We start from the raw sequence: 103,906 nt of genomic DNA, 5'->3' as shown, positions 1-103,906 counted from the left end.
GGCGCGGGCGCCCCGGTCAGCCCCAGGTCTGGCGCTCGATGCCGCCCAGCAGCAGCTCCAGGCCGGCGATGTACTCGGTGCGGTCATCATGGCGGTGGAACTCCCCGAGCACGGAGTGCACGAAGGGGAACTGCTCGGTGCTGGTGTGCCCCCAGCGCTCCAGCTGCTCGCGGAACATCTGCTCGACGTCGGCGTCCTCCTCCTCGCTCTGGCGCTGGGAGATCTCCGCGCCCATGCCGGAGGCGTAGTTGGTCACCGCCAGGGAGGCGTGGAACTGCTGGGCGGTGCTCAGCTCCATGCGCTGCAGGATCCGGCCCGTGCGCTCCCAGGTGCGCAGCGCGTGCTCCTCGTCGGGGCCGGCGTGGATCAGCTGCTCGGCCAGCCAGCGGTGCTCCAGCATCTGGGTGAACAGGCACAGGGAGAGTCGGCGCAGGTCCCCCAGGGCCTCGGCCGTGCCCGGGCTGGTGCGGGGGTCCGGGGCGGGAGCGGGGAAGCCCTCGAAGGAGGCCGGGGCGCTGCGGCCTGCTGCGGCCAGCCGCTCGTCCTCGGCCAGGGCCCGACCCAGCACCTCGTCGGCCACCATCGCCATCAGCTCGTCCTTGCCGGAGGCGTACCAGTAGAGGCTGGCCACCCCGCTGTCCAGGCTCGCGGCCAGGGCCCGCAGGGTCAGCTTCTCCGCGCCCTCGCGGTCCAGGAAGCCGATCGCGGCGTCCACGATGGCCTCCACGGAGAGGGTGGCGCGGCGTCGGGCGGGGCGGCGGGAGGCGCGGGGGTCGGGGCTCATGCCACCGAGGCTACGCACGGGCTTGCAGGGAATCAAACATCGTTCTATTCTCGAACACGGTTCGATAAATCGAACGTCGTTCCAGAATCGAGCCGCGTTCGATCCTCCCGAAAGGCTCTTCCCATGACCACCGATACCCTCGAGACCCCCGCGGTCTCCGACGGCGCCCCGCGCGCCGCCGTCGCACCCCACCCCGGCGCACGCCACCGCGCCCGCCGCACCACCTCCCCCCAGTCCCTGCGCGCGGCCTGGCCCGCCCTGCTGGGGCTGTGCCTGGCCATGCTCGTGGAGATGGTGGACAACTCCATCCTCAACATCGCCCTGCCCACCGTCGGGCGCGAGCTGCACGCCAGCCCCACGGACCTGCAGTGGATCGTCGGGGCCTACTCCCTGACCTTCGGCGGCCTGCTCATGGTCGGCGGCACCATCGGGGATAAGATCGGGCGCCGCCGCACCCTGCTCACCGGCCTGGCCCTGTTCGGCCTGGCCGGGCTGGGCGTGCTGCTGGTGCGGACCCCCGAGCAGCTGATCGCCGTGCGCGCCCTGTCCGGGGCCTTCGCGGCCCTGATGGCGCCCATCACCATGTCCCTGATCTTCCGGCTGTTCGACGACGACGTGCTGCGCGGCCGGGCCATCGGCCTGATCATGGTGGTCTCCATGGTCGGCTTCGCCCTCGGGCCCACCCTGGCCGGGCTGGCCGTGGCGCACATGCCCTGGCAGGCCCTGCTGGTCCTCAACGCCCCCGCCGCCCTGCTGGCCTGGCTCGGCGTGCGCTTCGGGGTCAGCCCGGACCGCTCCGAGGACCTGCGCCGCGGCGTCATGTTCGTCTCCACCCAGCTCTACCAGTTCGCCTGGGGCTGGTCCGCGTTCCGCGCGGGGCTGGCCAACCTGCCCTTCGTGGTGGGCATGCTGGCCGTGGGTCCGCTGGTGGACGGCCTGGTGGCCCGGATCGGGCAGCGGCGCACCTCCATCATCGGCCTGGTGTGCGTGCTGCTGGCCCTGGCCATCTGGATCTGGGCGCTGTCCCACGGCTATCTGTGGTGCGCCGTCGGCATGCTGATCATGACCGCCGGGATGCGCATCATCATGACCACCGGGGCGGTGGCCCTGGTGGGGGCCCTGCCGGAATCCCACACCTCCATCGGCTCGGCCCTGAACGACACGGCCCAGGAGCTGGGCAACGCCGTGGGCGTGGCCATCGTCGGCACCGTGATGGCCGCCGTCGTGGGTCGGAGCCTGCCGCAGGGAGCCTGGGACGCCGGGCTGGTTGACGGGTTCGTGCACTCCCAGCAGATCTCCTTCACCCTCCTCGCCGGGATCGTGCTGGTCATGGGCGTCATCGGGGTGCGGACCCTCACCGACTCCACTGAGACCGAAGAGCGCTGACGCTGACCATCCCGGTATGTACTCTGAGAACATGATGAACATCACTCGCTCGATGGGAGCTTCCGCCTCCATCCTCCTGATCACCTTGGGAATCACGGCCTGCGGCTCATCGGATCAGGACTCTAGCCCTTCGTCCGCGGCTCCTGCAGCGTCGTCCTCCTCGCCGGCGGCTTCCGCTGAGGCGTCTGATACCGCTTCCGAGTCCGTCGCCAGTGAGGAGCCCTCAGCGTCCGGCGGTGGCTCTTCCATGTCGTCCGGGAGCAGTTCCTCGGCACCCAGCCTGGATGCGGAAGCGGATGGCGACGCCCCCATCCTGAACATCACGAGTGAGACGAAGGCACCCGCGACGATCGGTGAGTGGAAGATCCAGAGTGCGGGGCAGCTCGGAAACAGCATCACGTACACCAAGGGCAGCAAATATGCCTATATCAGCTACAGCCCCATCATGACCCTCGAAGACACGAAGACGCCGGGTAACGCCGCGGCATTCAAGCACAGCGGAACCCCTATCCCCGGCGGCTACTGCGGATCCAACAACCCGCGCCCCGAGGAGGGGCAGCCTCTGGAAGGCTGCCGTCTGGCCGCTACTGAAGGCACGGTGAGCGTGACGGTGCCCGATTCCTCTCCGGAGGAAGTCAAGGAGTTCGCGCGTCAGACACAAGAGGCTCTGAAGTAGCCCCCCACGCCGGAGGCGTAGGCCTGGCGGCGTCGTAGGGTGGGGTGCCATGGGCAGGAAGCGCGGCGCACGGCAGGAGCACACCCCGGAGACGACGTCGGCCGGGCCCGTGCCCGGGGAGCACCCCATCGACACCGGCACCGCCGAGCTCGTGCCGGATCGCTTCCACCCGGACGCCTGGCTGCTGCTGGTCAACGGCGTGCAGTCCAGCCACGTGATCCTCGGGCAGCCCCGGGAGCTGGCCTTCGAGTACATGCGGTGGATCGCGGCCTTCCTCGAGCTGTTCGTCCCCGCCCACCTGGACCCCGAGCGGCTGCGGGCGACCCACCTGGGCGGCGCGGGCTGCTCCCTGGCCCGCTGGACGGCCGCGACCTGGCCGCGCAGCCGCAGCACCGTCGTCGAGCTGGATGCCCGGCTCGCCGCGCTGGTGCGCGAGTGGTTCGACGTGCCCCGCGCCCCCACCGTGCGGATCCGGGTGGGGGAGGCCCGGCAGGTCACCGAGGGCTTCGCACAGGCCAGCCGGGACGTGATCATCCGAGACGTGTTCGCCGGGGCCGTGACCCCGCGGCCGCTGACCACCGCGGAGTTCTTCGCCCACGCTCACCGTTCCCTCGCCCCGGGCGGGCTGTACGTCGCCAACTGCGGGGATGACCGGCGGATGCTCGGGGTGCGGGAGGAGATCGCCGGCCTGGCCGAGGTGTTCGGGCACGTCGCGGTGATCGCGGATCCGCCGATGCTCAAGGGGCGCCGCTACGGCAACGTCATCCTGCTCGCCTCGGACGCTCCGCTGCCGGTCGAGGGCTCCGATGACGCCGCCCGCCTGGCCAGGGAGCTGCTCGGCGGGGCGGTGCCCGCCCAGTACCGGGACGAGGCGTGGACCCGCCGCTTCGCCGCCGGCGCGTCACCGCGCCGGGACTGAGTCCCCCGTCGGGCGCCCGGTAGTCTCAGGAAGACGCTTGATGAGAAGATCGACGCACCGGCGTCTCAATAAGCTCAGCCGCGCGTCGGACCGTTCCCCTCGTGGCGCAGGCCCTGGATGACTTCGCCCGTCGGGCGGGTCGCCGACCGTGAGCCCCCCTCCCCACGGGGTGGGAAAAGTGGCAGGCTGGGATCATGCTGGTTGCCTTCTCCCTGGTCCCCTCCGGCGGCGAGTCCCCGGACGCCTCCGTGCACGACGCTGTCGCGGCCGCCGTCACCGTGGTCCGCGACTCCGGTCTGCCGCACCGCACCGACGCCATGTTCACCACCATCGAAGGCGAATGGGATGAGTGCATGGACGTCGTCAAGCGCGCCGCCGAGGCCGTCGGCGAGTACGGCACGCGGGTCTCCCTCGTGCTCAAGGCGGACATCCGCCCCGGGTACACCGGGGAGCTCACCGGCAAGATCGAGCGGCTCGAGCGGGCCGTGCAGCGCCGCGCCCTGGAGAGCGGGCAGGGCGGGAAGGACGCCGGGACGGGCGCCGCGTGAGCGGGTGGTTCGTCGGCGACGGCGAATTCCGCATCGCCCCGGTGGATGCCGGCCCCGGCTCCGCGGATCCGCAGACCTTCACCCGCCTGCATCTACAGTGCCTGGAGACCGCCTACGCGCGGATCATCGACGAGGACTTCGGGCGGCGCATCCGCGCCGAGGCGGAGAGCGTCGCCGCCGAGGATCGGGAGAATCTCGCCGCGCCCGCAACCCGCGCGGTGATCGCCTGGGCCAATCCCGGCTTCGGGCAGAGCAACGAGTTCGGCTGCTGCTCGATCGGGGCGGACCCGGACCTGTGGTTCCGCCCCGTCGGGTTGGCGCTGAGCACGGACGGGCCTCAGTCGTGGGAGGCGAAGGCGGGCGCTGCGCCCCTGCCCGGCGTCGCTGGGAAGCCGCCGCGCACCCTGGTGACCCTGTACGTGCTGCCCGAGGCGCAGGGCCGCGGGCTCGGCGGGCACCTGCTGGACGCCGTCCTGGGCGCCGAGGAGCCGGCATACCTGTGGATCATCAACGGCAACGACGGCGCCGAGCGCTTCTACGCCCGCCGCGGCTTCCGCTCCCTCGGGGAGGCCTACCCCGGGGGCGGGGCGTGGGAGCCGGCCACCACCGGGCGGATGGCGCGCGGGCTGACCCGCCCCGATGATCGGGCGCGATCCGGCCGGGACTGATCCGGCCCAGCTCTGTCCGGCCCGGCCCAGACCGGTCAGCGTCGGGCGGGCGCCTCGTCCAGGTAGTACCAGCGTCCATCCTCACGCAGAAACCGGCTGTCCTCCTCCTGCACCCCGCGACGCCGATGCTCGCCCGGGATGCCGGGGACGGAGCGCCAGTGCGCGGCGAAGCGCACGCGGGCGGCGTCGTCGAAGGGACCTCCGGAGGTCTGCAGGATCTCCAGGCGCTGCCACCGGATCTGCGGGTCCAGCTCCAATGAGGCCGGCCGGGTGCTCGGGTACCAGGTGGCCAGCAGGTAGTCGGCCAGCCCCAGGGCGAAGGCCGTGAAGCGGGAGCGCATCAGCGCCTCCGCCGTGGGGGCGGGTGCGCCCCGGTGGTGCCGGGCGCAGCAGGCGCCGTAGGTCTCGCCGGTGCCGCAGGGGCAGCGGGCGTCGTCATCCAGCGTGGGCATGGGAACCAGGATAGGCGGCGTCGGGGGAAGTCCGAGGTGCGGCACAGGAGAACCCCAGGGTCGGTGCGTATGGTGGGAATCACCTCAAAGGTGCGAGTGATTGATGAGCCGAAGCCCCGGCCTGGTGTTCCAGGACCGGGGCTTCGGTGCGTTCGGCTCGTGCGGCCACCAGCGGCTCGGCGATGGCGGCGCGTCCGCCATCGGCGCGGATGCGGTGAGGGTCAGTGCGTCCAGCCCTGGATCAGGCCCATCCCGAAGTAGGCCAGGAAGGCCAGGGACACCAGGTACATCAGCGGGTGGACCTCCCGGCCGCGGCCCTGCACCAGGCGGATGAAGGTGAAGGAGACGAAGCCCGCGCCGATGCCGTCGGCGATCGAGTAGGTGAACGGCATCATCGCGATGGTCAGGAAGGCCGGGATGCCCAGGCCCCAGTCGTCCCACTGCACGTGCACGGCCTGGCTGACCATGAGGAAGCCGACCACGACCAGCGCCGGGGCCACCGCCTCGAAGGGCACGATGTTCACCAGCGGGGAGAAGAACATGGCCGCCAGGAACAGCAGGCCGGTGACCACCGTGGCCAGGCCGGTGCGCGCGCCCTCGCCGATGCCGGTCGCGGACTCCACGAAGATCTGCGACGACGATGCGGAGGCGCCGCCGCCGGCCACCGAACCCAGGGCGTCCACGGCCAGCACGCGGTTCATCCCGTAGATGTTGCCCTGCCGGTCCACGGTCCCGGCCTCCGTGGCCAGGCCCACCGAGGTGCCCATCGCGTCGAAGAACACCGAGAGCAGGATCGCGAAGACCAGCAGGCTCGCGGCCATCGCCCCGAGGGAGGTGAAGCCGCCGAACAGATCCACCGCCCCGACCAGGGACAGATCCGGCAGGCTCAGCCACTGGCTGGGCAGGGCCGGGGCGACCAGGGACCAGCCGGTGGCGGAGTCCGCGGAGGTCCCGGACGGGGCCACGGCCTCGAGGATCACCGCGAGGATCGTGGAGGCGATGACGCCGATGAGGATCGCCCCGCGCACCTTGCGGATCATCAGGGCGATGGTCAGGAACAGCCCGACCAGGAACACCAGGATCGGCCAGCCGATCAGCTGCCCGTCCACCCCGAAGGTCACCGGCACGGTGGTGCCCGCGGCGTCCGGGGTGCGGCGGATGAAGCCGGCGTTGACGAAGCCGATGAAGGAGATGAACAGGCCGATGCCGACGACGATCGCGACCTTCAGCGACTCCGGCACCGCGTTGAACACCGCGGTGCGGAAGCCGGTGAGCACCAGGACGAACATGATGACGCCGGCCCACACGACCATGCCCATCAGCTCCGGCCAGGTGAGGTTCGGCGTCGTCGTCATGGTCGCGGCGAGGAAGGCGTTGATGCCCAGGCCCGCGGACATCGCGAAGGGCTGCTTGGCGATCACGGCCATCAGGATGGTCATGATCCCGGAGACCAGCGACGTGGCGGCGGCGACCCGGGCCAGGCCGAGCTGGGAGCCGTTCGCGTCCGCGATCAGCCCGATGACCAGGGGATTCAGGACCACGATGTAGCTCATCGTGAAGAACGTGGCCAGGCCGCCGCGGATCTCGGTGCCCACCGTGGAGCCGCGGGCGGTGATGTGGAAGAACCGATCCAGGCCGCCGCGAGGCTGCGGCGTCGGGGTGTCGGCGGCGGGGGTGCGGCGCGGAGCCGCGGTGTTTTCAGTCATGGCGTGAAAATCCGTAGATACTCTCGTGGGTGCGGGGTCACCATGAGCGCCGGGATCGGTCGCGCCGCCGGGTCCGGGCAGGTGCGCCGGGGAGGGCGGCCCCGCCGTCGGGGGTGCATGGGCGCGGGATCCGGTGGTGCGGATCACCGCGCGAGCTCGAGTCTACCCCGCTTTTCCAGCCGACCCGGGAAACATCACGTCATCCCACATAAAGCCACACGAACCCACACTAGGGTGGGGTGACGGCGGGGATCCCCGCCGGCCGCGTGGAAAGGACGCCCGATGAGCGCTGCAACCCTGCTGAGGACCGTGACCGACCCCGTGCGACGCCGCCCCGCCGTCGCCGTGCTGGTCGGGGTGATCGCCGGGATCTTCTCCGGCATCGTGAAGTTCGGGTGGGAGGTGCCGTTCCCGCCGCGCTCACCCGAGCGGGACGCGACCAACCCCCCGCAGGCCCTGCTGGAGCTGCTGGGGATGTCCCCCGAGGCCACGCACCAGACCTACACCTACCTGGGCAACGACCTGCCATGGGTCAGCTTCATCGTGCACTTCGCCTTCGCGATCTCCTTCGCCGTCCTGTACTGCGTGGTCGCCGAGTACCGGCCCGGGATCACCCTGTGGCAGGGTGCGGTCTTCGGTCTGGCGGTGTGGGTGGCCTTCCACCTCGTGGTCATGCCGCTGATGGGCATCGTGCCCGCCCCGTGGGAGCAGCCCTTCGGCGAGCACTTCTCCGAGGCCCTGGGCCACGTGGTGTGGGCGTGGTCCATCGAGATCGTGCGCCGAGACCTGCGCAGCCGGATCACCGGCCAGCCGGACCCGTGGGTGCGGCAGCTGGAGGAGGCCGCGGGCTGATTCGCGCGAACCGTCACTGGCGTGGGTTATGTATGGCTCATAGCCCACGTGGGTGACGGCTCGGAGTCTTGTGTCTGTCGTATGGCCGCGAACCGTCACTGGTGTGGCTTCTCAACGGCTTATAGTCCACGTGAGTGACGGCTCGGTGCTGGGGAGGGAGGGTCGGTGAGGTCAGCGGGCTCGGTGCACCGCAGCTGCCACCAGCGCGACCACCCGCGGCACCAGCTGACCGCGGTAGGGCGCGAGTGCGTCCAGGTCTGCGGCGACCACGCGCACCTCCACGGCGTCCACGCTGCGGGTCGCCCGCTCCCGGGCGACGTCGCGGTGGACCTGCCGCGGATCCGAATGGTGCATCCCCTCGTACTGGACGCTCGTGCGACTGTACTCATCCCACAGATCTGGCAGCACCTCGCGCCCGTCTGCCCCGATGAGACGGTGATCCGTGATCCACTCGCCCACCCGGTGATCCTCCAGGAGCAGGCGCATCCGCGTCTCCTGGGGTGAATCCACGCCCACGCGCACCCGGCCCAGCGCCAGCCGGGCCCGCCGCACCCCGCGGACCCCCGGGTGCTCGTCGAGCATCCTCCGCAGCTGCTCCACGGTGCACAGCGGCGGCACACCGGCGCGGATGCCGTGACGGTGTGTGCACACCAGACCGTCACCCACCGCGACCAGCGCCACCGGGTTGAGCATCCGCGCGAGGTCCAGGAAGGTGCGCGCCGGCGTCGTCACCATGACCTCCCCGACCATCATCACGTCCCCCGGACGGTACGCCGCCTCGGTGCCGACGACGCCTGGGCGACGCAACCGCGGCCTGCCATCCGTGCGCGCCAGATGCAGGAGGGTGCTGCGCGACAACGTTCCAGGCAGGCGCATCCCGTGGAGCTGGGCGGCGGTCACCCCGCAGATCACGGCGTGCCCGGCCTGCGCGGCGACGACGGCGGCGACCTGCGCCGGCGTCGGCTCCGCCCCGGGGACGCACCGGATGCCGCGGCGCAGCTGCCGCAGGTCCCCCGCGTACGCCCGGAACCGGGAGAGCCCGTGCCGTTCCAGTGCGCTCGCGGTGATCGGTGTGTTCAGCAGCGGCGTCGGGAGGGGCTGGGGAACTCTCATGCCCCGGTTCTACCGGGCGGGGCATCCGGTGAACGCCTCCGGATCCGCACGACGACGGCGCCCCTGTGGATTCCCCGCGGCATCTCAGGTGTGGATCCCCCGCTGCCGGAGCCTCCCGCCGCGCTCAGCGCCCCAGCCCTCCCGCGAACCGTCACTGGTGTGGCGTATGGGAGCATCAGAGCCCACGTGAGTGACGGTTCGGTACCGCACGCCGTCGTCCTTCGGGCGGCTATGCTGACCTGGGCGGACCCGCCGCCGAGCACCCCAGGAGGCCGAGCACCCGATGAGCACCGACAGCACTCCCTCCGGCCCAGGCGCCTCCGCCGCCCCGGACCTCCCGCCGCTGGGCAACGGAGCCCATCAGCACCGGCTGACCATGATCGCCCTGGTCGCCACACTGGGCGGCCTGCTGTTCGGCTACGACACCGGCGTCATCAACGGCGCCCTGCTGCCCATGTCCGCCGAGCTCGGGCTCACCGAGGTCACCGAGGGCGTGGTCACCTCCTCCCTGCTGTTCGCCGCGGCCATCGGCGCCCTGACCATCGGATACGTCTCCGATGCGTGGGGTCGACGCCGGACCATCCTCCTGCTCGCCGTGATGTTCTTCCTCGGCGCCATGCTGTGCGTGTTCACCCCCGGACTGGGGCTGCTGATCGCCGGGCGGGTAATCCTGGGCCTGGCCGTCGGCGGAGCCTCCACCGTGGTGCCGGTGTTCCTCGCCGAGCTCGCCCCCTACGAGATCCGCGGCTCCCTGTCCGGGCGCAACGAGATGATGGTGGTCCTCGGGCAGCTGGCCGCGATCGTCATCAACGCGATCCTCGGGAACACGCTGGGGCACCTCGAGGGGGTCTGGCGGATCATGCTGGCCGTGGCCGCCCTGCCCGCCCTCGCCCTGTTCTTCGGGATGCTGCGGATGCCGGAATCCCCCCGCTGGCTGATGGCCCGCGGCCGCACCGATGAAGCCCTCGAGGTGCTCAAGACCGTCCGCTCCGAGGAGCGCGCCCAGGCCGAGGTCGACGACATCCAGCGCCTCGTGCACGAGGACCGGCAGGAGCGCGGGGAGGGCCTGCGCGGGGTCCTGACCAACCGGTGGCTGCTGCGCCTGCTGCTGACCGGCATCGCCGTGGCCGTGTTCCAGCAGCTGACCGGCATCAACGTGATCATGTACTACGGCCAGGTGGTGCTCACCGAATCCGGCTTCGGGCAGAACGCCGCGCTGGTCGCCAACATCGCCCCCAGCGTGATCGGGGTGATCGGCGCGATCATCGCCCTGTGGATGATGGAGCGGGTCGACCGGCGCACCACCTTCATCACCGGCTACACCCTGGTCACGGTGTTCCACGTGCTCATCGGCGCCGCGACCCTCGCCGTGCCCCAGGACAGCCCGGCCCGCCCCTACATCATGCTGGTGCTGATCGTCGGGTTCGTCGGGTCCATGCAGACCTTCCTCAACGTGGCCACATGGGTGATCCTCTCCGAGATGTTCCCGCTGCACATGCGCGCCGTCGGCATGGGCGTGTCCGTGCTGTGCATGTGGGTGGCCAACGGCCTGCTCAGCCTGTTCTTCCCGGTGCTCATCGCCCACCTGGGCATGACGGCGTGCTTCTTCGGCTTCGCCGTGCTCAACGCCCTCGCGGTCCTGGTGATGTGGCGCTTCCTCCCGGAGACCCGCGGGCGCACCCTCGAGCAGGTGGAGGAGGACGTCGCCACGGGAGCGATCTTCGTCGTCCCGGGGCGCGAGGAGGACTGAGAGCGGCGGCACGGCCGTCCGTCGGTCCCGGTGGCCTCACCCGGCCCTGGAGCGGGTGAGGCTGCCGGGGGACCCCTCAGGGCGCTTACCCCGCGAGGATCGCGATCGCCTCGTACGGGGCCAGCTCCAGCTCGGAGGCCCCCTCAGCGAGGGCGGCCAGCCGCGCGTCGTCGTCGTGGACGTTGCCGATCAGCACCCGACCGGTGCGGAACTCCTCCGGCACGGCGACGGCGGTGCTCTCGCCGTAGAAGTTCGTGAGCACGAGCAGGGCTTCCCCGGATTCCGACGCGGGCCCTTCCGGCGAACCGCTCTCCAACCGCCGGATGTAGGCGAACACGCTCGGGTGCTCCAGGGCCCACGCTTCGTAGGTCCCGTGCGCGATCAGCGGGCTCTCGTGGCGCAGCCGGATCAGCTCCCGGTAGTACGGCAGAATCCTCCCGGACTCCTCTTCCGCGGCCACGGAGATCGCCTCCTGATTGGTCGGACGCAGCCAGGGCACGGTCGAGGAGAACCCGGCGTGCTCGCTCGCATCCCACTGCATGGGGGTGCGGGCGTTGTCCCGAGCCTTGGAATGCACGACGTCGAAGGCGTCGGCTTCGCTGAGCCCCTGGGCGCGCAGGGTCGCGTAGGCGTTGCGCGCCTCCACGTCCGTGTACTCCTCGACCGAGGTGTAGACCGGGTCCGTCATCCCGATCTCCTCGCCCATGTACACGAACGGGGTTCCGCGCAGCAGATGGATCACGGTGGCGAGCATGGTCGCGGAGCGCTCGCGCCACACGGTCGCGTTGCCGAAGCGGTCCAGGGCCCGCGGCTGGTCGTGATTGGTCCAGAACAAGGCGTTCCACCCGTTCCCGGCCTGCATCCCCGCGGCCCACTCGTGCAGGGTGGCCTTCAGCCGGGAGAAGTCGAAGGGCATCAGCGTCCACTTGCGTCCATCCCGGTAGTCCACCTTGAGGTGGTGGAAGCTGAAGACCATGTCCAGCTCCTCGTTGTCCGGGTCCGAGTAGCCCACGCAGCGCTCCACCGTGGTCGAGGACATCTCCCCGACGGTGACCGAATCCCGATCCCGACCGAAGCTCGCGCGATTCAGCTCGCGTAGGTAAGCGTCGACGTCGGCGCCGTCGGTGTACATGCGCCGCCCGTCCGAGCCGTCACCCGCCGAGCGCAGCTGCGCGTCCTTGCCGATGAGATTCACGACGTCGAAGCGGAACCCGCGCACGCCCTTGGCGCGCCAGAAGTTCACGATCTCCGCCATCTCCGCCCGGACCTGCGGGTTGCGCCAGTTCAGATCCGCCTGGGTCTCATCGAACAGGTGCAGGTAATACTCCCCCGTGTCCCCGAAAGGCGCCCACGCCGGCCCGCCGAACTTGGACTCCCAGTCGGTGGGCAGGGAGCCATCCGCCTGGGGCGGGCGGATGATGTAGTAATCGCGGTACCTCCGCTCACCGGCGAGGGCGCACTGGAACCATTCGTGGGCGGTGGAGGTGTGGTTGAAGACCATGTCGAACATGACGCCGATGCCGTGCTCGCCCAGCCGGGCGATCAGCTCCTCGACGTCGTCCATGGTGCCCATCGCGGGGTCCACGGCGCGGTAGTCGGCGACGTCGTAGCCGTTGTCCCGCTGCGGGGAGGGAAAGAACGGATTGAACCACACCATGTCGACCCCGAGGGAGGCGATATACGGGATCTTCTCGATGACCCCGCGCAGATCCCCGACCCCGTCCCCGTCCGAGTCCCGGAAGGACTTGGGATAGATCTGGTAGATGACCTTCTCACGGAAGCTCACCGGGTTCTCCTCTCCTCGGGGCGACGGCGGGCGAAGTCGCGGAACCGGAAGCGGTCCGCGCGGTGGCGGGAGACCGTGAACTGGATGTCCGCGGTGTCCTCCAAGCTGGTGATGCTGGTGGTGGTCACCACGACGTCGGAGGCATCCAACCCGAGCAGGCGGCAGTCCTCGTCGTCGGCGGGGACCACCCGGATCTCCTTGACGGAGTACCCCAGGGACAGCCCGAGGGTGCCCTCCAGGTGGTCGTACAGGGAGTCCTGGGCGACCTGCTCGGTGATGCCGGGGGCCAGCGCGGTCACCAGATAGTCGTGGTCGATGATCACCGGCTCCCCGTCGATCACGCGCAGTCGAGCCACGTGGGTCACGGGCACCGGTTCCAGGCGCGCTCCTCCGTCGCGCAGACCGGCGAACGCGGCCACCGGCAGCATCGTCTGCTCGACGGCGAGCACGCGGTTATCCAGATCCAGGCCCTCGGCGAGGGAGAACTCCTTGTATCCGAGCAGTCGTGTCACCGGGAAGACGTAGTGGGAGCGCTCGAGGACCTTGGAGCCGCGCCCGGTGATCTTCTGGATCCAGCCATCCTCGGTGAGCTCCTGCAGGGCCCGGCGCACGGTCTCGCGGGAGGCCCCGTAGGAGGTGGCCAGCTGGTGCTCGCTGGGGAGGAACCCGCCGACGGGGTAGGTGCCGTCCTCGATGCGGGCGCGCAGATCCCGATCGATGGCAGCCGCCTTGCCGGTCATGTGGTTCCCCCTGGTCGTGCCTACCTGTCTAGACACCACTGTGCTCCCCGCTGCCCACCTGTCCAGACAGGTGGGCAGCGGGGAATGTCGCGGCCCGGGGCAGCGCGTCTAGGGCTCAGGCGGCCGCGGTCGTTCGATCCGGCAGCAGCTCGAAGCGCTCCGGGTGGAAGGTGCCGTTGGCCTCCCGGAAGGCGTACCCGAAATCCGGCCAGATCAGCGTCAGCCGACCGGTGCGCGGATCCAGGTACCAGGAATCGCATCCGCCGTCGGTCCACACGGAGCCGCGCGCCTTCCGGTCGATCTGCGCCACGTACTCCTCCTCCTGCTCCGGGATCGGGGTGAGCACGGCATCGTCGTGCTGCCCGGCGTAGTCCATCGCCCCCAGGATGTACTCCACCTGGGACTCGATGATGTAGACGATCGAATTATGCCCCAGCGAGGTGTTGGGTCCGTTGATCGAGAACAGGTTGGGGTACCCGGCCACCGCCGTGGAATCCAGGGCCCGCATCCCGCGTGACCAGTGCTCGGCCAGGTTCACCCCGCCCACGCCGTGCACCAGTCGCGCGAACGGAGGCTGGGCGGCCTCGAACCCGGTCGCGAAGATCAGCACATCCAGGTCGTAGCGGGCACCCGAGGCGGCCACCGCCGTCGAGCCCTGCACCGAGGCCAGCGCGGAAGCCTCCACCGTGGTGTTCTCCGCGGCCATGGCGGGATAGTACGTGTTGGACAGCAGCAGACGCTTGCATCCGGGTTCGTAGTGCGGCGTCAGCTTCTCCCGCAGCGCCTCGTCCTGCACCTGTGCGGCCAGGTGCGCGGCGGCCATCGCCTTGATCCCGCTCAGATACGGATCGATGCCGCGGCGCGCCGGGTACGTGTTCTCCTGATTCCAGAACAGCTCCTCACGCACCCGACGGATGGTCGAGGGATCCCGTCGGAACATCCGCCTCTCCCCGTCCGTGTACTCCTTCACCGGGCGGGGGATCACCCACGCCGGGGTGCGCTGGAAGACCACCAGCTCCCTCGCCGCCTGCTGCGCCTCCGGCACCAGCTGGATCGCGCTGGCGCCCGTGCCGACGATGCCGACCCGCAGGCCCTCCAGTCGAATGCTCGGATCCCAGCGGGCCGAATGGCAGGCGCGTCCGGTGAATCCCTCGAGGCCGGGCACCTCCGGCAGGTGCTCATCGGCCAGGTGTCCGGTGGCCATGATCAGGTAGCGGGCCTCCACCTCACCCCCGTCGGTGCTCAGCTCCCATCGCTGGGTCCGTTCGTTCCAGGTGGCGTCCCGCAGGGCGGCGTCGAATCGGAAGTGCGGCGTGAGTCCCTCCTCGCGGGCGCACTCGCGCAGGTATTCCTGGATCTCGGCCCCGGGGGAGAAGAGGCTGGTCCAGTCGGGGTTGGGGCGGAAGGAGAAGGAGTACAGGTGCGAGGGGACGTCGCAGGCGACCCCGGGGTAGGTGTTGTCCCGCCAGGTGCCGCCGAGGTCGGAGGCGCGTTCGATGATGAGGAAATCCTCGTCCCCGCGGCGCTTGAGGCGGATGCCCATGGCCAGACCGGCGAAGCCGGAGCCGACGATCGCGGTCTTCACTCGGGTGGGACCATTGCCCGGGGCGGTGTCCGAGGGGATCTGGGTGGTGGTGTGGGTGTCGGTGGTGGTCATGGTGTGCTCCTGGAGGTTGGGAAGTCCGCGGCCGAGGCTGGGCTCCGGCGGCCGCCGGACTCGAGCGGGGTCGGGGTCGATGGGGTCGTCTGCCGGGGTCACGGCCTCGGCGCGGGGATAAGGGTCCCCGCGTCATAGCGCTGAGGGTCGTCGAGGAATCCCTGCACATGGAAGCTGATCTCGGATGGCCGTTCCAGAACGGAGGCATGGCCGGTTCCGATGACGGCCAGACGTGCGTCCCGGATGGCGCCGAACAGCTGCCGCTGGTGGCGCAGCGGCACCATCTGGTCGTCTTCCGAGCCGATGATCAGCGTGGGGTGCGGGATCGCCTCCGCCTCCTCGGTGATCTGCACGCGCCGGTTCAGCTCCATCTGCGCCGCAGTGAACGGGGTGAAGGCCTGGGCCTTCAGTGCGGGAGCGATCTCCGCCATCGTTTTGCCTGCGAGGAAGGGGCCGCCGAAGGCGCAGAAGGCCGTGTACTCGGCGAGGGCCTCGTGGTCCGCGGCGTACAGACGGGTCCAGACGTCGTTGCGGATCAGCTGCTGCAGATCTGTGCGAACCCACCCGTTAATCAGCACGAGCCGTCCGATCAGCTCGGGGCGGCGGGCGGCGATGAGGGCGGCCACGCACGCGCCGAGACTGTAGCCCAGCAGGGTCACGTGCCCGGCCTCGACGGCGGCCTCCTCGAGCACGGCGATGACCTGCAGCGCCAGGTCCTCCAGCTCCAGGGTCCGCTGAGCGGACTCACCTGCCGGGGCGGTGGTGCCCTCAGGGGCGGTCCAGTCCACGGCCAGAGTCCGCTGACGCGTCGCCAGGACCGGGAAGAGGAAGCCGAAGTTCGCGGCCGTGGAGCCTCCGGTGCCGTGGACCAGGAGGATGACGTCGTCGCGGTCGTGGGCATCGCGGGAGTCGTACCAGGTGACGTCGACGGCGGAGCCTGCGCTGTCCTGAGTCTGCACGGTGTGGGCGAGGGATGGGAGATCGTCGTACATCGGGTGGGCCTCCTGCGGCGTCGAAGGTGGTCGGAGTGACGGCCCTTGGGGGTGTTGGCCCCTCCGACTCGGGGCCGCGGCTTCGCTGCCGCGGCGCCGGGGGTTCGGAGCGGGGTCCGTCGCGGCCGTCGTGGTGATATTTCTACGACGGCGTAGTCTGCATCACAAGAGATGGCGGATCATCGGAAGTCAGCTCTGCGGACTCTCCGCTCCGGACGGAAGGCGGCACCATGGCATCACCACCCACACCTGGTCCCGGCACCATCCCCAAGATCGCCGCGATCCTGGAAGCCTTGGCCGTTGCGGGACAGAATGGGGCGCGACTGAAGAATCTCGCCGAGGACACCGGGATCGCCCGTCCCACGGTGCATCGCATCCTCGCTGAGCTGACCGCCGTCGGGCTGGTGCGCAGCACCGCTCAGCGCCGGTACGCGTGCGGGTCGAAGCTGTACGCGCTGGGTCTGGCGGCCCCCGGGCCGGTGCTCAATGCCGACCGCATCCGGCACGAGGCGCAGCGGCTGTCCGGGATCTGCGGAGACACCGTGTACGTGGGGGTGCGCCACGCGGACGGCGTCAGGTACGTGACCCGCACCAGCGGCACCTACCCGCTGCGGGCGTACGCCATCGACCCCGGGGACATCCTGCCGCTGAGCAACACGTACTGCGGGCTGGCGATCCTCGGAACCCTGCCGGCCGCCGAACAGGAGCGGGAGCTCGGCCAGTGGCGCCGTCGTCGCTCCCCCGAGTGGGTGGCCACCTCCTCCGCGAAGCACGAGGCGATGATGCGCCGCGCGCTGGCCGACGTCGCCGAGCTCGGGTACGCCGCTGGCCCCAACCACATGGTCCCGGAGCTGTCCGGGCTGTCCCTGCCGGTGCCCGTGCACGACGCCGCCGGGGCTGCGCTGGCCGCAGTGAGCATCTCCGCCGTGCACTCGCGTCTGAGCCCGGAGCGCATCCGAGGGATCCTGCCCTCCATGCGCGAGACCGCCGGGCGCCTGGCCGAGAGCATCGCCCTGCCCTGAGGGCGGGGTGCGGTGGTGTGTGTCGTCGGACGGTCACCTTGCCGAGCCGTCACTCACGTGGGCTCTGGGGTGCGCAGACCTCACGTGAGTGACGGTTCGGCGTCGCGCGCGGCGAGCCGTCGGCGGGCCCGGATGCTGACGATGGCGTGGGTGGAGCACAGGGAGAGGAACAGCAGCGCCAGACCCGCGAACCTCCACGCCCGATCGCGAGAATCCGCCGAGCCGTCACCAGCGGAGAACAGGGCCAGGCCGGTGAGGAGAAGGCCCGCTGCGCCGTAGAACCACGCCGTCCAGCCGAGCCGACGCGAGCGAGCCAGCGGCTGCTGGGCGGGGGTCGGCGTGGAGGCGCTCATCAGGAGGAGGAAGGACAGGATGAGGGTGAACTGCACCCAGATCTGAGTCAGAGCAGAGCCCCGGGCCACCAGCCCAGGAAGCGGGAGCCGAGCCCATTCACCACGATCACGGTGAAGGCCGCGATCAACCCGGACAGCAGGAGCCTCCGCTCCCAGCGGTGGCGCCGTTCGGGACTCACTGATGCCGGTTTGATCGACTGCATGCCCCGAGGATAGCGATCGATGACGGCCGCTCGCTCAGTCCTCGATCTTGCCGATCGGCTCGCGCTTCTCCGCCTGGAAGCGGTCCTCGGTGCGCCCGTAGGCCCAGTACCCGGAGATGGAGATCCGCTCCCGGGGGACCTCCCGCTCCTTGAGGAGGCGACGCACCTGCTTGATGGACTCCCGCTCCCCGTGGGCGAAGACGTCCACGGTGCCGGGCAGCCACTCGCGGGACTGCATCAGCGCGGTCAGCCGGTTCGGATCCGCGCCGGTGCCCTCCTGCACCTTCCACACGACCTCGAAGCCCTCCGGCACCGAGGCGAACTCCTGGCGGTCCTCGTCGTGGTCCAGGGTGATGAAGGCGTACCCGCGGGCGTCGTCGGGCAGGGCCTCGATCGCGGAGCCGATGGCGGGCAGCGCCGAGGCGTCGCCGGCGAACAGGTGCCAGTCGGCGTCGGGATCCGGGGAGTACTTCCCGCCGGGCCCCATGAGCACCAGCTGGTCCCCGGGGGATGCCTGCGCGGCCCACGGGGCGGCCAGTCCCTCGTCCCCGTGGGTCACGAAGTCGATGGTCAGGGTCTGCGCCTCATGGTCGACGGCGCGCACCGTGTAGGTGCGGGTCACGGGAACGTCCTCCGGCGGGAGGGTCTCCCGCACGTGCATCATGTCGAAGGGGGCGCTCAGGCCCAGCTCCGGCTTGGCGAAGACCAGCTTGACGTACTGATCCGTGAAGCCGTTGTCCTGGAATGCGGAGAATCCCTCCCCGCCGAGGATCAGGCGCACCATGTGCGGGGTGAGCTGCCGTCGTTCGACGACCTGCAGGAGGGTCTGCGGCTTGGGCTTGCGCTGCGGGGCGGTCATGGGGACCTCCGATCCGATCGGGACGAGTAAGGCTCACCTCACCCTAACGCCCGCTCCGCGGTGTGCCCACCCGCGGCTCCCGCCCGCGGGGATGCCTCACCACCGCGAATTGGGAGCCGTCTCGGTGTTTGGGAGCGTCCTCGTGGCTCCCAAACGGCGAAACGGCTCCCAAACGGGCAGGCGCCCCGCCCGCAGGCGCCCCGCCCGGGGGCGTCAGGTGCGGACCCGCACCGCCTCGTGTTCGCCGTCGCGGTTGGCGCGCACCCAGCCCAGGGCGAAGGCCAGGACGATCACGACCACGGCCACCACGGTCGCGATCCCGCCGAAGGCCCAGGTCAGGCCCAGGGTCACCATGATCGGGGCGAGGATCGTGGTGCCGATCTCGAAGGGCGCGTACCCCACGTAGGCCACGCCGAACTCCTCCATGGTCCCGGACTTCATCCGCGGGTCCACGATCTTCAGCAGGGCGATGCCGGTGGCCACCGACGCCGTCGCCCAGCCCCACCCGAACAGGCCGCGCTCCAGCCAGGCCTGCTGGAACATCGCCGGGGAGAGGAAGCGGAACACCAGCAGGCAGTACACCAGGCCCAGCACGAACAGCAGAACCAGCGGCACCGCGTAGTCCACGACGATGGACGGCACGATCGAGGCGATGCCGAAGGCCACCAGGTAGTCCGTGGCCCCGCCGGAGATCGAGTTCACGGTGGTGCCGTCCACGTACGCGGAGGCCTTGGTGGCGTCCAGGATCAGGCGGAAGATGAAGCCGATCACGAAGGCCATCGCGAACATCGGGATGGAGATCCCCGTGGCGGTCTTGATCCCGTTGGTCACCAGGTACGCCACGAACGTCGTCCCGGCGATCACGGACAGGTGCAGGGCCAGCGGCTCCAGGGAGGACGGGGAGGAGGTGCCCTTCCCGATGGAGGGTCGCTCCCCGATGATCGAGATCAGGCCCGTGCGCACGTCATCCGGCAGCTCCTTGTACGAGCCCATCTGGGAGGTCCGCCCCGTGGAGGAGCCCCACTTGGCGATGATGACGCCGCCGATGATCGCCACCAGCGTGCCGACGGTCGCGGAGGTGAACCCCAGGGTCGTGGCGACGGCGGCGCCGTCGTCCCCGTCCAGGGCCGCGCCCACCGCGGCGGCGGTGCCGAAGCCGCCGACCCAGCCGACCGGCATGATCATCCCGAACCAGTCCGGGGTGCCGAACAGCGGGACCAGCACGATCAGGCCGAACAGCACCGCGATGCCCCATTGGCCCACGTACATGCCGGTGGAGTAGGACCACATGGTCCGGGCGCCCTTGGCGACCTTCCCGGAGAACTCCATGGAGAAGGGCATGGCCGCGAACACCACGGCGATGAGGATCGAGGAGTACGCGTTGAGCTGGTCCGAGAACGGGATCCAGCCGAGCCCGGCCGGGCCGAACAGGATGCCCAGCAGACCGCCGGTGATCGGCGCGGGCAGCAGCAGATGCTGGGCGACGGGGATGAACCGGCGGATCAGCTTGCCGAGCAGCAGCAGACCGGAGATCCAGCCGATGTCCGAGAGCAGGGTGTACGGGGTGTAATCCAGGGGAGTCACCTTCCGGGTGCGGGCCGACGGCGGAGGCTGACGCGGCGTCGTCGTCGCGCGCGGGGCCGGCGGCGGGTGATCGGGGATGCCCGAACACCCTACTCGATGGTGCGAGCTTCGGTGCTCGATGACGCCCGGACCGCGCCCTGACCAGCGGATCCCTTTGGGAGGCGCGGCGGCCTGCGGGCGGCCGGGGCGCCTTCCGCGCGGTAGCGTGGGCCGAGAGAGGGCGGTCCGTCGGCGAGCGCCCCCCCATCCGAAGAGGAGGCCACCGTGCGACTGTGGAGCCTGCACCCGCGCTACCTCGACCCAAAGGGCCTGGTGGCCGGGTGGCGTGAGGCCCTGCTGGCCCAGAAGGTGCTGCAGGGGCGGACCACCGGGTATCGGAACCACCCGCAGCTGGCCCGCTTCCGCGCCTGCCCGGACCCGCTGGCGGGGATCGCGATGTTCCTGCGGGAGCTGCACGCCGACTCCGCTCGCCGCGGGTACCGCTTCGACGCCGCGAAGATCGACGCCGAGGCCCTCGCGCGCGCGCAGGCCCTGGACCCGATCCCGGTGAGCGCCGGGCAGATCGACTACGAGGCGGGATTCCTCGCCGAGAAGCTCGCCGTGCGGGACCCGGAGCGGGTTCCCGCGCTGCGCACCGACAGGGAGGCCGGGCGCATCAGCCCGCACCCCCTGTTCACCATCGTCCCCGGTCCCATCGCGGACTGGGAGAAAGCCAGGTGAGCCCCATGAGCACCTACACCCACGACGCCGTCATAGACCACCCGCGCTCGACCGTGACCGGCTGGTACGGCTCCCCCGGGGCCATCCGACGGCTCACCCCGGAGTTCAGCGGCACCGTGCTGCAGGAGCCCACCGACGGGCTGGACCGCGGGTCGGTGACCAAGCTGCTGATGGGCCTGCCGTGGGCGGAGACCTTCCTGCCCGGTTCCCTGCACGCCGGGGTCCGCTGGACCGCGGTGCACACCGAGCACACCCCGGGGGAGACCTTCACGGACGTCATGGACCGCGGGCCCCTGCGCTCCTGGACCCACCACCACGTCTTCTCCGACGCTCCCGGGGGCGCCCGGGACGGCGACGGTGAGGTGGAGGGCGGCACGGAGGCGGCGGCCACCCGCGTGCACGACGAGGTGGACTACGAGCTGCCGGCCCGACTGGATGCGAGGATCGGGTTCAGCGTCCGGGAGATGCGGCGGCAGCTGGAGCGCGTCTTCGAGTACCGGACCCGCCAGACTCGCGCTGACCTGGACTTCCACGCCGCCCTGCGCGGGATCCGCCCCGAGCCGATGACCGTGGTGATCGCCGGGGCCTCGGGGCTGGTCGGCACGCAGCTGAGCGCCCTGCTGCGCGCCGGCGGGCACCGGGTCATCACCCTGCAGCGCCGGGAGGGCCCCTCGGTGCGCCTGGACGCGGACGTCATCACCTGGGATCCGGCCCACGGGGTCCTGGACCCGCAGCTGCTGGCCGGGGCCGACGCCGTCGTGAACCTCTCCGGGGCGGGCATCGCCGGGCGCTTCACCGACGCCCACCGCCGGGCCGTGCTGCATTCCCGGCTGGACGCCACCCGGACCCTGGTCACCGCGATGACGCAGGCGGCGGGCGAGGACGGGCCGATGACCCTGGTCAGCGCCTCGGCCTCCGGGTACTACGGCCACGACGCCGGACCCGTCACCGAGGCATCCCCGTCCGGAACGGATTTCCTCGCCGAGGTGTGCCGCCGCTGGGAGGCCGAGGCCCGCCGCGCCGAGGACTTCGGGATCCGGGTGGCCCTGGTGCGCACCGGCCTGGTGCTCAGCGCGGCCGGCGGTCTGCTGGGTGTCCAGCTGCCGCTGTACCTGGCCGGGGCCGGCGGCCCGATGGGCGGGGGTCGGATGCGCCAGCCGTGGATCTCCCTGCACGACCTCGTCCAGATCTACGCCGTCGCGCTCGCGAACCCGGAGATCTCCGGTCCGCTCAATGCCGCCGCCCCGAACCCGGTGACCCAGCGGGAGTTCGCCCGCACCCTGGGCCGGGTGCTGCGCCGCCCCGCCGTCGTCCCGACCCCCGCCGCGGCCCCGGCGGCCGTGCTGGGCCGGCAGGGCGCCCGGGAACTGGCCCTGGCCGACGTCGCGATGGACCCGGCGGCGCTGCGGGAGGCCGGGTACCGCTTCCGCTTCGAGGACCTGGAGGACGCCCTGCGCCTGACCCTGGGCCGCTTCGTCTGACCCCGGCCCCGCCCGACCTTCTCGCGACCCGGCGCATCCGTTCCCATACTGCCTGGTCCCTCCCGTGACCCGGCGCAATCGTTACCACTTCCGCCGAAACCGGGTACGAAAGCACCGTCTCGGTGACGGGTGGGTGCGGGAGCGCCGTCTCGGCGAGGCGGGCCCTGAGCTTCTTCCGTGACCCGGCGCAATCGTTCCCTTTCTGGCTCGTCCCTGCCGCGACCCGGCGCATCGGTTCCCACTTTCGCCGAAACCGGGTACGGGAGCGCCGTCTCGGGGGCGCTCGCGCTGGTAGGCTCGCATGTGCCGTGTCACGCCGATGCTCCGAGAGGCCCCGCCATGACCCCTGAGCCCTCCCGCCGCTCCGACCGCCGCCCCCTCCGCGAACGCCGCGACCGTCGCCCCCGCCGTCATCACCGTCAGGCCCCCGACGCCGCCGGGCACCCCGTCACGGAGCCGACGCCGCGCACGGCCGCGGGCGACGTCGTCGCCAAGCAGCGCCTGCCGCACACCGAGTCCAAGCGCTCCATCCTGCTGGGGTCGCTGTTCCTCATGGCGACCTCCGCGATCGGCCCCGGATTCATCACCCAGACCGCCAACTTCACGGTGCAGCTCGGGGCGGCCTTCGCCTTCGCGATCCTGCTCTCGATCCTCGTGGACATCGCGGTGCAGCTGAACGTGTGGCGGGTCATCGGCGTGTCCGGGCTGCGCGCCAACCAGCTGGCCGGTGCCCTGGTGCCGGGGCTGGGCGCGGTGCTGGCGGCCTTCGTGGTCTTCGGCGGCTTCGTGTTCAACGTCGGCAACGTCGCCGGCGGCGGCCTGGGGCTGAACGCCCTGCTCGGGCTGGACCCCACCTGGGGCGGGATCCTCACGGCGGCCCTGGCGGTGACGGTGTTCCTGTCCCGGAAGGCCGGGGCGGCGCTGGACCGGATCGTCGTCGTCCTCGGGGTGGTGATGATCCTGATCACCGGGTACGTCGCGGTGGTCTCGAATCCGCCGGTGGGGGAGGCGCTGCGCCAGTCCGTGGCCCCGGACGTCATCGACATGGCTGTGATCATCACGCTGATCGGCGGGACCGTGGGCGGGTACATCACCTACGCCGGGGCGCACCGGATGGTCGACGCCGGGGTGCACGGGGTGGAGGAGGTCCGCTCGATCTCCAACGCCTCCGTGGTCTCCATCGTGGTCACCGGGATCATGCGCTTCTTGCTGTTCCTGGCGATCCTGGGGGTGGTGGCCGGCGGGGCGCAGCTGGCCGGTGGAAATCTCGCCGCCAGCGCCTTCCAGCACGCAGCCGGGGAGGTGGGGCTGCGGCTGTTCGGGCTGATCCTGTGGGCCGCAGCCATCTCCTCGGTGATCGGGGCGGCGTACACCTCGGTGTCCTTCATGGTCCCGCGCACGGCTCGTCCCCTGGTGCGCAACGGGCTGACGGTGGCGATGATCGTGGTCTCCACCATCGTGTTCGCCTCCCTGGGCACGGCCCCGGCCAACCTGCTGATCATCGCGGGGACGGTCAACGGGCTGATCCTGCCCGTCGGCTTCACGGTGATCCTGGTGGTGGCGATCTTCCGACGCCGGGATCTCCTGCACGGGTACCGCTACCCGGCGTGGCTGATCGCGGTGGGCGTGGCGGTGTGGGCCCTGACCCTGTGGCTGGGTGCCAACGCCGTGCAGAGCCTCGGGAAGCTGTGGGGTTGACGGGGTCCGCAGCGGTGCGACGGCGCGGCGAGCGATTCCAACCAGCGGCCGCTCGGCCGGACCAGGGCCCCGAACCGCCGTCGCGCGGGGATGATTGCGCGGCCCGATCAGCGCGGCGCCTCGGGCGGCGGGTCAGCCGGTGATGCGCCCCAGCTGCGTGCCCGCGGCGACCTTGGCCCCCGGCTCCAGCTCCGCCCGGTGGAACACCCCCGCTCCCGGGGCCTCCACCGGCATCTCGGTCTTCATGGCCTCCAGCACCGCGAGCCGCTCGCCCTCGGCTACCTGGGCGCCGTCCTCGGCGACCCAGCGCACCAGGGAGCCGGCCAGCGGGGCCTCCACGACGACGCCGCCCGCGCCGTCGGCCGCCCCCTCACCAGAGTCAGCGCCCCCGGAACCGCCCGCACCCGCGGAAGCGCCGGACCCCGCCGAACCGCCCGAGGCACCGCGCCCGCCCGGCGCCGCGGCCAGGTGCCGGCCCAGCCCCTCGCCCAGGGCCGCCAGAGCGGTCTCGGGCAGGCGCACCCGCAGCCTGCGGCCCTCCACCTCCACCGCGGCCGCCACGCCAGCGGGGCCGGAGGAGCCGCCGTCCTCGCCCCACGGGTCCGCGAACCGGGGCGCGGCGTAGCCGCCGTCGGGCTCGAGATCCGGGGTCAGCGTCTCCTCGATCCACGTGGTGTGCACCCCGAAGCCCTCCGCCTCCTCGGCCGCGAACTCCGGGCGTGCCAGCACCGCCCGGTGGAAGGGCAGGGTCGTGGCCACCCCGTCCACCGCGGCCTCCCGCAGCACCGTGCGCGCCCGGGCCAGCGCCTGCCGGCGGGTCGGGGCGGTGACCACCAGCTTGGCCAGCAGGGAGTCGAACTCCCCGGCCACCGTCGTGCCCGGACCCACCCCGGCATCCACCCGCACCCCGGGACCGCCGCCCAGGGCCAGCGCGCGCACCGCGCCCCCGGCAGGCAGGAAGCCGCGGCCCGGATCCTCCGCGTTGATCCGGAACTCGATGGCGTGCCCGCGCGGTGCGGGCGCCTCGTCGAAGGGCAGGGGCTCCCCGGCGGCGACGTCCAGCTGCAGCCCCACCAGGTCCACCCCGTAGGCCTCCTCGGTGATCGGGTGCTCCACCTGGATGCGGGTGTTGACCTCCAGGAAGCTGATCAGCCCGTCCGCGCCCACCAGGAACTCGCACGTTCCGGCGTTGACGTACCCGGCCTCCCGGAAGATCGCCGCGGCCGCGCCCTCGAGGGTGCGCCGCTGCTCCTCGGTGAGGAAGGGCGCGGGTGCCTCCTCCACGAGCTTCTGGTTGCGCCGCTGCAGGGAGCAGTCCCGGGTGCCCAGCACGACGACGCCGCCCGCGGCATCGGCCACCACCTGCGCCTCCACGTGCCGGGGCCGCTCCAGGAAGCGCTCCACGAAGCACTCCCCGCGCCCGAAGGCCCCGCGCGCCTCCCGAGCCGCGGCCTCGAAGGCCTCCTCCACCTCGTCGACCTCGCGCACCACCCGCATCCCCCGGCCCCCGCCGCCGTGGGCGGCCTTGATGATGATGGGCAGCCCGTGCTCCTCGGCGAAGGCCCGCGCCTGGGCGGCATCCTCCAGCGGGCCGTCCGTGCCCGGGGCCAGCGGGGCGCCGGCCGCCCGGGCGATCTCCCGGGCACGGATCTTGTCCCCCAGCGCCTCGATGGTCTCCGGGGAGGGGCCGATCCACCGCAGACCCGCCGCGATCACGGCCCGGGCGAAGTCCGCGGACTCGGCGAGGAACCCGTAGCCGGGATGCACATCCGTGGCCTCGGCGCGGCGGGCGATCTCCAGCAGCTTCCGCTGATCCAGGTACGTCTCGGCGGGGGAATCCCCCTCCAGGGCGTAGGCCTCGTCGGCCAGGAGAACGTGCGGCGCCTCGGCGTCGGCATCGGCGTACACGGCGACGGTGCGGATGCCGCGCTCGGCGCAGGCGCGGATGATCCGCACGGCGATCTCGGAGCGGTTGGCGATCAGGACGGTGCGCATCGGCTCTCCTCGGTGGGTGCGGCGTTCTCGGGCGAATCGGGACGGATGATCCCGGCGGGGTCAGGCGAATCGGGGTCTGCGGCGGCGCCGGCGGGCTGGTCGGCGGGTGAGGCCGGGACGCCGACGGGCGGCTCCAGCACCACGCGCGTGCCCGGCGGGGCCTGGGCCAGCAGCCGCAGGTGCTCGGGCGCCACGAGGCCGAGGACCGGATAGCCGCCGGTCACGGGACGGTCGGCCAGGAACACCACTGGGTGCCCGTTCGGCGGGATCTGCACGGACCCGCGCACCAGCGGCTCGGAGGCCAGCTCCGCCCCCTCGCGCTCCGGCGCGCGACGCAGTCGGGCCGCGGGCGCGTCGGAGCTTTCAGTATGGGTGGCGCCAGCGCGGGTGGCATCGGCGTCGGATGAGGACCCCCGCCCGGACGCCGGCCCGCGGTCCTCGACCCCGACAGCCCCGACGGCGTCGGCGGGTTCGGGCTCCAGGCGGGCCGCCACCCGATCCGACTGCTCGGCCACCCGCCACACGCTCCGGTGCAGGGCGGCCATGGAGTCGTCGGCGAACCAGTCCGCACGCGGCCCCGGGGTCAGCGGCAGGCGCAGCACGGCGTCGTCCTCGGGCAGGGGCACCGGCGGGCACCACGGCTCGACGGCGGCGCGCGGGGTCGGCCCCACGGGCACCTCGTCCCCGCGGGTCAGGGGCGCCGGGCCCGCCCCGGAGAGGGTGTCCGTGGCCAGGGACCCCAGCACGGCCCGACCCGTGAAGCCGCCGCGCACGGCCAGCACCAGGCGCAGGCCACACCGGACCGGACCGATCTCCAGGGTCTGCCCGGCGCGCAGCAGGAAGGGCCGATCCAGGGGCGCGGGCCGCGGTCCCTGAGTATCGGAACCGGAGAGGCTCGCCTGCACTCGCGCTCCGGTCAGCGCCAGCACCGCATCCGGGGCGTCCTCCGGGACCATCACCCGCAGCCGGCCCAGCGCGTTCTCCAGCACGGCCGAGCCCGGCGGGTTGCCGACCAGCCGGTTGGCCGCGTGCGCCGCGAGGGGATCGGCCCACCCGGAGGGCCCGACGCCGAGGTCATCCAGCCCCGGCCGCCCGGCGTCCTGCAGCGTGGTGGACAGCCCCGGGGCGAGGATCCGCAGCCGGGCGGCGGTCTGCTCCGCCCCGGTGTCGTCCTGGACGGTGCGGGGCTCCGGAGTCTCGGCGGCCGCGCCGAAGTCCCGATCGGTCGCACGAGGTGAGCCGTCGGGGGAATCCTCCGCCGCCCCGCGGGGCTCGGCGTCGTCGGCGTCGTCGGTGATCTCCCGGAACCGCACGACGTCGCCGGGGGCGATCAGCGCTGGAGGGTCGCGGTCCACGTCCCACAGCGGGGCGTCGGTGCGTCCGATGAGCTGCCAGCCTCCGGGGGAGTCCTGCGGGTAGACCGCGGAGAAGGTCCCGGCCAGGGCCACCGAGCCGGCCGGCACCCGGGTGCGCGGGGAGTCCCGACGCGGCACCTCGAGCCCGCCGGGGCCTGTGGCGTCCGGAGTGCCGTCCGCTCCGCCGTCCGGGGTGAGGTAGGCGAAGCCCGGGGCGAAGCCAGCGAATCCGGCCCGCCAGCGGGTCTCGGTGTGGCGGCGCACCACCTCCTCGGGGGTGCAGCCCAGGTGCTCCGCGCAGGCGGTCAGATCCGCGCCGTCGTAGCGCACGGGGATCTCCACCACGCGCTCCCGGTCTGCCGGCGCCTGCACTCCCGGATCCTGGGCCGTGAGTCGGCCCAGGTGCCGGGCGAGGCGGGTGCGGGCGGCCTCGTCCAGGGGTCGGTCGAAGCGCAGCAGGAGGGTCCGCGCGGCGGGCACGGTCCCGGCGCGCCCGGCCAGCAGGTGCTCCGGCGGATCGGCGAGCACCCGTTCCCGCAGGTCCAGGACGGCGGCCAGGTCCGGCAGATCTGCGAGCACCGCGCGCGGGCCCAGCGCGTGCAGGGCAGGGGCGGCGTCGGCGGGTGGCTGCGGCACGGCACTCCTTCCGGCGGGGCGGCGGACGGCGATTCCCACCAGTCTATAGCTCGGGTCACGACTCGTCCGGAAGGGCCGGGAGGCGGATGGATACAGTGGAGACCATGGTCCAGCCCCCGCCCGAGCGCCCCGGCGCGACGCCGCCCGCCGAGCCCCCTCACGACGTCGGCCCCCGCCCGGACACCCGGCACGCCCAGCCGGGCCAGGCACCCGCACCCGCCGCCGGGCTGGCCTACCACCGGCTCGCGCTCGCCGATCCGCGGCACCGCTGGTGGTCCCCGCTGGTCGAGATTCCGCTGGCCGGAGCCGTGTACCTCGCGCTGTCCTTCGCCCTCGGGCTGGTCTGGTTCGCCGTCCACGCCGGGGACCCCGCCTCCGCGCGGATCGAGCTGGGGCCCTCCGGGTACCCGGTGGAGCTGTTCACCCGCCCCGGGATCTTCCTGATGACCTTCCTCGGCATCATCGTGATGCTGCCGGCCGTGCTGGTGGGTCGCCTGGTGATGGGGCCCCGCCCGATCGGTCTGATCCTCTCCGCGGCCGGGCGCCTGCGCTGGGGCTGGCTGACCCGGTGCACGGGGCTCGCCGTCGCCGTGTTCGTCGCGGTGCAGGCGGTGATGATGCTGCTGCCCGTGGAGCAGGCGGAGATCGGCGCGGCGCAGGCGGGCCTGCCGCAGACCGTCTGGAACGGCGGGACCAGCCTGGCGATCCTCGTGATGATCCTGCTGCTGGTGCCGGTGCAGTGCGCCACCGAGGAGGTGGTCTTCCGGGGCCTGCCCATGCAGACCCTGGGCCGCTGGCTGCGTCACCCCGCGTGGGCCATCCTGCTGCCGGTGCCGGTGTTCGTCCTGGGCCACGGCTACGATCCGTGGGGGCAGGCCAGCGTGGGGGTGCTCGCCGTCGTGGCGGGTTACCTCACCTGGCGCACCGGCGGACTGGAGGCGGCGATCGGCCTGCACTCGGCCAACAACGTCATCGGCCTGGGCCTCGGGCTGATCGGCTGGGCGGATCCCACGGCCTCGTCCGGCGGGGCCCCGGGGGACCTGGTGGTCGCCGTCGTGGTGGACGGGCTGTACGCCCTGCTGGTGGTGCGCCTGGCCCGACGCCGGAACCTGCCGCGCCTGCGCATGCCCCTCATGGCCCCGCCGATGGCGCCCCCGCCGACCCGATTCGACCCCATCCCCGAATCCAGGAGGAATCCATGACCACCGCCCCCATTCCCGACGCCCGCGAGCACGCCCTGGATCTGGGCCGCTTCCTCGCCGCCTCCCCGTCTTCCTTCCACGCCGCCGCCGAGGGGGCCCGCCGCCTGGAGGCCGAGGGGTTCACCCCGGTGCGGGAGTCCGAACCCTTCCCCACGGCTCCGGGCGGGTACTTCCTGCGGCGCGACGGCGCCCTGCTGGCCTGGGTGCAGCCGGAGACCGGGCAGCGGGCTGGGGGTTTCCGCGTCCTCGGCGCGCACACGGACTCGCCCTCCTTCAAGCTGAAGCCGCACCCGAGCACCGGGTCCCTGGGGTGGAGCCAGCTGGGCGTCGAGGTGTACGGCGGGGCCCTGCTGAACTCGTGGCTGGACCGGGAGCTGCGTCTGGCCGGGCGCCTGGCCGTGCGCGAGGAGGATGGGAGCCTCGGGCAGCGTCTGGTGGCCACGGGTCCGGTGGCCAGGATCCCGCAGCTGGCCATCCACCTGGACCGCACGCAGAATGAGGGGCTGACCCTGGACCGTCAGCGGCACACCCAGCCGATCTGGGCGGCGGGGGAGGAGCCGCAGGATGTGCTGGCCCACCTGGGCGAACAGGCCCTGGACGCCGCGGGGGCCCACCCGGCGCCGGTGGCCCCGGAGCGGGTCCTGGGCTGGGACGTGGTGCTGGCCGATGCCCAGGAGCCGCGGCTTTTCGGCGCGAAGGAGGAGTTCCTGGCCGCGGGGCGGCTGGACAACCTCTCCTCGGTGCACGCCGGAGTGCAGGCCCTGATCGGTGCGGCGGCCGCCGGCGGCTCGGCGTCGGAGCAGACCCTGGTGCTGGCGGCCTTCGATCACGAGGAGATCGGCTCGTCGACCCGCTCCGGTGCCGCCGGGCCCATCCTGGAGGACCTGCTGGTGCGGATCAGCGCGGCCCGCGGGGACTCCCCGGAGGAGTACCGTCGGGCGCTGGCGGATTCGGTGTGCCTGTCCTCCGACGCCGGGCACCTGGTCCACCCGAACTATTCGGGGCATCACGACCCGGTCAACCGTCCGCAGCCCGGCCGCGGGCCGCTGCTGAAGATCAACGCGAATCAGCGCTACGCCACGGACGCGGTGGGCGCGGGGGTCTGGGCGCGGGCCTGCGAAGACGCGGGGGTCGAGTACCAGGAGTTCGTCTCGAACAACGACGTCCCGTGCGGCTCCACCATCGGACCCATCACCGCGACTCGCCTGGGGGTGCGGACCATCGACGTCGGGCTGGGCCTGCTGTCCATGCACTCGGCCCGGGAGATGTGCCACATCGACGACGCCGCCGCGCTGGGCGCCGTCATCGAGGCTTTCTACCGCGCCTGAGCGCTCCTCCCCGGCGCCAAGACGTTCCAGCGCCAAGAATTCTCAGCGCCGAGCCGTCAATCCGGGAGGGACGATCCCCGATTTTCGGGGACATCCCTCCCGGATTGACGGCTCGGCGCCGGACGCGGGTCAGTCCCGCGGGAAGCTGGCCGGGTGGGCCCCGACCATCTCCTCCACCACCCGGATCACCTGGCAGGAGTAGCCGAACTCGTTGTCGTACCAGACGTAGACCACCACGGAGCTCCCGGACACGATGGTGGCCAGACCGTCCACGATCCCGGCGCGCCGGGAGCCCACGAAGTCCGTGGAGACCACCTCGTGGGAGTCCGTGTAGTCGATCTGCTTGCGCAGCGGGGAGTTCAGGGACATGTCCCGCAGGTAGGCGTTCAGGGACTCCTTGGACTCCGGGGCCTTGCCCAGCTGCAGGTTCAGGATCGCCATGGACACGTCCGGGGTGGGCACACGGATCGCGTTGCCGGTGAGCTTGCCCGCCATCTGCGGCAGGGCCTTGGCCACGGCCTTGGCCGCGCCGGTCTCGGTCAGCACCATGTTCAGGGCCGCCGAGCGGCCGCGGCGGTCCCCCTTGTGGAAGTTGTCGATGAGGTTCTGGTCGTTGGTGAAGGAGTGGACGGTCTCCACGTGCCCGTGGGAGACGCCGTACTCGTCGTCGAGCACCTTCAGCACCGGGGTGATCGCGTTGGTGGTGCAGGAGGCGGCGGACAGGATCCGGTCCGAGTCCTCGATGACGTGGTCGTTGACCCCGCACACGATGTTCTTCAGGTCCCCCTTGCCCGGCGCGGTCAGCAGGACCTTCGCCACGCCCTTGGCCTTCAGGTGCTGGGACAGGCCCTCCTCATCGCGCCAGCGGCCGGTGTTGTCGATGACCACCGCATCGCGGATCCCGTACCGCTCGTAGTCCACGGCGGCCGGGTCCGAGGAGTAGATGAACTGGATCGGCACCCCGTTGGCGGTGATCACGTCCGTCTCCGGGTCCGCCTGGATGGTGCCGTTGAACGCGCCGTGCACGGAGTCCCGGCGCAGCAGGGAGGCGCGCTTGAATAGGTCGTTCTCCGCGTTCTTCCGCACGACGACGGCGCGCAGGTTCAGCCCCGAGCCGGCCCCGCGCTCGATGAGGATGCGGGCCAGCAGCCGGCCGATGCGCCCGAAGCCGTAGAGCACCACATCCTGCCCGGCGGGTTCGTTCCGGCCCTTCCCCCCGACCACCTCGGCCAGCTGCTCGCGCAGCCAGGCGTCCAGCTCCCGGCCCTCGCCCTCGCTGCGGTACAGGGAGTTCAGTCGGGCCAGGTCCACGGAGGCCGCGCCCAGCTCCAGCTCGGTCAGGGCCTGCACCAGGGGGAGGGTCTCCTCCAGGTCCAGCTCCACGGTGTCGATCTGCCGGGCCCACCGGTGGGCCTTGATGATGTCCGTGACGGACCGGTTGATGAGGCTGCGCCCGTGGATGTTGACCACCACCTGGTTCTCCCGGTGCAGGCGGCCGATCAGGGGGATCATCTGCTCAGCCAGCTCTTCGCGGCGGGACCAGGCGGCGGGGGTGGTGGGGGTGCTCACGGCGGGATCCATTCTCCTTCCCGCCCCGGGGTGCCGCGTCCCCGGGGCGGCCCGCATCCGCGGCGGGGCGGACGGGGCTGCGGGGTCGGCGGTACGGGGCGGAGCTCACGTCATTGTGGGGTACCCCACCACCTTATCCGACGCCGGGACCGGCCGATGAGACGACGCACGCCCCTGGACCGCGGGGTCCGGGGGCGTGCGTCGCGTGTGCCGTCGCGGGGATCCGCGGCGGGATGCGCTCGGGGCGGTGCTACTCGGCGGAGCGGCGGCGTCCGAACACGACCAGGGCGGTGCCTGCGGCGAGCACGAACAGCCCGCCGGAGAGGATCAGCCCGGCCTGACGGCCCAGACCCGTGCTGGCCAGGTCGCTGGCGGAGCCGGCGCCGGTGGTGCCGGAACCGGAGGCCCCGGAGCCGTACCCGCCGGTCCCGTTGTCACTCGTGTAGTCGGGCTCCTGCTCGCAGCCGATGCCGTCGCGGTCGGCATCCAGATCCAGGGAGTAGCCGGGCTCATCGGAGTGGATGGACCGACCCAGGTCATCCCAGACGGCGCGGCAGTTCTGGTAGCCGGTGGGGCTGGCGGAGGCCTCGGGCTGGGTGCTGGCCGATGCGGAGGGCTGTGCGCCCGGCTCGGTCGAGGCGGAGGGATCAGCGGTCGGGGTCTCGCTGGGCTCCTCGGAAGGATCGGTGGTGGGCGCCGGGGAGGTGGGCTCGGTGCTCGGCACCGGGGTCGGCTCGCCGGTCGGATCGGTCGTCGGGTCCGTGGTTGGCTCCGGCGTCGGGTCCTCGGTGGGTGCGGGGGCGGCGGTGATCGCGGCGTAGCCGATGGGGCCGCCGCGCATCCGGTCGCCGGTCTGCAGCGAGCCGGTCAGCAGGTTCACACCCACCGGCTCGCCGATCTTCAGCTCCTCGGAGGAATCGGCCTTGCCCTGGCGGATCGCCCCGCCGTTGGCGATGGTGGGGTACGGCAGCTCGACGGAGAAGCTGCCGTCGGCCTGCGCCTGGAACTGGGCGGTCACGGCGCCGTTGTTCAGCTTGTCCGTGCCGGAGGTCAGCTTGATGGCGATGGTCGAGGGGGTCTTGCCGTCCTCGGCGAAGAAGCCGGTGCCGGACACGTGCAGGGTCCGACCCTGAGCCCAGGCCACATCCATGGTGGCCGCAGCGCCATCCGGGTACGTGCGGGTGACGGTGGTGTCCGCCGGAACCACCGGGGCGGTGGCCGTCGGTGCGGTCGGGGCGGGGGTCTCGTCGGCCTGGGCGGGCAGGCCGCCCAGCAGGAGGCCGCCGGCCAGGGTCAGAGAGGCACCGACGCCGACGAGGGCGCGCAGCGGGCGGGGAGCGGTCATGATGATCCTTGGGTTCAGCGAATGCGATGGGGTCGGTGACGGCCGGCCGGGGAAGGCGGCTGGGTCATCCAGACCAGGCTCAGCGTACCCTCAAAAACCCCTGGGCGGGACCTGATGACCGGTGATCCCTCGGGCTGTCCGCCTCGGCGACGACCCCATGGTGGCCTGGTTCACCCACGCCGGGCCCCTCGGTAGAGTGGGAGCATGCTGACGGTCATCGGAGAAGCCCTCGTGGACGTGGTCCGCCCCCATGACGACGCCCCGCGCACGCTGCCCGGCGGCAGCCCCCTGAACGTCGCCGTCGGCCTGGCCCGGCTGGGCCACCCCGTGCGCTTCATCGGCCGCCACGGCCAGGACGAGCACGGGCAGCTGGTGCGCGAGCACCTGGAGGGCGCCGGCGTGGAGATCCCCGTGCCCGCCGACGAGCGCCCCACTCCGGTCGCCGAAGCCACCCTCGCCGAGGACGGCGCCGCGGAGTACGACTTCACCCTGGACTGGAACCTCGACGCCGTCGCCGACCAGCTGCCGCAGCTGCTCACCGCGGCCGAGGTGCTGCACGTCGGCTCCATCGGCGCGATGCTGGACCCCGGTGCCCAGACGGTGCTCGACGCCGTGCGCACCGCCGCCCCCCACGCGCTGATCTCCTACGACCCCAACTGCCGCCCCAGCATCGTCCCGGACGCTTCCGCGGCCCGCGCCCGCGCGGAGGCCGTGGTGGAGCACGCCGACGTCGTCAAGGCCTCCGACGAGGACCTGCTGTGGCTGTACCCGCACCGCACCGTCGAGCAGACCGCAGCGGCCTGGCTCGAGGCCGGCCCGGGGCTGGTGGTCGTGACCCGCGGGGCCCTGGGCTCCTGGGCCCTGACGCCGGTCACCGGCCCGGACGGCGTGAGCGTGCCCGCCCGCACCACCGAGGTCGCGGACACCGTCGGCGCGGGCGATGCGCTGATGGCGGGTCTGCTCAGCGCGCTCGCGGACCGCGGCGTCACCGGCCGGGAGGCCGCCCAGCGCCTGGGCGAACTGGACCGCGAGGATCTGCTGGCCATCCTCGAGCGGGCCGCGGCCGCGGCCGCCATCACCGTCTCCCGGGCCGGGGCCAACCCGCCCACCCGCGAGGAGCTGGACGCCGCCCTGGACAGCTGAGCCGACCGGCCGAACCGACACCGACCCCCGGCCCCCGTCAGGGCCGGACCGAACCACCGACACCCGACGAAGGAGAATCCCATGCTGGACCGCCGCCCCTACGAGGGCCTGCCCGAGCTGCCGACCTTCACCCTGACCTCCGAGGACGTCGCCGAGGGTCAGCCCATGCCCGTCGAGTTCGCCTCCGGGGCCATGGGCGTGGACGGCGGGCAGGACGTCGCCCCGCAGCTGTCCTGGTCCGGGGCACCGGAGGGCACCAAGTCCTACGTGCTGACCTGCTTCGACCCGGACGCCCCCACCCCCTCCGGCTTCTGGCACGCCTGCGTGTCCAACATCCCGGGCGAGGTCACCTCCCTGCCGCGGGACTGGGCCTCCGGGGAGATCGCCGACGGGGTGATCAAGCATCTGAACGACGGCGGGAACCGTGACTTCACCGGCGCCGCCCCGCCCGCCGGGCACGGCGCCCACCGGTACATCTTCTGCGTGACCGCGGTGGACACCGAGCAGCTGGAGATCGACGAGAGCGCGAGCCCCGCCGTCGTGAACTTCCAGCTGTTCTTCCACGGCATCGCCCGCGCCTTCCTGACCCCCACCTTCGAGGTGCCGGCCGAGGACTCCTGAGTGATCCGGCTGATCGCCACGGACCTGGACGGCACCGTCCTGGGCCCGGACTTCCGCTTCCGTCCCCGCACTCTCGAGGTCTTCGCGGCCGCCGAGGACGCGGGGGTGGACGTGGTGTTCGTGACGGGGCGCCCGTACCGCTGGCTGCAGCCCCTGCGCGAGCAGCTGGCCTACGAGTCCGTGGCGATCTGCTCCAACGGCGCCGTGATCTACGACCTCGGGGCGGACCGGATCCTGGCATCGGAGACCGTGGACCCGGGCGTCATCCCGCAGCTGCTGGCGCGCCTGCGGGCCGAGCTGCCGGAGGCCGCGCTGTCCGCGGAGGCCCTGGACGGCATCTACACGGATCCCGGCTGGGGGCAGACCAACGTCCTGGAGACCTCCCCCGACGTCGTGCGCGGGCCCCTGGAGCAGGTGCTGCCCGCCGACGCCGGGGTCGTGAAGCTGCTGGTGCGCCAGGACGGGACCGATCCGGGGGCGCTGTACGAGCGGGTGCGGGAGCTGGCCGGTGAGCAGGTGTCCGTGACCCACGCCGTGGCGACCCTCCCGCTGGCGGAGATCGGCCAGGCCGGGCTGTCCAAGGGCCGCACCCTGGCGCGCTGGTGCGCCGAACGCGGCATCCGGGCGGAGCAGGTCGCGGCCTTCGGGGACATGCCCAACGACACCGCGATGCTGCGCTGGGCCGGACACGGATACGCGATGGCCTCCGGGTGGCCCCAGGTCATCGAGGAGGTGGGCCGCACCTGCCCGGGCTTCGAGGAGGACGGCGTCGCCCAGACCATCGAGCGGCTGCTGGCCGAGGGCGCGGCCGACGCCGGGACCCGGGAGGACCGATGAGCTCGCGGGAGAGCCGCTGGGCCGGTGGCGAGGGGCTGCGGGTGGGGCTGATGATCGCGGCCGTGCTGCTGGGGCCGATGCTGCTGCGGGCGGTGGGACTGCCACCCGGCGTCGTCCTGATGCTGCTCTTCCTCGTCCCCATGCTGATGCAGGGCCTCGGCAGGTTCCGCCGCGGCGGCGCGGGGGAGCGGGGCCGGGATGCCGGGGAGCAGGAGGCCGCCGGGGATCTCGCGGGTGAGGACGCCGGCCCAGCCCCGCGCCCCACGCTCGGCGAGGCCCTGGCGCCGTTTCGCCGGGGACTGTCCGGCGCGCAGCTGTTCGGCACCGGAGGATTCTCCCCGGGGATCTTCGGGGCGCGGTCGGCGGGACCCGGGCAGATCGAGGCCGTGTACGGGAAGGTGACCGGGCGGCATCGGGCGGATCTGTCCCCGGGGATGTGCCTGGCGCGGTTGGCCTCCGTGCTGGACCGTGATGAGCTGTACCGGCTGGAGCGCCTGGACGAGCAGGGGATGAACGTCACCCGACGGGCGGCCCTCGAGGTCCCCGACTACCCCCTGGAGATCACGGTGCGTCCGGCCATCGATGACGACGGGGTGGATCTGGAGCGCGCCGACGTCGTGATCGTCTCGGACCCGCCCACCTCGATCACCGCGCAGGAGCAGGACGCGATGCGGGTGATCGGGCAGCTGTTCACCATCCTGGACGTGCCCGCCGGACCCCCGAGGGCCGCGGAAGGCGACGCCGACGCCTCCGGCAGCGGGGCGGGCTCCGACGGCTGAGACCGTGCGGCTGTGCCGGTGGCGGTGCGCCTTCCCGGGGGTATGGCCGTTAGGCTCGGGGGCATGTCAGAGCGCTCCCGTGACCGCACCGTCCCCACCGTCTACGCCCACCGCGGCCTGGCCCTCGAGGCCGCGGAGAACTCCCTGGAGGCCTTCCGCGCCGCGGTGGAGGCGGGCGCGGAGTGGATCGAGACGGACGTGAACACCACCGCCGACGGCGTCGTGCTGGTGTTGCACGATCCGTCCCTGGATCGGGTGGCCGGGGTGCCGGGGCGGGTCTCGCAGCTGAGTGCCGCGCAGGTGGCCGAGGTGCGGCTGCCGGACGGGCAGAGGATCCCGACCCTGGCCGAAGCCCTCGAGGCCTTCCCCACGGCCCGGTTCAACATCGACCTGAAGGACGAGGGCGCGGTGGAGGCCGTGCCGCGGGTGCTGCGGGAGGCGGGGGCGGTGGACCGGGTGCGGATCGCCTCCTTCTCGGATGCCCGACGACGCCGCGCGCTGGCTCGCCTGCGCGCGTTGGGGGCCGGCACCGGTGGGCCGCGGCGCCCCGCGGCGGGGACCTCGGCGGGGTCTCCCGGATCGTCCGTTCGCCGCGGGATCACCCCCGGAATCGCCGCGGAGACTCCCGGGGCGGCCGCTCGCAACGGCATCGACTCCGGAAACGGCGCGAAGGTCTCCGGGGCGGCCTGGGGCGCCTCGAGTCCCGAGCAGCGGCAGGCTCCGCCGCCGTCCTCCAGCGCGGGGATCGCGGGGACGGCCCTGTTCCTGCTGGTCAGCCGGCTGCCGATGCGCTGGGTGCGGCCGGGCTGGCGGATGGCGCTGCGGCTGCTCGGCCGGTGGGTGCCTCCCTTCGACGCCCTGCAGGTGCCGGAGTCCCACCGGGTCGGTCCGGTGCGGGTGCCGGTGGTGACCCGCCGCTTCCTCGACGCCGCGCACGCCTGCGGTCTGCGGGTGGACGTGTGGACCGTGGACGATCCGGAGGACATGCGCCGCCTGGCCGCGCTGGGCGTGGACGGGCTGGTCACCAACCGCGCGGACCTGGCCCGGAAGCTCTTCCCCCGCCCCTGACCCGCGCTCGCGGTCCGCGTCTCCCTCACGCTCCCCCGGCCACTTGCCCGACGCCGAAACCGTACACCGTGGCCGAGACCGTACGAACGTGCCGAAACTGTACCCGCCGGGTCCGGTCTCGACACCTCTGTACGGTCTCGGCCACCACGTACGGTCTCGCCGACCCGCTGGGGCGCCGTGACCGGGCCCCACCGCATTCGGGCGGGGGCGGTGTTTCCCCGGATCTGTGGACGGCGGCCTCCACCGGCGTCCCCACCGCACAATCCTGCATCCGGCCCGCCATCGGCTGACTCAGGGTGCGGAATGCTGGCCGGCATGGGAACGACGATCGCTGATCTGAGCCTCGAGGAGATCCTGCAGCCCGAGCAGCTGCGCGAGCTCGGCTATGGTGATCCGCGTCCGAGTCGGGGCGGCCTCGGGACCGACTGGGTGCGGATCGCCCGCAGCTGCTATGTCCGGGCCCGCCGCTGGCAGGAGCTGTCCCCGCGGCAGCAGTGCCTGGCCATGCATCTCGCGTTCCTGTCTCGCACCACTGCCCCGTGGGTCTTCTCCGATGCCTCGGCGGCGCTCCTCCACGGACTGCCCCTGCTGCGCCTGCCCGACCGCGTGCATGTCAGCTCCGTGCGCAAGCCCTCCACCCGTGATCCCCAGGTCGTGGTGCACCACCGGCCGGGCATCGGGGCGCATCGGAGCCTGCTCGGCGGGCAGATCCCCGTGACGGATCTGCCCCGCACTCTCCTGGACTGCTCGGCGTCGATGGGATTCGAGGACGGCGTCGTCATGGCCGACCACGTGCTGCGGGTGGGGGTCGCTTCGGAGGATGTCCTCGGGTTGCTGCGGGCGGCTCCCGGGTTTCGCGGTGCGAGGAGGGTGCGGCGGGTGCTCGACTTCGCGGATGCTCGGTCGGAGTCGGCGTTGGAGAGTCTGGCGCGGGTGGCCGTGCACGAGCTGCGGCTGCCCGCCCCGCGGCCCCAGATGCCGGTGCAGACCCGGCGCGGTCTCCGGCGCGTGGACCTGGGTTGGGAACCGCTGCGCATGGGGCTGGAGCTTGATGGCAAGGCCAAGTACTTCGACTGCGGGGACACCCGGACCAAGCTGTACGAGGAGCGGCAGCGGGAGCTGGACATCCAGGAGACGGGGGTGGTGCTGCTGCGCGCCGGGTGGGCCGATGTGTGCGGTCGCCGTCCCGAGCTGAAGGCCCGGCTCATGGATCTGGCGGCCCGACGCGCGGCCGAGCTCGGTGTGCGCGGGTGGGGCTGAGCCGACGCCGCGAAACCGTACACCGTGGCCGAGACCGTACCCGTCGGGTCCGGTTTCGACACCTTTGTACGGTTTCGGCCACCACGTACGGTCTCGGTGACCGGATGGGGGCGATGCGGCGGCGGCTCGGCCTCACCGACCCAGCGGACCCATACCCGCACCCATACCAGGGCCTACTCCGGGCGCTCCTCCCGGGGCTGGGGCTGCGCCGTGCCGCGGGCCCGGGCGATGGCGGACATCAGGTGGTAGACCACCAGGGTGACGCCGGTGCCCAGGGCGATGCCGGCGAACTGCAGCCCGCCGATCTCCCACGTGTAGTCCGCGATCCCCACGATCAGGGCGACGGCGGCCGTGGTGAGGTTGACCTGGTCGGAGAAGTCCACGCGGTTCTGCACCCAGATCCGCACGCCGAGCATCCCGATCATGCCGTACAGGACGGTCGCCGCGCCTCCGAGCACCCCGGCCGGCACCGTCGCGACGGCCGCGCCGAAGACCGGGAACACGGACAGCAGCAGGGCGACGACGGCGGCCACCCAGTACGCGGCGGTCGAGTACACCTTGGTCGCGGCCATCACGCCGATGTTCTCCGCGTAGGTGGTGGTTCCGGAGCCGCCGCCGGATCCGGCGATGGTGGTGGCCAGGCCGTCGGCCATGATGGCGCGCCCGGCGTAGCGGTCCAGGTTCTCCCCGGTCATCAGGGCCACGGATTTCACGTGCCCGATGTTCTCCGCCACCAGCACCAGGATCACCGGAATGAACAGCCCGGCCAGGGACAGGTGGAATTCGGGGGTCTGGAAGTGCGGCAGCCCGATCAGCCCCTCGGCCTCCCAGGTCGCGCGGATCGCGGAGAAGTCCACCTCCCCGCGCACCACGGCGGTGATGTACCCGATGGCCACCCCCAGCAGGATGGACAGCCGCCCGATCATCCCGCGGAACAGCACCGAGATCAGGATGATCGAGCCGAGGGTGACCAGCGCGGTCACGGGCGCCTTCATGAAGTTGTCCTTGGCCGAGGGCGCCAGGTTGAAGCCGATCAGCGCGACGATCGCCCCGGTGACCAGCGGCGGCATGAGCTTCTGCAGCCAGTCTGTGCCCGCCCATTGCACGATCAGCCCGACGACGAACAGCGCCGCTCCGGCCATCACCACCCCGCCGAGGGCCCCGCCCGGACCGTACTGGTTGCTCGCCGCCCCGATGGGGGCGATGAACGCGAAGGAGGAGCCCAGGTAGGAGGGCACCCGCCCGGCGGTGAGCAGCAGGAACAGGATGGTGCCCAGCCCGGAGAAGAACAGGGTGGTGGCCGGCGGGAAGCCGGTGATCAGCGGGACGAGGAAGGTCGCCCCGAACATGGCGACCACGTGCTGGGCGCCGATGCTCACGGTGCGGCCCCACCGCAGCCGCTCCCGCGGGCCCACCACCTGCCCCGGGGCGACGGTGCGCCCGTCGCCGTGCAGGGTCCACCCGAAGCCGAGGCGGTGGGCCGCTGCGGGGCGGTCGGTGTCCGAGGGGCTGCGATGGTGATCGGCGGGGAGCACGGTTCTTCTCCGGGGGATGAGGAAGGAAGGAAGATCGGGACGATTCTACGCGGCTTCCGTGACCTCAGACGCTTCCTCGAGCACCGATGCCGATCGGCTCCGCCTCCGGGATCCGGGAACGCGGGGGTGCAAGGCGAACCGGGCGACGGCGTCCAGGATGGTCCCCAGCAAGCCGATCACCAGGATGACGGCGAGCATCTCGTCGTAAGCCAACCGGTCCCTGGCGTTGAGGATCTCGTATCCCAGGCCGGAGGAGACGCCCAGCATCTCCGCGGGGACCAGGATCACCCATCCGATGCCCAGGGCTGTGCGCACACCGGTGAGCACCTGCGGCCGGATGCTGGGCAGCACCACGTGCCGCAGCCGCTCCCCGCGGGTGGCACCGAGGCTCTCGGCCACCCGCAGATGCCCCGGATCCACCGCACGGACCCCCGCTGAGGTCCCCAGCACCACCGGCCACACGGCCGCAATGGCCACCAGGAACACCACCGGCGCATGGCCGACGCCGAACAGGGCCACCGCCACCGGCGCCCAGGACAGCGGAGACACCATCCGCAGGAATTGCACCACCGGGTGTGCGGCCTGCTCCGCGGTACGCGAGGATCCGAACCACAGCCCCAGAGGAAGACCGATGATCACCGCCAGGCCCAGACCGAGGCCCAGGCGCAGCACAGAGACACCGATGTCGGGGAGCAGAACGCCCCGGGAGATCAGCTCTCCCAGGGCTGCGGGGACCCTCTCCGGGCGGAAAGCGGACAGCAGCGGGTCCTCCGCCCCGGCGGCTCGGGTGAACAGCCACCACAGTGCCACCGCGCCGACGACGCCTGCAGCCCCCAGCCCCCAGGCTCGGAGCCGTCTGATCCCGTGGTCACCCATCCAGCTGCTCCGTCCGCTCATAACCATCCAGTCCGAAGACGCTCGGTCCGCCCAACTCTTCTATGGCAGCGCGCACGGGCCCGGTGACCACGAGATCCTCGTGCACGCGGGCGGCGTCGAGACCGTCCAGGAAGTCCCTCGGGGCGTCCACCACGGTCGCCCGCATCTCCTCCAGCAGCCGTGTGGTGAATCCTGGGAAGGGGTACGGAACGAAGTCGATCAGCTCACCGGCCCAGTCTCGGTGGTGCACCGCGCTCGCGGCGTCGGGATGATCGGTCAGAGCCCGCAGGATGATCGGCTGCGGCTGGGGCAGCAGCCCATCCGCCAGGAGTCGGCTGGCCTCCTCACGGTGTTCCCTGGTCCATGCCTGGGCTCGCACCAGTCCTCGCAGAAAGGCCTCGGTGCGTTCCGGGGCGTCGTCCACCAGGTCACCGCGCAGCACCGTCACGCAGCAGGCGTGGTGACGCCACACATCGCCGAGGAAACGCAGGGTCTTCCCCACTCCGCGTGCGGTCGCGGCCGCGTTGAAGGGATCCGCGACGACGAACCCGGAGATGGTCCGCTGGTGCAGGGCCGGAAGCATATCCGCAGGAGACATCACCACCAGGGCGGTCTCCTGCGCCTCCGGGGAGCGTCGGATTACCGGACGCAGTCCGGCATCACGCAGCAGCCGCTGCAGCAGGACATTGTGCACGGACCACCAGGCCGGCACGGCCACGGTCCTTCCAGCCAGCTGGGCGACGTCTCGGATCTCCGGCGCCACGGTCAGCGCGGAGCCGTTGACGTGGTTCCAGGCCATGACGCGGGCATCAGCGCCCAGTCCGTACCGCAGGTGGAAAGCCAGGGGCATGAGCAGGTGGATCGCGTCCACTTCGGAGCTGATGAAGGCTTCGCACAGAGAGGCCCAGGACCGGAAGAGGATCGGATCGGCCGTGGGCGCGCCTTCCTGCGCGAACAGTCCCCGGGCGTGGCCCACCAGCAGCGGCGCGGCATCGGTGATCGGGAGATACCCGATGCGCAGCGCGGCCGGCTCGGGGGATCCCCCAGATGCGCCCAGGGCATCCCCTGCCGCCCAGGCGCCGACCCCTGTCAGACCCGCTCCAGCCAGCCCCAGTCCTGTCACTGCGGCCCGCCGCAGGACGGTGCGCCGCCCCGGGCCTTCGCCGGGCCGGTGCTGCGTGCGTGAGACGGGGTCCGGCTGTGGGCCGTGCTGCGCAGAAGAGCGTCGCGGACTCATATGATCCACTCCTCGCGTGCCCCGCGGTAATGCTCCCGCAGGTCTGCGGTCAGCGCATCGGTGTCAGGGTCCCGATCGGTGCGAGGAACGGTCCACCACCGTTCGAAGCCGGCCCCGGTGCGGAAGAATCCCACTCGATCACCGAGGGCCGTGGCCTCGGCGACGTCGTGGGTGACTGTCACGGCAGTGAGCTCCAGATCCTCGATGAGCCGGCGCAGCCAGTGCTGGAGGTCCTCCCGGGTCGCCGGATCCAGCGCGGAGAACGGTTCGTCCAGCAGCAGCAACTGGGGTTTGGCGGCCAGAGCCCGCCCCACGGCCACCCGCTGGGCCTGTCCGCCGGACAGCTGCCCCGGTGCGGTATCCGCCAGGGACGTCAGTCCCAGGACATCCAGCAGCTCTCGCACCCGGCCTCGGCTCACCTGTCCCCGATGGGCCCGGAAGCGCCCCGCCAGCGCGATGTTCTGAGCCACCGTCAGCCACGGATACAGGGCCGGATCTTGGAAGACGACGGCGGGACGACTCGCGGTGCGTACGGTTCCGGCGTCCAGGGGCTCCAGCCCGCCGATGGCACGCAGGAGGGTGGACTTGCCCGAACCGGAGGGGCCCAGGAACACGACGGATTCCCCTCGCCGGATCCGCAGGTCCACGCCGTCCAGCACCGGGGCGCGGGCGCCAGGGTAGGTCTTGCGCGCCCCGCTGACCTCCAGCAGGACCGGGGCCTGACTCATGCGCGCTGCAGCTCGAGACGCAGGTGCCCCTCAGTGGGGGACTGCACCGGCAGGAAGGCGGCTTCCCGCACGCGGCGGGCGGTGGCCGAGCGGGCCACGTAGCCGCGCCCGCCGACCACCATCAGCTCCAGGTCCGTGGCCGCTTTGGCCTGATGGGCGGCATCCAGGCGCAGCTGCAGCAGGTCCCGACGGGTCGCCGACCCGGGGTCTTCGGCGAGGACCGTCAGCCGCCCGCGCAGCTGATGCTGCGTCGCAGCCACGGCGTCGTACTGCTCGCGGAAGACACCGCAGACATGGTCGGCTCCCAGCCTGGCGGAGTCCACGGCGGCCGCGGCCAAGCCCAGGCAGAGGGAGGACTGCAGCAGCAGGAAGGGCGCGGAGATCCTCGCGAGGAATGCGGGGACGTCCTCGGTGAGGATGTCGCGGGCCGGGACATGAACCTCACGAACCCGGGTGAACCCGGAACGGGTCGCGTTCAGCGCCAGCAGGTTCCGCATCGGGGCGGTGTCGAAGCCCGATCGGTCGGTCGACAGGGCGACGATGGCCTTCCCCGTCTGGTGTCCCTCGTCATCCGTCAATGCCACCGGGACGACGGCGATGCCACCGGGGTGGAGGTTGGAGGCCCACGGAATCACTCCGTCCAGGATGAGCCCGCCCTCAGCCCCGGGACGGGCCCTCACCCCCAGCTCGCCGATCCCGGCGGCGTCCTTGAAGGCGGCGGCCATGGCGGTGGTCCCGGAGACTCGGGCGGTGCTCAGCCCTTCCGGCAGGGGACGGTCCACGGCGTCGAAGAAGGCGATGACGCTGCGGTGCGCCCAGAGGCTGAAGGCCGTGGAGACGCAGTGGGTGGCGATGTCATGGACCACGGCTGCCTGCGGCAGAAGAGACCCGGTGCGGCCAAGGGTCAGCAACCCCAGATCACCCAGCTCCTGCAGGGTGGTGAAAGGGGAGGCCTGATCCCGGTCCACGGCGTCGGCGGCCTGTTCCGCAAGGTCGAGGACCTTCTCTCGGTGCGGGTACGCGGTCAGGGGCCTGCTGGCCAGGTCCAGATCGGTCATGGCGGAGGCTTCGGATCGGGTGTCGACGTGTGCGCTCGTGTTCATCGTCGCCCCTCAGGCGCGCAGGCGGAAGAGACGGTCGATGGGGGTGTCCACGGCCTGACGGGCGCGGGTGACTGCCTCTTCGTCGGGGGCGTCGTAGAAGCACAGGCACTTGACGGTGTCCTCGCGCACGTAGGTGCGCAGGAACGAGACTTCCGGGACCTCGGCGTACTTGGGGGCGTTCGCCTTCTTGCGGGTGAGGTACTGCTCCATCGTGATCTCGGTGGGGATGTCCCACTCCACGAGGTAGTCGGCGTCCTTCTTGAGCTTCTTGATCTCAGACAGCTCTGCTCCGACCAGCCGCACCGCATCGGGGCCGGCGACCTCGGCCTGGGCGGAGACAGCGGCGCGGACCCGGTCGGCGGCGTCGGTCGCGCTGCCGTCGGTCGTCTCCACGATCACGAAGAGCCGGGCGTGATCCGCGGTGACCTGGGATTCGATGAGCTCGGCGGCCGGGGCCGCGTCCAGGGCTTCGGAGACGGCCTTGAGCAGGCTTTCGGCGTTCTCCTGGGAGGGCGTGTGAGGGGTCAGTTCCAGCAGGTGCAGAGCCATGGTCCGTGGCCTTTCGACGGGGATGATGTCCCGTTCAACCTAGAACCGGCCGGGGAGGCGGCCCAAGGGCCTCGGAACCCGAGGACACATCGGGTCATCCGGGGTCACCTGCTTCCGAGTCCGGATGACCCGATCTGCGCCTCCCGCCTCTCAGCGCACGCCGCGCATGAGCTTGAGGATCGGCTTGCGCCCGAAGAACACCAGCAGGCCCGCGGCGATGGACATCAGGCCCATGGTCGTGAAGTACGGGATCTCGGTGTCCATCGAGTAGAAGCCGGCCAGCCAGCCGGACAGGGTGGTGCCCATGGCCACGGAGGTCCAGAACAGCGCCATCATCTGGGATTTGTGCGCCTCCGGGGCGAGCTTGGTGGCCAGGGAGGAGCCGGTGGGCGAGATGGACAGCTCGGAGAGGGTGAGCACGAACAGGATCAGCACGATCCACCACAGGCTCACCACGGGCTTGCCGGCCTGGGTGAGGAAGATCAGGAACGCGATGCCGGCGCCGACCAGGCCGAAGGACCACTTGGTGACGGTAGTCGGCTGGCGCTCGCCGAGCTTGGTCCACATCACGGAGAACAGGGTGCCGAAGGCGATGATGAAGATCGGGTTGATGGAGTTGACCAGGCCGGGCTTGAGCTCCATGCCGAACAGGTGCCAGTCCAGGCGGGTGTCCGAGTACACGGCCATTACGGTGAACTGCTGCTGGAACAGCGCCCAGAACACCACGTTGGCCAGCCACAGCGGCACGAAGGAGAGCACCCGGGAGTGCTCATCGGCGGTGGTGCGCTTGCTGGTCAGCAGCACCGCGAACAGGGCGATGGCGCCCACCAGGGTCAGTCCGATCACCCAGTTGTCGATGTTGTCCGGGGTCAGCAGGCCGGTCGCGCTGATCAGGGCCACCAGGAGCAGGAAGACGACGACGGCGCCGCCGGCCAGGCCCTTCTCCTTCGCGGAGGCGGGGGTGGGCACGACCCGGGCTTCGGCGGGCAGGCGCTTGCGGGTGGCCACGTACTGCACGAGGCCGGCGAACATGCCGATCGCGGCCAGGCCGAAGCCGAAGTGGAAGCCTGCCAGACCCCACAGCCAGTTGGTCAGCAGCGGACCGACCAGGGCGCCGATGTTCACGCCGAGGTAGAAGATGGTGAAGCCGGCGTCGCGGCGGGTGTCCTTGAGGTCGTACAGGGAGCCGACCAGCACGGAGGCGTTGGTCTTCAGGCACCCGGAGCCCACGGCGATGAGCACCAGGCCCACGATGACCCCGACCAGCCCGGGTAGCAGGGCCAGGGCGATGTGCCCGAACATGATGGCGATCGCCGAGTAGAACAGGGTGCGCTCCGGCCCGAGGATCTTGTCCCCGAGGTATCCGCCGACGATGGCCATGAGGTAGACCATGCCGCCGTAGGCGCCGATGATGCCGGTGGCCGCGCCCTTGTCCAGGGCCAGCCCGCCTTCCGCGGCGGAGTAGTACAGGTAGTACACCAGGATGGCCTGCATGCCGTAGAAGGAGAAGCGCTCCCACATCTCCACGGAGAAGAGGTTGGCGAGCATGCGGGGGTGGCCGAAGAACGTCTTGCCGCTGGGATTGTGGGCGTCGACGCCGCGGGGTTCTGCGGTGGTGTGGGACATGGGGTCATGCACCGTTCGGTCGAGGTCAGGGACGATCGTCCCCACTCTACGACGTCGTCGTCCCCGCGGGCTCTCGGCGGGGGTGCGCCTCCCGGCTGACCCGACTCACTGCGTACTCCTTCAGGTCCTCGGGTCTGGGGATGCCTCGGAGCGATCTGTTGAGCAGGACCACCAGGACCGCCGCACTGAGGCCGACGAGGCCCAGCAGGTCGAGGATCTGGAGCAGCGGTGCGACCAGGGCGGTGGAGAGCCCGAGGGCGAACCCGCCGAGCGGAGCGCCGGTCAGGGAGATCGTCGCATCACGCCCCTGGTTCGCCGCCAGGGCTCGGCCTATCACGCGCTCATCCAGGATCTCCACCAGCTGGCCGGTGGAGGCTGATCCGACGAGTCCATACCGCACCGACAGATGATGCCAGCATCATCAGACCGAGTTTGGGATGGTGGTCCGCGAAATACCCCCCCCGACCAAACCTGCGATCGCTTCGGAGGCGACTCCCAGCGTTCCCACGAGCCCTGCGAGGAGGGGATCCCCTGTCGCCATGAGGGTCAGCATCGGGAAGGTGAACCGCTTGATGGCGGAGGCGAAATCATGGGAGGTGCCCAGGGTGAGCCATCGGCGATACTCCCGAAAACGCCAGATGGACATCTTGGAGATGTCGACAGATTCTTCGTCAGCGTGCTTCATCCGGCTCCATCCCATTCATTCCGATGAGGATGATCCGCGTCATACTCCAGTGGCGGGTGGAGACTGTTGCAGCAGGGCGGGGTCCTCGCCCCGGGGACGGCACGAGATGCCGGCGCCGAGCATCCGGTGCTCATCGTCATCGGCCTCGGGGCCTGCGTGCTCCGTCGCAGGCAGCGTCAGGCCTGGTCCGGTGGGATGTCCGGCGGATACTGTGACGGGTATGAGCGAGCACCACCGCGATCCCCAGCATCCCGAGGACCACCACAGCCAGGCGGAGATCCAGGGTGCCTCCGCCCGCACCGGCGACGAGCCCGACCACCCCTTGCAGGGCGGCCGGCACGGGGAACAGCCGGGCCAGAGTCAGACCCCGGGTGAGTACGGCCAGCCCGCTGGCGACTGCGGGCAGGGGCATATTCAGCAGCCGCAGCACGGGGGCTATCCGCGTGGGTACGGCTACCCGTACCCGCCGGTCGATCCGCGGGCGCAGTCCCAGGCGACGACGGCTCTGGTGCTCGGCATCGTCGGGCTGGTCAGCATGCTGGGCGTGATCCTCGGGCCGATCGCCCTGGTGCAGGCGAAGAAGGCCCGCGAGGGTGGGGCGGACGCGACCGCCGGGCGGGTGCTCGGGTGGATCGCCACCATCATCGGCGCGCTGTCCGTCCTGCTGATCGTCGGCTCGGTGATCTTCGTGTTCAGCATCCTGGGGACCGCGTTGCACAACAGTCCCACCGGCACCCCGTCCGCCGCCGGCCTCACCGCCCCGCTGCGGGTGCTGTTCGGCTGAGCCTCAGCCGATGACGCCGTCCACCAGCCGCTTGGCCTCGGCCTGCACCTGCCGCAGGTGCTCCGGGCCGCGGAAGGACTCCGCGTAGATCTTGTACACGTCCTCCGTGCCGGAGGGGCGGGCGGCGAACCAGGCGGACTCGGTGACCACCTTCAGCCCGCCCAGCGGCTCCCCGTTGCCCGGGGCCACGGTGAGTGTGGCGGTGATCGGCTCTCCGGCCAGCTCCTCGACCGTGACGTCCTCGGCGCTCAGCTGCTTCAGCCGGGCCTTCTGATCCCGGGTCGCGGGGGCGTCGATCCGCTCGTAGGCGGGGTCCCCGAAGCGCTCGGTCAGCTCCGCGTAGCGCTGCGACGGCGTCTTGCCGGTGACCGCGAGGATCTCCGAGGCCAGCAGGGCCAGGATGATCCCGTCCTTGTCCGTGGTCCACACGGCCCCGTCCCGGCGCAGGAAGCTGGCCCCCGCGGACTCCTCCCCGCCGAAGCCCAGGGTGCCGGCCAGCAGCCCGTCCACGAAGTGCTTGAACCCCACCGGCACCTCCACGAGCGTGCGCCCCAGGTCCTCGGCGGCCCGGTCGATCATCGAGGAGGAGACCAGGGTCTTGCCCACCCCGGCGTCGCCCGGCCAGTCCGGACGGTGCCGGTACAGGTAGTCGATAGCCACGGTCAGGAAGTGGTTGGGGTTCATCAGCCCGGCGTCCGGGGTGACGATGCCGTGCCGGTCCGAGTCGGCGTCATTGCCGGTCGCGATGTCGTAGGAGTCCCGGTTGGCGATCAGCGAGGCCATCGCGTGCGGGGAGGAGCAGTCCATGCGGATCTTCCCGTCCCAGTCCAGGGTCATGAACCCCCACTGCGGGTCCACGTCCGGGTTGACCACGGTCAGTTCGAGCCCGTACCGGCGCCCGATCTCCTTCCAGTACTCCACCGATGCCGAGCCCATCGGGTCCGCCCCGATGCGCACCCCGGCCTTGCGGATCGCCTCCAGGTCCACCACCTCGGGCAGCTCGGAGACGTACGCGTCCAGGTAGTCGTAGGTCTGCGTGGTCTCGGCCAGCTTCGCCTGGGCGTACGGCACCCGGCGCACCCCGCGGTTCCCGTCGGCCAGCAGCTCGTTGGCCCGGTCCTGGATCCACCCGGTGGCCTCGGCCCCGGCGGGCCCGCCGTGCGGCGGGTTGTACTTGAACCCGCCGTCCGTGGGCGGATTGTGGCTCGGGGTGATCACGATGCCGTCGGCCTGGGAGGCCCCGGGTCGGGCGTTGTGCACCAGGATCGCTCGGGACAGCGCCGGGGTGGGCACGTACCCGTCGCGGGCGTCCAGCAGCACGACGACGCCGTGCGCGGCCAGCACCTCCAGGGCCGTCTCCTGCGCCGGACCGGACAGGGCGTGGGTGTCCCGGCCCATGAACAGCGGCCCGTCGATGCCCTGCTCGGTGCGGTACTCGACGATCGCCTGGGTGATCGCGGCGATGTGCGCCTCGTTGAAGGAGCCGCTCAGGGCCGAACCCCGGTGCCCGGAGGTGCCGAAGGCCACCCGCTGGGCGGGGTCCTCGGCGTCGGGCACGCGCTCGCGGTAGGCGGTGAGCAGCTCCTCGATGTCCACGAGGTCCTGCGGCTGTGCGGGGGTTCCGGCTCGATCGCTCATATGACCAACCTAACGCGCCGCCGCTGTGCCGGTGCCCTGTGCGGCCTGTGTGACGGGCTGGCCGGTGACGGGCTGGGTGGTGGCGGTGGTGCCGCCGGGGTCCGCGGTCCCGGAGTCCAGGTGCCGCTGGCGCTCGGCCAGCAGGGGCCGGGCGGTCTCCGAGGAGGCGTCCGCGGCCGGACGCTCGAAGCCGTCGGCAGTGATCCAGTGGATCAGCCGGGCCCCGGCGCGGGCGGTGCGCTCATCCAGGTCCAGGCGCGGCACCAGCCCGACGACATCGAGCACCGCGACCTTCCCGGTGCGCGCCACCCGGCGGGCCAGGCGCTCCACCACGAACAGGGGCACCCCCAGGGTGGCCGGCGCGCTGACCCCCGGGGCGGTCTCCCCCGGCAGCACGTCCAGATCCACGCTGAGGTAGATCACCTCCAGGTCCGCCAGCCGCTCCTCCAGCCAGGCCTCGGCCTCGGGCAGCTCCGCCTCGCGCAGCTGAGCATCCTTCAGGTACCGGGCCCCGATCCGCCCCGCGTTCTCGAAGCGGGCGCGGGTGTTGTCCGTCTCGGAGATGCCCAGGGCCACGTACCGGAACTCCCGCCCGGCCTTCCGCTCCGCCCGGGCGATCTGGTCGAACACCGTGGTGGCCGTGGCCTGCGGCTCCTGGGCGGTGCCCAGGTGGGTGTCGAAGGAGACCACGCCCCAGGTGCGCACCCCGTCCAGCCGCCCGGAGGCCGCCAGACCCAGGTACCCCGCGTAGCTGGTCTCGTGTCCCCCGCCCAGCACCAGAGTCATCCGGTGATCCCGCACCGCCTCGGCGATGCGCCGCCCGGCCTCGGCCTGCGCCTCCTCCAGGTGGTGCCCGTCCACCTCGATGTCCCCGCGGTCGTGCACCACGTTGGCCCCGTGGAAGGCCAGCTGGGCCAGGGCGTGGCGCAGCCGGTGCGGGCCCTCCGCGGCCCCGGGCCGACCCTGGGAGCGGATCGTGCCCTCGTGGGAGTCGAAGCCGAGCACCGCGAGGCTCTGCGCCTCCTCCCCGGTCTCCTTCTGCCCGGCGTAGACCATGTGGTGCCAGCGGGTGTGGATGGCGCCGGGGCCGTCGTCGCGGCCCTGCCACGGGGTGGTGCTCATGCTGGGGTTCCTCTCTGCCGCGGCCCGCACCCGCTGAGGTGTGAACCATATCTCGCGTTACAGACAACACCCGGGGGCGGTCCGGCGCAAGTGCCCTCCCGCGCGGGACGGGCGCCGGGTAGATTGGGCGGCGGAATCCGAGCCAGCCGAGCAGCGAAGGAGCGCACCGTGGACATTCCCAGCGTGAGCGTGGAGGAGATCCCCGAGGACGCCAAGATCCTCGACGTCCGCGAGGACTACGAGTGGGAGGAGGGGCACATCGAGCGGGCCCAGCACCTGCCCCTGGCGGACATCCCCGCCCGCTACGGCGAGATCCCCCTGGACGAGGACGTCTACGTCATCTGCCGCTCCGGCGGGCGCTCGCTGAAGGCGACCGAGTACCTGAACCAGAACGGCTTCGACGCGATCAACGTGCGCGGCGGCATGGGGGCGTGGCAGGACGCCGAGTATCCCATGGTCTCCGAGAACGGCCAGGACCCGCAGGTCCGCTGACCGTGAGGTACGCGTTCCTGGGTCCGGAGGGAACTTTCACCGAGGCCGCCCTGCTGTCCGTGGAGGACGCGCCCGACGCCGAGCGCGCGCCGTCGCCGTCGGTGCCGGCGGCCCTGGCCGCGGTGCGCGCCGGGGAGGTCGACGCGGCGATGGTGCCGATCGAGAACTCCGTGGAGGGCGGGGTCACCGCCACCCTGGACGCGATCGCGGCCGGGGCGGACCTGCGGATCATCCGCGAGGTGCTGGTGCCCATCCGCTTCGTGCTGGTCGGCGCCCCCGGCACCCGTCTGGAGCAGGTGCGCACCGTGTCCACCCACTCCCACGCCTGGGCGCAGGTGCGCGGGTGGATGCACGCCCACCTGCCGGAGGCCGACTACCTCCCGGCCGGGTCCACCGCGGCCGCCGCCCTGGCCCTGCTGGGCGCGGAGTCCCCCGGGTACCAGGCCGCGGTCTGCTCCCCGGTGGTGCTGGAGCAGCACCCGGAGCTGGCGGTGCTGGCCGAGGACATCGGGGACATCTCCACCGCCGTCACCCGCTTCGTCCTGGTGGCCCCGGCGGCCTTCCCGCTGCCGGAGCGCACCGGCGCGGACAAGACCACCCTGATGATCCCGCTGCCCGCGGATCGCCCCGGGGCGCTGATGGAGCTGCTGGAGCAGTTCACGGCCCGCGGGGTCAACCTCTCCCGCATCGAGTCCCGGCCCACGGGGGAGGCCCTGGGCCGGTACTTCTTCTCCGTGGACGCGGAGGGGCACCTGGCCGACGCGCGGATGCGCAACGCGCTGCGCGGGCTGCACCGGATCTCCCCGGGGGTGGTGTTCCTGGGCTCCTACCCGCGGGCCGACGGGGCGGCACCCGCGGTGGATGCCCACCACGCGGATGCCGCCTTCGACGCCGCGGACCGCTGGGTGGCCGGGCTGATGGGCGCGGCCCCGGAGCGAGCCTGAGCCGCGACCCGGCCGACGGCTACGCCCAGTTGCGCTTCGGGGAGGTCATCGCCACCCCGGGGTTGAACACGTTGCACGGGTCCAGGGACCTGTAGTGCTCCACGAGGCTGTCCGGGGCGTGGTAGACACGGCCGTAGTTGTGCTCGGCCGGCAGCACCGCCCCGCGGGCCTCGAGGAAGTCCACCATCTTCTGCTTCACCGTGGGGGCGTCCACCCCCTTGCGGATGATGTGGTCCGCGTGCACCACGTGGCACAGGAAGTGGCTGAGGTAGCAGCTCTCCGCGATGTCCTTGGTGATCTCCTCCGGCATCTGCGCCAGCCAGTCCTCGTCGTCCCGGCGCAGGGCCACGTCCAGGCTCGCGAAGTCGGAGAACTCCTCCCGGCGCAGGTTGAACATCCGGTTGGTCGCGCTGGCCACGCCGAAGCGCAGCAGCATGGCCGCCTCGGCCTCGGCGGGGTCGCACAGGAAGAACCCGCCGTCGTGCCCGTCCTGGGCGAAGAACCCGGTGAGCATCTGCTGGGTCTCCTCCCGCTGGTCGTGGCTGACCACCAGGATCAGGTGGTGCTCCCACCGGTCGCGGAAGGCGCGCAGGCGCTCGGGGACCTGCTCGGGCAGCAGGGCGAACAGCTTCTGGGCGATGGTGTCCGCCGTCGTCGGGCCGAAGCCGGGCAGCTTGGCGAACACCCCGTTGGCCCAGTTCTTCAGGGCGAACATCCGCACTTGGGTGCGGCTGCCGGCGTACTTCAGGGCCACGTAGGTGTCCTTGCCGTACTTCCGGGCCATGTCGAAGGACTCCCGGCCCAGGTACTCCCCGGAGATCGGCAGGCGCCGGTCCGAGGTGAGGATCTCCCGGCGCAGGTCCTCCAGGGTCTTGGGGCTGTCCGTGCCGATGTAGAAGGTCGCGGTGTCCTTCTCCAGGGGGAAGGTGCGCACCCGCACGGCGAAGATCATCAGCTTGCCGGCGCTGCCGGAGGCCTCGAAGAGGAACTTGGGGTTGGCGTTGTACCGGGCCGGGGTGTCCGTGATCTGCCGGACGTGCTCGGCGTAGTCGGTGCCGGTGGTGTCCTCCGGCGGGGCGGTGACCGACGCCGGGTCCCAGTCCCCGCGCTGGGCGCGCTCCAGGACGTGCTCGGGGTCCTCGCCCAGTTCGATGCCGAGGTGGTTGACCAGGTGCGCCTTCCCGTGCTCGTCCACCCGGGCGAACAGGGCGTGCTCGGTGTAGGCGGGCCCCTTGCGGACCTGGGAGCCGCCGGAGTTGTTGGCGATGCCGCCGACCACGGAGGCGCCGATGGAGCTGGAGCCGATCACCGAGTGCGGCTCCCGGCCCAGCGGGGTGAGCTTGGCGGTCAGCTCGTAGAGGGTGGACCCGGCCAGGCATACGGCCTCGCGGTTGTCGTTGATCAGGTGGATCTGGTTGATCCGCAGGGTGGAGATGATCACGAGGTCGCGGTCGTAGTCCTGCGCGGCAGGGGAAGACCCGCCCGTGACCCCGGTGTTGGCGGCCTGGTTGATGATGGCGATGTCGTGGTCCAGGCAGACCTGCAGGGCCTGCCACATCTGGACGAGGGTGCCGGGCCTGAGCACGGCCAGCACCTTCCCGGACCCGTAGCGGTTGCCGCGGGCATAGGGGGCGGTGCGGCGTTCGGAGGTGAGCACGTGCTGGGTGCCCATGATGCTGCGGAACTGCTCGAGCGCGGCGGCGGCGGACGGGGTGCCCACGGGGATTCCTTTCGACGGTGGCGGCGAATGCGCGTCCAGCGTAGTCCTCCGCCCGGCCGGGTGGCGCCCGATGACGTCCTGACGCCGTGCGCGGGGCCGGTTCAGGTGGTCTGCACCCGCAGCACCCCGGGCTGGACCTCGGCGGTGAAGGCGCGGACCTCGCCCACGTAGTCCCCGTCCACCTCCATGGGCTGCGGGTGGTGCAGGAAGTCCACGTGCACCCGCCGCCCGTGCAGGTGCTCGATCACCGGCAGCAGCCCGCGGCGTCGGGAGATCACCTGCCAGGTCAGGGCGGCCCAGTCCAGCAGGCTGCGGGGGGTGAGCACGATGGCCTCCAGGCGGGCGTCGTCCAGCCGGGAGGCCTCGGCCAGGCGGATCCCGGCGGTGAGATCCCCGGTGTTGGCGACGATCACCGATCGGGTCTTGCGGTGCACGGGGGCGGCGTCGTCCACGGTGATGCTCACGGAGTGGCGGCGGGCCACGAGGTTGCGCATCCCGGCCTCCACGTACGCGATCCAGCCGATGCGGGCTTTCAGGCGATCCCGGGTGTCGGTCATGATCTGGGCGTCGAATCCGGCCCCGCCCATCACGGTGAAGCGCTGCCGCACTGCCTCCCCCTCGGCCAGCTCGGCGCGGATGCCGATGAGGTCGATGCGGTGCGGGTGCCCGTGCAGGGCGATCTGCACGCAGCCGGCCGGGTCGGTGAAGGGCAGCTCCAGGTTGCGGGCCAGCAGGTTCCCGGTGCCCAGGGGGACGATGCCGAGGGTCTTCTCGGTTCCCGCCAGCTCCGCGGCGACCTGGCGCACGGTGCCGTCCCCGCCCATGGCCAGCACGAGCTCGCACCCGTCGGCCAGGGCTGCGCTCACCTGACCGGCACCGGGGTCCTCCACGGTGGTCTCGTAGACCCGGGGCTCTTCCCAGCCGGCCCGGCGCAGCGACGATCGCACGACGTCGAGGGCCTCCCGCGCCCCGTGCTTGGCCGGATTGACGACGACGCCGACCCGCCGCGGGGGCCCCGGCGTGAGCGGGGGCCGGTCCGGGGCGGCGATCGCCGGGGGCAGGGGGGAGCTGCGCAGCCAGGCCGCGGTGATGCTGGCGGCCGCGGCGCCGCCGAACACGGCGAGGCCCGCGGCGGCCAGGAGCCTGGAAGGTCGAGTCATGTCTCCCAGGCTACGTGAGGGGCGAGCGGAAGGGGCGGCCTGCCCCTCGCCGGCGGGACCTGTCGCCGAGAGCGGCAGAGCCGGCCCCGGGGGAGGCCGCTCGACGCGGACGGCCGTGCGGTAGGTTGGGGGCGTGATCGACCTCAGTCTTCTGCGTGAGAACCCCGACCTCTTCCGAGCCTCCCAGCGCGCCCGCCAGGCCGACGTCGAGCTGGTGGACCGCATCCTGGAGGCCGACGCCTCCCGTCGGCAGGCCATCAGCGAGTTCGAGTCCCTGCGCGCCGAGCAGAAGGCCGCCAGCAAGGACATCGGCCGGCTCGCCGGGGCCGCGAAGAAGGACCCCTCCCAGCAGGGCGCCTTCGAGCAGGCCAAGGCCCAGGCGGCCCAGCTGGCCGGTCAGGTCAAGGAGGCCGAGGCCCGCGCCGAGCAGGCCCAGCGGGACCAGGACGAGCTGACCTCCCGCATGGAGAACCTCATCATCGACGGGGTGCCCACCGGCGGCGAGGAGGACTTCGAGGTCGTCAAGACCGTCGGACAGCCGCGAGACTTCGAGGCCGAGGGGTTCGCCCCCCGGGACCACCTGGAGATCGGCGAGATCGTGGACGGCATCGACATGGCCCGCGGCGCCAAGGTCTCCGGGGCCCGCTTCTACTTCCTCAAAGGCCACGTGGCCCGCCTGGAGCAGGCCCTGCTCACCATGGCCCTGGACTACGCGAGCCGACGCGGCTTCACCATGCTCACCACCCCCACCCTGGTGCGCCCGGAGACCATGGCCGGCACCGGCTTCAACGTCAAGCACGACGACGAGATCTACCGCCTCGAGCGCGATGACCTCTACCTGGTGGGCACCTCCGAGGTCGCGATCGCCGGGTACCACGCGGACGAGATCATCGACCTGTCCGACGGGCCCCTGAAGTACCTGGGCTGGTCCACCTGCTACCGGCGCGAAGCCGGGTCCGCGGGCAAGGACACCCGCGGCATCATCCGCGTGCACCAGTTCAACAAAGCGGAGATGTTCGTCTACGCCCGGGTGGAGGACGCCGAGGCGATGCACGCCCAGATGCTCGCCTGGGAGGAGGAGATGCTCGGCCTGTGCGAGCTGTCCTACCGCGTCATCGACACCGCCGCCGGGGACCTCGGCTCCTCCGCGGCCCGCAAGTTCGACTGCGAGGCGTGGGTGCCCACCCAGGGCACGTACCGCGAGCTGACCTCCACCTCCAACTGCACCACCTACCAGGCCCGGCGCCTGAACATCCGCGAGCGCACCCCCGAGGGCGCGGAGGGGAAGAAAGGCGGGACCCGCATGGTCGCGACCCTCAACGGGACCCTCGCCACGACCCGCTGGCTGGTGGCGATCCTGGAGACCCATCAGCAGGCGGACGGCTCCGTGCGCATCCCGGAGGCGCTGCGCCCCTACCTGGGCGGCCTGGAGGTCATCCCGGCGGTGCGCGAGGCCGGGAGCCGGTGACCTCCGCGCCCCGAAGCCCGGCGTCGGGACCCCACCTGGTGGCCCTGGACGTGGACGGCACCCTGGTGGATCACGACGGCGCGATGTCCGCCCGGGTGCGCCGGGCCGTGCAGGCGGTGGTCGCGGCCGGACACCACGTGGTCATCGCCACCGGGCGCTCCCGGGCCGCGGCCCTGCCCGTGGTGGAGCTGGCCGGGATCACCCGCGGCTACGCGGTGGCCTCCAACGGCGGGATCACCCTGCGCATCGACGCCGAGGCCCCCGGCGGGTACGCGGTGATCGACGCCGCCGAGTTCCGCCCCGAACCGGCCCTGCGCACCCTGCGCGAGGCCGTGCCGGGGGCTCGCTTCGCCCTGGAGACCGCCGAGGGGGCGTTCTGGTCCACGGTCCCGGTGCACGACGCCAGCTTCGGCGCGCCCGCCCGGGTGGTGGGCTTCGAGGAGCTGGCGAGCATGTCCGCGGTGCGCGTGGTGGTCTTCTCCGAGGAGCTGGACCTGGAGGACTTCACCGAGGCGATCGAGCGGGCCGGGCTGCACGGGGTCGCCTACGCGGTGGGGTGGACGCCGTGGCTGGATGTGGCCGCGCACGGGGTGTCCAAGGCCTCCGCGCTGGAGCAGATCCGCTCGCGGCTGGGCATCCCGCGCGAGCGCACCGTCGCGGTGGGGGACGGCTTCAACGACGTCGAGATGCTCACGTGGGCCGGGCGCGGGGTCGCGATGGGCCAGGCCGCGCAGGGCGTGCGGGCGGTGGCCGACGAGGTGGCGCCCAGCGTGTACGAGGACGGCGCGGCCGTCGTCCTGGAATCCCTGCTGGACTGAGTGGGTGGGCCGGGGCTGGTCCCGGTGCCCGGTTCAGGCCAGCAGCAGCGTGTAGACGGCGAGGACTGCGGCGGCGACGAGCCCCGCTGCGGCCACCAGCCCCACGGTGCGCAGCATCGGCAGAGCGACGTCCTTGCGGGCGTTCCACGCATAGGCCAGACCCAGCAGAGTGAAGGCCGCGACCTTCGCCCACGCGACCCCCACCAGGGCGTCGCGGGAGGCCGGCCAGGCGGCGGCCGCGGCGGCGAGCACGACGACGGCCGGGGTCACCCAGTAGAACGCGGTGGTGCGCAGCCGCCCGAACAGGATGTTGGTGGAGACCAGGTACAGGGCGTAGCCGATGCCCAGCACCGGCAGGACGACGGCCACGCGGGTGGTGTCCGGGTTGCCCTGGGCCAGCACGAGGATCCCCAGGGGCGCGCCGATGGACCCGAGCACCGCCATCAGCGCTCCGAGCCGGGTCGCGGTGCGCAGGGTGGACCGGGAGATCCGCTCGAACTCGGCCGGGTCCCCGTGGGAGGCCTTCAGGACGGTCGCGGACCAGGCGTTGTTCAGTCCGGCTAGCACCGCGATGGGCCCCTGGGCGAAGACGAGCGCGGCCAGGTAGACCCCGGTCTCCCCGGGGGAGGCCAGGCGCTTGAGCAGGATGGAGTCGCCCTGCATCAGCAGGATGATCGCGAAGGAGTGCGGCAGCAGGGGCGCCCCGGCCACCACCGCTGTCTTCACCGCACCCCATGCCCTCTGCGGTGCGGTGGGGCGGGTCAGGAGGATCCCGGCGAGGGCCGTGAGGGTCGTGGAGACGGCGAAGCCGCCCATGAACACCGCGGCATGGGCGCCGAACAGGGCGATGGCGGTGAGACCGAACAGGTGGGCGATCAGCGAGGAGCCGGCGGCCAGGGCCGCGAAGGTCAGGGGGCGGGCCTGGGCGCGCAGCTGGGCCTGGGCGGCGACCACGACGGCCAGGGCCGCCATGGACCAGATCGAGGCCAGCAGGTAGGCAGGGGCGCCGGCCAGGGCGGCGATGCCGAGTCCGAGGGCGCCGCCGAGCACCGCGAGCAGCACGTTGAAGCCGTTGATCGCTCGGGCGTTGCGGGGACCGTCGCCGGGTTCCAGCCAGGCGCGGGTGATGGCCAGCGGGAAGCCCGCGGAGAAGGCGACGAGGCCCACCTGCATCACCGAGATCGCGAAGGAGGCGGAGTTCCACCCGGGGGAGCGGACCCCGCCGAACAGGTGGATGGAGAACGGCTGCACGAGCACCGCGGCCATGCCCTGCACCGCCGAGGCGATGAGGTACAGGTACGGCACCACCCGCGGGGGGAGGCCCCGGCGCGGGGACCCGACGGGGGTGGTCTGCGCGGTCCGGGGCTGCGGGCTCGACGGCTGGACGGGACCCACCGGGCCCGGGACGCCGAGGGGTTCGGCGGGCTCCGGGGCGGGCTCGGCCCAGGGCGGGGTGCGGCTCATGCCCGGCGGCTCCCCGCCGGGGCGTCCTCAATGCCAGGCGCCACGGCCTGCGGGTAGGTGCTCCGGGGCAGGCGCTCGGGCAGATGCTGCAGCGGGTGGCGCAGGAACGCCAGGGGGTGCGGCTTCGGGCCGGCGCTCGGCTCCGCCGGCTCCCCGCCCGCGTTCGGCTCCGTCCGGTTCGGGACCGCCGGAGCGGGGGTCGGGTCCGATGCCTGCCCGTCGTGGGTGGGGCTCTGCGGGGTCGTGACCGCGCTGGTCCGCAGTCCCAGGACCTTCAGGGCCTTGTCCACCGGCCCGGTCAGCCAGTACTGCAGCGCCGGGCGCAGGGTGGACCCGTCCCAGCCGAGCAGGCGCGTCAGCTCCTCGGGGCGGCGCATCCAGGGGCGGCCGAGCTCCACCTCGGCGATCCGCCGCAGCGCCTCCTGGTCCGGCTGCTCGGCGAAGAACTCCGGGAACATGGCGCGCATCGCGGCCTCGTCAGGATCCGTCGCGGCGGCGTTGCGCACGGAGTAGAAGGGCCCGTAGGTGTGCACGGGGGTGCCCAGGGCTGCGGCGTAGAACGAGGCCGTGGCCACCCGGTTGGTGACCACCTTGCGTGCGGAGGCCAGCAGCCACAGGTTGCGGGAGAGGAACTCCGGGTCCCGGCGCTGACCGCAGGTGGTCACCCGGTGCCCGGCGTCGGTCCAGGCGCGCACGATCTCCTCGTGCTCCATGTCATCCACGTGGAGGCAGACCACGGCCGGGCCCTCCTTCTCGTAGACCTGGCGGGCGTACACGGACTGGTCGCCTTCCAGCTGGAAGATCTTGGAGCCGTGGAAGGGGACGACGACGGTGGGGATCGTGCGCTCCGGCATCGCCCCGCGGGCGCGCACCTGGTCCGCCAGGTACAGGAACGGCGCCCCGATGGCTGTGCTCCGGTATCCGGTCTCCTCCTCATCCCGTGCGGGATCCCAGGCCCGGGAACCGTGGGACCACACGAACAGCCCTCCGGCTGGTGCGGCGGAGGTCAGCTCCGTGAAGTGGCTGCGCACCGGGGAGGTGGGCGTCCACCCGTGCTGCACCAGACCGGCGATGTGGCGTGGTGCCGACAGGCCCGCGTGGGCGGCGTAGGCGGCGGAGTGGCCGTAGAAGTGGTTCTGGATGTCCACAGTGTGTGTCCTGGTGCGAATGGGGTGCGATGGTCCGGGTGCTTCCGCGTCCGCCCCGGAGGCGCTCCGGGGCCGCCCGTGGGGGTCTGCGGCCCGGGCGTAACCGGGGTGCGGGCATCGGTGCGCCTCGGGCGAGTCTATCGGAGGGTCGCTGTGCGGATTCTGTGCCGTGCCCGCTGCCCGGCCCGGGGATCCAGTCCCGGGCGTCATGCCTCGGGGGCCGGTCCCGGCCCCTGTGCGCGGGTCCCGGACGGACGTGGCAGGGTGGAGGCATGAGAGCCGCCATCGCCCAGATCAGCACCACCGCCGACGTCGCGGGGAATCTCGCCCTGGTCCGCGAGCACACCGAGCGCGCCGCGGCCGCCGGTGCGCAGCTCGTCGTCTTCCCGGAAGCCACGATGATCGGGTTCGGCCACGACCTGCTGGGTGCGGCCCGGGAGCATGCCGAGCACTGGAAGACCGAGCTGATGTGGCTGGCCGCCGAGCGGGAGATCACCATCGTGGCGGGGGAGTTCGAGGAGGCTCCGGCCGGGTCCGGTAGCCCCCGGGTGCGCAACGTGCTGGCGGCGTACACCCCCGAGGGCGAGCGCTTCGACTACGCGAAGATCCACCTCTACGACGCCTTCGGGTTCCGCGAGTCGGACACCGTGGCTGCGGGTCGGGAGCCCGTGGTGCTCAGCGTCGCCGGGCACCGGGTGGGGCTGGCCCTGTGCTACGACGTGCGCTTCCCCAAGCTGTTCGCTGAGCTCTCTCGCGCCGGGGCCGAGGTCATCGTGTGTGCGGCCTCCTGGGGTGCCGGCGGGGGCAAGGTCCGGCAGTGGGAGATCCTGACTCGGGCCCGTGCCCTGGACAGCAACACGATCGTGCTCGCGGTGGGCCAGGCGGACCCGGCCGTCACCGGCGCCGCGGTGCCGGAGGGCGCGCCCACGGGTGTGGGGCACTCCGTCGTCGCGGACCCGTTCGGAGAAGCCCTGGCGCAGCTGGACGGCGGGGAGCACCTGGAGATCGTGGATCTGGATCTGGACGTGGTGCCCCGGGCCCGGCAGGCTCTGCCCGTGCTGGAGAACGCCCGCCTGGGCTACTGACCGGCCCGGCCCGGCCCTGATCAGATCGGTTCGGGACGGGTTCGTCGTTTCGGGACCGGAATAACCCGTCCCGAAGCGACGAACCCGGCCCGAAACCCAGTGGAGCGGGCCGGGCGGGTTACCGGGTGGGGATGCGCTGGCCGGGGCAGGTGTCCAGGACCCGCTGCATCGCGGCCCGCTCGGCACGGGTCACCCACAGGTCGTACTTGCGCTTGACCCCGGCCTGCCGGGCCACGTACTCGCAGCGGAAGGACTTCTGCTCGGGCAGCCAGGTCGCGGCGTCGCCGTCGGACTTGCCGTTGTTGGCGGGCCCGTCCACGGCCAGCAGGTTCAGAGGGTCGTTGGCCAGGGCCATGCGGTCCGCGGTGGACAGCTGCTGGGCGCCGGTCTGCCACGCGTCGGACAGGGCGACGACGTGGTCGATCTGCACCGCCGCGCTGGTCTGGGCCCCCGCGGTGAAGTCGATGCGCCGACCCGTGTACGGATCCTGTAGCACCCCGGTGGCCACCTTGCAGGTCCCGGGGCGCAGGGTGGTCTGGGTCAGGTCCCGGGCGAGGATGTCGTTGCGGGTGTCGCAGCCGTTGTGGTCCACATCCGCCCACCGCGCGCCGAAGGCGTCCCGGGAGTACCCGGTCCGGGCGGCCTTGCCCTTGGTCTCCAGGGAATCCAGGGCCTGCTGCGCGGTGAGGCCCGTGGGCAGGGGGCCGGCCGCCCGGGATGCGGTCGCGCCCGACCGATCTGCGGATCCGTCCTCGCCGCGGAACAGATCCAGCCCGCGGGTGCCCAGCCCGACGACGGCGAGCACCACCACCGCGACCACGGTGACGATGAACCGGGTGCGGGTGCTCATCCGCACGCGCGGGCGGGGACGGCTGCGGGATCGGCGGGAACGGCGCGGGGACACGGGACTCCTGGGACGGTGGGGAAGTGAGGCCGGGGAGGACGACGGCGCACCATTCTGCCACCGCCGCCCTCGGCCCGACCCGCCCGCCGTCCGCCGACGGACCCGCCCGCCGCCCCGCGTCGCCCACCGCCGCCCGTCGGCGTTGCCCTCTGACGGACCCGCCGGCGGAGCCGGTGACCGATCCCATAGAAGATGCACTCGTGCAGATACTGCATCAGTGCATAAGATGCAGTAGTGCAAGAAAACGAATCGCCGTCGCTGCGCGAGCGCCGCCGGACCCGCACCTGGGAGGCCATCCACGCCGCCGCCGCCGAGCAGGCGCGCGCCAAGGGCCTGAAGGGCACCACCGCGGAGTCCATCGCCGAGCAGGCGGGGGTCTCCACCCGGACCTTCTTCAACTACTTCCCCAGCAAGGAGGACGCCGTCCTCGGGCTGCGCGAACCGCAGATGAGCGAGCAGCTGCTGCGCACCGTGCCCCACCCCGCGAAGAGCGCTCTGCCGGCCTACGCCGCGCAGATCTTCCTGCGGGTGCTGCGCGGGTCCATGTCCCCGGAAGCCGCCGCGGCGTCGCGCGAGGTCATCCGCGAGCTGCCGGAGCTGCGCCAGCGGATGAAGATCCACATGCTGCGCTGCGAGCAGGCCCTGCAGCAGTTCCTGCTGGGCATGGACTGGGCCGCCTACGCCGAGCGGGGAGAGCTCGTGCCCCGCACCGAGCCCGACGCCGAGCCCGACCCGGAGCAGGTGCGCCGCGTTCGGGCCCTGGTCCTGCTCTCCGCGGCGATCCTGCGCCACATCGACTTCGGTGCGGGACGGGAGATCGACGAGGCCGACGCCCAGATCGCCCGCTCCGCCGCCCTCTTCTCTCAGATCCTCCAGGAGGAACGTTGACCACCACCTACACCCCGCGTCACGCGCGCCCCGGCCGGGCCTCCGCCCCGCAGACCGCCCCCGCGCCGTCGTCGGCGGCCGAGTCGGCCACGTCGTCCGAGCCCGGCGGGGCCATCGATCCCGCCCCGGCCCCCAGCATCCTGCTGCTGTTCATCGGGCTGATGCTGATCATGCTGATGTCCTCGCTGAACCAGACCGTGCTCTCCCCGGCCCTGCCCACCATCGTCGGGGAGCTGGACGGGGTGGAGCACATGTCCTGGGTGATCACCGCGTTCATCCTGGTCTCCACGATCATGATGCCGATCTACGGCAAGCTCGGGGACCTCTGGGGCCGCAAGCCCCTGCTGATCTTCGCGATCCTCGCCTTCACGGCCGGGTCCGTGACCGGTGCGCTCGCGGAGTCGATGACGGGGCTGATCGTCTCCCGTGGGCTGCAGGGTCTGGGCGGCGGCGGCCTGATGATCCTGTCCCAGGCGGTGATCGCCGATGTCATCCCGGCGCGCGAGCGCGGCAAGTACATGGGAGCCCTGATGGGCGTGTTCGCGTTCTCCTCCGTGGCCGGGCCCCTGCTGGGCGGGTGGCTGACCGAGGGCCCGGGCTGGCGCTGGGGCTTCTGGATGAACGTGCCCCTGGGCGCGCTGGCCCTGGCCGCGGCCGTGTTCCTCATCCCGCACACCAACGCGGGGGCGCGCACGCGCCGGGCGCGCATCGACGTCCTGGGCATGGCCCTGCTGGCCGCGGCCACCGCCTGCCTGGTGCTGGCGATGACGTGGGGCGGGAACCAGTACGCCTGGAACTCTCCGACCATCCTGGGGCTGCTGGGCGCCGTCGTCGTGGCGGCGGCGCTGTTCGTGCCGGTCGAGCTGCGCGCGGCCGAGCCGGTGATGCCGATGGCGCTGTTCCGGGACCGCAACTTCGTGCTGACCACCGTGGCGGGGCTGTGCATGGGCATCGCGATGTTCGGGGCGATCGGGTACATGCCCACCTACCTGCAGATGGTGCTGGGGGTGGACGCGACCCAGGCCGGCCTGCTGATGATCCCGATGATGGGCACGATGCTGGTGACCTCGGTGACCGTGGGGGCGCTGGTGTCCAAGCTGGGCCGATACAAGGCCTTCATGGTGGCCGGCTCCCTGCTGATCGCGGCCGGGCTGTTCTGCCTCTCGCGCCTGGCCACGGACACCGCCACATACCTGATCTGCCTGGCCCTGGCCGTGGTGGGTCTGGGCCTGGGGATGTCCATGCAGCTGCTGACCCTGGTGGTGCAGAACAGCTTCCCGGTGAGCATGGTCGGCACGGCGACGGCGGGGGCCAACTTCTTCCGCCAGGTGGGCGCCACGGTGGGCTCGGCCCTGGTGGGCGGGCTGTTCACGGCCCGGCTGAAGGATCTGCTGGCGGATCGCCTGGCCCCGGTGCTGGCCGCGGCCCGGCAGCAGGGGCAGGCCACGAGCCTCGGTTCCACCAACTCGCTGACCCCCTCGGTGGTGCAGTCCCTGCCGGATCCGGTGCGCGAGGTGATCATCGGGGCGTACAGCGACGCCCTGATCCCGATCTTCCTGTGGATCATGCCGCTGGGGATCGCCGCGGCGCTGGTGCTGCTGTTCGTCGTGGAGAAGGACCTGGCCACCACGGTCGCGGCCTCCGGGACCACCGCGGCTGCCGGAGCGCAGGAGGAGCGACGGGAGGCGGCTTCCGAGGAGGAGGCCGAGCGGCGCCACCCGTGCACCGGGGAGATCCCGCTGCCGGAGACCGGCATGATCCCGATCCGCTCGTGAGATCCCGGGTCCTCGGGGGTGCCCGTGGGATCATGGGGGCATGATCTTCCACGCCGTCGGTGATTCCCGCCCGTACCCGGACCACGGGTACGACGGGCCCCGGCAGTGGGGGACCATCCCGCCGCAGCAGGTGCGCCTGGACCGGCTGATCACCACGCAGCGCACCCTGGACCTGGGCACCCTGCTGGATGAGGACTCCACCTTCTACGGGGACCTGTTCCCGCACGTGGTCCGGTGGCGGGGTCGGCTGTACCTGGAGGACGGGGTGCACCGGGCCCTGCGCACCGCGCTGCAGCATCGGCAGGTCATGTACGCCCGCGTCCTGGACCTGGATGCGACCGCGGATGGCGACGCGGCGTCGTCATGACTGTCTTTTGGTGACACCTGCCCGTATGATGTCAGCATGCCTCGAATCAGCGCCGCGACCAACGCCGCCCAGCGGGAGAACACCAAGAACGCCATCCTGGCCTCCTTCGGCGAGCTCCTCTACACCAACGGGCTGACCGGCCTGACCATGACCCACGTGGCCAAGAACGCCGGGATCGGGCGCACGGCCGTGTACAACTACTTCGCGGACATGGGTGAGCTGCTGGTGGCCTACGCCCTGGATGAGACCGAGCGGTTCATCGGGGATCTGCGCACCGAGCTGGCCACCGTGACCAACCCGGTGGATCAGCTGGCCGTGTACGTGCGGATGCAGATCGAGGACATGTCCCGCCGCCACCTGCCTCCGGGTCCGGCGATGCGCTCGGTGCTCTCCCCGGAGTCCTTCGAGAAGCTGGGCCACCACGTCGGGGAGCTGCAGGCGGTGCTCGCCCAGATCCTGCGCGCCGGCATCGACCAGGGGTACCTGCCGGAGTCGGACATCCGCGAGATGGCGCAGCTGGTGCACGGCTCGTTGTCCTCCGCCGCGGATCGCGGGCGCGCCGAGGACGAGGCCGCCCGGGAGACCCGCATCGGGAACACCATCCGCTTCATCCAGCTGGGCCTGGGCGCCTCCTTCGACGCCGAGGGCCGCCCCGTCCCCACCCACCGGGTCCCGCAAGCGCAGGAGACCGCGGAGGACGAGGCGCCCCGCCTGCGCTCCGTGGCCTCCTGACCTGCGCGTGCCCGCTCAGGCGAGCCGGTTGATCTGGCGCAGCGAGTCGAACGGGGCGTGGGAGGAGATCCGGGCCTCGATGCCGCGGGTCACGAAGTCCTTCGCGGCCCGCGCCGCCTCCAGCGGGGTGCGGCCCTGCGCGAGCTCCGCGGTCACCGCGGCCGCCAGGGAGCAGCCGGCACCGGCCACCTGGACCTCGCCGATCTTCGGAGCGGAGAGCACCTCGGTGGTCTGCCCGTCGTAGAACACGTCCACGGCGTCGTCCCCGTCCAGGCGCACCCCGCCCTTGGCGAGCACGGCCGCCCCGGAGCGCTCGTGGATGATCCGCGCGGCCTTCTCCAGGTCCTCGACGGTGTCGATCGCCTCGAGCCCGGACAGGGACAGGGACTCGAAGTGGTTGGGGGTCACGAAGTCCGCCAGCGGCAGGATCTTCGCCTTCAGCGCCTCGTCGGTGTCCAGGGCGGCGCCGGGCTCCTGTCCCTTGCAGATCAGCACCGGATCCAGCACGATCCGGCGCGGCTTCTGCTCGGTGAGCACCTCGGCGACGGTGGCGATGGTGTCCGGGGAGCCGAGCATCCCGATCTTCACGGCGTCGAGGTCGTAGACGGTGGTGTTGACCTCCAGCTGATCCTGAAGAGTCTGCTGGTCCACGGGGGTCAGCCGGTGGGCCCAGCCGTTCTTCGGGTCGAAGGAGACGATGCAGGTCAGGGCCAGGCACCCGTAGACCCCGAGGGCCTGGAAGGTCTTCAGGTCCGCCTGCGCACCGGCGCCGCCGGTGGCTTCCGAACCCGCGATGGTCATGGCGATGGGGGTCTGCGAGGTAGTCATGCACCCCATGATGGCACGGGTCACCCCACCCGCCGCACCCCCACCGCATCTCCCGTTTTGCGGAGGCAGGGGAGGGGTGAGGATGGGGCAGGGGTGGGTAGGATGCTGTGCGGCCCGGGTGGCAGGCGGGCCGCGTCATCGTCGTCCCCTCCTCGCACTCAGGAGCCTCCCGTGCCGCACTCCGCCCCCGCCCCGCGCTACGCCCGACGGCCGCGCACCTACTTCGACCTGCTGCTCGCGCTGTACTGCGTGCTGCTGATCCTGTCCAACATCGGGGCCACCAAGGGTGTGGCCTTCGGCCCCATCATCACCGACGGCGGCTTCTTCCTCTTCCCCCTGGCCTACGTGCTGGGCGATGTGGTCACCGAGGTGTACGGCTTCCGCTCCGCTCGACGGGCGATCATCACCAGCTTCCTCGCCGGGGCGTTCGCGAGCCTGTGCTTCTGGATCGTCATCATCCTGCCCGCCGCGGACTTCTACGAGAACCAGGCGGCCTTCGAATCCGTGCTGGGCCCGGTCCCGAGGATCCTCGCCGGCTCCCTGGCCGGGTTCCTGGTGGGACAGCTGCTCAACGCCTGGGTGATGGCCCTGATCAAGCGGGCCACCGGCGAGCGGTGGATGTGGGTGCGCCTGATCGGCTCCACCCTGGTGGGGGAGCTGGCGGACACCCTGATCTTCTGCACCGTGGCCGCCCCCATCCTGGGGATCACCGAGCCCGCGGACTTCCTCAACTACGTGCTCGTGGGCTACGTGTACAAGTGCGCGGTGGAGGTCATCATCCTGCCCATCACCTACCCGACCATCGCCTGGTTCAAGCGCCACGAGCCCACCTACCCGCGCGTGGAGGACGACGCCGCGGCGGGGCCCGCTACTCGCTGAACCCGGCGATCGCGCCCAGCTCCACCAGGTGGGCCAGCTGGGCCTTGAGGGTCTTGACGGCCGCCGCCCGGGCAGCGTCGGGAACCCCCGGGTAGATCCGCCGAGCCAGCGCGGAGGCGGAGGGCCCGATGTCGTCGTCGGTCTCCCGCAGCAGCTCCTGCAGCGCCTCGAACCGGTCCAGCCGGTGCTCCAGCAGCGCCTCGCACCGGGCGTGCAGGTCCCCGCCCGGCGCCCCGTGTCCGGGCAGCACCGTGTGCTCGCGCTGCTCCAGCAGATCCCGCAGGGAGTCGATGTACGGCTCCAGGGCGCCGTCCGGGTAGTCCAGCATGGTCGAGCCGCGGCCCAGCACCGTATCCCCGGTGAACATCACCGAATCGGCATCCAGGCGCAGGCACACCGAATCCGCCGTGTGCCCCGGCGTGCCCAGCACCAGCAGCTCCTGCTCCGCCGCGCCGACCACCTCCCCGTCCTCCAGGGGCGGGCCCTTGCGGCACAGGGAGGGCTCCGCCGCGCGCACCGGGGCACCGGTCATCGCGTGCAGGGCGGGGGCGCCCGCGGCGTGATCCGCGTGCCGGTGGGTCAGCAGGATCAGCTCCACCCGCGTCCGCTCGGTCAGGCGGCGCAGGTGCTCCGGGTCCTCCGCGCCCGGGTCCACCACGATGACGCCCGGCCGGGAGCCGTCTCCCGGCCAGTCCCGCGGAAGATCCCCGACCACGTACGTGTTGGTGCCCTCCAGGGTCATCGGCCCCGGATTGGGCGCGCGCAGGCAGGCCGTGTGCCCGCTGGTGCGGACCCAGCCGGGCGCGGCCGTGCCGCCGGGCTGGGGGCCGCCAGGCCCGACGGCGTCGTGCCCGGGGTCGGGGGAGGAGGGCGTGACGTCCATGGGGTCCAGTCCACCACATCCGCGCCCGGTCCGGGGCGCGCGATGCCGCCCGCCGCCGCCCGACCTCGCCCGCGCCGGGCGGATATGCTGGTCGGATCATCCGGTTCGCACCCGAAAGGCACTTCCGCCGTGTCCCACGCACCCGAGAATCCCGGCGCCGCCGCGCCCACCCCCGCGGAGCCTGCCCCCGGTCAGGGCGGGCTGACCCGCTCCCTCTCCCACGAGCAGATGACCATGATCGCCCTCGGCTCCGCCCTGGGCACCGGCCTGTTCCTCGGCTCCGGGGCGGCCATCGCCATCGCCGGCCCGGCCGTGATCGTCTCCTACGCCATCGGCTCCCTGATCGCCGCGATCATCGCCAGCGCCGCCGGGGAGATGGCCGTGCGCTTCCCCGTGCGCGGCGGCTTCGGCTCCATGGCCGCCCGCTACCTCGGGCCCTTCGGCGGGTTCATCTCCCGCTGGTCCTACTGGGCCACCACCGTGCTGGTGGCCGGGGCGGAGCTGGTCGCGGTGGCCACGTACCTGAAGTTCTGGTGGCCGGAGCTGCCGCTGTGGGTCGGCATCGTCGTGTTCGGGGCGATCGTGCTGGGGCTGAACGCCTTCAGCGTGAAGTCCTTCGGCTCCGTGGAGTTCATCCTCTCCGGGATCAAGGTGCTCGCGGTCATCGCGTTCATCATCATCGGCCTGATCATCGTGTTCTTCGGGCTGCCCAGCCACCCCGCGGAGGGCCTGCACCGGCTCACCGAGGGCGGGGGATTCCTGCCCAACGGGCCGGCGTCGATCTGGCTGGCGATGGCCGTGGTCATGTTCTCCTTCGGCGGGATCGAGCTGGTGTCCATCTCCGCGGCCGAGGCCAAGGACCCGGTGCGCTCGGTGCGCTCGGCCGCCAAGGCCACCGTGTGGCGGCTGTCCACCTTCTACGTGCTGTCCCTGTTCGTGGTGATGTGCCTGATGTCCTCGGAGACCCTCACCCAGGAGGAGGGGCTCAGCTCCAGCCCGTTCGTGCGGGTGTTCTCCGACGTCGGGATCCCGGCGGCCGCGGCCGTCATCAACTTCATCGTGCTGGTCGCGGCGCTGTCCGCGGCGAACGCGAACGTGTACGCCGGCACCCGCCTGATGCACTCCCTGTCCTACGAGGGCATGGCCCCGCGCCGGCTGCGGGCGACGACGTCGCGCGGCATCCCCGCCGGGGCCCTGGCCGTGTCCAGCCTGGGCATCCTGCTGGTGGTGGTGCTGGCGCTGTTCACCGAGTCCGTCTTCCAGATCATGATGTCCATGATCACCACCCTGGTGCTCGTGGTGTGGGGCCTGATCCTGGTCTCCTACATCTCCTACCGGCGCCGGGACGGGGCCGCGGACCAGTTCCGCCTGCTCGGAGGGTCCGCGATGGCCGGTGTGGGCATCCTCGGGCTGGTCGCGGTGTTCGTCGCCGTGTTCTCCAGCGCGACGATGGTCGTGCCCGGCCTGGTGGCCGTGGCGTTCTTCGCGGTGCTCGTGGTGGTGTTCTTCGCCGCCGTGCGCCACCACGCCCAGCTGGATGAGTCCGCCTTCCAGGAGGCTCACGACGCCACCGGCGCCGTGCCGACGGTCGCCCCTCCGCAGCGTCGCCGCTGAGGCGCGGCGCGGTCCGGCGCGGGCGGGCCGGGCCCCCGGCCTGCTGACTCAGGGGCCGGTTCGCGGGAGCGCGCGGGCGGAGCGCGCTCCTAGAGTGGGTGGCATGAGTGCAGCAGTCGATCCCGAGCCCGTGATCCTGGAGGTCCCCCTGCGCTGGGGGGACATGGACGCGTACGGGCATGTGAACAACGTGCAGATCGTGCGGATCCTGGAGGAGGCCCGCGCGCTGGCCTTCGGCGCCCCGCCCAGCGCGGGCGAGGTCCCGGAGCAGCGTCGCCAGGAGGTGCCCATCCCCGTGTTCGCGGACCTGCCCGCGGGCACCCAGGCGCTGGTGGCCGAGCACACCGTGAAGTACCGCTCGCCCCTGCCCTACCGAGGCGATCCGGCCCGGGTGGAGGTGTGGGTCCAGCGGGTCACCCCGGCCAGCCTCACCGTGGGCTACCGGGTGTGCGATGCCGCGACCGGGACCGCGTGCTGTGCGGCGAGCACCGTGCTGGCCTTCGTCCGGCCCGACGGCGGGCTGGTGCGTCTGAGCCCGGAGCAGCGTCGCACCCTGCAGCGGCACCTGCGGGCCTGAACGGCCCCGGCAGCCCCCAGACGCGAGACGGCGCCCGCCCCCTCCCGGACCCGCTGGGGATCCGAGAGGAGGCGGGCGCCGTCGTGCTGTGCGCCGGGTGGGACTACTTGGTGGTCACCGTGATGACCGCGTCCCCGGGGGTCACGGCGTCGGCCGGGCGACCCTCCACGCTGGCGTACTTGGGGGTGTTGGTCACCAGCACCGGGGTGATCAGCGGGTACCCGGCGTCCTTGATGACCTGCCGGTCGAAGCGGTACAGCTCCTGCCCGGCGGTGACCTCATCGCCCTTGGACACGAGGACCTCGAAGCCCTCCCCGCCCAGGTTCACGGTGTCGATGCCGACGTGGACCAGCAGCTCCACGCCGTTGTCCAGCCGCAGACCCATCGCGTGCCCGGACCCCGGGGTCGCGATGACCTTGGCGTCGGCCGGGGCGTAGACGGTGTTGCCGGTCGGCTCGATGGCCACGCCCTGACCCAGCTTCCCCGCGGAGAAGATCGGGTCCGGGACCTCGGACAGGGCCACGGCTTTGCCCTCCAGCGGGGAGCCGACGCTCAGCTCGGTGCCGGGCTCGTAGGTCGGCTTCGGCTTCGCCGGGGCGGCGGGCTTCGCGGGCTCGGCGCTGGCGGAGCCGGCGTCGTCGCGGGTGGAGGACACGCCCTCGCCCGTCCCGGCGCCGGCCGTGCCCGCGGCACCCACCGCGGTGCCGCCGGCGGCCGCGGCCACGGCGCCGGCCGGGGCGGCCACCAGATCCGGGGCGTTGGATTCGGTGGGTACCTCATCCGCGGCCAGGTTCTGCTTGGCCAGATCCGCCTCGCGCTGATCCTTGGAGCGGAAGCCGAAGATCAGCACCCCGGCCATACCGCCGAAGAAGGCGATGGCCAGGCCGATGCAGAACAGCGGGATCGGCTGCATCGCGGGGATGGACAGCAGGGAGGTGAACGCGAAGGCGTAGGAGCGCACGCCCATCCAGGAGATCAGACCGCCGGCGATCATCGCGGGCACCAGGATCAGCGGGAACACGCGCTTGTACCGCAGCACCACGCCGTACAGGGACGGCTCGGAGATGCCGCCCAGCAGACCGGAGACCGCCGCACCCGTGGCCGTCTGACGCAGCTCCTTGTCCCGCTTGGCGCGGATGGCCACACCGGTGACCACGCCGAACACCGCGAAGTTGTATGCGGCCATCGGGGACTGGATGAAGTCGTAGCCCAGGGTGGACAGGTTGGAGATCATCACGGCGTTCAGCGGCCAGTGCAGGCCCAGGGGCACCATGAACAGGTAGGACCCGGCGACCACCACACCCACGATGGCGGGGTTGATGTCGTTGAGCCACTGGAACACGTCGGAGATGCCCAGACCCAGCTTCACGCCGATGGGCCCGATGATCAGCGCGGTCAGCGGGACCATGATCAGCAGGGAGATCATGGGCACGAAGACCATGTGCAGCATGTTCGGGATGACCTTCTTCAGCAGCCGCTCCAGCGGGGCCAGCAGCGCCACCGCGAACAGGGGCGGGAAGATCTGCCCGGTGTAGTTGAACAGGTACAGCGGCACGTCCAAGCCGCCGATGTGGAACAGGGTGATGTGGTCAGCGCCCCCGGCCATGTCGGACAGGCCCTTGAAGGCGTCGGTCATCAGGGCCGCGGGGATCGCGGCACCCACCCACATGTTGGCGCCGAGCCGCTTGGCCGCCGTCGCACCCACCATGATGGGCATGAAGTTCAGCACGGACAGGGCCGCACCCAGGATGATGAACCAGAACGGGAACTGGGCACGCCACTGGTTGAGCATGTCCGCGTTGAGGGCGTCGTCGCCGAGCTTGGGCCCGTTGACCAGGTCCACGGTCACGGACTCGCCCTGGAAGTTGGTGTAGTGCCCGAACACGCCGAGGGTCTGCAGCAGCACGATCAGCGTGAGGATCATGGAGGAGCCCAGCAGGGCCCACAGGACGGGGCGGAAGGAGTCCGAGAGGACGTCGAACATCCGGGTGATGATCCCGGCCTTCTTCTCGTCCCCGGCGCCCTCGCCGGCGGCCGGCTTCTGCGCGGAGCCGCCTTCCTTCTCCATCCCGGGCATCTTGGCCATGGCGTCGTAGACATCCGCGACCTCGTTGCCGATGACCACCTGGGTCTGCCCGGACTGCTCGATCACGGAGAGCACGCCGTCGGTCTTCTCGATGGCGGGCTTGTCCACCTTGGACTTGTCGTTGAGCGTCACGCGCAGGCGCGTGGCGCAGTGGGTGAAGTAGTTGATGTTCTCGGGCCCACCCAGCCCGTCAAGGACGGACTGCGCCGTCTTCTGGTGATCCATGTGTCGCTCCTTGGTGCGAGTGCCCGGGCGCTTCCCGGGGCAGATACACGAAAGACCTGAGCCTCCCGGGGGCACGACGGCGCGCGCGAGCCACGGTCCTTGTGGCGCACGCAGGCGCTGCTCATGCGGTTGGGAGACCCAGGTCTTGCCTGATCGTCAGTAACAATCCTGAGGATCCGACGGCCTCAGGGGGCCGCCGCTCGGCCCCCAGTATAGACGCTCGGCAGGCCCCGTGCCGGACTGTTTCCGCACCCCGTTCACCGCCCGGCCCATGGCTGCTCGCGAAACCATCTGCCGCCGGGGCCCGCGGGGAGGGGCTACAGCTGGCCTGCGGCCGCGGCGGCGTCGACGGCCTGCGGCTGGGTGCGGCGCAGCCACCGCCGGTGCCACCGGAAGTTCGCCTCCACCAGCGCGCACCCGAGCGCACCCACGCCCAGGGCCACCGCCAGCAGGTCCGCATCCGGGATCTGGAACTCGTGGTACCACCGGGAGATCGGGACCGTGAGCACCAGGACCAGACCCGCGTACATCGCCGCCAGCAGCCCCGCCCGCGCCAGGGTCAGGGGTCGGGAGCCCACGCACAGGATCCACAGGCCCACCAGCACCAGCACCAGGAAGCTCGCCGTCTGCACCGCGCGCGTGCCCACCGGGGTGGGATCGGCGAACAGGGTGTACCCGTTGACCGCCACCACCGCCGCCGTCACGATCACCGCGTTCGGCAGCGCGAAGTGCAGGGCCCGGCGCAGGAACCCCTGCACGTACCGCTGGTTGTTGGGCAGCATGGTCAGCACGAAGGTGGGCCCGCCCAGCATCAGCAGATCCGCCGTGGAGTACTGGCGCGGCAGGAACGGGAAGGTCCACGCCAGCAGCCCCAGCGTGACCCCCATCAGCACCGCGAACGCCGTCTTGGACAGGAACAGGTGCGTGACCCGCTCGATGTTCGCGATGATCTTCCGCCCCTCCGCCAGCACCGCCGGCAGCCGGGAGAACTGCCCGTCCAGCAGCACCAGCCGGGACACCGCCTTGGTGGCCGGCGCGGCGTTGCCCATCGCGATCCCCAGGTCCGCGTACTTCAGGGCCAGGGCGTCGTTGATCCCGTCCCCGGTCATGGCGACGACGTGCCCGTCCTCCTGCAGGGCTCGCACCATGTTCCGCTTCTGTGCGGGAGAGACCCGCCCGAACACGGCGTGCTCGCGCACCGCCTCCGCCAGCTGCGGGCCCTCCTCCGGCAGGGCGGAGGCATCCACGGCCTCCCCCTGCAGGTCCACCCCGGCCTGGCGGGCCGCCGCCGCGACCGTCGCCGGGTTGTCCCCGGAGATCACCTTCGCGGCGATGCCCTGCTGGGTGAAGAACTCCAGGGTCTCCCGGGCGTCGGTGCGCACCTGCTCCCGGAAGGTCACCAGCAGCACCGGCTCCTGGTCACCGGGCAGCTCCTGGCCGGGCTTCCCGTCCCGCCCCCGGGCCAGGGCCTGCGCCCGGGAGAGCACCAGGGTGCGCAGCCCCGACGCCGCAAGCTCCCGCGCCCGGGCTCGGGCGGCGTCATAGCGGTCCGGATCGGCCAGGGCCGACGGGGCCAGCAGGGCCTCCGGGGCGCCCAGCAGCCACGCCCCCGCCCCGGGCAGCTGCACCCCGGAGAAGCGGTGCGCGGAGGAGAACGGCAGCACACCTTCCGGATCCTCCGCGGGCGCCTCCGGGAAGCCCTCGGCCAGGGCCGCCGCCGTGGGGTTGGCGTGCGGGTCCGCGCCGAACCACGCCAGGGCCGCCGCGGCGCCTGCGGGAGTCTCGGTCTTCCCCGCATCGGCGGGGTCCAGGGGGTGCACGGCGTCGAAGGAGACCCCGCCCTCCGTGAGGGTGCCCGTCTTGTCGAAGCACACCGTGTCCACCCGCGCCAGCACCTCCACGGCCGGCTGCTCCTGGATCAGCACCTCGTCCTGGGCCAGCTTCACCGCGGCCACCGCGAAGGCGATCGTGGTCATCAGCGCCAGCCCCTGCGGGACCATCGACGCCACCGAGGACACCGCGACCACCAGGGCATCGCGCCACGCCCCGGTGGCGAACGCCGCGTGCCACCCGCCCACGGCCTGCATCTGCCCGTTGAGCACCACCGCCACGATCGGCACCAGCGCCCAGCTCAGCCACCGCACCACCTGCTGCATCCCGGCGCGCAGCTCGGAGAAGATCGGTCGGAAGGTGCGCGCCTCGGCCGCCAGGGAGGCGGCGTGGGAGCGGGAGCCGACGGCGCTCAGGCGCACCCGCCCGGACCCGCCGGTCACCGAGGAGCCGGACAGCACTGTGTCCCCGGGGCTCTTGGTCACCGGGTCGTTCTCCCCGGTCAGCAGGGACTCGTCCAGGTCCAGCCCGTCCGCGGTGAGAACCTCGCCGTCGGCCGGGACCTGATCCCCCCGGGTGAGCACCAGGACGTCGTCCAGCACCAGCTCCTCCAGCGCCACCTCGACGACCTCGCCGCCGCGCACCACCCGCGCCGGGTCCCGACGCAGCAGGGCGATCCGGTCCAGCTTGCGCTTGGCGGAGAACTCCTGGATGAAGCCGATGACGATGTTGCTCAGCGCCGCTAGGGAGAACAGCAGGTCCAGCCACCGGCCCAGCGCGATGATGACGGCCGCGCACAGCCCGAGGATCAGGTTGAACAGGGTGAGCAGGTGGGTGCGGATGATCGCCCACACGCTGCGGGAGGTGGTGGTGGGCTGGGTGTTGGTCAGGCCGCGCTCGCGGCGGGCGGCCACCTGCTCGGCGGTGAGTCCGGTGCGGACCAGCTCGGCGTCGTCGGCCCGGGGGAGGGCGGGTGCCTGGTGGGTCCGGACGCTCATCGCTCTCCTCGGCTGGGGTGGGGGTGCTGCGCCGCCCAGTCTATCCGCGAGCACCCCGCCCGGACCGGAGCCGACGCCGTCCCCGGGGTGGTCCCCGGGCCGCCGGTGGTGCGCGGTGCGCGGCGTCGGGCGGGGGCTCGTGAGATCCTGGGAGGCGCCCCCGCACGCACCAGGAGCCCACTCGCTTCCCGAGGAGGAGATCGCATGGCCCGCCGCACCAGCCGACGCTCTGCCCGCCGCCCCGCCGCGCCGGAGATCCCCGGCACCGAATACGTCCCGGAGGGCGCGCCGCTGGAGCGTCCCGTGCGCGGGCGGCGCACCGCCGTCGTCGGGGCGACGCTGAGCCTGATCGGGGTGATCTTCTCCGTGTTCGCCTCCCTGCTGGGGGCGGTGGTGCTGGTGCGGGTGCAGCTGGAATCCTCCTACACGGCCATGAAGGAGGCCTTCGAGGCCGGGCAGTACAGCGAGTACGCCCTGCCCCTGATCGCCCTGGCCTCCCAGGTGCTCTGGGCGGCGCTGGTGCTCATCGGCTTCCTGCTGCTGGCTATCGGCCTGGCCCGCGGCTACCGGCGCGCCTGGGTGTGGGCCGCCGGGGTGGCCGGGCCCGTGGGGATGCTGCTCTCCCTGGCCCTGTTCATCGCCGTGACCGCCTCCACCGCCCCCGCCGCCTGACCCGGGCCGGGGCCGGGCGCGCCCCCGACGACGTTTCGGGACGGGTTCGTCGCTTCGGGACCGGAATATCCCGTCCCGAATCGACAAACCGGTCCCGAACGCGATCCGGCAGGCCGGGCCAGGATCAGCGGGCCAGGCGCTCGCGCAGGTGCGGGGTGTAGGCGGCGGCCATCTTCTCGTGGCCGGTGGGGGCGGAGAAGTGCTTCCCGTCCACCAGGTCCCCCTCCGCGTGCCACTCGGTGATCTTCCCGCGCAGGGGCACGAACTCCACGCCCTCCGCCCGGGCCACCTGCTCCAGGGCATCGGCCACCCGGTCCCGCGCCGTCGCGCCCTTCTTGGAGATCACCCCGCTGAGCACGATCCGCGACTGCGGATACGCCTCCTTCAGCGTGCGCAGCAGCCGAGCGGTCCCCTCCCGCAGCCGCTCCGGGGCCACCCCGACGTCGTTGCCGGAGCCCTGCACGTACACCAACCCCGGGTCCCCCGCGGGCAGCACCCACCGGCCGCCGGCCACCCCGTCCAGGTACGAGCCGTAGTGGTCTTTCGAGCCGTCCGCCACCACGCCGATCCCGCCGCGGGCCCGGTAGTGCGGGGTCCACCCCAGGGCGCGGATCGAGCGGGACACCCATGAGCCGTCGTGGTCCCCGTCCAGCAGCTGGGAATCCCCGAGCACCAGGGCGTCCCCGGCTCCCAGGGCCTGATCCTCGGCCATCACCAGCCCCGTCCGCTCCGGGTGGTGGGCCAGCGTCATCGCGGTGAAGCGGGTGCGGATCCGGCCGTCCTCCCCGCGGGCCGAGGCCACCGGGGCCCCGACCAGCGCGGGCCCGCGCAGCCACTGCCGCAGCACCGGCGCGGACATCACCACGGCCGTGCCCTCGGGGCTCAGCACGGCGACCCCACCCGCGTGCTCCCGGGAGACCACCCCGGCGGGCCCGTGCTGCACCGGCCCGCGGGCCTCGCCCAGCCCGTGCACGGCGGCCACCGCGTCCAGGGCCCGCGCGGGATCCTCCCGGCCCCGCTCCGGCAGCACGCTGAGGTACCCCTGCTCATCGGCCTGCACCCGTCCGTGCAGCGCGCCGACGGCGACGCCGTCGCGGGCACCTCAGCGCAGCACGGTCCGGGTGCCGTCCGTGGCCAGGAAGCTCTGCAGCACGACGCCGCCCGGCAGCGTGCGCTCCGGGGCCTCGGCCGCGCCCATCGCCTCCTCGTAGCGCCCGCGGAACGCCCCGCGCAGCGGCTGGGCCCCGTGGGCGGCGTCCCACAGCAGGTCCGCCCGGTCGAAGCTCTGCCGGCACACCGGCGTCGGCGCCTCGTCGCAGCGCTCGCCCTCCGGGGTGCGCGAGCTCGGGGCGCCCAGCTGCTCCCGGTGAGCCAGCCAGTACGCGCCGATCGCCCCGCTGGTCCGGACCGGTACGACGCCGTCGTCGGACTCCTCCGCGTCCTGCTCCTGCGTGGCGGCGCTCGCGGCGCTCCGCCCCGGCGTTTCGCCCGAGCCCTCCCGGCGCACCAGCAGCCAGGAGGCGCCGTCGGCGGCGTGACCGGTGCGCAGCTGGCGGGCCCCGGCCTCGAGGGATTCCGCGGGCCACCCGTAGTCGCCCTCGGGGCCGCCGTGGCCGGTGTCCCAGTCCAGCAGCGGCCCGGCGACCAGGTGCGCGGCGCCGCTGGACGGGGAACAGAAGATCCGCCCGCGCTGGAAGGCCTGCTCGCAGCCGTCCCCGGGCAGCCCGCAGCGCTGATCCTCCACCGGCTCCCCGAGCAGCTCCCGCACGCCCTGCGCCCGGTAGTGGTCGAGGATCGCCCCGGTCACCTCCGGGGCGCGCTGAGCGCACCCGGTGAGCAGACCGGCGCCCAGCAGCAGCACCGTCCCCAGCGCGGTCCAGGACGATGCCCGTGCGGCCATCGCATCCCTCCCGGTGCGGCTCAGGCGAAGCGGGCGGGCAGGGTGCCGGCCCATCCCGCGCGCAGCTCGTCCAGGTCCACCGAGGCGATGCCCTGCAGATCCAGGGCCCCGGCTTGTGCGTCCACCACGCCGATGCGCGCGAAGGGGTAGTCCCGGGCGGTGCACATGTCCTTGAAGCGCACCTCCTCGGTGCGCGGCACCGCGCACACCACCCGCCCCTGAGATTCGGAGAACAGCAGGGTGAACTCATCCACCCCGTCCCGCTCGGCCACCTCGCCCAGGCCGATCCGGGCCCCGACGCCGAAGCGCAGGCACGCCTCCGCCAGGGTCGCGGCCAGCCCGCCGGCGGCGACGTCGTGGGCGGAGTCGATCATCCCGTCCCGGCTCATGTTCACCAGGATGTCCCCGAGCAGCTTCTCCCGGGCCAGGTCCACCCGCGGCGGCACCCCGCCCAGGTGCCCGCGCAGCCGGGCCCACTCGGAGCCGTCCAGCTCCTCGGCGGTGGTGCCCAGCAGGTAGATCGCCTGCCCATCCTGGTCCGCCTCCCACCCGGAGGGGGTGCGGCGGGCGACGTCGTCCATGACGCCCATCATCGCGACCACCGGGGTCGGGTTGATCGCCCGCCCGCCGGTCTGGTTGTACAGGGAGACGTTGCCGCCGGTCACCGGCACGCCCAGCTCCAGGCAGCCGTCGGCCAGACCCCGCACGGCCTCGGCGAACTGCCACATGATCGCCGGGTCCTCCGGGGAGCCGAAGTTCAGGCAGTCGGAGACCGCCACGGGCCGGGCGCCGCCGGTGGACACGTTGCGGTAGGCCTCGGCCAGGGCCGCCTTCGCCCCCTCGTAGGGGTCCAGGTATGCGTAGCGGGGGGTCGCGTCCGTGGACAGGGCCACGCCCAGCCCGGTCTGCTCATCCACCCGGATCACCCCGGCGTCGTCCGGCTGGGACATGGCCGTGTTGCCCTGCACGTAGCGGTCGTACTGGTCGGTCACCCAGGCCTTGGAGCACAGATTCGGGGAGGACATCAGCTCGACGATCGCCGGGCCCAGGTCCGCCCCGGAGGGCCGGTCCGCGTCCGCGGCGGAGCCGGCGAAGCGATCTGCGACCACCGCGTCCTGCCAGTCCGGGCGGGCCAGGGGACGCTCGTAGGTGGGGCCGTCGTGGGCGACGGTGCGCGGATCCACGTCCACGATGATCTCCCCGCCCCACTCGATGGTCAGGTGCCCGGAGTCGTTGACCTCTCCGAGCACGGAGTACTCCACGTCCCACTTGTCCATGATCTGCTCGAAGCGGCCCAGGTTCTGCGGGGTCACCACGGCCATCATCCGCTCCTGGGACTCGGACATGAGGATCTCCCCGGGGGTCAGGGTCGGGTCGCGCAGCAGCACCTTGGTCAGATCCACGTGCATCCCGCCCTCGCCGTTGGAGGCCAGCTCGGACGTGGCGCAGGAGATCCCGGCGGCACCGAGATCCTGGATGCCCTCCACCACGGACTCCTTGAACAGCTCCAGGCAGCACTCGATGAGCACCTTCTCCGCGAAGGGGTCTCCCACCTGCACGGCGGGGCGCTTGGAGGGCTTGGCGTCGTCGAAGGACTCCGAGGCCAGCACGGAGGCCCCGCCGATGCCGTCCCCGCCGGTGCGCGCGCCGAACAGGATCACCCGGTTGCCCACCCCGGAGGCGTTGGCCAGGCGGATGTCCTCGTGGCGCATCACGCCCACGGCCAGGGCGTTGACCAGGGGGTTGTCCTGGTAGCAGGGGTCGAACTCCACCTCCCCGCCGATGTTCGGCAGGCCCAGGGAGTTGCCGTACCCGCCGACGCCGGCCACCACCCCGTGCACCACGCGCGCGGTGTCCGGGTGGTCGATGTCCCCGAAGCGCAGCGGGTCCATGACCGCCACGGGCCGGGCGCCCATCGAGATGATGTCGCGCACGATCCCGCCGACCCCGGTGGCGGCCCCCTGGTACGGCTCCACGTAGGAGGGGTGGTTGTGGGATTCGATCTTGAAGGTCACGGCCCAGCCGCCGCCGATGTCGGTGACCCCGGCGTTCTCCCCGATGCCCACCATTAGGTCCCTCTTCATCTCCTCGGTGACCTTCTGCCCGAACTGCTTCAGGTGCACCTTGGAGGACTTGTAGGAGCAGTGCTCGGACCACATCACGGAGTACATGGCCAGCTCCGCGGCGGTGGGGCGCCGGCCCAGCAGCCGCACGATCTGGCGGAACTCGTCCTCCTTCAGGCCCAGCTCCGCCCAGGGCAGCTCCTCATCGGGGGTCTGTGCGGCGTGCTCGACGGTGTCCAGGTTGAACTGCTGCTCGGTCATGGGGTGCGGAGCTTCCTTCGGAGAGGGGGGTGGGCGACGTCGTCGTGGTGGGTGGGGCTCAGGCGTTCACGAGCTGGCGCAGGAGGGAGGAGAAGATCCGCAGCCCGTCCGTGCCCCAGCGCATGGCCACGGCCTCGCGCCCGGAGGAGCAGGGGCCGAAGCCGCCCTCCACGGCGTGCTCCGGGTGCGGCATGAGCCCGACGACGTTGCCGCGCTCGTTGCGCACCCCCGCGATGTCGTTGCGGGAGCCGTTGGGGTTGCCGCCCAGGTAGCGGAAGGCCACCAGGTCCTCGGCCTCCAGCTTCTCCAGGGTCTTCGTATCGCACACGTACTGCCCGTCCTGGTTCTTCAGCGGCACCACGATCTCCTCGCCGCGCTGAAGCTCCGCCAGCCACGGGGTCGCGGTGGTCTCCACGCGCAGGCGCTGGTCCCGGCAGATGAACTTCAGGTGGTCGTTCTTGATCATGGAGCCGGGCAGCAGGTGCGTCTCGGTGAGCACCTGGAAGCCGTTGCAGATGCCCAGCACCGGAAGGGCGTGCTCGGAGCGGGCGGCGTCGGCCACGGAGGCCATCATGGGGGCCTTCGCGGCGATGGCCCCGGCGCGCAGGTAGTCCCCGTAGGAGAAGCCGCCGGGGATGATCACGGCGTCCACCCCCTGCAGGTCCGAGTCCTTGAACCACAGGGGCACGGGGGTGCCGCCGGCCAGGCGCACGGCGCGGGCGGCGTCGCGCTCGTCCAGGGTCCCGGGGAAGGTGACGACGCCGACGCGCACCGCGGCCAGCGCGGCGTCCGGGGCGTCCTGGTGCAGGTCCGCGACGAGGGGGGTCTCCACGGTCATCGCGCTCAGTCCTCCACCACGGTCACGGCCACAACGTCCTCGATCACCGGGTTGGACAGCAGCTCCTCACCGGCCTTGCGGGCCTCGGCCAGGCGGGCCTCGGTGACCTCGCCCTCCACGCTCAGCTCGAAGCGCTTGCCCTGGCGCACGGCAGTGAAGCCGTCCAGGCCGATCTGGGGCAGCTCCCGGGCGATCGCCTTGCCCTGGGGGTCCAGGATCTCGGGCTTGGGCATGACGTCGACGATGATGCGGGGCATCGGGGCTCCTGTACGCGAGGCGGACGGTGTGGGCGCGCGGAAGGGGAGCGGAAGGTGCCGTCTCACGCGCGTCGGCCGGGCGCGGCCGCCGCACGCTCCGCGAGCTTGCGGGATCAGTCTACCCGGGGGTCGCGTGCGGTACACCACCGCGACGGCGCCGGCGCTCAGGAGCCGGCGATGGACGCCGGGCGGGCCGGGTCCAGCACCGCCCGCGGATCGAAGAAGTGCTGCAGCACGTCGTTGTCCCCGTCGATGGCGGCCTTCAGGGAGATCCCGTCCACGTTGATGCGGTTGGCGCGGATCGTGGTCGGCTGGATCTGCCACCAGGCCACCTGGGAGGCGTCCACGTTGAAGAAGGCGTGGAAGCCCTGCTGGGTGAGCATCCGGACCTTGGGGTTGGCGTCCGTGTACGGCTCGACCCCGGCGATGTCCGCGCCGAACGGGTAGATCAGCAGGTCCGTGGGGCCCACCAGCGGCTCCACCTCCGCCTTCCACTTCCGCGTGTCCGCCTCCAGGTTGGCCACGCCCTCCTGGGTGAAGTTCAGGTGCCCCCAGGAGTGGCTGGCGAACTCCCAGCCGCGGTCCTTCATGGCCTGGGCGACCGTCCGGGCCGTCTCCTGGTCCCGGCGGATGTTCCGGTTCTCCTGGCCGTAGGAGATCTCGGAGGTGCGGTAGCCCAGGATCCCGTTGTACCCGGTCAGGGCCACGGTGCCCTTCGCCCCGGCGTGGGAGAACTCCGGGTGCTCGGCCACGAAGCGCTCCAGGATCGGCACGTAGTCGTACTCCCCGGTGGTGGTCTTCCCCGCGGCGTCGGTGTACGTGCAGGTCAGCTCCCCGTCGTGCAGCGTGACGTTCTGCGCGAACCCGTCCCCGTCCATGTACTCGTAGTAGGAGAGGTCGTCGAAGGACAGGATCAGCGGCTTCTTCCCGCGGGTGATCTCCGGGTGCAGCGTCGTGACCCGGCCGTCGGCCTCGGCGCGCAGCAGCTGGTGCGGGGTCACCAGCTGGAAGTCGCGTCGGTGCAGCTCGGCGATGATCTTCCGGAACTCCGGGATGGTGACCATGTAGTCCAGGTACCCGGCCTGCTGGTCATCGCCGTCGAGGGCCCGCTGGGGATCGGCCACCAGGGAGTGGAAGAACAGGTGCGGGACCGTGCTGATGTCCTGCAGGGCGACGCCGGGGGCCTGGCTGGCCGAGGAGGCGGAGGCGGACGGGGACTCGGGGCCCTCCGAGGATCCGGCGCTGGGCCCGGCCTGCCCGCCCGTGCGCCCGCAGGCGGACAAGGCCAGGCCCGCGAGGCCGGCGGCTCCGGAGGCGATGAGTGAGCGGCGCGAGAGGCTCATGGGGTGGTTCTCCTCCGTGGTTCGAGGCGATGGCGGCCGAACGCGGGCACCTGGCCCGCGCCGGCCTTCGGGGATATGGGCTCGGGCCCCTCTCCCACCGGGAGAGGGGCCCGAGGCGGTGCGCAGGTCCGCACCCGGCGGGGGCTCGCGGATCCCGCGGCGTCGGCTACTTGCCGAACTCCTTCTCGATGACGTCCAGGACGTTGCCCGCGGAGTAGTAGTCCAGGCGGAAGGAGTCCAGACCCATCGCGTAGACGCGGCTGTCCTTCACGGCGTCCGTGTCGGCGACGAGCTGGTCCTTCTCGAAGGCCTGGACCTTCTTCTCGTCGGCGTTGAAGATCACCGCGGTCTTGCCGGTGATGGCCTTGGAGAGGTTCTCGCTGTCCACCGGCACGATGTCCTCGCGCTGGCCGCCCATCTGGGAGCTGCCGGACTTGGCGTCATCGGGCACGGTGGTCAGCTCGAAGCCGAGTTCCTTGAGCATCCGGCCCTGGGCGGACTTGTCGGTCCAGATGTTGGCCTTTGAGCCGGAGTCGTCGCGGCTGGGGTTGTAGTTCAGGGCCGTGGTGGGCTGCTCGGGCAGCTCGATGGCGTCCTTGACCTCGGCGAGCTTGTCCTCGTACTTCTTCACGACGTCCTCGGCCTGCTGCTCGTGGCCGGTCACCTCACCGAGCTTCTCGGTCACGTCCTGCCAGTCCTTGTCCGCGTAGTCCACCACGAACACCGGGGCGCCGATCTCCTTGAGCTGGTCCAGCTGCTCCATCGCGGAGTCCTGGCCGGTCTTGGACACGATGATCAGGTCCGGGTTCTCCGCCGCGACCTCCTCCGGCTTGGTGGTGATGCCGCTCAGCGCCTTGACGCCGTGCTGCTCGGCGACGTCGCCCCACTGGGTGAAGAAGCCCTTGTCATCCGAGACGGGGGTGTTGGCCTGGGTGATGCCGGTGGCCTTGACCGGGGCGTCCGCGGCCAGCAGGGAGCCGGTCAGGGTCACGGAGGTGGAGACGATGCTCTTCGGCTGGGAGTCGATGGTCACCTCATCGCCGTTGTCGTCCTTGATGGTGCGCGGCCAGTCCCCGGAGGAGGCCGAGGCGCTGGCGGAATCCGAGGAGTCCTCGGAGCTGCCGTCGCCGGAGCCGCAGGCGCTGAGCGCGAAGACGCCGCACAGGGCGAAGATCAGGGCCGCCAGCAGGCGGCGCAACGGGGTCTTGGTCGGGGTCACGGTGCGGTCTCCTCGGGTCGGGGACGGGTGGGTGTGCTCCAGGCCGGAGGGGCGACGGCGGGGCCGTCGGCGTCGTCCGGCTCCCCATCAGCTTAGGAGAGCCTCACCCGGATGTGAAGCGCGTCCCGCCGACGCCGGGCCGGGGCCCGATGTCGGGGCCCGGTGCCGGAGCTTCGCACCGGCTCAGGCCGGGACCACCAGCGGGCCGCCGGTCACCGGGTCCGCCACCACCAGCGCCTTCAGCCCGAAGACCTCCTCCAGCAGCTCCGGGGTGATGATCTCCTCCGGGGAGCCTTGGGCGGCCACCGCACCGCCGGCCAGGGCCACCAGGTGATCCGAGTGGCGGATCGCCAGGTTGAGGTCGTGCAGTACCATGACCACCGTCTTGCCGCGCTCCTGCCTCAGCCGGCGCACCAGGGAGAGCACCTCGATGCTGTAGGCCAGATCCAGGTAGGTGGTCGGCTCATCCAGCAGCAGGGTGGGGGTGTCCTGGGCCAGGGCCATCGCGATCCACACCCGCTGGCGCTGCCCGCCGGACAGCGCCGCGATGGGCCGGTGCGCCAGGCCCAGCAGGCCGGTGGCCTCCAGCGCGTCGCGCACGACGTCGTCGTCCCGGGCGGACCACTGCGCCAGCCAGGACTGGTACGGGTGCCGACCGCGGGCGACCAGCCCCGCCACGGTGAGCCCCTCCGGGGCGGTGGGGGACTGGGGCAGCAGGGTCAGGCGCCGGGCCCGGCGCACCCCCTTCAGCTCCCGGACGCTGCGCCCCTCCAGCAGGACCTCGCCGCTGAAGGGCAGCAGGTCGCACAGGGACTTCAGCAGGGTGGACTTCCCGCAGCCGTTGGGGCCGATCAGGGTGGTCACCCGGTCCGCCGGGATCTGCAGGTCCAGGTCCCGCAGCACCGGGTCCTGCCCGTAGCCCACGGTCAGCCCGCGCGCGGTGATCCGGGCGGCGGGCGCCTCGGACGGGGAGGCGGGGGCTCCCGCCGGGGTCTCCGCCGTCGGGTCCGGGGCGATGCTCGGCGTCTGCGGCGGGATCGCGCGGCGGGAGGTGCGGTCGCGGAACGGGGTCATGCGGAGGCCTTTCGGTTCATCTTCAGCACCAGCCAGATCAGCACGGGGGCGCCGCACACGGCGGTCACGATGCCCAGGGGCAGCTCCCACGGCAGCACCGTGCGGGCCACGAGGTCCGCCGCGCTGACCAGCAGCATCCCGGTCAGGGCCGAGCACCACAGCGGCGGGGTGGCCGCCCCGGTGATCCGCTGGGCGATCTGCGGGGCCACGAAGGCGACGAAGGGGATCGGCCCGGCCGCGGAGACCGCCACCGCGGCCAGCACGACGGCGACCAGCAGCTGGCTCGCCTGCGCGACCCGGAGGCGGTGGCCCAGCCCGTGGGCGATCTCCGGGCCGAGGGAGAGCCCCGCCAGCTGGAAGGCCAGCCGCCCGGCCAGGGCCAGGGCGGCCAGGGAGCAGATCAGCGGGGCCCACGCCTGGTCCCAGCCGCGTCCGTTCAGCGAACCGGTCAGCCACAGCCGGGCCTCGGCGGTCTGATCCAGGGTGGTCCCGGCCATCAGCCAGGTGGAGATCGCGTTGAGGAACATGGACGCGCCCACCCCGATCAGCACCAGCCGCAGCATCGAGCCGCGGTCCTTCCCGGCCACCCACCACACCAGGGCGGCGGTCAGCACGGAGCCGATGATCGCGACCACGGGCACCCCGAGCACATCCCGGCCGAAGACCGCGGCGTCGCCGAACAGCCCGTGCGTGCCGGAGACGGTGATGACGAAGACCGCGGCCACCGAGGCGCCGTTGGTGATGCCCAGGACGTCCGGGCTGGCCAGGGGGTTGCGGGCCACGGACTGGGTCAGCGCCCCGGAGAAGGCCAGGGCCGCGCCCACCGCCAGGCCCACCACGGCCCGGCCCAGGCGCCACCGGAACACGATGGTCTCCTCCAGCCGGGTCCCGCCCCCGGCGAGGGTGCGCAGCACGTCCGGCACGCTCATGGGGAAGTCCCCGCGCCCCAGGTTCGCGGCGAACACGAGCACGGTCACCAGGATCAGGACCACGGCGACGACGATGCGCCGCGGGCGCAGCACCGCGGAGAGCGGCCCGAGGCGTACGGCCCGGAGGCCCAGGTCGGCGCGGGCGGTCCCGGCGTCGGCGGTGCTGGTCTCGCGGGAGCCGGCGGTTCGGGGCTGGGTGGTGCGAGTCTGGGGGATGCGGGACGCGCTCACAGGGCCTGCACCTTCCCCCGGCGGATCAGGATGACGAAGAACGGCACGCCGACCAGGGCCATGACGATGCCCATCTGCAGCTCCCCGGGGCGGGCGATGATCCGCCCCAGCACGTCCACCGCCAGGGCCAGGGCCGCGCCGAGCAGCGCCGCGTAGGGCACCACCAGGCGGTAGTCCGGCCCGACGACGGCGCGCACGATGTGCGGGGCGGCCAGCCCCACGAAGGCCACGGGCCCGGCGGCCGCGGTGGCCGCCCCGCCCAGCAGCGCCACGCTGAGCAGGCCGAGGACCCGCCAGCGGGTGGTGGCCAGCCCCAGCGAGCGGGCCACGGTCTCCCCGAGGGCCAGCAGATTCAGGGCCGAGCCCTGCGCGCAGGCCAGGACGAGACCCACCAGGATGATCGGCAGCACCACCCACGCCACGTCCAGATCCCGCCCGGCCACCGAGCCGGTGGCCCACTGGCGCAGACCCTCCAGGGCGTCGTCGTCGGAGAGCACCAGGGCGTTGACCACGGCCATGAGGATCGCGGACAGGGCGGCCCCGGCCAGCACGATGCTCAGCGGGTTGGCGGCCGTGGACCCCGTGGAGGACAGGGCGAACACCGCGGCGGTGACCAGCGCGCAGCCGATCAGCGCGGGCCACACGTACCCGGTGGGCGAGTCGGTCCAGCCGAACACGAGGGAGAGCACGACGGCCGCGGCAGCCCCGGCGTTGATCCCGAGGATCCCGGGGTCCGTCAGCGGGTTGCGCGTGTGCCCCTGGATGACCGTGCCGGCCGCACCCAGGGCCGCGCCGACTAGCAGGGCCAGCACGGTGCGCGGCAGCCGCAGCAGCCCCATGACGACGACGAGCTCGTCGCCGCTGCGAGAGGCGGGCAGGCGCTTCGGGTCCCCCGCGTAGGTCAGGGCGTCCGGGATGCGCTCCCAAGCCTGGGCGATCGTATTGGCTCGGCCGCCGACCATGAGGCTGGCCACCGCGCAGATGAGGATGACCGCGAGCAGCGCCAGCGGGAACCACAGGTGCAGGCTGCGCAGCCGCCCCGGGGCGCTCGCGGGGGCGGCGTCGTCGACGATGGGCGGTGAGGAGGTCACCCGTTCAGGATAGCCATGCCTCACCCCACCCCTCCTCCTCACCGCACAACGGGAGATCCCTCTCCTTCCGGGGCGTGTGCGGTCCCGAGATGGGAAGGATCTCCAGTTTTGCGGAAGGGGGCGGGAGTCCCAGGTTCTCCCCAGGATTGCACATGATAATCATTCGCGCTTTTGTCCGATCCCTGAGAGGAAGACCCGTGACCGATCTCCCCTTCGCGACCGCGCGATGCCGCCCCCTGCCCGCCGTGCTGCTGCTGGTCGCCGGCTTCGGAGTGAGCCTATGGCTGGCGGGCCTGGCCGCCGCGGCCCTGCCGCTGGGCACCTGGGCGGGCCCCATCGGCACCCTGATCCCCCTGACCACCGCCGTGGTCCTGCTCCGGGCCCTCGGGCTCCTCCCGCAGGCCCTGCGCCCAGGGCGGATGGGGCGCGGGCTGCTGCTCGGCTGGTACATGCCGGCCGCCGGCGCGCTCGTCCTGGTCCTGAGCGCCCTGTCCTGGACCGCCCAGGGTGGGGGATTCTCCGCCCCGCCGCTGGCGGCCCTCGGCACAGTTCTCGGGCAGCCGGGCACCGCCGCCGTCGAGGAGCTGTTCTTCCGCGCCGGGGTCCTCGCGGTGCTGGCCGGGGCGCTGCTGGCCACCGGCAGGATGGGTCCGCGCGGCGTCGTCGCCCTGCCCGCGGTGATCTTCGGGTTGGCCCACCTGCTCAACCTCATCCACAACCCCGGCGCCCTGGTGCCCGTGCTCGGGCAGGTGGTCTGCGCGGCTCTGCTGGGCCTGCTGCTCGGCGCGGTATGGCTGCGAACCCGCACGCAGCACCGGCGCGGTGATCCTGCTGCACTTCCTGTTCAACTGCGGCGCTGCCGTGGGCGCGATGTTCGATCCCGAGTGGTCTCGCCACGTCCTGGAGGCCGGCGAAGCCGACACCTCCGTGACGGTGGCGATCTCCACCGTGCTGTTCGCCGCCCCCGCCGGGCTGATCGGCTGGCTGCTGCTCTCCCGACACCGTCGCTGAACCCACCCCCGCAAAACGGGAGATCCCTCTCATTTCGGGACGTGTGCGGTCCCGATATGGGAAGGATCTCCCGTTGTGCGGAGGAGAGAGGTGAGGCGCTCCCGCAGGTGCTGGGAGCGCTCCGCGAAGGCCCGCTGCAGCCGCGCGTACTCCCGCTTGCCCTCCGCGGTCTCGATGCGGATCGGCGCGTATCCCCAATCCGCCAGGTCGTAGGGGGCCGCGCGCATGTCCATCTCCCGGATCTCCCGCGACAGCTCGAAGGCCTCCAGCAGCAGATCCGAATCCACCAGGGGCAGCAGCTTGTACGCCCACTTGTACACGTCCATGTTCGCGTGCAGGCACCCGAGCTGCTCCATCTCCCGCTGCGTCCGACGGGAGGGCTGGATCGTGTTCAGCGGGACGGCCTGCGGCTGGAAGAAGCGGAAGGCGTCGAAGTGAGTGCACGTGATCCGATGCCCCTCCACCACCTCATCCGTGCCCGCCGCGCCCAGCCGCAGGTCCAGGTACTCGTGCCGATGCCCGTTGACCTCGGAGCGGTAGGCCATCGCCCACTCGTGCAGCCCGAAGCACCCGAAGGATCCCGGCTTCGCCAGCGTGCGGGAGAGCAGATCCCGGACGAACTCCACCGTGCGCTGCCGCTGGGACAGGAATCCCTCGACGTCCACGGTCACCGCGGTGCCGGCCGCGGCGATGTCCCGGGCGGCATCGGTCTCCAGCCCGGCGGCGCGCAGCTCGTCCTCGACGGCGGGCCGGTAGTGCTTCCAGTCTCGACGCTCGGCGGCGTCCAGCAGGATCACCCCGGCCCCGGGATGCCAGCGGCGCAGCTGCCCGGGGGACAGGGTGTAGTAGGTGAACAGGAAGTCCTCCACCGGGTGCTTCTCGCCCCGGCTGCGACGATCCACGAAGGGCTGCCCGTGCCGATCCGCACGCTGTCCGTGCTCCGCGGCCAGCGCGCGCCACCGGGCGGCGTCGAGCAGGCGCATCCTCAGCGGCCGGTGCCGCCGTAGACGGTGGCCTCGCCCTCCCGGTCCAGGTCGAAGGCGCTGTGCACCGCGCGCACGGCGTCGTCGAGCAGATCCAGGCGGGTGATCACGGAGATGCGGATCTCCGAGGTGGAGATCATGTCGATGTTCACCCCGGCGTTGGACAGGGCCTTGAAGAATTGGAAGGAGACCCCCGGGTTGGACTTCATGCCCGCACCCACCAGGGAGAGCTTGCCGATCCGGTCGTCGTACTGCACGTCCTCGAAGCCCACCTCCTCCTGGACGCGACGCAGCACCTGCAGGGCCGTGTCCCCCTGATCCTGCGGCAGGGTCACGGAGATGTCCGTGCGCTTGGCGGACTTGGTGGACACGTTCTGCACGATCATGTCCAGGTTGACCTCGGCGTCGTTGAGGCTGCCGAAGATCTTCGCGGCGTAGCCGGGCACGTCAGGGACGCCGACGATCGTGACCTTCGCCTGCGAGCGGTCGTGGGCCACACCGGAGATGAGGGGCTGTTCCAAGGGGATCTCCTTCGTCAGATCACGGGAGTCGGCGTCGGTGGGGCTCGGGATCACCCAGGTCCCCTCCAGGGTACTGAAGGACGAGCGGACGTGGAGCTTCAGCCCGAAGCGCCGGGCGTACTCCACGCTGCGCAGGTGAAGGATCTTCGCCCCGTTGGCGGCCAGCTCCAGCATCTCCTCGCTGGAGACCTCGTCCAGCTTGTGCGCGGTGGGCACGATCCGCGGATCCGCGGTGAACACCCCGTCCACGTCCGAGTAGATCTCGCACACGTCCGCGTCCAGGGCCGCGGCCAGGGCCACCGCCGTCGTGTCCGAACCGCCCCGGCCCAGGGTCGTGATGTCCCGGGTCTGCCGGTTCATGCCCTGGAAGCCGGCGACGATCGCGACGTTGCCGGCCTGCACGGATTCCCGGATCCGATCCGGGTTGACCTCCACCAGGCGGGCCGCGCCGTGGATGCCGTCGGTGATCATCCCGGCCTGGGAGCCGGTGAAGGACTGCGCGGGGATGCCCAGCTCCCGCACGGCCATCGCCAGCACCGCCATGGAGATCCGCTCCCCGGCGGTCAGCAGCATGTCCAGCTCGCGGCTGGGCCCCCGGAAGGAGGAGACCTCGTGGGCCAGATCCAGCAGATCGTCCGTGGTGTCGCCCATCGCGGAGACCACCACGACGACGTCGTTCCCGGCGGCCCTCGTGTCCCCGATGCGCCGGGCGACGCGCTTGACGCCCTCGGCATCGGCCACGGAGGACCCGCCGAACTTCTGCACGATCAGACTCATGGGTGCTCCCGTCCTCGCTCTCGTCCTGCTGGCCCGGCGCCCCCAGGGCGGGGCAGGGCGGGTGGTGGGGCGCGTGGCCGCCCGTCCCAGGGTATCCTCCCGCACAGGAGGACGCCGCTTCGCGTCCGGTGTCCCACGATGCGGAACGCGGCGGATGGCATGACTGCGGCGCAGGAAGCGGAAAGAGGACGGCATCGCGCATGGGCGGACGGGATCACCCGAAGCAGGGCACGCAGGAGACGGGGCGGCAGGAGCAGGCCCCGCGCTATCGCGTGGGCCGGGCGCGCGTCGTCGAGCGGCTCAGCCCCACGATGACGCGGGTGGTGGTGGAGGGCCTGCCCGGATTCCCCACCCGGCACGCGGTGGGGGAGACCGTGCGCGTGGTGCTGCCTGATCCGCAGACCGGCCGGGTGCCCGAGCCCGACCTCACCGGCGGCAAGCCGCGCTGGGCCAAGCCCGCCCCGCTGACCCGCAAGTACACGGTGCGCCGGGTGGATCCCGAACTCGGGACGGTGGAGATCGCCGTGGTGGCCCACGGGCGCGGCCCCGGCAGCCGGTGGGCGCAGGCGCTCGCCCCGGGGGATCCGGTGCACCTGCTGGGGCCCAAGAGCGGCCGCGAGGCCCCGGAGCCGGGGTGCTTCCTGCTCATGGTGGGGGATGAGACGGGCCTGCCCGGCATCGCTCGCTGGCTGGAGCAGCTGCCCGCCGACGCCGTCGGGCGGGTGATCCTCGAGGTGCCCGGCCCGGACTCCGTCCAGGACCTCTCAGCCCCCGCCGGGGTGCGCCTGACGTGGCTGGTGCCGGGCGAGGACGGTCCGGACGGCCAGTCTGCGGACGGCCGACCTGGGGACGGGGACGGGGCGGCGAGCCGAGGAGCGAGCCCGGAGGCCGACGCGCGGGCGAACACAGGGGAGCCGGGCCGGGCGGAGGTGCTGGCCGGTCGCACGGCCCTGGAGGTCGTGGAGCGGATGCCCGTTCCCGAGGGCCCCGCGTTCGCGTGGCTTGCCGGGGAGAGCGCCGCCCTGCGCCCGGTGCGTCGGCTCCTGCTGGAGCAGTGGGGGCTGGACAAGCGCTCGATGCACGCGAAGGGCTACTGGACCAGGAAGCGGTGAGCGCCCGACGCCGCGGGCCGGGGCGCCGGGCATCCCGTGCGCCCCGCTGCCCGCTCGAGGCTTCTCAGTCCGCCCAGGGATTGGCGAAGCGCTCGCCGCGCCGGGGCGTCGGGTAGCGGCGCGCGGGCACCTCGGGGGAGGCCTCCGAGCCCGCACCGCCCCGTTCGGGTTCGCCCTCACCGGGCTCCTCGGAGCTCCCAGAGCTTTCTGAGCCGTCGTCGTCGGTGTTGTGGTCCGAGGCTTCGGGGTTCGCGGCGAAGTCCTCGGCGTCCTCCTCGTCGGCCAGCCGCGCCTCCTCCGCGGCCCGGCGCATCCCGGCGGTGAGGATGCGACGGCCCTCCAGGGCCCGGCCCAATGTGATCTCATCCGCGTACTCCAGGTCCCCGCCCACGGGCAGCCCGGAGGCCAAGCGGGAGACCGTGACGCCGATGGGGTTGAGCAGACGGGAGAGGTAGGTCGCGGTGGCCTCGCCCTCCAGGTTGGGGTCCATCGCCAGGATGATCTCCTGGACGTTCTCGTCGGCCAGGCGGGTGACGAGCTGGCGGATGCGCAGCTGCTCCGGGCCGATGCCCTGCATCGGATTGATGGAGCCGCCGAGCACGTGGTACCGGCCGTCGAAGCTGCCGGTGCGCTCGATCGCGGAGACGTCCTTCGGCTCCTCGACCACGCAGATCAGGGAGGTGTCCCGGCGGGCGTCGCGGCAGATCGAGCACTTGGGGGTCTCGGAGATGTTGCCGCAGATCTCGCAGAAGGAGACCTTCCGCTTCACGGTGGTGATGGCCGCGGAGAGCTTCTCCATCTCCTCGGCCGGGGAGTTGAGGATGTGGAAGGCGATGCGCTGGGCGGACTTCGGGCCCACCCCCGGCAGACGGCCGAGCTCATCGATCAGATCCTGGACTGCGCCTTGGTACACGGCTCCTCATTCTCGCGGGGGCACCGGATGCAGCGCTCCGGTGCGGTGGTTGGTGGGTGGCGGTCGGGATCAGCGCGCCTGGTGGGGCCGCTCCTCGATCACCCGGCCGCCGAGCAGGGTCTCGACCGCCGCCTGACCGTACATCGTCGAGTCCTCCAAGTCCTCATCCTCCGGGGTCGGGGCGAAGTCCTCCCAGTCCTCGGGCGGCTCCGGGGCCTGCGAGTCGACGCCGGGGCCCCCGTGGGAGCGAGCCCCGGCGGCGATGGCCGCGGCGTGGCGCTCCCGGAAGGACCGGTGCGGCTGATCCCGGGCGGGCCCGGCGGGTTCGGTGGGCGGAGTCGACGGCGCGTGCCCCTCCGGGCCGGCGGGACCAGTGTCCGGGGGCGCCTGCCCGTCGGCCGGGCTGCTGGAGGGGGCGCTGGAGGCGGCGTCGTCGGGGACGGCGCGCAGGTGGCGGGAGGCGGACCCGCCGCCGGGTGCTCCCGCGCCGCCGGGGATCTCGACCAGGCGCGGGGTGCGCTCGCCCCACTGGGACGGGTGCCGTGCGGAACCGTCGTCGGGCCCGGCGTATCCCCAGCCGCTGCGGCGCCCGTCCACCGGTTCGCCCGGGGCGCCGGCGCGTCGGGCGGCCACAGACCAGTCGTGTGCCGGCCCGGCCTCTTCCGTCTCAGATCCGCTCGACGAAGCCCCGGGGGACGACGCGCCGGGGTCGGCCGGGTGGGCGTCGGAAGTCGGAGCAGCGTGGTTCGTCGGGGCGTGGTCGGGCGCGGCTTCCTGGGCGGGGCCGGCCGTCGCATCCGGCGCGGGGTGCTGTCCGGGGTCGCCGGAATCCGCGGGGGCCTCACCGGGCTCCTGCGGGGAGGGGACCACGCTCAGGCTGCCGGTGGGCGGGGTGCGCGGATCGGGCGAGCCCTGGGAGGGCACCGGGGCGGGACGCGCGGGACGCTGCCCCTCCGCGACCTCCGGAGCCGAACGCTGCGAAGCGGTGTCCTGAGTAGCCTCGGCCTGCTCGGGACCGTCACCGGGGATCGCGGCGACCTCCCAGCTGCCGAAGTCCTCGCCCTCGGCATCCTCGGACCAGGCAGGGGCCCCGCCCTCGGCCGGTTCCCCGTGACGACGCCAGGCCTCCTCCTCGGCCCGCGGGCCCTGGGGCAGATCCGGGGTGACGCGCGGGCGCCCCGACTCATCGGGTGCCCGACCCGCGGAGGGCGCGGCGGGGCGCTCCCGGAGGGCCTGCTGGGCAGCCCGCTCCCACTGGCCCTCATCCGGCCACTCGGGCTCCTCCGCGCGCGCGGAGGCGGAGGGGGCGTGGCCGGAGCGCTCCGGTCCGCGGCCGGGGGCACCCGCGAAGGAGGCCCCGCCGTGTCCGCGCTGTCCGTCCTGTTCGCTCTGTCCGCGAGCGGGCGACGACGCGGGGCCGCCCGGTCCCCTGCCGGGCCCTCCGGACCCGCCAGATCCACCGGGCCCGCCAGGCCCGGACGGCCCCTGCGGGCCGCGCCCGCCGCCGTCGGAGGGCCCGGGGCCGCCGTCCACGGCCACCTGGCAGGAGATCCCCAGGACCTCCTGCAGCGCCTCGGACAGGGCACCGGCGTAGCGCTGCACCCGGGACTGGATCCCCGGCCCGCGGGAGGAGACGTACAGGACGCCGTCCTCGAAGCGGGAGGGCTGGCATTCCCGGAAGGTCGCCTGGCCCACCTTGGAGCGGCTGCCGACGGCGGCCACCACATCGGCCCAGGAGCGCTGGATCATGGTGACCTGGCCGGCGTCGGCCGGGGCCGTGGGCTGCGGCTGGTATTGTCCGGCGTCCTCCGCCATGTGCGACGCCGAGGTCTCCCGTTCGGGGGCCTCCGGGTGCTGGTCGGCCGCAGGCGATGGGGCGCCGGAGGGTTCGGCGGCGTCGTTCCCGGCGGCGTCGTTCCCCGTCCTGCCGGCCTCGACCCGGCGGGAATCGACGGCATCGGCTCCGGCGTCCTCGTCCCCGGTCTGCTGCCCCGGCGGGACGGGACGGTTCCGCCGGACCATCGCCAGCGCGGCCTCGCGACCGTCCGGGGCCGCCGCCATACCCTCAGCCGCTGAGCCGTCGGAGCGCTCGGGCCCCTCCTCGGTGCCCGCCGCCTGGGCGGCCGCGTGCTCGGCGGGGGTCTCCGGGGTGGTCAGGGCGGCCGGATCCTGGCGCAGCGGGGCCGCCACCGCGCCGACCGTGCCCAGGTTGATCCGCCGCTCCAGCCGATCCACCCGGGCCCCGACCCCGCGGGTGGAATCATCCGCGGTCGGCAGCAGGATCCGGGCGCACAGCAGCTCCAGGTGCAGCTGAGGGGTGGTGGCCCCGGTCATCTCGGTCAGGGCGGCGTTGGTGATGTCCGCGGCCCGGGACAGCTCCGCGGCCCCCAGCTGCTGGGCCTGCCCGCGCATCCGATCCACCTGGTCCTCGGAGAGCCCGTGCAGGATCGAGGCCGCGGCGTCGGGAGCGGCCCGGACGATGATGAGGTCCCGGAACCGCTCCAGCAGATCCTCCACGAACCGGCGCGGATCCTGCCCGGTGCTGATCACCCGGTCCACGGCCTGGAAGACGGCCGGAGCGTCCCCCGCGGCGAAGGCGTCCACCACCCCGTCCAGCAGCTCGGCGTGGGTGAAGCCCAGCAGGGCGACGGCGAGGTCGTAGGTGATGCCCTCCGACCCGGAGCCGCCCATCAGCTGATCCAGCACGGACAGCGAATCCCGCACGGACCCTCCTCCGGCGCGCACCACCAGCGGCAGCACCCCCTGCTCGACGGCGATGCCCTCCTGCTCGCACAGGTGCGCCAGATAGGTGCGCAGGGTCTCCGGGGGGACCAGGCGGAAGGGGTAGTGGTGGGTGCGGGAGCGGATGGTGCCGAGGACCTTGGCCGGCTCGGTGGTCGCGAAGACGAATTTGATGTGCTCCGGCGGCTCCTCCACGATCTTCAGCAGCGCGTTGAACCCCTCGCGGGTGACCATGTGCGCCTCGTCGATGATGAAGATCTTGTAGCGGTCCCGCACGGGGGCGAAGGTCGCGCGTTCGCGCAGGTCACGGGCGTGGTCCACGCCGCCGTGGGAGGCGGCGTCCATCTCGATGACGTCCAGCGATCCCGCGCCGTCCCGGGCGAGGTCCCGGCAGGACTCGCAGTGCCCGCACGGGGTGGGGGTGGGGCCCTCGGCGCAGTTGAGGCAGCGGGCCAGGATGCGCGCGGAGGTGGTCTTGCCGCAGCCGCGCGGCCCGGAGAAGAGGTAGGCGTGGTTGACGCGGTTGTTCCGCAGCGCCGTCATCAGGGGCTCGGTGACGTGCTCTTGCCCGATGACGTCGGCGAACGTCTCCGGGCGGTAACGGCGGTACAGTGCGGTGCTCACGCGAACAACACTAACGGCTGGGACTGACAGATCGAACGGCGTCCGCGGGTCTGTGGAGGGGGACGGCGGAGACGAGAAGACCCCTCGCGCACCCGTCAGAGCGCAGATACCCTTGCTGCCTTCCGGCCCTGGGGGAGTTTTCCACGATGACGCCACGCGAGGGGCTGGTGCCAGCTTAGCGGAGGCCCCGCGCGGGTGTCACACCGCGGACCCGCCCTGGGTCGGTGTTCTGCGCCACCCGGGGCCGCGGCGGGTTGTCAGCCTCCGGAGCGGTTGTGTAGGCTCGTATCCGTTCGCTTTCGTGAGCATGCCGTGCGGTCCCGACCGGATGGATGCAAGCGACGCCTGGAGGATTCGCCTAGCGGCCTATGGCGCACGCCTGGAACGCGTGTTGGGTTCACGCCCTCGGGGGTTCAAATCCCCCATCCTCCGCCGAGCAGACCGGCCCCCGAGCCAGTAGCAACACTGAACCGGGGGCCGGTCTTTTCGCGTTCGGGGCGGCGTCGCTCCGGGTCTGGGTCCGCCGCGACTCACCCCTCCGTCAGGGCGCGCCCGCGCTGCTCCGGGAGGGTGAAGGCCGCGGCGGCGGCCACCGCGAAGGCCGCGGCGAAGACCCCGAACAGCAGCACGTGCCCGCCGAGGGCCACCAGCGGCGGCACGATCAGCGGCGCGATGATCGAGGCGATCCGACCGAATCCGGCCGCGGCCCCCGTTCCGGCCCCGCGCACCGTCGTCGGGTACAGCTCCGGGCCGATCGCGTACAGCGCGCCCCAGGCTCCCAGGTTGAAGAAGGACAGCAGGCAGCCGCACACGATGATCGCCGTCTCCGAGGTGGACAGCCCGTAGCCGATCGCCGCCGCCGCGGAGCCCGCCAGGAACACGGCCAGCGTGATCCGGCGTCCCCACCGCTCGATCAGCCACGCCGCCGTGGCGTAGCCGGGCAGCTGGGCCAGCGTGATGATCAGGGTGAAGGTGAAGGACTTGACCAGGGTGAAGCCCTGCGCGTGCAGCAGGGACGGGATCCAGATGAACGCCCCGTAGTACGACAGATTGATGCAGAACCACACGGTCCACAGGGCCGCGGTGCGTCCCCGCAGCTGCGCGGACCAGATTCCGAGGCCGCCGCTCGGCTCGGGGGCGGAGTCCGACGTCGTGCGGGCGGCCGCCGACCCCGAGGGCGACGCCGCGCCGTCGGCCGCACCCGCGCTGGCCCCCGCCGCATCCGCGGCACCGGCGGTCCCGGCTCGGGTCCCGGCGTCGGCCGCACTCGCCGCACCCGCGGCGGCCCGACCCGTGGTCTCGGCCGCACCCGCGCCGTCGGCCGCACCCGCGGCACCGGTCTTCCCGGAGTGCTCCGCGGCCTCCTCGAAGGAGCGGACCACCCGCTCGGCCTCCTCGTGCCGCCCCCGGGATTCCAGGAAGCGCACGGATTCCGGCAGCCCCAGGCGCACGATCAGCGCGTAGACCGCGGGCAGGCACCCCAGGGCCAGGGCCCAGCGCCAGCCCTCCGGGGAGGCGCCCACCACGAACGCGCCGATGCAGGCCGCGGCCAGCCAGCCCACCGCCCAGAAGGCCTCCAACAGCACGACCATCCGGCCGCGGATCCGCCGCGGGGCGAACTCGGAGACCAGGGTGGAGGCCACCGGCAGCTCCGCACCCAGACCCAGCCCGACCAGGAAGCGCAGCGCCATGAGCATCGCCAGACCGGTGGACAGCGCGGAGGCGCCGGTGGCCAGCCCGTAGACGAGCAGGGTGGTCGCGAAGATCTGGCGGCGCCCGAAGCGGTCGGCGAGCAGCCCGCCCAGGGTGGCGCCCAGGGCCATCCCGATGAAGCCGATGGAACCCAGCCAGGAAGCCTCGGTGGGGGTCAGGCCCCACTGGGCGGTCAGCGCGGCCATGATGAAGGAGATCAGGCCGACGTCCATCGCGTCCAGGGCCCAGCCGATGCCGGAGCCGGTGAGCAGGCGGGCGTGCTTGCGGGTCAGGGGCAGCTCGTCGAGCCGCTCGGTGCGGGTGTGCGTGGTGGTCATGGCCCAGGACACTACCCGCGAGACGGCCGGAAAGCGAGGTTATTGTCAATATGACTCTAAGCGTCTCCGGCGATCATCCTTCCAGCCACTGCGCGAGCCCCGGCCCCAGGATGCGGGCGTCGGACGGCGCGTGCAGGGTGCCGTCGCCCAGCCCCGGAAGGACCGGATCCTCGGCGTGCACGGGCCGCCGGTCTCCGCGGGCCCGCAGCGTGCGCTCCGTGAGCTCGGGCAGGCGCATCCGATCCGGGCCGGCCAGAGTGACCATGCCGGCGCCATGCTGGCCCTGGGCCGCCTCCACCAGGAAGCTGGCGACGGAGGCGGCGGCCAGCGGCTGGATCGCCCAGTCCTGCGCTCGCACCCGGTCCTGCTCCTCGGTGACCGCCGCGGGATTCATGCCGAACTCGAACCACTGGGCGCTGCGCACGATCAGGTGCTCCACCGAGGATCGGCCCACCAGCTCCTCCTGGGCGGCGCGGGCGGCGTAGAAGGGGAACTGCTGCAGCCCCTCGTCCTGCACGCCGTTGATGGAGAGCATGACCAGACGCCGGACGCCGGCGGCCTGGGCGGCCTCGAGCAGGTGGCCTGCGGCGCGCAGGATCGGGCCGGTGGGGTTCTCATGGTCGGGCGGGGCGACCTGGGAGACGTCGATGACGGCCGTGACTCCCTCCAGGGCCGCGGCCAGCCCCTCTCCGGTGAGCAGGTCGATGCCGTGGGCGCGGTCCAGGGAGACCGTGTCCAGCCCGGCCTGGGCGGCGTCGTGCAGGACGAGGGTTCCGATGGCGCCGGACGCGCCGGCGACGGCGATGCGAGTCATGGGGGCTCCGTTCTTGCGGGAGTGGGCGCGGGTGGTTAAGAAGAACGGCCCCGGTCCGTATCGGACCGGGGCCGTTCCCCATCAATCACTCGCACCTTTGAGGTAGTTCCTACCGTACGGATCGATGCTGAGGTTTCCCTGAGTTCCCTCTGCGTGTTGACCAGGTGTTTCGCAGGGGGTGTGGGCCTGCGGCGCGGCCTACTCGGGGCTGGCCTGCGGCGTCGGCGGGACCTCGTGCAGGCCGAACCAGCGCTGCGCGTCGGTGCGGGCCTGCTCGGTGAGCACGGTGAAGGGCCGCGGCTCGCGGGACTGGCCTTCGAGGGTCTGCAGGATGAAGTCGCGCACCAGCCAGACGTCGGCCGGGTCGGCCTCGGGGGAGACGTCCAGGATCCGCTCCAGCTGGCTGGGGGTGAGGTCGAGGGTGTCCAGGACCTCGGTCTCGGACAGGTCGGACAGGAGCAGGTTGGCGCGCAGCTCCTCGCTGGTGGTCCTGCGCTCTTCGGCGTTCAGGGACAAGGGATGCCTCCGGCGGTGGATGGGTCGATGCCCTCAAGATACCAAGCCCGCGCGCGGGCGCAGAGGGCGGGGACTCGCGGCGTCACCCCTTCCCGGGCGGTGGAACGTCGGTCAGGGAAGGTCGTCTGGGCAAAGAACGGCCCCGGTCCGCATCGGACCGGGGCCGTTCCCCATCAATCACTCGCACCTTTGAGGTGCTCTCCACTGTAGGGACGCATCCTGGGATGCACCTGTGGCGATGCTGCGCATCCACCGGACGTTCCGGGGCCGACGCCGGGTACTGTGGGCCCCATGACACACGAGGAACAGCTGGCCCAGATCAGCAGCGGCTACCGATTCGACGGCCCCACCCTGCGCCTCGGCGCGGCGATGAGCGAGGGCCAGCCGCACCCGGAGGCCGTCGTCGGCCTGCCTCTGTCCATGATGAACCGGCACGGTCTGATCGCCTGGGCCACCGGCACCGGCAAGACCAAGACCCTGCAGCTGATGGCCGAGCAGCTCTCCGACGCCGGAGTCCCGGTGTTCCTCGCGGACGTCAAGGGGGACCTCTCCGGTCTGGCCGCCCCCGGCCAGCCCAACGAGAAGCTCTCCGCGCGCACGGCCGCCCTGGGTCAGGAGTGGACGGCGTCGTCCTTCCCCACCGAGTTCTGCTCCCTCGGCGGGGACGGGAAGGGCGTGCCCATCCGCGCGACCATCCAGTCCTTCGGGCCCCTCCTGCTCTCCCGGGTCATGGACCTGAACGCCACCCAGGAGTCCAGCCTGCAGCTGATCTTCCACTGGGCGGACCAGCAGGGCCTGGAGCTGTACAACCTCGAGGACCTGCGCGCCGTCATCCAGCACCTGACCAGCGCCGAGGGCAAGGAGGCCCTGGCGCAGCTGGGCGGGCTGTCCAAGGCCACCGCCGGGGTGATCCTGCGCGAGATCGTGGGGCTGGAAGCCGAGGGCATGGACCAGTTCTTCGGGGAGCCGGAGTTCGACGCCGCCGAGTTCCTGCGCACCGCCGAGGACGGGCGCGGGGTCATCTCCGTGCTGGAGCTGTCCACGCTGCAGTCCAAGCCGCAGCTGTTCTCCACCTTCCTCATGTGGCTGCTCGCGGACCTCTTCCAGGACCTGCCCGAGGTCGGGGACGCGGACAAGCCCAAGCTGGTGTTCTTCCTCGACGAGGCGCACCTGCTGTTCACCGGTGCCTCCAAGGCCTTCAAGGAGTCCATCACCCAGACCGTGCGGCTGATCCGCTCCAAGGGCGTGGGCATCTTCTTCATCACCCAGACCCCCAAGGACCTGCCGTCCGAGGTACTGGGGCAGCTGGCCAACCGGGTGCAGCACGCGCTGCGCGCCTTCACCCCGGAGGATCAGAAGGCCCTGACCGCGACCGTGAAGACCTTCCCGAAGTCCGGGTACGACCTGGAGCAGGTGCTCACCTCCGCCGGGATCGGAGAGGCCGTGGTGACCGTGATGACCGAGACCGGGGCGCCCTCCCCGGTGGCGTGGACCCGGATGTTCGCGCCGCGCTCGCTGATGGGCCCGGCCCCGGAGGCCGTCGACGCCGTCGTGGCCGCGTCCCCGCTGATGCCGAAGTACGCGACCGTCGTGGACTCCTACTCCGCCTTCGAGAAGCTCAGCGGGCAGGCGGGGCCCGGCGGTGCTGCTGGGGCCTGGTCCGCGGGTGCTGGGGCCGGGGGTGCCGGTGCTTCCGGGGCTGGTGCCTCCGGCGCGACGGGCGCGGACGGTTCCGGGGCGGCGTCGTCGGCCCAGGAGCGCAAGGAGGCCGAGCGCGCGGCGCGGGAGCAGGCCAAGGAGGAGGAGCGGCGTCGCAAGGAGGAGGAGCGCGAGCGGCAGAAACGCAACGACGCGATGATGCGCGTGGGCACCAACGTGGCCTCCCAGATCGGCCGGGAGCTGGTGCGCGGCATCTTCGGCACCAGCCGCTCCCGCTCCCGCAAGGGCCGCGGCGGCTTCGGCGGCCTGTCCGGCTGAGTCCGGGGGTCTGATCGCTGGCCCCCGACCCCGTGGTCACGCTGGGTGCAGGAAGTCGCGCACGGTTCGCGTCATCCTGCACCCAGAGTGACCTGTGCGGGTGGTGCTGCCGGGTTCCGGCGTCGTCGTGGGCCGTTGTGTGCAGCGTGGACCGGATGATCCGGCTCGCGGTGCACGATCCGGTCCCGGTCCGCTCCGGGGGGCGGCCGACGACGGCGCGGGGCGTCAGGACGCGGCGTACTGCTCCCGCATGAGCTTCTTGTTGAGCTTGCCCACCGACGTCTTGGGCAGCTCCTCCACCAGGATCACCCGATCCGGCAGCTGCCAGTCCGCGAAGCGCCCGCGCAGGGTCTGCAGCACGGCGTCCTCGGTGAGCTCGGCCCCCGGCTTGGCGACGACGTAGGCCACCGGGCGCTCCTGCCAGCGCGGGTGCGGCACCCCGATCACCGCGGCCTCCGCGACTCGGGCGTTGTCCAGGATCGCGTTCTCCAGGTCGATCGAGGAGATCCACTCCCCGCCGGATTTGATGACGTCCTTGAGACGATCCGTGAGCTTCAGGTACCCGTCCGGACGCATCACCCCGACGTCGCCGGAGCGCCACCACCCGTCGCGGAAGCTCTCCCCGGCATCGGGCCGGTCGTGGTAGTCCACCGTGACCCAGGGGCCGCGGACCAGCAGCTCGCCGCTGGTGGCGCCGTCGGCCGGCAGCTCGTTGCCGTCCAGATCCGCGATCTTGATCTCCAGGCCGAGCGCGGGCAGGCCCTGGCAGCGCTTGATGTCCCAGCGCTGCTCCTCGTCCAGATCCTCCAGGCCCGGCTTGAGCCGGTAGTTGTAGGTGACGACCGGGGAGGTCTCCGAGGCGCCGTAGGCGTGCACGACGTCCGCGCCGGTCAGCTCCTTGTACCCCTTCATCATCGCCAGCGGCGGCTCCGTGGCTCCGCAGACCAGTCGCACCCGGGACAGGTCCGGCGCCTGCTCCAGGCCGCGGATGTGCTCCAGCACGGGCCCGAAGATCGCCGCCGCGCCGTTGGCCACCGTCACCTGCTCCTCGACCATCGCGTCCGCGAGGAAATCCAGCTCGTCCAGGCCGTAGCGCCCCGGGAGCACGACCTTCGCTCCCGCCGCGGACGAGGCCTGCGGGAAGCCCCAGGACATCACATGGAACATGGGCGTCACCGGCATGACGCAGTCCTCCGGGCCGATCTGCAGGGCCGAGATCAGGGCGAGGCTGTGCAGGTACATGGCGCGGTGGGAGTAGAAGATGCCCTTGGGGCGACCCGTGGTGCCGGTGGTGTATCCGGCGTAGGCCGCGGAGTGCTCGTCGATCAGCTCCCACGGGTACTGGTCGGCGGAATCGTCCAGGTCTGCCATGAGGTCCTCGAGGAAGACGGCGCGGGGGAGGGTGGTGCTCACCTGGGAGCCGGGGCGGTCGCTGAGGACGATCCACCCGCGCACGTTCTCGGCGTCGGCGTGCTGCTCCGCGAGGGGCAGCAGGGATTCATCCACGCAGATCCAGGAGGCCCCGGAGTGGTCGATGACGTAGCGCAGGTCCTGGGCGGCCAAGCGCAGGTTCAGCTGCAGCATCACCGCGGCCAGACCGGGCACGGCGAAGTACAGCTCGAAGTGGCGGCGGGAGTTCCAGTCCATGACGCCGACGACGTCGCCGGGCCCGATCCCCAGACCGCTCAGCGCGTGCGCCATGCGGGCCAGGCGCCGCCATTCCTCGCGGTAGGTGGAGCGGTGCCAGGCGCCGTCGTTGCCGCGGTGCACCACCTCCCGGTCCGGGAAGTTCCGGGCCGCATGCCGGATCAGGGTGGTGATGTTCAGCGGGTAGTCCTCGCCGGTGGTGGCCTGCATGCCCTTGAGCATCGTCGCTCCTTCTTCTCCTGGGACCAGGTGCCGACGCCGCGGGGAGCGGCACGGTGGACTCGAGGCTACCGCATCCGGAGTGATACAAGCCATACCTGCCCGCTGAGGCGAGATATCAGGGGTCTGGTGGTCAAGGGAAGCGGAGCGGAGTTCGCGTCAGGGCTTGGGGGTGTTGGTCTCAGCAGCCCCAGGCGCGGGGGTTCGCGGAGCAGCCGTCCTTCACCCACCCGGATTTGGTGCGCCACACGCTCACCGTCTGCGGTTGCGACGGGAGGGTCGCGGTG

General features: G+C 72.2%; 89 protein-coding genes, 1 tRNA gene, 1 other RNA gene and 2 pseudogenes. 38 read left to right on the top strand and 55 right to left on the bottom strand.

The window, feature by feature from the left end; translation table 11 throughout:
• Positions 1-16: 16 nt before the first annotated feature.
• Entirely contained in the window at positions 17-784 is a 768-nt protein-coding gene (locus KKR01S_RS07915; protein WP_081101643.1) for a TetR/AcrR family transcriptional regulator, read from the bottom strand.
• Positions 785-907: 123 nt separating this feature from the next.
• Between KKR01S_RS07915 and KKR01S_RS07910 the strand changes: the two genes are divergently transcribed.
• The 5 genes from KKR01S_RS07910 to KKR01S_RS07890 all read left to right on the top strand — a co-directional run bounded on the left by KKR01S_RS07910 (position 908) and on the right by KKR01S_RS07890 (position 4,981).
• The gene (locus KKR01S_RS07910) at positions 908-2,170 is read left to right on the top strand and encodes an MFS transporter (RefSeq protein WP_061225721.1); all 1,263 of its coding nucleotides are present in this window, start codon (positions 908-910) and stop codon (positions 2,168-2,170) included.
• A 16-nt stretch (positions 2,171-2,186) separates the two neighbouring features.
• Positions 2,187-2,846 (top strand): hypothetical protein, encoded by a 660-nt coding sequence (locus KKR01S_RS07905; RefSeq protein WP_151196486.1) that lies wholly within the window; start codon positions 2,187-2,189, stop codon positions 2,844-2,846.
• Positions 2,847-2,895: 49 nt separating this feature from the next.
• Complete coding sequence (locus tag KKR01S_RS07900; protein ID WP_061225719.1) at positions 2,896-3,765, top strand: spermidine synthase; 870 nt, start codon at positions 2,896-2,898, stop codon at positions 3,763-3,765.
• 194 nt (positions 3,766-3,959) lie between these two features.
• Positions 3,960-4,313, top strand: coding sequence for a thiamine-binding protein (locus tag KKR01S_RS07895; RefSeq protein WP_058730534.1), 354 nt, complete (start codon positions 3,960-3,962; stop codon positions 4,311-4,313).
• Entirely contained in the window at positions 4,310-4,981 is a 672-nt protein-coding gene (locus tag KKR01S_RS07890) for a GNAT family N-acetyltransferase (RefSeq protein ID WP_061225718.1), read from the top strand. Before KKR01S_RS07895 ends, KKR01S_RS07890 begins: the two co-directional genes overlap by 4 nt.
• 35 nt (positions 4,982-5,016) lie before the next feature.
• Here the strand turns inward: KKR01S_RS07890 and KKR01S_RS07885 are convergent, their stop codons facing one another.
• Together KKR01S_RS07885 and KKR01S_RS07880 are read right to left on the bottom strand one after the other, a co-directional pair.
• On the bottom strand, positions 5,017-5,433 hold the full coding sequence (locus KKR01S_RS07885) for a YchJ family protein (protein ID WP_061225717.1): 417 nt from the start codon (positions 5,431-5,433) through the stop codon (positions 5,017-5,019).
• Positions 5,434-5,654: 221 nt separating this feature from the next.
• A complete protein-coding gene (locus KKR01S_RS07880; protein ID WP_061225716.1) occupies positions 5,655-7,139 on the bottom strand; it encodes an NCS2 family permease in 1,485 nt (494 codons plus the stop codon).
• Between the two features lie 282 nt (positions 7,140-7,421).
• Here KKR01S_RS07880 and KKR01S_RS07875 point away from each other — a divergent pair, with 282 nt between their 5' ends.
• The gene (locus KKR01S_RS07875) at positions 7,422-7,991 is read left to right on the top strand and encodes a YagU family protein (RefSeq protein WP_061225715.1); all 570 of its coding nucleotides are present in this window, start codon (positions 7,422-7,424) and stop codon (positions 7,989-7,991) included.
• A gap of 171 nt (positions 7,992-8,162) precedes the next feature.
• On the opposite strand, the gene KKR01S_RS07870 is transcribed toward KKR01S_RS07875, so the two are convergent.
• On the bottom strand, positions 8,163-9,104 hold the full coding sequence (locus KKR01S_RS07870) for a type IV toxin-antitoxin system AbiEi family antitoxin (protein ID WP_061225714.1): 942 nt from the start codon (positions 9,102-9,104) through the stop codon (positions 8,163-8,165).
• Between the two features lie 238 nt (positions 9,105-9,342).
• On the opposite strand from KKR01S_RS07870, the pseudogene KKR01S_RS07865 reads away from it, so the two are divergent.
• A pseudogene (locus KKR01S_RS07865) lies at positions 9,343-10,854 on the top strand (sugar porter family MFS transporter); the annotation flags it as partial.
• Positions 10,855-10,939: 85 nt separating this feature from the next.
• Here the strand turns inward: KKR01S_RS07865 and KKR01S_RS07860 are convergent.
• The 4 genes from KKR01S_RS07860 to KKR01S_RS07845 all read right to left on the bottom strand — a co-directional run bounded on the left by KKR01S_RS07860 (position 10,940) and on the right by KKR01S_RS07845 (position 16,029).
• Complete coding sequence (locus KKR01S_RS07860; protein WP_061225712.1) at positions 10,940-12,640, bottom strand: alpha,alpha-phosphotrehalase; 1,701 nt, start codon at positions 12,638-12,640, stop codon at positions 10,940-10,942.
• The gene (gene treR, locus KKR01S_RS07855; RefSeq protein WP_061225711.1) at positions 12,637-13,380 is read right to left on the bottom strand and encodes a trehalose operon repressor; all 744 of its coding nucleotides are present in this window, start codon (positions 13,378-13,380) and stop codon (positions 12,637-12,639) included. The genes KKR01S_RS07860 and treR overlap by 4 nt, the downstream gene beginning before the upstream one ends.
• Positions 13,381-13,495: 115 nt before the next feature.
• Positions 13,496-15,037 (bottom strand): flavin-containing monooxygenase, encoded by a 1,542-nt coding sequence (locus tag KKR01S_RS07850; protein WP_081046069.1) that lies wholly within the window; start codon positions 15,035-15,037, stop codon positions 13,496-13,498.
• Between the two features lie 98 nt (positions 15,038-15,135).
• Entirely contained in the window at positions 15,136-16,029 is an 894-nt protein-coding gene (locus tag KKR01S_RS07845) for an alpha/beta fold hydrolase (protein WP_081101642.1), read from the bottom strand.
• A gap of 230 nt (positions 16,030-16,259) precedes the next feature.
• Here KKR01S_RS07845 and KKR01S_RS07840 point away from each other — a divergent pair, with 230 nt between their 5' ends.
• Positions 16,260-17,051: an IclR family transcriptional regulator gene (locus KKR01S_RS07840; RefSeq protein WP_081101641.1), complete on the top strand. Its 792-nt coding sequence runs from the start codon at positions 16,260-16,262 to the stop codon at positions 17,049-17,051.
• Positions 17,052-17,131: 80 nt separating this feature from the next.
• Here the strand turns inward: KKR01S_RS07840 and KKR01S_RS07835 are convergent, their stop codons facing one another.
• The 4 genes from KKR01S_RS07835 to KKR01S_RS07825 all read right to left on the bottom strand — a co-directional run bounded on the left by KKR01S_RS07835 (position 17,132) and on the right by KKR01S_RS07825 (position 20,050).
• The gene (locus KKR01S_RS07835) at positions 17,132-17,440 is read right to left on the bottom strand and encodes a hypothetical protein (RefSeq protein ID WP_100464874.1); all 309 of its coding nucleotides are present in this window, start codon (positions 17,438-17,440) and stop codon (positions 17,132-17,134) included.
• Positions 17,441-17,451: 11 nt separating this feature from the next.
• Positions 17,452-17,607 (bottom strand): hypothetical protein, encoded by a 156-nt coding sequence (locus tag KKR01S_RS10990; protein ID WP_165590078.1) that lies wholly within the window; start codon positions 17,605-17,607, stop codon positions 17,452-17,454.
• Between the two features lie 34 nt (positions 17,608-17,641).
• Positions 17,642-18,466 (bottom strand): siderophore-interacting protein, encoded by an 825-nt coding sequence (locus tag KKR01S_RS07830; RefSeq protein ID WP_061225708.1) that lies wholly within the window; start codon positions 18,464-18,466, stop codon positions 17,642-17,644.
• A gap of 213 nt (positions 18,467-18,679) precedes the next feature.
• Complete coding sequence (locus tag KKR01S_RS07825; RefSeq protein ID WP_197939458.1) at positions 18,680-20,050, bottom strand: sodium/glutamate symporter; 1,371 nt, start codon at positions 20,048-20,050, stop codon at positions 18,680-18,682.
• A gap of 264 nt (positions 20,051-20,314) precedes the next feature.
• Between KKR01S_RS07825 and KKR01S_RS07820 the strand changes: the two genes are divergently transcribed.
• From KKR01S_RS07820 to KKR01S_RS07810, 3 genes are all read left to right on the top strand, one after another.
• Positions 20,315-20,770 (top strand): pyrimidine dimer DNA glycosylase/endonuclease V, encoded by a 456-nt coding sequence (locus KKR01S_RS07820; protein ID WP_058730522.1) that lies wholly within the window; start codon positions 20,315-20,317, stop codon positions 20,768-20,770.
• Positions 20,771-20,775: 5 nt separating this feature from the next.
• Positions 20,776-22,251, top strand: a complete 1,476-nt coding sequence (locus KKR01S_RS07815) for a TIGR01777 family oxidoreductase (protein WP_058743439.1) — start codon at positions 20,776-20,778, stop codon at positions 22,249-22,251.
• A 339-nt stretch (positions 22,252-22,590) separates the two neighbouring features.
• On the top strand, positions 22,591-23,949 hold the full coding sequence (locus KKR01S_RS07810) for an NRAMP family divalent metal transporter (protein ID WP_081101640.1): 1,359 nt from the start codon (positions 22,591-22,593) through the stop codon (positions 23,947-23,949).
• Positions 23,950-24,081: 132 nt separating this feature from the next.
• Here KKR01S_RS07810 and KKR01S_RS07805 read toward each other — a convergent pair whose 3' ends face one another.
• A complete protein-coding gene (locus KKR01S_RS07805; RefSeq protein WP_061225707.1) occupies positions 24,082-25,944 on the bottom strand; it encodes an acetyl/propionyl/methylcrotonyl-CoA carboxylase subunit alpha in 1,863 nt (620 codons plus the stop codon).
• Positions 25,929-27,935: a 5-oxoprolinase subunit B/C family protein gene (locus KKR01S_RS07800; RefSeq protein WP_061225706.1), complete on the bottom strand. Its 2,007-nt coding sequence runs from the start codon at positions 27,933-27,935 to the stop codon at positions 25,929-25,931. The genes KKR01S_RS07805 and KKR01S_RS07800 overlap by 16 nt, the downstream gene beginning before the upstream one ends.
• Before the next feature lie 104 nt (positions 27,936-28,039).
• Between KKR01S_RS07800 and KKR01S_RS07795 the strand changes: the two genes are divergently transcribed.
• Entirely contained in the window at positions 28,040-29,137 is a 1,098-nt protein-coding gene (locus KKR01S_RS07795) for a CPBP family intramembrane glutamic endopeptidase (RefSeq protein WP_131800598.1), read from the top strand.
• Positions 29,134-30,465 (top strand): M18 family aminopeptidase, encoded by a 1,332-nt coding sequence (locus KKR01S_RS07790; RefSeq protein WP_061225704.1) that lies wholly within the window; start codon positions 29,134-29,136, stop codon positions 30,463-30,465. The genes KKR01S_RS07795 and KKR01S_RS07790 overlap by 4 nt, the downstream gene beginning before the upstream one ends.
• A gap of 129 nt (positions 30,466-30,594) precedes the next feature.
• Here KKR01S_RS07790 and KKR01S_RS07785 read toward each other — a convergent pair whose 3' ends face one another.
• Positions 30,595-32,046 (bottom strand): glyceraldehyde-3-phosphate dehydrogenase, encoded by a 1,452-nt coding sequence (locus KKR01S_RS07785; protein ID WP_061225703.1) that lies wholly within the window; start codon positions 32,044-32,046, stop codon positions 30,595-30,597.
• Between the two features lie 238 nt (positions 32,047-32,284).
• A complete protein-coding gene (locus tag KKR01S_RS07780) occupies positions 32,285-33,379 on the bottom strand; it encodes an excalibur calcium-binding domain-containing protein (protein ID WP_061225702.1) in 1,095 nt (364 codons plus the stop codon).
• Between the two features lie 204 nt (positions 33,380-33,583).
• Here KKR01S_RS07780 and KKR01S_RS07775 point away from each other — a divergent pair, with 204 nt between their 5' ends.
• The 6 genes from KKR01S_RS07775 (at position 33,584) to KKR01S_RS07750 (ending at position 39,087) form a co-directional block, all read left to right on the top strand.
• The gene (locus KKR01S_RS07775; protein WP_058730381.1) at positions 33,584-34,522 is read left to right on the top strand and encodes a carbohydrate kinase family protein; all 939 of its coding nucleotides are present in this window, start codon (positions 33,584-33,586) and stop codon (positions 34,520-34,522) included.
• 81 nt (positions 34,523-34,603) lie between these two features.
• On the top strand, positions 34,604-35,143 hold the full coding sequence (locus KKR01S_RS07770; RefSeq protein ID WP_058730382.1) for a YbhB/YbcL family Raf kinase inhibitor-like protein: 540 nt from the start codon (positions 34,604-34,606) through the stop codon (positions 35,141-35,143).
• The gene (locus KKR01S_RS07765; protein WP_058730383.1) at positions 35,144-35,980 is read left to right on the top strand and encodes an HAD family hydrolase; all 837 of its coding nucleotides are present in this window, start codon (positions 35,144-35,146) and stop codon (positions 35,978-35,980) included. It begins immediately after the preceding gene.
• Complete coding sequence (locus tag KKR01S_RS07760; RefSeq protein ID WP_058730384.1) at positions 35,977-36,759, top strand: hypothetical protein; 783 nt, start codon at positions 35,977-35,979, stop codon at positions 36,757-36,759. The genes KKR01S_RS07765 and KKR01S_RS07760 overlap by 4 nt, the downstream gene beginning before the upstream one ends.
• Before the next feature lie 63 nt (positions 36,760-36,822).
• Positions 36,823-37,827 (top strand): glycerophosphodiester phosphodiesterase family protein, encoded by a 1,005-nt coding sequence (locus KKR01S_RS07755; RefSeq protein ID WP_058730385.1) that lies wholly within the window; start codon positions 36,823-36,825, stop codon positions 37,825-37,827.
• 315 nt (positions 37,828-38,142) lie between these two features.
• Positions 38,143-39,087: a hypothetical protein gene (locus KKR01S_RS07750; RefSeq protein WP_131800597.1), complete on the top strand. Its 945-nt coding sequence runs from the start codon at positions 38,143-38,145 to the stop codon at positions 39,085-39,087.
• 173 nt (positions 39,088-39,260) lie between these two features.
• Here the strand turns inward: KKR01S_RS07750 and KKR01S_RS07745 are convergent, their stop codons facing one another.
• The 9 genes from KKR01S_RS07745 to KKR01S_RS07705 form a co-directional block, all read right to left on the bottom strand.
• On the bottom strand, positions 39,261-40,541 hold the full coding sequence (locus KKR01S_RS07745; RefSeq protein WP_058730403.1) for a uracil-xanthine permease family protein: 1,281 nt from the start codon (positions 40,539-40,541) through the stop codon (positions 39,261-39,263).
• A gap of 126 nt (positions 40,542-40,667) precedes the next feature.
• Entirely contained in the window at positions 40,668-41,432 is a 765-nt protein-coding gene (locus tag KKR01S_RS07740) for an ABC transporter permease (RefSeq protein ID WP_242650365.1), read from the bottom strand.
• Between the two features lie 58 nt (positions 41,433-41,490).
• Entirely contained in the window at positions 41,491-42,621 is a 1,131-nt protein-coding gene (locus tag KKR01S_RS07735) for an ABC transporter substrate-binding protein (RefSeq protein WP_242650366.1), read from the bottom strand.
• A 110-nt stretch (positions 42,622-42,731) separates the two neighbouring features.
• Positions 42,732-43,463: an ABC transporter ATP-binding protein gene (locus KKR01S_RS07730; protein WP_058730388.1), complete on the bottom strand. Its 732-nt coding sequence runs from the start codon at positions 43,461-43,463 to the stop codon at positions 42,732-42,734.
• On the bottom strand, positions 43,460-44,521 hold the full coding sequence (locus tag KKR01S_RS07725) for an acyl-CoA dehydrogenase family protein (protein ID WP_058730405.1): 1,062 nt from the start codon (positions 44,519-44,521) through the stop codon (positions 43,460-43,462). Before KKR01S_RS07725 ends, KKR01S_RS07730 begins: the two co-directional genes overlap by 4 nt.
• A gap of 54 nt (positions 44,522-44,575) precedes the next feature.
• Positions 44,576-45,115 carry a DUF4242 domain-containing protein gene (locus KKR01S_RS07720; RefSeq protein ID WP_058730389.1) on the bottom strand — a complete coding sequence of 180 codons (540 nt, stop codon included), beginning with the start codon at positions 45,113-45,115 and terminating at the stop codon, positions 44,576-44,578.
• A gap of 150 nt (positions 45,116-45,265) precedes the next feature.
• On the bottom strand, positions 45,266-46,741 hold the full coding sequence (locus tag KKR01S_RS07715; RefSeq protein WP_058730390.1) for a peptide MFS transporter: 1,476 nt from the start codon (positions 46,739-46,741) through the stop codon (positions 45,266-45,268).
• 46 nt (positions 46,742-46,787) lie between these two features.
• Entirely contained in the window at positions 46,788-47,141 is a 354-nt protein-coding gene (locus KKR01S_RS07710; protein ID WP_058730391.1) for a hypothetical protein, read from the bottom strand.
• A 21-nt stretch (positions 47,142-47,162) separates the two neighbouring features.
• Positions 47,163-47,426 carry a hypothetical protein gene (locus tag KKR01S_RS07705; RefSeq protein ID WP_058730392.1) on the bottom strand — a complete coding sequence of 88 codons (264 nt, stop codon included), beginning with the start codon at positions 47,424-47,426 and terminating at the stop codon, positions 47,163-47,165.
• Positions 47,427-47,646: 220 nt separating this feature from the next.
• Between KKR01S_RS07705 and KKR01S_RS07700 the strand changes: the two genes are divergently transcribed.
• Positions 47,647-48,210 (top strand): DUF4190 domain-containing protein, encoded by a 564-nt coding sequence (locus tag KKR01S_RS07700; RefSeq protein WP_058730393.1) that lies wholly within the window; start codon positions 47,647-47,649, stop codon positions 48,208-48,210.
• Positions 48,211-48,213: 3 nt separating this feature from the next.
• Here KKR01S_RS07700 and pgm read toward each other — a convergent pair whose 3' ends face one another.
• Positions 48,214-49,848 (bottom strand): phosphoglucomutase (alpha-D-glucose-1,6-bisphosphate-dependent), encoded by a 1,635-nt coding sequence (gene pgm, locus KKR01S_RS07695; protein WP_061225699.1) that lies wholly within the window; start codon positions 49,846-49,848, stop codon positions 48,214-48,216.
• Positions 49,849-49,857: 9 nt separating this feature from the next.
• On the bottom strand, positions 49,858-50,970 hold the full coding sequence (gene hutG, locus KKR01S_RS07690; RefSeq protein WP_058730395.1) for a formimidoylglutamase: 1,113 nt from the start codon (positions 50,968-50,970) through the stop codon (positions 49,858-49,860).
• Between the two features lie 168 nt (positions 50,971-51,138).
• Between hutG and KKR01S_RS07685 the strand changes: the two genes are divergently transcribed.
• Both KKR01S_RS07685 and pheA read left to right on the top strand, forming a co-directional pair.
• The gene (locus tag KKR01S_RS07685; RefSeq protein WP_058730396.1) at positions 51,139-51,462 is read left to right on the top strand and encodes a rhodanese-like domain-containing protein; all 324 of its coding nucleotides are present in this window, start codon (positions 51,139-51,141) and stop codon (positions 51,460-51,462) included.
• Positions 51,463-51,464: 2 nt separating this feature from the next.
• Entirely contained in the window at positions 51,465-52,406 is a 942-nt protein-coding gene (pheA, locus tag KKR01S_RS07680) for a prephenate dehydratase (protein ID WP_061225698.1), read from the top strand.
• Between the two features lie 19 nt (positions 52,407-52,425).
• Here pheA and dld read toward each other — a convergent pair whose 3' ends face one another.
• Both dld and KKR01S_RS07670 read right to left on the bottom strand, forming a co-directional pair.
• Complete coding sequence (gene dld / locus KKR01S_RS07675) at positions 52,426-54,126, bottom strand: D-lactate dehydrogenase (protein ID WP_224799588.1); 1,701 nt, start codon at positions 54,124-54,126, stop codon at positions 52,426-52,428.
• Positions 54,127-54,227: 101 nt separating this feature from the next.
• Positions 54,228-55,286 (bottom strand): diacylglycerol/lipid kinase family protein, encoded by a 1,059-nt coding sequence (locus KKR01S_RS07670; RefSeq protein WP_165596168.1) that lies wholly within the window; start codon positions 55,284-55,286, stop codon positions 54,228-54,230.
• Positions 55,287-55,419: 133 nt separating this feature from the next.
• On the opposite strand from KKR01S_RS07670, the gene serS reads away from it, so the two are divergent.
• Entirely contained in the window at positions 55,420-56,754 is a 1,335-nt protein-coding gene (gene serS, locus KKR01S_RS07665) for a serine--tRNA ligase (protein ID WP_061225696.1), read from the top strand.
• The gene (locus KKR01S_RS07660) at positions 56,751-57,572 is read left to right on the top strand and encodes an HAD family hydrolase (protein ID WP_224799591.1); all 822 of its coding nucleotides are present in this window, start codon (positions 56,751-56,753) and stop codon (positions 57,570-57,572) included. The genes serS and KKR01S_RS07660 overlap by 4 nt, the downstream gene beginning before the upstream one ends.
• A gap of 33 nt (positions 57,573-57,605) precedes the next feature.
• Here the strand turns inward: KKR01S_RS07660 and KKR01S_RS07655 are convergent, their stop codons facing one another.
• Both KKR01S_RS07655 and KKR01S_RS07650 read right to left on the bottom strand, forming a co-directional pair.
• Positions 57,606-59,036: a lipopolysaccharide biosynthesis protein gene (locus KKR01S_RS07655; RefSeq protein WP_058730400.1), complete on the bottom strand. Its 1,431-nt coding sequence runs from the start codon at positions 59,034-59,036 to the stop codon at positions 57,606-57,608.
• Positions 59,033-60,184 (bottom strand): hypothetical protein, encoded by a 1,152-nt coding sequence (locus tag KKR01S_RS07650; RefSeq protein ID WP_061225695.1) that lies wholly within the window; start codon positions 60,182-60,184, stop codon positions 59,033-59,035. The genes KKR01S_RS07655 and KKR01S_RS07650 overlap by 4 nt, the downstream gene beginning before the upstream one ends.
• Positions 60,185-60,456: 272 nt before the next feature.
• On the opposite strand from KKR01S_RS07650, the gene KKR01S_RS07645 reads away from it, so the two are divergent.
• A complete protein-coding gene (locus tag KKR01S_RS07645; protein WP_061225694.1) occupies positions 60,457-61,269 on the top strand; it encodes a nitrilase-related carbon-nitrogen hydrolase in 813 nt (270 codons plus the stop codon).
• A 118-nt stretch (positions 61,270-61,387) separates the two neighbouring features.
• Here KKR01S_RS07645 and KKR01S_RS07640 read toward each other — a convergent pair whose 3' ends face one another.
• Complete coding sequence (locus KKR01S_RS07640) at positions 61,388-62,119, bottom strand: HNH endonuclease family protein (RefSeq protein WP_081101646.1); 732 nt, start codon at positions 62,117-62,119, stop codon at positions 61,388-61,390.
• A gap of 288 nt (positions 62,120-62,407) precedes the next feature.
• On the opposite strand from KKR01S_RS07640, the gene KKR01S_RS07635 reads away from it, so the two are divergent.
• The 4 genes from KKR01S_RS07635 (at position 62,408) to KKR01S_RS07620 (ending at position 65,935) form a co-directional block, all read left to right on the top strand.
• Positions 62,408-63,061 (top strand): TetR family transcriptional regulator, encoded by a 654-nt coding sequence (locus tag KKR01S_RS07635; RefSeq protein WP_058731801.1) that lies wholly within the window; start codon positions 62,408-62,410, stop codon positions 63,059-63,061.
• Positions 63,062-63,174: 113 nt separating this feature from the next.
• Entirely contained in the window at positions 63,175-64,836 is a 1,662-nt protein-coding gene (locus KKR01S_RS07630; protein ID WP_244884126.1) for an MDR family MFS transporter, read from the top strand.
• 40 nt (positions 64,837-64,876) lie between these two features.
• Positions 64,877-65,203 carry a type II toxin-antitoxin system VapB family antitoxin gene (locus KKR01S_RS07625; RefSeq protein WP_058731800.1) on the top strand — a complete coding sequence of 109 codons (327 nt, stop codon included), beginning with the start codon at positions 64,877-64,879 and terminating at the stop codon, positions 65,201-65,203.
• 36 nt (positions 65,204-65,239) lie between these two features.
• The gene (locus KKR01S_RS07620) at positions 65,240-65,935 is read left to right on the top strand and encodes a TetR/AcrR family transcriptional regulator (RefSeq protein WP_061225692.1); all 696 of its coding nucleotides are present in this window, start codon (positions 65,240-65,242) and stop codon (positions 65,933-65,935) included.
• 15 nt (positions 65,936-65,950) lie between these two features.
• Here the strand turns inward: KKR01S_RS07620 and KKR01S_RS07615 are convergent, their stop codons facing one another.
• Entirely contained in the window at positions 65,951-66,763 is an 813-nt protein-coding gene (locus KKR01S_RS07615) for a hydroxymethylpyrimidine/phosphomethylpyrimidine kinase (protein WP_224799592.1), read from the bottom strand.
• A gap of 102 nt (positions 66,764-66,865) precedes the next feature.
• Between KKR01S_RS07615 and KKR01S_RS07610 the strand changes: the two genes are divergently transcribed.
• Positions 66,866-67,642 (top strand): queuosine precursor transporter, encoded by a 777-nt coding sequence (locus tag KKR01S_RS07610; protein WP_081047775.1) that lies wholly within the window; start codon positions 66,866-66,868, stop codon positions 67,640-67,642.
• On the opposite strand, the gene KKR01S_RS07605 is transcribed toward KKR01S_RS07610, so the two are convergent.
• Positions 67,632-68,525, bottom strand: a complete 894-nt coding sequence (locus KKR01S_RS07605) for an MBL fold metallo-hydrolase (protein WP_061225691.1) — start codon at positions 68,523-68,525, stop codon at positions 67,632-67,634. The two genes, KKR01S_RS07610 and KKR01S_RS07605, sit on opposite strands and share 11 nt — an antisense overlap.
• Positions 68,526-68,654: 129 nt before the next feature.
• Between KKR01S_RS07605 and KKR01S_RS07600 the strand changes: the two genes are divergently transcribed.
• Complete coding sequence (locus tag KKR01S_RS07600; RefSeq protein ID WP_232238499.1) at positions 68,655-70,139, top strand: amino acid permease; 1,485 nt, start codon at positions 68,655-68,657, stop codon at positions 70,137-70,139.
• A 103-nt stretch (positions 70,140-70,242) separates the two neighbouring features.
• A complete protein-coding gene (locus KKR01S_RS07595) occupies positions 70,243-70,716 on the top strand; it encodes an acyl-CoA thioesterase (protein WP_058731019.1) in 474 nt (157 codons plus the stop codon).
• Between the two features lie 103 nt (positions 70,717-70,819).
• Here the strand turns inward: KKR01S_RS07595 and KKR01S_RS07590 are convergent, their stop codons facing one another.
• Positions 70,820-73,027 (bottom strand): glucose PTS transporter subunit IIA, encoded by a 2,208-nt coding sequence (locus KKR01S_RS07590; RefSeq protein WP_058731020.1) that lies wholly within the window; start codon positions 73,025-73,027, stop codon positions 70,820-70,822.
• 317 nt (positions 73,028-73,344) lie between these two features.
• A complete protein-coding gene (locus KKR01S_RS07585; RefSeq protein WP_061225690.1) occupies positions 73,345-75,855 on the bottom strand; it encodes an HAD-IC family P-type ATPase in 2,511 nt (836 codons plus the stop codon).
• Between the two features lie 204 nt (positions 75,856-76,059).
• Here KKR01S_RS07585 and KKR01S_RS10690 point away from each other — a divergent pair, with 204 nt between their 5' ends.
• Positions 76,060-76,527, top strand: a complete 468-nt coding sequence (locus tag KKR01S_RS10690; protein WP_061225689.1) for a hypothetical protein — start codon at positions 76,060-76,062, stop codon at positions 76,525-76,527.
• Positions 76,528-76,651: 124 nt separating this feature from the next.
• Here KKR01S_RS10690 and KKR01S_RS07575 read toward each other — a convergent pair whose 3' ends face one another.
• The 10 genes from KKR01S_RS07575 to KKR01S_RS07530 all read right to left on the bottom strand — a co-directional run bounded on the left by KKR01S_RS07575 (position 76,652) and on the right by KKR01S_RS07530 (position 87,733).
• Positions 76,652-77,587, bottom strand: a complete 936-nt coding sequence (locus tag KKR01S_RS07575) for an SGNH/GDSL hydrolase family protein (RefSeq protein WP_061225688.1) — start codon at positions 77,585-77,587, stop codon at positions 76,652-76,654.
• A gap of 42 nt (positions 77,588-77,629) precedes the next feature.
• Positions 77,630-78,427 carry an LGFP repeat-containing protein gene (locus tag KKR01S_RS07570; protein WP_061225687.1) on the bottom strand — a complete coding sequence of 266 codons (798 nt, stop codon included), beginning with the start codon at positions 78,425-78,427 and terminating at the stop codon, positions 77,630-77,632.
• 20 nt (positions 78,428-78,447) lie between these two features.
• A complete protein-coding gene (gene purL, locus KKR01S_RS07565) occupies positions 78,448-80,751 on the bottom strand; it encodes a phosphoribosylformylglycinamidine synthase subunit PurL (RefSeq protein ID WP_061225686.1) in 2,304 nt (767 codons plus the stop codon).
• 58 nt (positions 80,752-80,809) lie between these two features.
• Positions 80,810-81,589, bottom strand: a complete 780-nt coding sequence (gene purQ, locus KKR01S_RS07560) for a phosphoribosylformylglycinamidine synthase subunit PurQ (RefSeq protein WP_061225685.1) — start codon at positions 81,587-81,589, stop codon at positions 80,810-80,812.
• Between the two features lie 5 nt (positions 81,590-81,594).
• Positions 81,595-81,846 (bottom strand): phosphoribosylformylglycinamidine synthase subunit PurS, encoded by a 252-nt coding sequence (purS, locus tag KKR01S_RS07555; RefSeq protein ID WP_061225684.1) that lies wholly within the window; start codon positions 81,844-81,846, stop codon positions 81,595-81,597.
• Positions 81,847-82,010: 164 nt separating this feature from the next.
• The gene (locus tag KKR01S_RS07550) at positions 82,011-83,189 is read right to left on the bottom strand and encodes a polysaccharide deacetylase family protein (RefSeq protein ID WP_061225683.1); all 1,179 of its coding nucleotides are present in this window, start codon (positions 83,187-83,189) and stop codon (positions 82,011-82,013) included.
• A gap of 166 nt (positions 83,190-83,355) precedes the next feature.
• On the bottom strand, positions 83,356-84,408 hold the full coding sequence (gene fepB / locus KKR01S_RS07545) for a Fe2+-enterobactin ABC transporter substrate-binding protein (RefSeq protein WP_061225682.1): 1,053 nt from the start codon (positions 84,406-84,408) through the stop codon (positions 83,356-83,358).
• 183 nt (positions 84,409-84,591) lie between these two features.
• On the bottom strand, positions 84,592-85,482 hold the full coding sequence (locus tag KKR01S_RS07540) for an ABC transporter ATP-binding protein (RefSeq protein WP_081101636.1): 891 nt from the start codon (positions 85,480-85,482) through the stop codon (positions 84,592-84,594).
• Entirely contained in the window at positions 85,479-86,642 is a 1,164-nt protein-coding gene (locus tag KKR01S_RS07535; RefSeq protein WP_099049754.1) for a FecCD family ABC transporter permease, read from the bottom strand. The genes KKR01S_RS07540 and KKR01S_RS07535 overlap by 4 nt, the downstream gene beginning before the upstream one ends.
• Positions 86,639-87,733: a FecCD family ABC transporter permease gene (locus tag KKR01S_RS07530; RefSeq protein ID WP_244884125.1), complete on the bottom strand. Its 1,095-nt coding sequence runs from the start codon at positions 87,731-87,733 to the stop codon at positions 86,639-86,641. Before KKR01S_RS07530 ends, KKR01S_RS07535 begins: the two co-directional genes overlap by 4 nt.
• A gap of 89 nt (positions 87,734-87,822) precedes the next feature.
• Here KKR01S_RS07530 and KKR01S_RS11550 point away from each other — a divergent pair.
• Both KKR01S_RS11550 and KKR01S_RS07520 read left to right on the top strand, forming a co-directional pair.
• Positions 87,823-88,479, top strand: a pseudogene (locus KKR01S_RS11550) (CPBP family glutamic-type intramembrane protease); the annotation flags it as partial.
• Positions 88,480-88,555: 76 nt separating this feature from the next.
• The gene (locus KKR01S_RS07520) at positions 88,556-88,744 is read left to right on the top strand and encodes a hypothetical protein (RefSeq protein WP_061225680.1); all 189 of its coding nucleotides are present in this window, start codon (positions 88,556-88,558) and stop codon (positions 88,742-88,744) included.
• 29 nt (positions 88,745-88,773) lie between these two features.
• On the opposite strand, the gene KKR01S_RS07515 is transcribed toward KKR01S_RS07520, so the two are convergent.
• Positions 88,774-89,727, bottom strand: coding sequence for a hypothetical protein (locus KKR01S_RS07515; RefSeq protein ID WP_061225679.1), 954 nt, complete (start codon positions 89,725-89,727; stop codon positions 88,774-88,776).
• 2 nt (positions 89,728-89,729) lie between these two features.
• Positions 89,730-91,025, bottom strand: a complete 1,296-nt coding sequence (locus tag KKR01S_RS07510; RefSeq protein WP_058730580.1) for an aspartate kinase — start codon at positions 91,023-91,025, stop codon at positions 89,730-89,732.
• Between the two features lie 200 nt (positions 91,026-91,225).
• Here KKR01S_RS07510 and KKR01S_RS07505 point away from each other — a divergent pair, with 200 nt between their 5' ends.
• Complete coding sequence (locus tag KKR01S_RS07505) at positions 91,226-92,137, top strand: siderophore-interacting protein (protein ID WP_061225678.1); 912 nt, start codon at positions 91,226-91,228, stop codon at positions 92,135-92,137.
• A 64-nt stretch (positions 92,138-92,201) separates the two neighbouring features.
• Here the strand turns inward: KKR01S_RS07505 and recR are convergent, their stop codons facing one another.
• The 3 genes from recR to ffs form a co-directional block, all read right to left on the bottom strand.
• A complete protein-coding gene (gene recR, locus KKR01S_RS07500; RefSeq protein ID WP_081101635.1) occupies positions 92,202-93,050 on the bottom strand; it encodes a recombination mediator RecR in 849 nt (282 codons plus the stop codon).
• 69 nt (positions 93,051-93,119) lie between these two features.
• Positions 93,120-96,416: a DNA polymerase III subunit gamma and tau gene (locus tag KKR01S_RS07495; RefSeq protein ID WP_061225677.1), complete on the bottom strand. Its 3,297-nt coding sequence runs from the start codon at positions 96,414-96,416 to the stop codon at positions 93,120-93,122.
• Between the two features lie 72 nt (positions 96,417-96,488).
• Positions 96,489-96,585: signal recognition particle sRNA small type (gene ffs / locus KKR01S_RS07490), an RNA gene on the bottom strand.
• Positions 96,586-96,763: 178 nt separating this feature from the next.
• Between ffs and KKR01S_RS07485 the strand changes: the two genes are divergently transcribed.
• Positions 96,764-96,848, top strand: a tRNA-Ser gene (locus tag KKR01S_RS07485).
• Between the two features lie 98 nt (positions 96,849-96,946).
• On the opposite strand, the gene KKR01S_RS07480 is transcribed toward KKR01S_RS07485, so the two are convergent.
• The 3 genes from KKR01S_RS07480 to KKR01S_RS07470 form a co-directional block, all read right to left on the bottom strand.
• On the bottom strand, positions 96,947-98,446 hold the full coding sequence (locus KKR01S_RS07480; RefSeq protein WP_061225722.1) for an MFS transporter: 1,500 nt from the start codon (positions 98,444-98,446) through the stop codon (positions 96,947-96,949).
• Between the two features lie 73 nt (positions 98,447-98,519).
• Positions 98,520-99,260: an SDR family oxidoreductase gene (locus KKR01S_RS07475; RefSeq protein ID WP_061225676.1), complete on the bottom strand. Its 741-nt coding sequence runs from the start codon at positions 99,258-99,260 to the stop codon at positions 98,520-98,522.
• 198 nt (positions 99,261-99,458) lie between these two features.
• Positions 99,459-99,776 (bottom strand): DUF2316 family protein, encoded by a 318-nt coding sequence (locus tag KKR01S_RS07470; RefSeq protein ID WP_058730576.1) that lies wholly within the window; start codon positions 99,774-99,776, stop codon positions 99,459-99,461.
• Positions 99,777-100,067: 291 nt separating this feature from the next.
• Between KKR01S_RS07470 and KKR01S_RS07465 the strand changes: the two genes are divergently transcribed.
• On the top strand, positions 100,068-101,753 hold the full coding sequence (locus tag KKR01S_RS07465; RefSeq protein ID WP_061225675.1) for a helicase HerA-like domain-containing protein: 1,686 nt from the start codon (positions 100,068-100,070) through the stop codon (positions 101,751-101,753).
• A gap of 225 nt (positions 101,754-101,978) precedes the next feature.
• Here KKR01S_RS07465 and KKR01S_RS07460 read toward each other — a convergent pair whose 3' ends face one another.
• Positions 101,979-103,622 (bottom strand): long-chain-fatty-acid--CoA ligase, encoded by a 1,644-nt coding sequence (locus KKR01S_RS07460; protein ID WP_058730574.1) that lies wholly within the window; start codon positions 103,620-103,622, stop codon positions 101,979-101,981.
• Positions 103,623-103,906: the final 284 nt, after the last annotated feature.

This window comes from Rothia kristinae NBRC 15354, from assembly GCF_001570865.1.
Lineage (GTDB): Bacteria > Actinomycetota > Actinomycetes > Actinomycetales > Micrococcaceae > Rothia > Rothia kristinae.
This window is presented reverse-complemented; position numbering and strand designations above follow the sequence as displayed.

Coding starts and splice junctions, on each gene's coding strand:
- KKR01S_RS07915 (WP_081101643.1), bottom strand. CDS start 784: ATGAGCCCCGACCCCCGCGCCTCCCGCCGCCCCGCCCGACGCCGCGCC.
- KKR01S_RS07910 (WP_061225721.1), top strand. CDS start 908: ATGACCACCGATACCCTCGAGACCCCCGCGGTCTCCGACGGCGCCCCG.
- KKR01S_RS07905 (WP_151196486.1), top strand. CDS start 2,187: ATGTACTCTGAGAACATGATGAACATCACTCGCTCGATGGGAGCTTCC.
- KKR01S_RS07900 (WP_061225719.1), top strand. CDS start 2,896: ATGGGCAGGAAGCGCGGCGCACGGCAGGAGCACACCCCGGAGACGACG.
- KKR01S_RS07895 (WP_058730534.1), top strand. CDS start 3,960: ATGCTGGTTGCCTTCTCCCTGGTCCCCTCCGGCGGCGAGTCCCCGGAC.
- KKR01S_RS07885 (WP_061225717.1), bottom strand. CDS start 5,433: ATGCCCACGCTGGATGACGACGCCCGCTGCCCCTGCGGCACCGGCGAG.
- KKR01S_RS07880 (WP_061225716.1), bottom strand. CDS start 7,139: ATGACTGAAAACACCGCGGCTCCGCGCCGCACCCCCGCCGCCGACACC.
- KKR01S_RS07875 (WP_061225715.1), top strand. CDS start 7,422: ATGAGCGCTGCAACCCTGCTGAGGACCGTGACCGACCCCGTGCGACGC.
- KKR01S_RS07870 (WP_061225714.1), bottom strand. CDS start 9,104: ATGAGAGTTCCCCAGCCCCTCCCGACGCCGCTGCTGAACACACCGATC.
- treR (WP_061225711.1), bottom strand. CDS start 13,380: ATGACCGGCAAGGCGGCTGCCATCGATCGGGATCTGCGCGCCCGCATC.
- KKR01S_RS07850 (WP_081046069.1), bottom strand. CDS start 15,037: ATGACCACCACCGACACCCACACCACCACCCAGATCCCCTCGGACACC.
- KKR01S_RS07845 (WP_081101642.1), bottom strand. CDS start 16,029: ATGTACGACGATCTCCCATCCCTCGCCCACACCGTGCAGACTCAGGAC.
- KKR01S_RS07840 (WP_081101641.1), top strand. CDS start 16,260: ATGGCATCACCACCCACACCTGGTCCCGGCACCATCCCCAAGATCGCC.
- KKR01S_RS10990 (WP_165590078.1), bottom strand. CDS start 17,607: ATGCAGTCGATCAAACCGGCATCAGTGAGTCCCGAACGGCGCCACCGC.
- KKR01S_RS07830 (WP_061225708.1), bottom strand. CDS start 18,466: ATGACCGCCCCGCAGCGCAAGCCCAAGCCGCAGACCCTCCTGCAGGTC.
- KKR01S_RS07815 (WP_058743439.1), top strand. CDS start 20,776: ATGAGCACCTACACCCACGACGCCGTCATAGACCACCCGCGCTCGACC.
- KKR01S_RS07810 (WP_081101640.1), top strand. CDS start 22,591: ATGACCCCTGAGCCCTCCCGCCGCTCCGACCGCCGCCCCCTCCGCGAA.
- KKR01S_RS07805 (WP_061225707.1), bottom strand. CDS start 25,944: ATGCGCACCGTCCTGATCGCCAACCGCTCCGAGATCGCCGTGCGGATC.
- KKR01S_RS07795 (WP_131800598.1), top strand. CDS start 28,040: ATGGTCCAGCCCCCGCCCGAGCGCCCCGGCGCGACGCCGCCCGCCGAG.
- KKR01S_RS07790 (WP_061225704.1), top strand. CDS start 29,134: ATGACCACCGCCCCCATTCCCGACGCCCGCGAGCACGCCCTGGATCTG.
- KKR01S_RS07785 (WP_061225703.1), bottom strand. CDS start 32,046: ATGGATCCCGCCGTGAGCACCCCCACCACCCCCGCCGCCTGGTCCCGC.
- KKR01S_RS07780 (WP_061225702.1), bottom strand. CDS start 33,379: ATGACCGCTCCCCGCCCGCTGCGCGCCCTCGTCGGCGTCGGTGCCTCT.
- KKR01S_RS07775 (WP_058730381.1), top strand. CDS start 33,584: ATGCTGACGGTCATCGGAGAAGCCCTCGTGGACGTGGTCCGCCCCCAT.
- KKR01S_RS07770 (WP_058730382.1), top strand. CDS start 34,604: ATGCTGGACCGCCGCCCCTACGAGGGCCTGCCCGAGCTGCCGACCTTC.
- KKR01S_RS07760 (WP_058730384.1), top strand. CDS start 35,977: ATGAGCTCGCGGGAGAGCCGCTGGGCCGGTGGCGAGGGGCTGCGGGTG.
- KKR01S_RS07755 (WP_058730385.1), top strand. CDS start 36,823: ATGTCAGAGCGCTCCCGTGACCGCACCGTCCCCACCGTCTACGCCCAC.
- KKR01S_RS07750 (WP_131800597.1), top strand. CDS start 38,143: ATGGGAACGACGATCGCTGATCTGAGCCTCGAGGAGATCCTGCAGCCC.
- KKR01S_RS07730 (WP_058730388.1), bottom strand. CDS start 43,463: ATGAGTCAGGCCCCGGTCCTGCTGGAGGTCAGCGGGGCGCGCAAGACC.
- KKR01S_RS07725 (WP_058730405.1), bottom strand. CDS start 44,521: ATGACCGATCTGGACCTGGCCAGCAGGCCCCTGACCGCGTACCCGCAC.
- KKR01S_RS07720 (WP_058730389.1), bottom strand. CDS start 45,115: ATGGCTCTGCACCTGCTGGAACTGACCCCTCACACGCCCTCCCAGGAG.
- KKR01S_RS07715 (WP_058730390.1), bottom strand. CDS start 46,741: ATGTCCCACACCACCGCAGAACCCCGCGGCGTCGACGCCCACAATCCC.
- KKR01S_RS07705 (WP_058730392.1), bottom strand. CDS start 47,426: ATGAAGCACGCTGACGAAGAATCTGTCGACATCTCCAAGATGTCCATC.
- KKR01S_RS07700 (WP_058730393.1), top strand. CDS start 47,647: ATGAGCGAGCACCACCGCGATCCCCAGCATCCCGAGGACCACCACAGC.
- pgm (WP_061225699.1), bottom strand. CDS start 49,848: ATGAGCGATCGAGCCGGAACCCCCGCACAGCCGCAGGACCTCGTGGAC.
- hutG (WP_058730395.1), bottom strand. CDS start 50,970: ATGAGCACCACCCCGTGGCAGGGCCGCGACGACGGCCCCGGCGCCATC.
- KKR01S_RS07670 (WP_165596168.1), bottom strand. CDS start 55,286: ATGACTCGACCTTCCAGGCTCCTGGCCGCCGCGGGCCTCGCCGTGTTC.
- KKR01S_RS07655 (WP_058730400.1), bottom strand. CDS start 59,036: ATGAGCCGCACCCCGCCCTGGGCCGAGCCCGCCCCGGAGCCCGCCGAA.
- KKR01S_RS07645 (WP_061225694.1), top strand. CDS start 60,457: ATGAGAGCCGCCATCGCCCAGATCAGCACCACCGCCGACGTCGCGGGG.
- KKR01S_RS07640 (WP_081101646.1), bottom strand. CDS start 62,119: ATGAGCACCCGCACCCGGTTCATCGTCACCGTGGTCGCGGTGGTGGTG.
- KKR01S_RS07625 (WP_058731800.1), top strand. CDS start 64,877: ATGATCTTCCACGCCGTCGGTGATTCCCGCCCGTACCCGGACCACGGG.
- KKR01S_RS07620 (WP_061225692.1), top strand. CDS start 65,240: ATGCCTCGAATCAGCGCCGCGACCAACGCCGCCCAGCGGGAGAACACC.
- KKR01S_RS07615 (WP_224799592.1), bottom strand. CDS start 66,763: ATGACTACCTCGCAGACCCCCATCGCCATGACCATCGCGGGTTCGGAA.
- KKR01S_RS07610 (WP_081047775.1), top strand. CDS start 66,866: ATGCTGTGCGGCCCGGGTGGCAGGCGGGCCGCGTCATCGTCGTCCCCT.
- KKR01S_RS07605 (WP_061225691.1), bottom strand. CDS start 68,525: ATGGACGTCACGCCCTCCTCCCCCGACCCCGGGCACGACGCCGTCGGG.
- KKR01S_RS07595 (WP_058731019.1), top strand. CDS start 70,243: ATGAGTGCAGCAGTCGATCCCGAGCCCGTGATCCTGGAGGTCCCCCTG.
- KKR01S_RS07590 (WP_058731020.1), bottom strand. CDS start 73,027: ATGGATCACCAGAAGACGGCGCAGTCCGTCCTTGACGGGCTGGGTGGG.
- KKR01S_RS07585 (WP_061225690.1), bottom strand. CDS start 75,855: ATGAGCGTCCGGACCCACCAGGCACCCGCCCTCCCCCGGGCCGACGAC.
- KKR01S_RS10690 (WP_061225689.1), top strand. CDS start 76,060: ATGGCCCGCCGCACCAGCCGACGCTCTGCCCGCCGCCCCGCCGCGCCG.
- KKR01S_RS07570 (WP_061225687.1), bottom strand. CDS start 78,427: ATGGCCGCACGGGCATCGTCCTGGACCGCGCTGGGGACGGTGCTGCTG.
- purL (WP_061225686.1), bottom strand. CDS start 80,751: ATGACCGAGCAGCAGTTCAACCTGGACACCGTCGAGCACGCCGCACAG.
- purQ (WP_061225685.1), bottom strand. CDS start 81,589: ATGACCGTGGAGACCCCCCTCGTCGCGGACCTGCACCAGGACGCCCCG.
- purS (WP_061225684.1), bottom strand. CDS start 81,846: ATGCCCCGCATCATCGTCGACGTCATGCCCAAGCCCGAGATCCTGGAC.
- KKR01S_RS07550 (WP_061225683.1), bottom strand. CDS start 83,189: ATGAGCCTCTCGCGCCGCTCACTCATCGCCTCCGGAGCCGCCGGCCTC.
- KKR01S_RS07540 (WP_081101636.1), bottom strand. CDS start 85,482: ATGACCCCGTTCCGCGACCGCACCTCCCGCCGCGCGATCCCGCCGCAG.
- KKR01S_RS07515 (WP_061225679.1), bottom strand. CDS start 89,727: ATGCGCCTGCTCGACGCCGCCCGGTGGCGCGCGCTGGCCGCGGAGCAC.
- KKR01S_RS07510 (WP_058730580.1), bottom strand. CDS start 91,025: ATGAGTCTGATCGTGCAGAAGTTCGGCGGGTCCTCCGTGGCCGATGCC.
- KKR01S_RS07505 (WP_061225678.1), top strand. CDS start 91,226: ATGGGCGGACGGGATCACCCGAAGCAGGGCACGCAGGAGACGGGGCGG.
- KKR01S_RS07480 (WP_061225722.1), bottom strand. CDS start 98,446: ATGACCACCACGCACACCCGCACCGAGCGGCTCGACGAGCTGCCCCTG.
- KKR01S_RS07475 (WP_061225676.1), bottom strand. CDS start 99,260: ATGACTCGCATCGCCGTCGCCGGCGCGTCCGGCGCCATCGGAACCCTC.
- KKR01S_RS07465 (WP_061225675.1), top strand. CDS start 100,068: ATGACACACGAGGAACAGCTGGCCCAGATCAGCAGCGGCTACCGATTC.
- KKR01S_RS07460 (WP_058730574.1), bottom strand. CDS start 103,622: ATGCTCAAGGGCATGCAGGCCACCACCGGCGAGGACTACCCGCTGAAC.